Here is a 114557-nt window from a genome sequence, read left to right as displayed (position 1 = left end):
TGAGGGAGAAATCCCCTTCTGACGACCGTCACCGCGCCGTTCGTGCCGGGGTTTCAGTATGCGTTCCGGTGCAGCATCACCAGCACGGTACGCCCGATGATCGTCAGGTCGGTCATCAGCGACCAGTTGTTGAGATATTCCATGTCGCTTTCGAGCCGCTTGACCAGATCGTGCTCGTTTTCGGTCGATCCACGATAACCGCGGACCTGCGCCAGACCGGTCAGCCCGGGCTTGATCGTATGGCGTAGCCAGTAGCGGCGATCGATCTGCCAGAAGAGATTGTCGCCGGCGCGCGACCCCAAGGCGTGCGGGCGCGGGCCGACGATGCTCATGCTGCCGCCCAGCACGTTGAGCAGCTGCGGTAGCTCGTCGAGGCTGGTAGCCCTGATGATACGACCGACACGGGTGACGCGCGGGTCGCCGCGCGCTGTCGAACGATCGCCGTGGCGATCGCTCAGGTCGACGTACATGCTGCGGAACTTGAGAACCTCGAAGAGGCGGTTGGCCCGGCCCATGCGCTGCTGGCGGAACAGGATCGGACCAGGGCTCTCCAGCCGGATCGCCAGCGCGACGATCAGCATCGCCGGCCAGAATATGAGCAGTGCAAGCGATGCGATGGCGATGTCGAAGCTGCGCTTGATCAGCCGGTTACGCATGTCAAGCCGACCCGATGACACGCGCACGCCGGCCAGCCCCATGCTGAAGGCATTGCCAAGTGGTTCGATCGTATGCAGCTCGGGGATCAGCAGTTCGCCGTCGCAGTCGACGCTTTTCAGATACAGCGACCAGCGATCGCGATCCTCGACGGCGCACGACACCGTGACGCGGTCGGCGCCCGCGACGATCTCCGAAAATCGGTGCAGCATCAGCGGATCGGTGATTTCGGGACGGATGCCTAGTTTCGTGACGTTGATGCAATGGACGTCGGGGGGTACCTCAGCATTAAATTCGCCGTCGATGATCAGGATCCGGCAAAAGAATCGCGAACCGAGCTTGCGGATCAGCACCGGCAGCGGCAGGCGGATCAGGGTTAGACCGATAATCGCCAGTAGCGTGCCAGAGAAAAAGGCGACTCGTGACACGTCGGTGCTGTTTCTGGCGGCGAACAGCAGCATGATCGTGGCCGCCGTGGCGCCGAGCATGGCGGTGACCGCCTTCCAGATGCTGAAGTGCCGCGCGATCAATGTCGTGTAGGAATAGGCGCGGACGTAAAAGCTGGCTGCCACGAACACGGGGATGATCAGCCAATAGCTGACGGTCAGCATGTCGCGGACGTCCTGATGCCGGATCAGATCCGACAGTGCAAAGGCGAGCGCCACGATGATGGCATCGAGCAGTGCCAGCAGGCAATAGACCGCGACGCGAACCGATTGCGTATCGGTCCGCTCGCCGTCACCCTGATAATGGTCGCTCGCTTTCACTACTCCGTGGGCCGTCATGTGCCGGATATCTCCGTCCGCCAATCCTCAGCCTTACCCTGTCATATCGTTACCAGACCCATTGTGTCTGCGACGACGATCACATGGATTGTACCGAATTGAAACTAAGACCTATTTTAGGTCCGTAATGGTCGTAGAGCCCATTTGTTCGGTGCGGTGACACGATCTGCTCGGACGTGCCGGCGGTGTTCGATGTTCATGCGCGAACTTTGTGGCTCGCAGCCCGCTCGCCTCAGATCATCTTGGCGAAATAGGCGATGGTCCGTTCCAGCCCCTGATCGAGAGCGACGGACGGCTGCCAGCCGAGCACGGTCTGCGCCAGTGTGATATCGGGACGGCGCTGCTTGGGATCGTCCTGCGGCAGCGGCAGATAGGTGATCTCCGACTTGGAGCCGGTGATCGCGATCACCTTTTCGGCGAGTTCGCGCATCGAGAATTCGCCGGGATTGCCGATGTTGATCGGGCCGGTGACGTCGTCGTTGCTGTCCATCAGCCGCAGGAAGCCGTCGATCAGGTCGTCGACATAGCAGAAGCTGCGCGTCTGCGACCCGTCGCCATAGATCGGGATCGGCTCGCCCTTCAGCGCCGCGACGATGAAGTTCGATACGACGCGCCCGTCGGACGGGTGCATGCGCGGGCCATAGGTGTTGAAGATCCGCACCACCTTGATGCGCAGATCGTGCTGGCGATGATAGTCGAAGAACAGCGTCTCGGCGCAGCGCTTGCCCTCGTCATAGCAGGATCGCGGCCCGATCGGGTTCACATGGCCCCAATAACTCTCCGGCTGCGGATGGACGATGGGATCGCCATAGACCTCGCTGGTCGAGGCCTGGAAGATCTTGGCGCCGGTCCGCTTGGCGAGGCCGAGCATGTTGATCGCGCCATGGACGCTGGTCTTGGTCGTCTGCACCGGATCGTGCTGGTAGTGAACCGGCGAGGCCGGGCAGGCGAGATTATAGATCTCGTCGACCTCGACGTAGAGCGGGATCGTCACGTCGTGACGCATGAACTCGAACCGTTCATGGCCGTGCAGATGCGCGATATTCTGCTTCGTGCCGGTGAACAGATTGTCGAGGCACAGCACCTCGTCGCCGCGTTCGATCAGCCGGTCGATCAGGTGCGAGCCGAGGAAACCGGCGCCGCCCGTCACCATCACGCGCTTTCGGGCGCCATATTGCCGTGCCATTGTCTTGATATCCCTTGGGCCCCCACCCGCTCCTCCCGTGACCGGGATCAGGGTGAGAGGCAAGCAGCTTCGCAGCGACGCCGTCTGCACGACGAACTGTGAAGGTCGCGTTACAGGGCACGTCTTTCGACAGTAATGGTGCCGGACAAAGTCTAACGTGTCGCCGGAAAGTGCCGAACTGGGACGTGATGATCGAGCCAAGCCCCGTCCGCTTGGCCGTTGCTGGCCCCCATGCTAGGCTCCGAACGGAAGCCGGGCTGTACACCGGCATATTCGGCTGGGGTTGGAACACACATCATGGCGACCTTGGCATTGTCGGATCGACGGCGGTCCGGCGCATTGGCGCCGCTGGTGCTGCTGGCCGGCCTCGCTCTTGTCGTCGTCCCGACCATGATCTTTGTCGCCAAGGTCAGCTGGACGACCGAAGCGGGCGCGCATGGGCCGATCGTGCTGTTCACCGGTCTGTGGCTGCTGTGGCGGCTGTGGCCGGCCGCGCGACCGCTGGTCGCCCCGCCCCCCCTCATCTTGCCGGTGCTCGGACTGCTCGTCACCCTGCCACTCTATCTGGTGTCGCGGATCGCCCAGATCGTCGAGATTCAGGGCTATCTGATGTATGCCGTGGTGCTGGTGACGATCTATGCACTGATCGGCCTGCCGGCGATGCGGCGACTGTGGTTTCCGCTGCTCTACCTCGCCTTTATGTTCCCGCTGCCCGACACCTTGGTCGCGGCGATGACCGGATCGCTCAAGACCGGCATCTCGCGTGCGGCGGTCGCCCTGCTCTATCAGTTCGGCTATCCGATCGGCAGCGCCGGCGTGACCATCCAGGTCGGCCAGTTCCAACTGCTCGTCGCGGCGGCCTGTTCGGGCCTCAATTCGATCGTCGCGTTGACCGCGATCTCGCTGTTCTACGTCTATATGCGGCACCAGGCGGACTGGCGTTATGCGCTGTTGCTGACGCTGTTCATCCTGCCGGTGGCGATCTTCACCAATTTCATTCGCGTGCTGATCCTGATCCTGCTGACCTATCATGCCGGCGATGCGATGGCGCAGGGCTTCCTGCACAATTTCGCCGGCCTGACGATGTTCAGCGTCGCCCTGCTGACGATCTTCGCCATCGACAGCGTGCTCGAACCGATCTGGCGACGCTTCATCATCCGGAAGACGGCATGACCATGACCTCACCGATCAACCGCCGCAGCATGCTGATCGGCACCGCTTTGCTCGGAGTCGGGGGCGTGGCGATGGCGCGGCAGCCCAGGGCGGCCAGTGCCAAGGTCGGCAAGGAAGCGCTGGACCGCTTGATCCCGACGCGGATCGGCGACTGGACGTATCGCGATTCCTCCGGCCTAGTGCTGCCGCCCCCCGATGCCCTGTCGGACTCGCTGTACAGCGGCCTGGTCACGCGAAACTATACCGCGCCGGATCGCCTGCCGATCATGCTGCTGGTTGCCTACAGCAACGTGCAGGACGGCATGCTCCAGGTCCACCGGCCGGAGGTCTGTTACCCGGCCGGCGGCTATCGCCTGTCACCGACGGTGGTGGAGGAAGTGCCGAATGGCGTCGGCGGCAACATTCCCGCCAATACCTTTTCCGCCGATGGCGTTAGCCGGACCGAACAGGTGCTCTACTGGACACGGATCGGTGGCTTCTTCCCGACAAGCTGGCTCGACCAGCGCGTCGCGGTGTTGCGCGCCAACCTCGACGGGCTCATTCCGGACGGCGTGCTGGTGCGGGTGTCGACACTGGCGCCGGACATGGCGAGCGCGCGGGCCGATCTGACGACGTTCGCCGCGCAGATGGTGCGCACGTCCCCGCCGGTCGCGCGTCGCTTGCTGGTCGGTGCGGCCTAGCGCTTCGACCAGAGGTCGGAAGGCTTCAGCACCACATGGATATAGCCGATCACGCCGAGGATGATCACGATGGCGACAAGGGTTTGTCCATGATTGCCGGCGTAATTGGCCAAAGCACAGCCAACGCTGGGGACGAGATATTGCCAGAGATGATCGGTCGGTTCTTCCTTGCTCGAACGCTCGAGGAAGAGAACGATCAGCCCCGCGAATAACGCCAAGGTAATCCAGTCATAGGCGGTTTCCACGTCGGCGCAGCCTTTCTGCAATGCTCGGACCGTCTTATCGTCAATGTCATGCTCTTTCTAGAGGAACGTCGATGTCCCGTTTGTCCCGCGCTCCCATTTTGGTATCCTGCGTCGCCATCGCCGTAGCGTTGAGCGGTTGTCAGAAGAAGGCGACCGGCCAGGTCGCCGCAGTCGTCAACGGCGACGAGATCACGCTGCAGGAGGTCAATGGCGCCCTGCGCAACGCCAACATCCCCGATGGCGCCGAGAAGGACAAGGCGCGCGCCGCGGTCGTCCAGCGACTGATCGACAAGCGCCTGATCGAACAGCAGGCGAAGGCCGCCGGCACCGATCGCGATCCCGAATTCCTGACCCGCCAGCGCGAGGTCGACCAGGCGCTGCTGCTCGAATTTTATGCCAAGCGCGTCCAGGACACGCTGCGCGTCCCCGACAAGAGCGCGATCGACAAGTTCATCAGCGATCATCCGCTCAACTTTGCCGGCCGGACGATCTTCTCGGTCGACCAGATCCGCTTCCCCGTGCCCGCCGACCAGTCGGTGATCGTCGGGATGAAGGATCTCCATACGCTGCAGGCGATCATGGACTATCTGACCAGCAAGGGCATCAAGTTCGATCGCGGTGCCAGCAAGGTCGACAGCGCCCAGGTGCCGCCGCAGATGATGCAGCAGGTGCTCGCGCTGCCGCCGGGCGAGCCGTTCATCGTGCCGACGCCGCAGGGCGTGGTCGCCAGCGTCATCACCGGCAAGGAGGTGCAGCCGCTCGCCCCCGAACAGGCGCAGCCGATGGCCGTGCAGATGATGCGTGCGCAGGAACTCGACAAGGTCATCCAGCAGCGGCTGAAGGATGCCCGTGCCAAGGCGAAGATCGAATATCAGCCCGGCTTCGCCCCCGCCAAGACGACCAAGTAAGGCTTGCCGACGGCATGGCGATGCGCCTCCTCTTCGCCCTGCCGGGCTTTCATCGGTTCGATCGCGGCGCGGAAGTGGCCTTGCTCGCCGTCGCCGACCATTGCGCGCGCGCCGGCGACTCGGTGACGGTGATGGGGGCGGGCCAGGCCCGCCCCGGCACGCCCTATACCTTTGAGCACGTGCCGGCCATCAACCGCGAGCGGTTCGAACGGCTGCCGACGATGCCGCTGCTGCGTGCCGACACTGCCTATGAAGAGGCAAGCTTCGCTCCCGGGCTGGCATTGCGATACCGGCCTGGCGATTACGATGTGACGGTCACCTGCTCCTATCCCTTCACCAATTGGATATTGCGACGGCCGCGGCTCGGCGGGCAGCGGCCAGCGCATGTCTTCGTCACGCAGAATAGCGACTGGCCGGCGATAACGCGTGGATCGGAATATCGTTGGTTCGGCTGCGAAGGCCTGGTGTGCACCAATCCGGATTTTTACGAGCGCAACCAGGAGCGCTGGAATTGTGCCTTGATACCGAACGGGATCGATCTGGCGCGTTTCTCGCCGGGAGTATCGGAGCGGGCGCGCCTTGGCTTGCCGCAGGACAAGCCGATCGTGCTGATGGTCAGCGCCTTCATCGAGAGCAAGCGCGTGTTGGACGGCATCCGCGCCGTGGCGGCGGTGCCGCACGCGCATCTGGTCGTCGCCGGCGATGGTGCCTTGCGCGATGCGGTGGATGCGCTCGCCGCGGAATTGCTGCCTGGTCGCTTCAGTCGTCTGACCGTCACGCCCGCAGACATGCCGGCGCTGTATCGTTCGGCAGATGCCTTCCTGCACATGTCGCTGCTCGAATCCTTCGGCAATGTCTTCGTCGAAGCCCTTGCCTGCGGCCTTCCCATCATCGGCCATGACACGCCGCGCCTACGCTGGATCGTGGGCGACGACGAACTGCTCGTCGATACACAGTCGCTGTCGGCTGTGAGCCAGGCGATCAGCGTCGCGCTGACCGCCACGACTGATCGCAAGGCGGTGCGACTGGAGCGGTCACGGCGTTTTGGCTGGGATGCAATCGGCACGAAATATCGTGATTTCTTCCGTAGTTTGTCCCGATGAATGTCATCACGGTCATCGCGCTGCTGATTGCCGCATTACCCATGGCGATGCTGCTTGTGTTCACGCTGGAGGTCGCCGCTGGTCTGCGGCCGCTGCGACGGTCCGTGCCCACCCCTTCGACATTCCAAGTCGCCATTCTGATCCCGGCGCATGACGAAGCGATGGGGATCGAGGGAATGCTGGCGGCATTGCACGCGAGGATCGATCCGAACGTCTCGGTGCTCGTCGTTGCCGACAATTGCACCGACGACACCGCGGCTCGGGCGCGACAGGCTGGGGCGACCGTCATCGAACGGCATGATTCTGCTCGGCGAGGCAAGGGTTATGCGCTGGCGTTCGGCCGCGATCATCTCGCTATGTCCCCGCCCGATTGCGTGATCGTGCTCGACGCCGACTGCACGATCGAGAGGGACGGCATCGCCGTGCTTGCCGGCGCGGCTATGGCGACCGGTCGGGCTATCCAGGCCTGCTATCTGCAGCGCCCCGATCGTGCCGCCTCGCCCAAATCGCAAATCTCCAGTTTTGCCTTTCTGGTCAAAAATCTGGTTCGCCAGCGGGGCATGACGCGCATCGGCGGGGTGGCGGCCATGACCGGGACCGGCATGGCACTGCCGTGGAGTGTCCTTGCCGACGCTCCGCTCGCCAGTGCTGATCTGGCGGAAGACATGGCGCTTGGCGCATGGCTGACCCGCCATCGACGTCCTCCCCTGTTTCTCGAGGATGCTCGGGTGTGGAGCGACGCGGCATCTGAAGCCGCATTGATGACCCAGCGCAACCGCTGGGAACGTGGTTTTATGTCGATCGCGCGGAAACGGGCCTTACCACTCATCGTCGATGGTATTGCCAGGGGCCGACGCGGCAGTCTCTGGCTTGGTCTACATCTGCTGGTTCCCCCCCTTGCGCTGCTGTTCGTCGTCGCCGGGGCGGCGCTCGTCCTGGTTTCGATTCTGGGATTGCTGGGTGGCTCGCTGTTGGCGCCTGCGCTTTTGCTGGTGGGATTGGCAGCCGCCGCTGGCGCGACGATCGCGGCATGGTCGTGCGCAGGCCGCGAGCAGATCAGCGGCACCGCTCTACTGCGGGTCCCTCTCTATGTCGCGGCTAAACTGCCTATCTACCGGACATTGCTCCGACGCGAACAGGCCGATTGGGTGCGAACGGACCGCGGTAACGACGACGCTCCGCGGCAATAACGCCGCTTCTTTCAGAGTGTCAGCGCTGCCGGGCCCAGATCGCGAAGATGCGCGGTCCCTCGACCAGATAGCGGCGCCACAGACGGCGCGGTTCGCTGCCGAGGCGGAATGCCCATTCCATGCCGAGCCGCTGCATCCACAGCGGCGCGCGGCGCTTCTCGCCGATGACGAACTCGAGCGAGGCGCCGATGCACAGGCCGATGCCGCGTGACCGGCCGGTCTGGCGGCAGCGGTGCGCCGCGATCTCGCTCTGCGGCGCGCCCATCGCGAACAGCACCACATCGGCGCGCTGCTCGGCGACGAACGCCTCGATCGCCGCCATGGCCGCCGGATCACGCAGCACCCCCATCGGCGGTCGCAGCTGGGCGAAGGCGATGCCCGGCGCGGCGTCGCGCAGCGCCGCGACCAGCGTCTCCGACCCGCCGACGATCGCCACCGTCCGTCCGCGCATTCGCGGATCGGCGAGCAATATGCGGGTAAGGTCGCTGCCCGGCACCAGCGGCAGGTCGATTCCGGACAGCTTGGCCAGCCGCTGGAGGATGCGGCTGTCGCACAGCACCAGGCCAGCATCGGCATAGGCGGCCGCGAATGCGGCGCCGAGCGGATCGCTGGCACGCTGCAACCGGTCGAGCCGGACGACATGGTCGACGTTGGGGGTGACGACATAGGAGAAATGCGCCGTGTCGGCGCCCGCGAGCACCGCGTCCACCGTTTGATCGAGCGTCAGGCGCGCGATCGGCAGGCCGAGGAACGGCACGGCCGCGTCCGTGGCACGTCCGTCGGTCACGACAGCCGGCCGATCAGTGCGACCGGAGGCGGCGTGCCCGGCACTGGATCAAGGCCGTAGCGGGTACGGGCCTGCTGCGTGCCGTTGGCGACCTCGGCGCGGCAATTAGTGTCGTTACTCTTGGCGCAGATCTGGCCGTACAGGGTCCATGCCGCACCCAATGCCGGGGAATCGAATGCGAAGCGCCGTGCGACGTCGAGCGCGCGATCGGTATCCCCCATGCGCAACAGCACCGCGGTATAGGCGCGCGCTAGCGGCAGGCTCTGCGGCAAGGCCTTGCGGCCATCTTCGAAGACGCGCCGCACGTCACCCGCTTTGTTGCTGGCGGCATAGGCCCGGGCGAGGCCCAGATAGCCTTCTTCCCATTGCGGATAATCGTGGATGACGCGCTGATAGTCGATGATCGCGGTGGTCGGGTCACCGCGTGTCAGAGCGTCTCCGGCGCGGATCAGCAAGGCGTCGCCATTGTTCGGATCGCGCTTCAGGGTCGCATCCGCCGCGGTGCGTGCCGCCGCGGTATCACCGGCCGCGCCGACGGCGCGCGCATACAATGCCTGGATATCGCTCGACCAGCCCGTCGCTACTGGCTTGAGCAGGGCGATCGCCGCCTCCGCATGACCTGTCGCGATGAAATAGCGCGCCAGGGCAAGCCGCGTGTCGATCGATGCCTTGGTCGACACGTCGGCAATCTGGTTGGCGGTCAGCCCCTCCTGGTCATAGCCATAGAACAGCCGCGGCAGGCGTGCCGCCTCGGTCGCCGTGAGGGTCGGCTCCGCGGCCAGCGCGGCCGCTTCGACCCGGGCGTCGGCAACCCGCCCCATGCGATAGAGCGTGTCGACTAGGTCGAAGCGATAGTCGCGGTTGTCGGGTGATAGCTGACGGATGCGCTGCAACGAGGCGAGGAAATCGGCCGGCGTGCCGCCGAAGCGCTGCAGTTCGGCGAGCGCCATGGTCAGTTCCTGCGTCTCGCCAACCTGGCCGATCCGTTCGCGGACCAGCGACAATGCCGCGTCACGGTCGCCGCGCAAGGCCAATACTCGCGCCTTGAGGATCGTCGCGCCGACTTCCCGGGGATTAAGCTTCAGGATCCGGTCACTGAACGTCAACGCACCGTCCAGATTGTTGCGCACCATGCAGATGATGCCTTTGACCAGCAAAGCACCGGTCTGATTAGGGGCGAGCGCCAGGATCTTGTCAGCCGCTCCGTCCGCCTCGGTCAGGTGACCGGTCGACAGGCCGGTCTGAGCGACGCCGTTCAACGCTTCGAGATTGGCGGCGTCAAGCGCCATCGCGTTGCTGAACGCGCGATAGGCGTCGTCGCGCCGGTTGAGCGTCATCGCGATACGACCTTGCAGCAGATAGGCATCGGGCTGGTCGTCGCGGGCGCGGATCGACTGGCTGATCAGCGCATAGGCCTGCGCCGGCTGCCCGCTGTCGAGCAGCTGCTGCGCCTGATTGGCGAGCTCCGCCGCCTTTTCGACGCTGCTGGTACAGGCGACGGGCGTTGCTGCCAGCAAAGCGAGGCAAAGTCGGGCAATCGTGGCGCGGTGGCGGTTCATGATTCCTTGTCTCGTAACCGGACAGGATGGTTTCGCAACCGCTCCCAAGTCCTGGTAACCTACTTTCGGCCTCGCCAGTTACCGGGAAAGATCGTAAGACGAAGACTTGCAGGCAAAAAGGGGTCGCAAGAATGATGGGTTTCTCGTGGCGGCGTTCGCTCGCGGCGACTTTGCTGGCCTGCACGGCCGTCATGCCCGTATCGGCGCAAACCGCGCCGTCGGGTCCTGCCGTTACCCCGACCGCGCAGCCTCCCATCGTTCGCGCACCGGGCGTCACCCCTTATCGCATCAACCCCGGCGACGAGCTCGAAGTCTATGTCTGGGGTGAGGAGCGGCTGCAGCGGGACATTCGGGTGTTGCCGGACGGTACGATGGCGATGCCGTTGGTCGGTCAGCTCTCGGTGCAGGGCCTGCTGCCCGAACAGGTCCAGGACGCCATTTCGAAGCGTCTCGCCAGCCAGTATCGCGACGCGGTGCCGCAGGTGACGGTGTCGGTGAAGAACCCTGCCGGGCTGCAATTCTCCGTCGTCGGCAAGGTCAAGGCGCCGGGGTCGTTCACGCCGGGCCGCTACGTCAACCTGCTCGAGGCGATCAGCCTCGCCGGCGGTCCCGCCGAATTCGCCAGTCTCGACAACATCTCGATCGTCCACAAGAACGGCACGAGCAATCGTGCCCGCTTGTCTGGCGTGATGCGCAATGGCGTGCCGGCGGATGCGAACGGGGATCAGCTGATCCCGCGCATCCAGAGCGGCGACACGATCATCGTTCCGTGATGACGATGGCACGCCATAACCGCCGCTTGCTCGGTGCGACGGGAGCGATCATCCTGCTTGATCTCGTCGCGGTGGCGTCTCCCGCCGCGGCGCAGGATCGGCTGACCGCCGACGCATCGGCTGGCATAGGTGTCGCGACCAACCCGTTCCTTGAACCGGGCTCCACGCCGACCGTCATCGGTCCGACGCTGAGCCTCCATCCGACCTTCACCAGCGAGCGTCCGCTCACCACCCTGCGTGTGGAGGGCGACGCGCGCGCGACCTTCTACAACCGAGGCTATGGCACTAACGAAAGCGTCAGCGTCCAGGGGTTCGGCTCACACAAGCTGAGCGAAACCACGACGCTCAACGCGGGACTCGGTTACATCAACACGATCGTCGGAAGCTTCACCGACGTGCGCGTGCCGGTGGGGCCGCTGGTTCCGATCGGTGCCGATCTTCCCGGCGTGGTCAACGATCCCGTTCTAGCCGGGATCGGTCGACGCCAACGTGTCTATCAGGGGTCGGGCAATATCGTTTCGATCCTGTCGCCGCGCGACCAGATCGAGGCGGGCGTAGCCGTTTCTGCCAACCGTTCCGGCGGGGGGCTGCAAGACTTCAACTATGCGACGCCTTCCGTGTCCTATTCCCGGCTGCTCAGCGAGAAATTCACCGTCGGTGCCAGCTTTGCCGTCGGCTTCACCAATTATCTGCGGACGACGATTGGCGATGCCACCGTCTACCAGCCATCCCTGACCGTCTCGCGGGATATCAGTGAACGGTGGACGCTGAAGGGCTCGCTCGGCGCGGCTATCATCAATCTGGATGAAGGCCTGGGACAGAATCGTACGACGACCACGTTCAACGGATCGGCCGACCTGTGCCGGCGCGACACCCGCTGGACCGCCTGTTTCAACGCGGCGCGCCAGACCGTGCCCTCGGCCTTTCAGGGCGTGCGGACGACGACCCTCGTGGGGACATCGCTGGGTTATCGAATGAACGAGGCCGACGACCTGTCGTTCACCGCCAGCTACTCGCATGCGAGTGCGCCGCTCCAGCGCAACTTCGTCAATGTCCCGCGTGACAGCGCGCTCGATTATGCCAGCGCCGCGGCGAACTTTTCGCATCGTTTCCGGCGCACGCTGTCGGGCTTCGTGTCGGGTGGGTATGCCAAAGCCTTTGGCGACAGTGTGCGTCGCGATGCTAATCTCACGGCGAACGTGGGCGTAACTTACAGGTTCAATGGACGGTAATGAAGCAGATCGACGACTATGAAGCCGAACAGGGTGGCGGCGGATCGCTGCTCGCCCATCTGCCGGCGATTATCTGGCAGCGGCGCTGGTATTTGATCGTACCGGTCATCCTGTTCGCCATCATCGGCGTGGTGGCGGCCTTCGTGGTGCCGGTCCGCTACACCTCGACGGCGACGTTGCTAGTCCAGTCATCAACGCTGCCGCAGGCGGTAGCGGCGGGCAATCCCGATGACGTGATCGATCGCCGTATCGCGCGCATCCGCGAACAGGTGCTGAGCCGGCCCGAGCTGATCGAGCTCGTCAACCGTTACCAGCTCTATCCCAAGCAGCGCGCGAATGCCGCGCTGTCGGACATCGTCGACACGATGCGCAAGGCGGTGACGATCGCGCCGCTGTCGGCCGAGATGCAGCAGGGCAGCAACAGCAACACCATTGCCTTCGCCCTGTCCTATTCGTACGAAGATCCGACCAAAGCGCAAGCTGTCGCGCAGGATCTCAGCGAGCAGGTCCTACGCCTCGACGCGACTCAGACCACGCAGCAGGCCAGTGCCTCGGTACAGTTCCTGTCCGATCAGGCGCGGAGCCTACAGCAGCAGATTGCTGAGCAGGAACGCCAGATAGCGGGGATTAAGGCCGCCAATGGCTCGATCCTGTCGAGCGCGGGCGTGACGATGCTGGGCGGCGGTAGCGGCAGCTACGACGTGCAGATCGCCGCCCTGCAACGCGAGAATTCGCAGCTGCTGACCCAGCGCAATCTAACCCGTACCGCTGACGCGCGCGATCCGATCGTTGCTCAGGCCGAAGCGCAGCTGGCTGCGGCCCAATCGGTCTATTCGGACGACCATCCGGATGTCCGCCTTGCGCGGCAGCGTCTGGCCGAAGCGAAAGCGCTCGCTCGCAAGAACGTCGACAAGGCGCCGGTCAGCGCGATCGACGAGCAGGTCGCGTTCAACAACCGTCAGATCGCCGCGCTGCGGTCGGCGCAGGCCGGTGAATCCGCGCGCGTCAATGCGACCATCGGGGCCCAGTCGCGGGCGCCGGTCGTGCAGCAGCAGATCGCGCAGCTGCAGGAGAGGCTCGATGGCCTGAACGCGCAATATAAGGGCGTGGCCGATCGCCTCTTCCAGGCGCGCGCCGGGGTGAAGGCGGAGAATGAGCAACTCGGCGAACGGCTGTCGATCGTCAATCCGCCGGTGGTGCCGGACGAGCCGAGCTTCCCCAAGCGCTGGATGCTGCTGGCGGGCGGTCCCGCGGCAGGCTTTGCGCTTGGCGTAGTGCTGATGTTCCTCGTGGAGCTGATCATGCGGCCGATCCGCGATCCGGCGACGCTGACGCAATTGTTCGGTGAAGCGCCGCTCGGCGTCATTCCGACCGTTTCCGCGCGCGGGCTTTCTGCAAAGCGGGGCTGGTTCGGTCGCCGCAAGGCACAGGTTTAGGATCGAAACGTGACCCCATTTTCTTCGCTGGATACCGCGGGCCACGACCTGGCCGCCGTCACCATCCCGTCGGCGGCCGAACTGCCGGTGCTGACGCTCGACCCCGATTATCTGGCGAGCCGCAAAATCGTAGGCTTCGACTCCCGCGACATCCGCTCGCGTGCCTTCAATCTGCTGCGCTCGCAGGTCGCCAAACGGATGGCTCGTGACGGCATGAAGGTGCTGGGTATCACCTCGGCCGCGCCCAATGCGGGCAAGTCGTTCATCTCGACCAATCTGGCCGCCGCGCTGTCGCGGATGTCGGACCGCGAGGTCTATCTGTTCGACTTCGATTTGCGGCGCGGTTCGCTCGCTCGCGAACTGGGGCTGCAGTCCGGCCGCGGCCTCGGCCTGTTCCTGGAAGGCAAGGTCACCGATCTGCGCGACATCGGTCATCGTGTCGGCGAGAATGGCTTTGCCTTCTTCCCCTGCTTCGCCAGCATGGAGCGGTCCGCCGAATTGTTCAGCGGCAATGCTTTCAAGGCGCTGGCCGCGGCGATGCACGCGCTGCCCGACAATGCGATCGTGCTCTGCGATCTGCCGCCGGCCTTCGCCAACGACGATACGTCGGTGATCTGCGAAAAGCTGGACGCGTATCTGATGGTGGTCGAACAGGGCAGCACGACGCGCAAGCAGGTGACGGGCACGCGCGAGATGCTGCAGCCGACCCCATGCATCGGCACAGTACTCAACCGCTATGACGGCGGCTGGTCGGATCCTTACGGCTATGGCTACGGTAATTCCTACGGCAAATATTACGCGCAATAAGCGCGTCGATGCTGGTGCCGTCGGGTAACGCAGATGGTATACGATGGGCATGGCGGCCTGCATGAATGGGCCGCTATGTCTTTGAAAACGTTATAGCAGCGGCTGACGGTCGGCCGAATAGTATCCACCTTTCTTTGCTTCACACCATCGTGCGGACGAAAGTTTCAACGCAAGTGATGTGAAATGCCGTCGATCTATCGTGCTGGGGCCCTTTCGGCCGTGGCTGCAAACAGGGCTGGTAAGGCGGCGATGGCCCGGTCAATCGCGAATTCCTGCTCGATCCGCTGCCGTGCAGCGACGGCGAGGCGCGCGCGCAGCGCCGGGTCCGCCGCCAGCCGGGCGATCCCATCGGCCAGTCCGATCCAATCCGCCGGGTCGAACAGCAAGCCGCTGGTCTCGTCGCGGACCAGCTCTGGAATACCGGCGACGCGGGTGGCGATCACCGGCACGCCGAGTGCCATTGCCTCCATCAGCACGACCGGCAAGCCTTCCATGAAGCTCGGCAGCACCAGCACGTCGGCGGCCGCGATCGAGGCCAGCGCCGTGCGTTCGTCCTGTCGCCCGACGAATTGGACCTGATCCCCGATGCCAAGCTGCGTAACCTGCGTCTGCAGCGCAGCTGCGTCCGGTCCGTCACCGACCAGCGTCAACACGACTCTGATGCCGCGGTCGCGCAGCAGAGCGACGGCCTCGAGCAGTCCCGCCTGCCCCTTCTCCGGCGATAGGCGGCCGACCGCGATTAGCTGCAGCGGCTTCGGGAGGTCGCTGGGGGCGGGCAATGTCGGTGCGGCCGAGGACGGCAGATCGGTGAGGTCGACGCCGCAGCGCACCAGCGACAGCTTATGCCATTGGTTGGTCGGGATAGTCCGCATCGCCTGAGCCATGCCGAAGCGCGAGACGCAGGCGACGAAATCCGCCGCGGCGATCTTGTCGGCAAGCAGCAGGCCGGCAGGATAATCGAATTCGGAAATGCCATGCAGCGTCAGGCTCCAGTCGATGCCGGCGAAGCGGCTGGCGAGCAGGCCGACGGTGGCCGCCGAATTGGCGAAGTGATTGTGGAGGTGGCGGACGCCGTCCGCCTCGAGACGTCGGGCGAGCAGGATCGCCTCGGCGAAATGGAACAGCGCCCACAAGGCCGCGCGTGCACCCGGCACGCGATGCCGCCAGGCGAGCGCCAGCGTCCTGACATAGCGCCCCGGCCGCGACACCAGCGCCGCCAGATGGGCCTTGGCATAAGCGAGCTTGGGCTGCGCCAGCACCGTGAACGTATCCGCTGCGGCGGCCCGGTCGAGCGGTGCCTCCAACCCGACGGGCGGACGCTGGATGCTATAGGTGGCGATCGCCACACCCAGCGCGCGCACCGCCGCGATCTCGCGCCGGATGAAGGTGTGCGACGGGGCGGGATATTGGCTGGTCAGATAGCCGATGCGTTGGGTCATTTGTAAACGATCGTTCCACCCGCGACACGCGTCGACCGTCGCCAAAGATAACGAAGCACGCCCCAGGTTTCCGCCACTTTGCTGATCATCAGAAGTCCGCTCCGTTGCCATGAGAAGCGGCTGGTGATCCCGTCTCGGACGGCCATGCGTGTCATTTGTGCAAGGTATAGCACCGGCGGAAACAGGCAGAGCAGCGGGTTCTTCGCCATCACACCAATAACGAAGGCGATGAGCGGGATCATGCCCCAGAACAATGTGCGAAGGAGTTCACGCTGATAAAGAGGGTGGGGCCGCTTTCTGGTCGTATGCCATGCCTGGGCATAACCATATCCGCTGCGGATCGCTCTTCTCCAATATTGGACTAACCGGGTCATGGCCGCATCATGATGCGTCATGTCCGCATCCATTCTATATATCTTCCAACCGGCAAGGGAGAGCCGCGAGCATAGTTCGGGTTCTTCGCCAGCGATGAGATGGCGATCGAAGCCTCCGACTTGGCAATAGGCGTCCATCCGCATCAGACAGTCCCCGCCGCATGCGGCGACATCTCCGATCGGTGTGTCCCACTCTAGATCAGCAAGTCGGTTATATAGCGATGCCTCTGGATGACGTTCCAAGCGCCGGCCACAGACCACAGCGTATTGCGGGTTGTGATCAAGAAACGCTTCGGCCTTTTCGATCCATCCGGGTGCGATCGTACAATCTCCGTCGATGAACTGAATGTAGCTGACCGTTGCGTGGCGAGACAGTAACGCCTTCACGCCTTCGTGGCGGGCTCTTGCAGCTGTGAATGGCTGGGAGAGATCAAGGTCTATCACGATGGCGCCAGCGGCTAAAGCAGCGGCCTGGCTGCCGTCGCTTGATGCGCTATCAACATAGACTATCGGTTTTTCTGACGATTGCAGCGAGCGCAGGCAATCGACCAGTCGTTTGCCTTCATTGCGGCCAATCACGACAATGGCAGTGGTTGCGTCCGGTGCATTCATGGCGGTTTGCTGATCATACCGCTGCTGCGCCGTCAACGGCCATATAAGCGGTTCAACAGGCCACATCGGCCCTCTGTAGGCCATTGATCATATAAGGGGATCGGCAGCGCGCATGGTGAGGCGCTGCCGACCGGTTCAAATCCGGCCGCCGCGAAGCACACGGCGGTCTGGCGACGCCGGTAACGCAGCGCCCCGCCGATCAGGCCGAAGCCGAGGATTATCTGCAGCCACGCCGCTAGCTCCGGCATCTCCGTCAGTGCCGCGAAAGAACGATAGGCATCCGCGGTGGTGAAGCGGTAGTGGCTGTTAGCAAGAACGTTGAGGCCGACATGACTGGCAACGACATAGTTTGCCAAGGCCCCCGCCGTGATGCTCAACGATCCTGGTGCAGTGAATGCATTCTAGCTGTCGACGCCGCCGACGGCGTGACCGATCTCGGTCGCAAGATCTTATCACAATGGATAAGATAGGACGGGAAATGTCAGTGAAAATGCTCTTTTACGTCAAGCTATCAGAGGGAAAGAGAAAGGAAGAGGCCCCGCGTCATCTACCGGTCGCGGCTACGATCCGCTGCCATGCAGCGCGGCGCCGTAGCTCCACCAGACGGAAAGCGCCGGGACGACACCAATGACGGCAAACAGGCCGCGCCAGGCCACGACCATCGTGGCCAAGGCGATCGTCAGTACCGCATCCTGCCGCAGGAAGGAGAGATGCTGTGCCCGGCTGGATCCGGCCTGAGATATGTAGCGCACCATGTCGGCGGTCGCGATCACGAACAGGGCCGCGACCATGCCGTCGATATGTAGCGCGATGGGCAATCCCACGCAGGTGAACAGGAACTTCAGGATGTTGGCGCGCGCCGCATGGGCCGGTCGCCGGGTTCCCATCAGCACCGAATCCCCCAAGGTCGCCAAGATCGAGAACCAGATGCTGGCCAGAAGGATCGGCAGCATGAAGGCGGCGGCATGATAACGCTGGTCGTACAGGACGATGATGATGCGGTCGGACACCGCGATCGCCACCGCCAGCCCGCTTGCGATGAGTAGCAGCAGACGGCGCCTCGTCGCCGTCAGCATGGTGCGCAGGGTGCGGCCATCCTGTTGCATGGCCGAGATCTTGGGGAAGATCAGCATCTCGCCGATCCGATGGACGAGCTGTCCCGCCGCATCAGAAAACGTGCGGGAGACGCCATAGACGCCCAAGACCGCGAACGGCACCGCCTTGGCGAAGTACAGCCGGTCGTAGTTCATCGCCAGAAAATAGGTCAGCGACGAGACAAAGACCCATTTTCCGAAGGATACGATCTGCTTGACCGACTTCTGCTCGAGCTGGAACTTCAGCACGCCACGATCCATCAGTGCATGGGTGAGGAGCGTCTGCAGCAAGGCCGTGACGATCAGTCCGATGAACAGGGCCCAGATGGTTGGGGTATAGAGAGCCAGGCCGACGTTGACCGCCAGCGAGGCGACCGACAGCACCATGTCGGTGAACGCATAGGCTTTGACCTTGCCATGCTTCATCATCAGGAAGCGCGACGGCGCCTGCAGGCCCGACAACACGAACAGGATCGACATCAGCGGAACCAGAATGGTGAGTTCCGGCCGGTTGTAGATGTGAACGATCGGGCCGGCGATGATCAGGACGAGGAGACCGAGGACCAGGCCGCGGAGGGCCTGCAGCGTGAAGGCGGTGTTGAAAAAGTCCGGCTCGTCGCCGCGCGGGTTGCTGATGATGTTGTGCGAGATGCCGATATCTGACAGCAATTCGAAGCCGGTGCGCAGCGTGTTGATGATCAGCATGATGCCGAACAGCTGCGGTGCCAGGAGCTTGGCCAGGACAACGCTGGTCGCCAGGCGCATGGCCTGGCCAAACACGTAGGAGCCGGTCACCCATCCGACCTGCTGGAGCGCGGCGACGCGGGGAATGCGGGCAAGCATCCGGCCGAACCAGCGCGGCGGCACCGGTTCACTCTGTGGGCCAGCGATAATTTCTGCCGCGCCATCGCTGCAGATCGCGTCGCTTTGCTTGCTCGTCATACCGTTACAATGCTCCGCGGCGTCGCTGGCGGGAGCCATCCGCGCTGTGCCCCTATTGGGCGTTCGCGGGCCCGGCAATCCCAGTCTTCATCGACGGGTGGACCGGTTGGGGACGATCAACGGCGCGTTGGGGGCCTTGTGCCGCTCGCAGGCATGATAGGTTCGACGCCGCCAATGTGACGGCGGACCATGCGGGATGATCGATCCTGATGGTGTGCCGGTGTGAGACACGGGGAAGCCCGTCTCGCGCCGGAGCTGAGGGGGGGCGGCGCGCCGCCCCCAATCCTAGCGGGCCGGTGCGTCCACCAAGCGCTGGGCCGCGAGATAGGTCAGGTTGCCCCGCTTCAACATCGTCCCGTCGCCGATCTCGCCGTCTGAGCAGTTGAGCAACTGGCCGATGCACAGCTGTTCCCACTTGGCGCGCGTCGGCGGATCCCAGGCTTCGATGTAATCGGCATGGAAGGTCGAGCCACCGGCCATCTTCATGCCATTCATGTGGTCGGAGGAGAACCACACGTCACCGTCGCTTTGCTGGATCGTATAGGCGAGCTGCTGGCGCAGCTGTGGTATGATGTAGGGATGCGTGGATGGACATTGCGGATACGACTGCCCGATGTATTTGGCTTGGGTGACGTGCGATCGATGATCCGCGCTGTCGAGCTGCCCGTTCCAGCAGGCGCCGAAATTGATCGCCGACATGATCTGCCCGGCACCGCCGCAATCGGCGATCGCCTCGGCCAGCGTGGCCCGTTCGATCTGGGGCTTGCCGTCGGTGATGCAGCGATGCGAATAGGTGGCATTCTCGGGCTGGGCTTCGCCCATTCGCATCATGTCATAGCCGGAGACGATGCGCAGCCCGGTCGGCAGGGCAACGCACCCCTTGTCGGATTCGCGCAGGCATTCGGGATCACCGTCAGGCAAGCGCTTGTAATAGATCATCATATAGTCCGGGACGATGACCTTGCCGGCTGCGTTCATCAGCGCCGGCACCCAATAGGCCGAGCGGTTCAGCTTGTTCGAACAGGTGCTTTCGCCGCTCGTCCGCAAGCTGGCATAGGTCGAGTTCGCATTGCCCTCGGTGTTGCCATACCATTGGTGGAGATGCATCGACCCGCCCTTGACGCCCGGATACAGGATCGGGTCGTCGTAGTTCAGCTGGCCGGCGGTGCAGATGAAGCGGAAGGCGCCGACATTGTCGGGCTTGGCCGAGGGCACCGGATTATGGGCGCCAGGCACGAGGAAGGGCGCCGTGTCGAAGTTGCTGGCGATCGGCGTCACCGCCGACGGTTGCACAAAACCCGTCGACGTCGGCGTGGGGCTCGCAGCGGGGGTCGGCGTGGGGCTGGGTGTCGGTGCCGAAGCCGGTACCGAGCCGGTGCCGCTCGTCGTGACGACGGCAACCGGACCGGTGGAATTGGCACCGCCACAGCTTGCCAGGACTAGGGCTGCGAGGACATGCATGTTGAACGCCCGATACATCCTTCGCCGCGGACGAACCAGCGGTCGCGTGCTATCGTGGTCACTCATTTCCCCAGTCGCTCCGGTAGACATCTTGCGTCCACCTTGGGCGACTAGGCTTTCCTTTTGGTTAAAGATGTCGGCCACTTAGCCGGTCGAGCGGATTAGCGGCCGACCAGGCGTGCTATCTTTGCGATAGCCGGTCTGACACCGCCTTCATCGCTCCTTCATGCCTGTGCGATGTTGAGCGCCCGGTTAAGGAACAAGCGGTCCGACACGGTACGGCCGAAGCTGTGCGACGGCTTTTCGACCAGTCGGTACAGGATATGGGCGATCATGATCGCTCCGCCCGACATCGCCAGTAGCGAGGGAAGCGGATGCGCGGTCGGTGCGCCTCCATCCCAAATCCACCACGTCGCGAGCATGAACACGAAATGGTGGCTGAGATAGAGTGAGAAGGAGATCCGACCGAGATAGACCATCGCCTTCGTCTTGAAGATGGCGGCGGCTCGGCCCATGCTCAGCGCCAAGCCGTAGATGAGGGCGGCGCTGCCGAAGACCGACAGCGGCGCGAGGCCGGCAACGCTAAGGGCGACCAGGAACCCGGCCAGCCCCAGGAATGCGATGACATCGGCCGATACGCTGCCGGATTCCCGGATCAGGAACATTCGTCCGAGCAGAACGCCGGCGGGAAAGGTCAGGATCATGCGGAGAACGCCCACATCGCTGTGATACCGCACCATGGTGTACAGCAGTAGTAGCGTGACGACTCCAATCATGCAGTTGATTTTGTTGTCGATCTTACCTGCGAAGACGACGATCGCCGGAAATGCCGCATAACCGACCATTTCCGCGCTGAGACTCCACGAAGGACCGTTCCATTCGCCTGAAAAAGGCAGGCCAATCCTGTTGGTCAATGTCGCGGTCTGGATGAAGCCCTGCAGGCTATAGGCATCGCTGAACCCGGGAATGGTTCGTACCCAGGCCACATATTCCGGCAGCATCATGATCGTGATGGCGATCATCGCCATTATCACGAGGTGAAGAGGATAGACGCGAAGCGCCCGTGCAAGATAGAATCGGCCGATGGCATGAAGCTCCAGCCAACTGAAGTCGGATGATGCGCAAGGGTGAGGATGAACCCCGATAGCAGGAAGAACATTTCGACGCCGTAATTGCCGTTCGTAATGACCGGCATCGCGCCTGTGATGCCGAATGACTGGGCAATCGGGAGATGGTGGGCAAGCACCAGCACAGCGACTGCGCCACGTATTCCTGTCAGGCTCAAGATGGTGTTGTGACGATGCGGCTGTCGATGTTCTATGGTGCCCCCACCCGGTGTTTCTTCTCGCGAAGTTCCGACACTAACAGATCCGGGTTTTGGAATCCATTATCACCAAGATGCTCTTTTATCACGACGTTGAGGAACGGGAGACCGATTACACGCGCGGCCTGGCATGCACGACGCCGCCATCCCGCTTCCGCGACCATCTGACGTGGCTGTCACGCCATTATAACGTCACCAGTCTAGAGGCGCTGCTGTCTGGTAAGGTCGCCGACCGCGCGGTCGTCATAACCTTCGATGAGGGATACCATTCCGCTTACAGGAATGCTTATCCTTTATTACGGGAATTCGGCATACCGGCGGTCCCGTACCGATATCGGCGAGGTCGGTGGCGAGAACCGCAGCTTGCGGCCGATGGCGATCGGCAGGACGCATCTCGACGGCCAGTCGGTGGCTGGCCTGTTTGCGCGAACGGAAGTGGTCGAGCCGGTCAAGGCGAGACTGCGCGCGCTATTGTCCTGATCGAGACAGAGGCACCGCAGGCCGGTGATTGCGTCATGCGCTGCTTGCCAATTGTCCCCATTTGGCGGCTGATCGATGCGCGGACATATCGCAATCTGCGGCAGCGTGGATTATCGCCATGGCTTCTAACGCCGGCGCGCCGTCTCGCCTGCCGGAATCCCGTCAGGCAGCGATCGTCTGGCAGTGCGTTGCGGAGTCCAAGCATGTTCGACCCACTCCAGCCACCGGCCGGGCCCAAGGCTGCATCGGCGGTGACGACGGGCGTCTGCTGCGTCGAGTTCGGCCGGCTCGAGGAGCAAACCATCCTGATGGTGCGATCCCTGCGCGCCTTTGGCGGTGCGCTGGCAGACATGCCGGTGATCGCGGTCATCGGCCGCTCCGGAGCGGCGCTACGCGCTTCAACCCGGCTTGAACTGGACAGGCTCGGGGTGCGTATCGTCCGCGCAGCTGCCGGCACCAACCCGGCCAGCTGGCTGAACTATGGCAACAAGGCAGCCGCGGTGGTGACCGCGGAGGCACTGGCTGATACCGATCAGATCACCTGGCTCGACAGCGACATGGTCTTCATGGGCAACCCTGCCGGGATCGTCTTGGCCGACGGCGAGGATCTGGCGATCGCGCCGATCGACAATCCGCCTGCGATCTACCCCGATGACGATGCCCATGCCGGATATTGGCGACGGGTGTGTTCCCTGCTGGGGACCAGCTTCGACGACGTGCCATGGGTGGATTTCAACGGCAAGACGTTCAGGCTGAACTGCAATTCGGGAGTCTTCACCTGGCGCCGGGGGTCGGGTTTCGCCGAACGCTATAATAGGGCCTTCGCCCGTCTGCTCGGCTCACGGCTGGCGCAGAAGACGGGTGAATTCTTCACGATCGACCAGGTGATCCTGACGCCCCTGGCCCAGGGCCTGACATGGAAGATGCTCACCATGCAGGATCACGCCTTCTCGCCGAGCGCCTTCTTCGCCTATGGCACGGCGCCCGCGCTCGACGGCGTCCGCATCCTGCATTATTCGACGGCATTCAATGGACCGTTTCGATCCGATATCGAGCGGCGTATCGCCGACGCTAATCCGGCATTCTCCCAGTGGCTCAAGGCGCAGCATATCGAGAGCGACCAGGCGTCGTGGGGCGCCCGCGCGCTGGCCAAGGCGCTGAAGACATATCGCGGGTTACGCTATCGCGCATTCGCGCGACTGGTCGACCGCGTCGACTAGCTCGCCTCTCCTGTTTCTGCGCCGGTTTCGTTCAGAAGACGAACTTGGATGGCCGTAATGGCGAGTCCATTCGGGTGAACAGCATATCAATCTGGGCAGGGTCGTCGCCGGTCGGCTGGGTCGGCCCCGAGATTTCATAGGGATGGAAGCCCCGTTCGTTCATGAACGACAGCACCTCGAGCATGGTTGGCGCGCCCTCGTTTAGGACAGGACTGCGACCTCGAGCTGCGCGAGATCGGCGCGGCAGAAGGTTTCCTAGCCGCCAGCCAGGATCTGCAGTTTCGCGCCCTGCACATCGATCTTTAGGAACAACGGGCCGGCTATGCCCGTAGCGACGTTGTCTAGCGTATCGCTGATCAAGGTATCGCTTCTGCGCGCAGCATTGCTGCATTTGGGCAGCAAGGACGATCTCTTTTCCATCTTGGAGAAGGTGACGCTTTCCCTGCCCGTCAGGTCAGGACTGCCGACACATATTGCACATCCTCAAGGTCGTGGCAGGTCTGCTGCAGCATCGCGTCGCGCTGCGGCTGTGCCTCGATCATCAGGGTCGGCAGCGAACCTAAGACGCGGTGGACCATCTTAGTCCAATCGCCGTGATAGGCGCCAATGTCGATCACGGCCCGCGGCTGGTACCTCTTCAGCTTGAGACGCTGATAGGCCGCTTCCTCCAGCGGCACCTGCGACCCGATTTGATCAATTGTCTGGTCGAAATCAGAAGCGCGCGAAACGTGGCTATTCTCCTCGTGCCTGCTCGGCCCAGAAGCAACCCTTTAATTCGATGGGCGCCGTGGAGAAGGTTGTTCTCTCAGCGCTGTGGAATGGGCAGCGAGGGGAAATGTTCGCCTCCTGCGCGTCATCATCCTGGTTACTACCGCAGAACCTCACGGAGGGGCTGCGGATCTATTGGGGACGCTGGCTCGAACAGCGGCTCTGCCCGGCGCGGCCGTCGGCGCACCGCACTCCGCATGCCAAGGCCCATGATGAAGCCCAATGAGATACCAAGCAGATACTGCGTATATTCGAGAACGAAGATCCACTCGAAAAAATTGTGCATCGCGACGGTCAGCAGGACGACCACCGGACCAAGCGCCAGTTCGCGATCGGGCGAGACCGGCTTGCTCCATGCCGCTCGCAGGCCGACCAGCACCGCCGTGACGTAGAAGAGGATGAATGAGATCAGGCCAAGCCATCCGGTTTCGGCGGCGATCAGCAAATAGGCATTGTGAACGTTGGCGGAGCGTGACCCCGACGTCCAGATCACGCCGGCGCGGGCCGAATATCCCTTGGTATTGGCGATGACCACATATTCGTTGGCGCCAACGCCGAACGGATGGTCGGTCCACATAGCCCTAGCCGCCCGTTCGAAGGCGTCTCGTTCGTTGTACGTGCCATCCAGGCTCGACTTGGCGAACCGGTTCTGCAGCGTGAGGTAGGCCACCGGGGCAACCACCAGCATCAGCGCGGCCCCTGCCCCAACGATGCGCATCTTCTTGGCGGTCGGCCGCCGCAGCAGCGAGAACAGGACCAGCAGGACGATGCCCGCGACGGCAAAGCCGAGTGTGCCGCGGGACGCGGTGAGCGCGATCGTGATCAGCGCCGAGCCGACGCCCGCCTTCAAGACCGCGGCCTTGTCACCAGTCAGCATCAGTGCCAGCGGTATTAGCAGCGCAAAATGGGTCATCATGCCGAGCAGGTTCTGATGCCCCATGGTGCCCGGAGCCTGGGCGATGCCCTGGCCGAAATGTTGATAGACGGAAAACCCCGCTTGGAAGATGATGCCGTAGCATAGACCATAGACAATATGGCGCGGGGCATCGGAATCGACGGAGATTCTGGCAACCGCGGCCGCGACCAGAAACACGCGCATAAGCTGCCACGCATACATGAAGGATGCGAACGGCAGATCGGACACCAACATCGATGCGAGGACCGCGGCGATGTACAATCCCAGCATGACAAGCACGCCATGGCGGATCGGTCGCTTCGGCGTGCTGAGCAGCAGCCCTACGGCCAGCAGGTCCGGCAGGGCGATCAGAATTCCCTTCACATAACCGGGCCAATAGACCCAGGAGACTAGCGAAACGGACAGATGCGCCCAGCCGTAGATGAAGGGCGATGCACCGAGGAGCACCCATACGACCCGTCGCGTGTTCGCATTGGCCTTTATCGCAGCCGCGAGCACTGGAATACTGAGGAAGAACAGCAGCAGGCCGATATAACGCATCAGGCGGTCCTAGACAGGGAATGGAGATGCGGCCGCTGCACGCCGCAAGTGCCGTGAAGACGAACCACTGGGCACGTCACGCGAGAAGGATTATCGGATCAGGTCCAATTTCTCCAGCACGTTGATGTCGGAGGGGTCCACTTCATGCGCCTGGGCGGTGATGAACGGCAGTGTCGCATGGCCGGTCGTGATCAGCGACCATTGCGCGACGCCACAGCCGAAAATGATCGGGCCGTCCGGCAAGCCCTGTGCCTGCAGCTGCGAGCGGGTCAGGGCCTCCAGCTGAGGCGGCCGCACCGAGAGGTAGATCACCGTCTGCTGCATGTCGTGCATGGCTCGGACCGCCTGTACCGCTCCCTCATTCGCGGCGACGTCGGCGAACCGGGGGGCGAAGTGGCTTGAGCCGCGCTCGAACAGAAAGCCGTCGACGCTCACTAGGAAAACGCGGCGACGTTCGAGTTCCTTCCGCCATTCGTGGATCGTTCCCCAATCCTCGTAGCGCTCGACCTTCTTCACCCGAAACGAGGCGCCGTTGAGGATCATGTAGGCGATGATCTCGGAGATGTATAACTCGCCGCTGCCGGTGCGCGCCGGACCTTGCAGCTCGTCATAGGCGGCGACGAATTCGCCGGCGTCCTGGAAAAAGTATCCGCCAACGCTGAACAGGTCGGATATCACCTGCTTTTCCCGGATGTTGACCAGGATGCCGTCCTGATCGACCAGCGTATAGCTCTTGTTGCGCGCGTTGATCAGGTCGAAGTCGTGCAGCGAGGCGACGCTGACGTAATTGTAGCTCTCGTCAAGATGATCGATCGCAAAGTGATTGTCGCTGTCCTTCACCAGAACGGGGCCGGTGATGCCGTGGCGCTTGATCGTTTCCGCCACCGTTTCCGACTGGCTGCGCGTCGGCTGATCGAGGATGACGCAATCGACCGGACCGCCGAATGCGGACTGCAACCCGGCAAGGGCGTCATATTTGACGACATGTTCGCGAAGGATGGTGAACACGAACCTGTCGAGCGGCAGATTGAGACCCGCCACCGCCCGCACGACCATCGGGACGCCATCATGGTCTGGCAGCATCCATTTCGGCGGCATGTCGGGAAAGCGCGACGACGAGCCGGCACAAGGGACAATCACACGCATGCTGGACCTCAGAAGAATGATTGGGCAGAGCGCGAAAATTGCTGCACCCGTGCCGTGACGAACTGCACGTCGTGCTCGCTTCGCGCGTAGGGAAGGATGCGGGCAAAGGTAAGCGCCAGCAGCAGATAGTGCCAGTTGGCATAGCCCGGCACTAGCTCGCAGGCCGAGCGGTGCCAACGGTTTCTCAGCCAATGGACGACGCCGCTCGAAATGGGTTTGCGCCGGTGCAGATACCAGCGGCCTTCGCATTCCTGGAACAATTTGGCCCAATCGAACCAATAATGATCAACTGGCGACTGGATCGGGTCGATCAGCCACAGTTTGTGCTCGGCGCCGACCAGGATGTTCTCGAAGGTCAGGTCGCCGTGGCATACCGTCGCGTGCGGCGCGACCGACGAAAGGTCCGCGGCCTGTATCATCTCGCGCAGCGGCTCGAGCAGGTCGGCGAAGCCACCCGATGTCCGCACGTCGATTTCGGCCAGCTTCAGCAGCAGCGGCTGCACCGTCGGCGCAGTCTTGTCCGGCAGGGCGCATTCGGAAAGGCGCCGGATGAGCTGTTCGATCGACCCGGCAAAGCGCTCGACATCGCCGAAGGAGACGGTGGCCAGAAACGCATTGGCGTCCCGCGACGGGACGAATTCCATGTCGAAGTAATACAGGCCGTCGATCTCGCCCTCGGCCAGGATCTCGGGGACCTTGGCCGCACCAACGAGCTGTTCGCGCAACCAGCGCTGGCGAGCGGATTGCACCCGCATGGGGTCGTTGTTGTCACTGGTCATCGCCGCCTTGCGGACGAACTGGGCACCCCCCGGATTGCGCAGCAGCGCGATCGCCGCCCCGGAGAAACCCGCCAGGGGAATCACCTGCCGGAACGACGAGAAGCCGGGATGGATGTTGAGCGCGTCGCCGTGGACCTGGCTCATGCGGCGAACGACAGATCGGCGACATCGAACGCGGTCATGCCCGAGGCGCGGGCCGAGATCAGGCCGGCGGGCGTGTCCTCCAGCACGGCACAGCGGGCCGGCGCAATGTCCATCATCGTCGCGGCAAGGCGGTAGGGCTCCGGGTCGGGCTTGCCATGTGTGACGTCGTCACCGGTCACGATCACCTCGAAACGTTCGGACCATCCCAAGGTCTGCAGGATGGCGCTGACGCCGTGGCGATTGCCCGAACTGACCAGGGCGCACCGCACCTGCCCGACGGCCGTGTCGAGAATGTCCGCGGCCGGCAGGCGTTGCGGCTGCCGTGTCGCCAGAATGTGGGTGAATGCGGCCTTCTTGTCGCCGTGCAGGCGGCGCAGGTCGAAGGTTGCGGGATCACCGCCGGCCGCCGTGACGAAACTGCCGATCACCTCACTGGCGGGGGGGCCGACGAGCGCGATGTAATCCGCCCAGACCAGATGCAGACCATGGTCCTGCAGCACCTGTCGATAGGCTTCGTAATGGAGCGGCATGGTGTCGACCAGCGTACCGTCCAGATCGAATAAAATGGCATCGAAAGCGTCGATCAAGCGGCTCGCACTGGGCATGGCGCAATTATAACCGCTGCATTTTAAAATGCGCCTAAGATGATGATGCCATAACGGGATTTGTCCCGTATTGGCGGCCCCCGAAGCTCGTCGACGAGCCGGGGGGCCGCTGGGACGGGGAATGTTTTGGACAGGGCGAGCGACGTGAACGAGTCAGCAGAGCGGGTTACAGGCGTGCTGGCTAGTGCGGAGACGTCGCTTGCCGGCGGGGATGTTGAGGCAACGCTGGCCGTGCTCGCCGATGGCCTGGCGGTGCATGGCCCGGATTTGCGACTGTTGGCGCTGGCGGCGAGCGCCTGGGTGACGCTGGTCGACCAGGGGCGCGCGCTGGAGAATTGGGCGCCTGCCAAGCGCGACGCGCTGCTTCGCCACCTCATCGTACAGGAGGACTGTGGCGTCGATCCACCCATCCTGCATCACCGGATCGCCGCGCAGCACACGGGCGGCGTCGCCGGCCATCTGAACCGCCAAGGCAAGGCGCTCGGCTCCGTTCTAGAAACCCTACTGGCCGAAGCCCGCCCTCACCCCAAGGCCATTCTGCTCGCCCTGCTGCTACGGGAGGCGCTGCCCGGAATCGACCAGGATCGGCTCAGCGACCTTCATCGCCAAGCGTTCGCGATGTTCAAGGTCGGCGATCTCCAGATTCCGTACAGCGTCATCTTCGACCGCCATAGCTTTCGGCGGAACGTCACCGACCTAGCAGCCTATGTCGCAGACCGCGGCCTGGCCCTGGTCGAGGGCGGCGTGCCGCTGCCGCATCTGCTGTTGCTGTTCTGGCTGGTGCCGCAATCGTTCGATGCCCTTCCCGAGGACTGGGCGGCACGGGCCGTACGCCAGACGCGCGGGCGCCCGCTATCGGCGGACGATGCTGCCGTCATCCGGTCGCTGGAGTTGCGTTTCGATATCCGACCGCCGTCGAACGAGGCGCTGACGCCGTGCGCGGACAATCTGGCGGCGTTGCGGTGTCGATTGGCGGGCGAGAGCCAAGGCGGCGACATCCGCAGTGTTGCGCATCTCGAGCAGCGGCCGCGACAGGCTGTGGCGGGTCTGCTCAACATGGCCCGGACCCGGATTCCTGCGCTCCGCTCCCGTCGCCGTTTGCGGGTCGCGATCTGCATTTCGGGGCAATTGCGTGGGTTTCGCCGGGCCTGGCCGACATGGCGCCCGCTCCTTGCAGATGTGGATGCGACGGTGTTCGTCGATAGCTGGCGAAAGATCGGCCATGGGACGCCCGAACCGTTCCGTTCCACCTTGCCCTTCGAGGGGGCGGAATTCTGTGCGGCCTACAAGCGCGTCGGCACGGAAATCGGTCTCGAGGAACTGCGCCTGCGCTATCCCACGCTGTTCGCCGCCCTAGACCAGGGGGGCACGGTCGACGAGCGCACGCTGCAGGCGGTGTACCGGACGCCGCATGTTCGGCTCGATGACGAAACCGATGCCGCCTTCGCTGCCTTCACGAATAGCGACAAGATGTATTATAAAATTCAGCGCTGCTCGGAGATGATGCAGTCTGCGGATGGCGATTTCGATCTGGTCGTACGCTTTCGCCCCGACAAGCCGATCCAGCTCGTCGCATTCCAATGGGCCGAGTTGCTGGCGGCCTTGCGGGCTCGTCCGGCGCTTTATGCGGAAACCGCGCTGGGCGCCCATTATGGTGCGCTGCTGATGGGGGATCAGGTGGCGATCGGGCTGCCCGAGGCGATGCGCGTCTATGCCGGGACGTTCAGCCTGTCTCCGCCGATCGCGGCGCTGGCACCCTATCGCATGGAGCAGCGGCTGTGGGGGCATACCAGCATCGCGCAATTCTGCTGGTTCGCGGATTTGGACGTCCGCAAGGTCCCGATCAAATTTGGTCCGTTCATGGAGGCCGAGCCGCTGGCCGCCGAAGCCATCGCCCTGGCGCTGCGTACCGACAGTGCCGGTCGGATGGACGTCATGGACAAGCAGCTCATCGACGCCATCCAATCCGCCCGATGACATTGGCCGGGGCGATGTCGTCAGGAGTGACGCCGGCCGGACATATGGCCGGCAATCGGCGCTCGTCGCATCCGGGGCTAGCGCAGGCGGGCATGAAGGGCGGCAAGGATGATCACGGCCGCGCCGGCGAGCCATGCCCATCCGACGACCATGACCGGTCCGATGCCCCTGCCCAGCAGGCCGTCGATACCGTGGATCGATATCGCCTGGACGCAGAACAGTGCGATCAGGGCCATCACCGTCAGCCATGCCCAGCGCCGCGCGCCGTGTCGCGACAAGGCGATGCGGACGCCCGCGACACCGACCGCCAGCAGAACCGCCACCATGATCGCGACCTGCAGGCCGGCGTGACCGACGTAGGCACCATTGTTCATCAGCATGGTGCGGACGGTATCGTGCAGCATCCAATGGGCGCCGGTCGCGATGACCAGCGCCATGGCGACGAGGATGGCCGCGATCGCCAGCCAGTCCTTTCGGCCCAGCGACCCTGCAACCATCGCGGCGATCAGCAATGCTGCGATACCGAGCGTATTGGTGCTGTGGGCGAGATGAGCCATGAGGTCCGTCTAGTGACAGGAGAGGCTGTCTGTCTGCAATATTGATGACCTATCTTGGCTATGCGATGGTCGCCGTGCTGTTGTTCGCCCGGCTGCCCATCCGCACTGCGATCGTCACGACCTATGTCGGCGGCTGGCTGGTGCTGCCGGTCGGCAGCTATGCGGCCTATCGGTCGGGCTTCACCATCGAACTGATCGGCACGATGCTGCCTGCCCCGGCGATGCTGCTCAACAAGACCTGGGTAGTGGCCATTGTCCCCCTTGTCCTTGCGACGATCCGGGCGCCGCGTGCCTGGCTGGCCTGGCGGCCGGAACCGATCGACCTGCCGGTCCTGATCTTCTGCCTATGGCCGTTGCCGGCCGGCATCGCTGCGGCCGCGCCATCGCCCGCACCGATCGTCGCCTGCGCCTATCTCATGGCGGTCTGGGCTGCACCCTGGCTGCTGGCGCGGATCTATCTGGACGACGCGGCGGGGCGGATCGCGCTGGCCAAGGCCTTGACGATCGGCGCCCTGGCGATCGCGCCCTTCGCGCTGGCCGAGGGCATCGCCGGACCGTTCCTGTATCCGCTCGTCTACGGCCCCCATCCGTATATCGCCGACGGGGTCGATCGCTATATCGGATTCCGACCGTTGCTGATGTTCGAGGACGGTAATCAATATGGCATCTTCGTCGCGCTCGCGGCGCTCTGCGCGATTGCGCTGTGGCGACAGGGCGGCAGCCGCGTGCAGGCCGTCCATGCCGTCATCGTCACCGGCCTGGCAATCCTGTCGCAATCCGCCGGGGCGATCCTGCTGATGCTGGCCGGCGCATTCGTGCTGCTGGCACCGGTCCGTACGCGCGATCTTCGGCGTGTGGCGATCGCCGTCGCGGCGCTGTGCGTGATCGTCGCACCCCTGTACGTCTCGGGCGCGCTGCCGATCGAGCGGCTGGTCCGCCATACCGCCCCCGGCCAGAAACTGCTCGCGGTGGTGCGGGCGACCGGCCGGGGATCGATTGCCTGGCGCGTCTCGCAGGATCAGAAGGTCGCCGGCCTGATCCGACAGCACCCGGTCGTCGGCACGTCGCGCTGGGACTGGTGGCGCCCCAGCCAGACCCGGCCGTGGAATCTGGCATTGCTCATCATCGGGCAATTCGGCGTGATCGCCTTCGGCCTCGCCGCATGGATTCTCGGCTACGGCAGCATCCGCCTGCTGGCACGGCGTGACCGATACGGGATCGTCGAACAGGGGCTGGCCTTGGTCGCCATACTGGCGGCGCTGGACGCGCTGCTCAACGCCTTTGTCTTCGTTCCCGCATTGCTGGCGGCTGGCGCGATTGCATCAGGCCGCCAGCCGCTGACCACGGAGCGGCGCGACCCGCAGCGGGCGCGATAGCCCGCCACGGGTCGCGCCGTCGCCCTCAGGCCGCCGCGAAGCGCACGGCAGTACGGCGACGCCGATAGCGCATAGCCCCGCCGATCACGCCGAAGCCCAAGATCATCTGCAGCCACACCGCCGGTTCCGGCACGGCCGCGGCCGCGATGAACGAGCGATAGGCGTCAGCCGTGGTGAAGCGGTAGTTGCTGTTGGCAAGGACGTTGAAGCCGACGTCGTAGCCGATCGCGTCATAGGCGGCGAGGTCGAGCGCGGTTACCTCCTGCATTTGACCGAAACCTGACGTCGGGTCGAGAATGCCGAGCTGTGGCACGCCGAATGCGCTGTCCTTCCAATGCGAGGCCTGGCGGCCATCGCCATTGGCGACGCCGGTGGAGAAGCGCGAGTCACCGAACAGTTGGGTCTGTCCGCCGTCGATCGAGAAATAGGGCGTGCCCTGGGTCGACCAGTCGAGCGTGCCCGGTTTGCCATAGCGGAACAGGTCGAGCTGGCTGGCGACAACATAGTTTTCCAATGCACCGGGCGTGGTGGTGGCGGAACCGGGCGCGGTGAACGCATCGTAGCTGTCGACGCCGCTGACGAAGCCGAGCGCATGGCCGATCTCGTGGATCGCGACGCCGATGAAGTCGATCGCGTTGGCGGCGATGCCGTTGGTCGGATCGAAGTCGAAGTTATATTCATTGCTGAACGTGATCGAGCCGTCAGTGGCGGCGTAGTTGACAGCGTCGCCATTGACGTCGGTGGTGATGCCCAGTGCCTTGGCGCTGGCCGAGGTCACCGCCAGCGCGGAATTGTTGACCGAGCCGTCATTGTCGGTGCGGGTTGCGGTATCAACATAGCCCGTGCCCCGCGCGTTGAGCGCGTTGGTGGTCACCGAGACCGCACCGAACCCATCGCCCAATGCGCTGGCGCCCAGCGGCGCCAGATTGGCCACCGCCGATTGGTCAAGCGCACTGGTCGCATCCGCGGCCAAGGCGGCATAGCCCTGGTTCATCGACAACAGAGTATAGTTGCTGCCCGTCGAACCCAGCACGTTCGGCGCCAAAGCGCGAAAACCGATATCGAGGTTGATGACCGCGCTGTCGCGCAGCACCGAGCTCCAATAGAGGGTCGCGATGTTGAACCCGATCCGTGCCTGGGTCCCCTCTCCGGCGCCACCCGTGTCGTTCAACACGAACGTCACGGCCTGGGCCGGCATGCTGACCGCCGTCGCGGATAGGACAACCGCGCTTGCGAAATGGCGCATCTTCTTCATGGATTTCCCCCGATTGCCGGATCGTCGCCACTCGTGTCGCGATCGATTGGTAAGCCATGGTGTCCGGCCAGGGCGCATCGGTCAATCCCGTGTTAACGATAGTTCGAAACTATAAGGGCAAGGCGCCACGCCATCACCGCACCTGTCCAGTTTTGGTACAAATGCTTCGATGGCTCGGAGGGCATGGAGAGGTGATGTCTCCCGGTCGAGGCGGAAGGCAGGTGCGCCAAAACGACTTCTTACTCATCCCGATGGCGATGATCGGCTGTCAGCTTCGAGGTGTTGATGCGCTTCGACTGCACCAACTGCACTCCTAAATCAGAGGCCGAAAGGATTCCGTTGCGTGTCGCAACGACATTAGATCGTTTTGAACTAGGATGTGTCGGAAGTGGATATGTAAGTGGTGTTGACTCACTGATTGTCGTTATTAATGCAAAGTTAATCAGGAGAGGAACCATGTCCATTCGTACCATCATGCTCGGCGCAGCCGCTGTGCTCGCCACCGCTTCGCCCGCCTATGCGGGCACCGTCATCGTCAATTCGGTATCGGGTCTGCCGTCGGCGACGACCTTCGGGACCTTGCCGGGCGAGAACACCGGGGGCGGCACCGCCGCGGTCACCACCACCGTCGCACGGTCGGGCAACGGCTCGCTCGAGATGACCGGGGATCGCACCCGCACCCAGGTCGGCATCCAATATGCGCCGTTCACCACCAACCTCGGCGCGCTCGCCGATGTCACGGGCCTGACCTTCGACTGGCGCATCGCCGGTGATTCCACCAACCCGTATAATGTCGACTATACGCCGGCACTGCGGCTGCTGATCCAGGACGGCGCGACCCGCAAGGAGCTGATCTGGGAAGGTGCGTACAACGGCACCTACGGCAACACCGCCCGCGACACCTGGTACAGCTCGTCGGCCAACGACCTGTTCTACATCACCGGCGGCAGCGTCAACGCCGGCCAAACGATCGCGCAATGGGCCAGCCAGCTGACCGGCGCGACCGTGTCGGGCTTCTCGGTGGGCGTCGGCAGCGGCGCGACCACCGGCTATCACGCCTTCGCCGACAATGTGACGCTGAGCACGACGGGCGGCAGCACCACCTACAATTTCGAGGCGGCCACCGGTGCGGTGCCCGAGCCCGCCACCTGGGCGATGATGATCCTCGGCATGGGGGCGGTCGGCTTCATGCTGCGCTCGGCTAAGCGCCGCTCGCAGACCGGCCTGCGCGCCGCCATCGCCTGACACTGGCCGGCTTTGGCAACGACGCCGTCGTCCCCGCGGGGACGACGGCGTTCGTATGTCTGCGGCCCGGCGTCGCCGGAACGAGCCGCCCTATTTCGGCAGGATCAGCACCAGCGGCACGCGCAGCACGGTGCGCACGTCGGCGGCATCGTCGGTGGCGCCGACCTCAACCGACCAGTTGATGCTGGCGCGGTCGGTCGCGCGATAGGTGATGCCGAACAGCAATCGGGCGAGCTGCAGGTCGCGCGACGTGCTCTCGAAGGACGATGGGTCGTTCGGGCCGGGGGCGAGAAGCGAGGTGCGGGTGCGGGTGCCGAACGCCCAGGTATGGGCATAGCCGAGGTTGATCGAGGTGCGCTCGTTGAGCGAGATGCCGATGCCGGCGCTGAACGACAAGGCATCGCCCGGCTTGACGTAGTTGATCCGCACCGGCGGGATCTGGGTGTCGACGCTCTTGCCGAAATTGCGGGTGTAGCCGATCGTGCCGAACAGCACGGCGGGATCGCTGGGCAGGATGGCGGTGATGCTGGGCGACACGCCCCAGAAGCCCGCCCCCGTCGCCGCCCGCGTCGCTTCGCCCGTCGCCAGCCGCGGCACGGCGAAGGGATCGCTGCCGGTCGGCGCGACGACCTGGAGGTTGCCGACCAGATAGGGCAGGCCGCGCCGCCCGGTCAGGATCTGGTAGCGCGCCGACAATTCGACGTCGCCGATGCCGCTGCCGCGGGCCGAGCTGTCGATCTCGCGCGCGGCATCGTTGTTGGTGCTGCCCTGCACCGGCACCAGCACCGACGTGTCCCAGCGCTGCACCAGCGGCACCCGCACGCCGAGTTCGAGCCGGTCGGTGACGCCGTAGCGCGCCGCCAGCGATTCGGTGATGATGTCCTGGCGGCTTTCGTTGATGTTGAATTCGCCGACCAGCACCGATTCGACGACCTCGATGCCGCGGAACAGCGCGCGATTGCGGTCGGCGCGCGCATAATCGAGCTGCAATTCGCCGGTCAGCTGGCCCTTGCGCGTGACGACGCTGCCCTCGCTGCCCAGCACCGCCACCTCGGGCGGGCGGTCGTGATCGGCGGGACGCGTGCCGACGCTCTCGATCGGCGCCGGCCGCGGTGACGGCGTCGCGGCGACGATCGTCGCCGGATCGCCCGGCGTGCTCGCCGCACTTGCCTGGGCGACCGCCAAGGGTGGCTGGACTGAGGCGGTGCCGACGGGCGCGCCGGCCGCGCCGATCCGCGCTTCGAGCGCGGCGAGGCGCGCCTCCTGCGCCTCGAGCTGCCGGCGCTGCGCCGCGATCTCGGCGCGCGCCGCGTCGAGGTCGCGCTGCAGCGCGGCGGTGGTCGGACGCTGCGCCTGCGTCTGGCCGTGCGCCACCGCCGGCGACAGGATGGTCGAGGCGATCAGCGCTGCCCGCCACACCGCCGTCATCGTGCGTCCCTCGGCATCGTCATTGCCCCCTCCCTGTTTGGCTATCGTACTAGACCACGGGCGACGTCCGCCGCCAGCACATCCATCTTCAGGGCGGCCGATCCCATCGTCAGCGCGGTCGCATCGTGCAGGGTGACGCCGATGGTGGTGACCGTGTCGATCGTCCGGTCGTTGCCGGCGTTGAGGACGGCGGTCGCCACCGACTGGCCGACCAGATGCGCGATGCCGATCTGGTCGCCCGCCAGCGTCACCTGCGATCCGTTGGCGAGGCTGGTGAGCGTGACCAGGCCGTCGGGCGTCTGCACTGCCGGGCCGCCGGCGACGATCGCCAGCGGCACCAGCCCCGGCTGGCTGTCCGCCGCGCCGACCGTCCCGGTGCGCACCGTGCTGACCGTCGGCACGGTGATCTGCGCGCCGGTCCGGCGGTCGAACAGCACCGACACGCCTGCGGCGAGCGCTCCCGCCCCCGCGGCTGTCCCCATGCCTGTCCCCGTGCCCGCCTCGCCGCCCGCCCCCGATTGGCCGGATGCGGCGGCCGAGACGGTATGGCCGTCGCGCCCGAACACCTGGAGGTTGGAGGTCTGGTCGATGGTCAGCACGGTGCGCAGCACCGGCGTGCCGTTGACCAATGTGTCGCTGGTCACCGACAGCGCCAGCGAGCCTCCGCCGGGCAGCATGAACTTGCCGGTGAGCGTGGCGAGCTCGCTGTCCGGCAAGGGCGCGCCAAAGTCCTGCGCGTCGACCGGCTGCTCCCCCGACACGGCGAACAGTCCCATTATGGCACAGGTGATGAGGAGCGCGCGCATGGTCAGAAGTCCCGGTAGAAGGGGGCGCTGAGCGTCAGGGCCTGCTGGCTGAGCGGATCGAGGAACGGGTCATGGACCGGCGCCTGCGCCAGCGGCTGCCATTGGCGGACGCCGTTGAAATTCTGCTCGCCGACCTGGGTCGCGGAATTGAGCACGAAATAGACGCCGTTCCACATCGCCTGGAAATTGGCGCGCGGGATCGCATGCAGGCCGAGGCTGGGGTCGCCGAGCAGCACCGAGCTGGCGGTGATCCCCTTGACCACGACGAAGTGGCGATAGCCCTTGTAGGTGATCAGCGCGATGCCGGGCAGCCGCCGCGCCGCGATCGCATCCAGCGTCACCTTGTAGCCGTCCGCCTGCAGCCGGTTGTCGGCAAGATAGCGTTTCATGTCGAGCAGCGAGAAGCCGACGCGGCGGATGCTCGCCTGGTCGCCCTGGCGCCACATGCCGGTGAAGACGTCGGTTTCGCTGCGCGGCAGGCCGTAGTGATAGCGCAGCAGCGTCGCCAGCGCCGCGGAGCCGCAGCTGAAATCATATTGCTGGCGGACCACGGTGGCGAACTTGCGCGCCAGCATCGAGGCGACGGGGACCTGATAATCGGCGATCGGGCCCGAGGCGCCGGCGAAACGGGGATCGCTGGGCGCGATCTGGGCGGCGCAGCCGGCGGTGCCGAGCGCCAGGGCAAGGACGATCGGAACCGCCGCTCGCGTCATTGCGGGCCGAGGTTGATGACGACGTTCATCGCCGAATTGATCGCGACATTGTTGCCGCTGTTGGCGCTGATCACCGCCAGACCGGAGAGGTTGGAAAAGGCCTGGCCGTCGATGGTCACCGATCCGGTCACCGAATTGCCGGTCACCGAATTGTTGGCGACGGTGTTGCGCTGGTCGGCCGCGGCGATCTGGGTGCCGCGATCCTCGCGACCGGCGATCGCGCCGAGATCGCGCTCGGTCAGGACATGGTCGTCGGTGAAGGCGGCGGGATCGGCCGGGGTCGCGGCGGCCGCCTGGGCGACCGAGGTCGGGGCCATTTGACCCTGGGCCGTCTGACCCTGGGCCGTGGCCGGGGCGGCAGCGATCAGCCCGCCGGTCAGCGAAAGGGCGCAGATGATGCGGCGCATGACGATCCTCCCTGTACGCAAGAAAAGAGGGGGCGGCCGGACTGACCCGGCCGCCCCGAACGTGCCGATCAACGGGTGATGTTACCCGTGGTGACGGCGACGCTGACGTTGGCGTTCTGCGATGCGCCGGCGCCGGTGTTGACGTTGAGCGCCTGCATGCCAGCATAGTTCTGGAATGCGGTGTCGCCCGTCGTCAGGCTGTTGTCGGTCGTGCTCGATTGAGCCGCCGAGCCGGCGAAGCTGACCTTCACGCCGCTGACGTAGTTGGACAGCGCCGAGGTCGCGACCACCGCGCCGTTGCCGAACGTGCTGCTCGGCGACACCGTCGCGTCACCGGCGGTTTCCGTCGAGGTCGTCGTATAGGCGAGCGACGAATTGTCGGTGTTGTAGGTCTGGTTGTTGTTGTTCGTCGTGTTGTTGCTGTTGTTTGTCGACGAATTGGTGCGGTAGGTCTGGTTGTTGTTCGCGACGCTCGTCGTGTTGCCGCTGTTGTTGGTCGACGAGTTGGTGCGATAGGTCTGGTTGTTGTTGTTGGTGGTGGTGTTCGACGCGACATTGTTGCTGTCGGTCGTGTTGCCGCCGTTGTTGCTGCTGTTGGTCGAGCTGTTGCGGTTCTGGCTGTCGGCGATCGACGTGTTGCCGCTGTTGTTGGTCGACGCGTTGGTGTTGGTGTTGCCGCTGTCGGCGGTCGACGTATTGCCGCCGTTGTAGCTGCCGTTGGTCGAACGGTTGGACGCGTCGGTCGTCGTGATGTCGCCGACGGTGCTCGACCGGTCGGTGTTGCTGGTCGACGCGGTGCTGTACGACGTGTTGCTGGTGTTGCTGGTGTTGTTGGCGGTCGACGTGTTGCCGCCATTGTAGCTGCCGTTCACCGAACGGTCGGTGTTGGTCGTCGTGTTGGTGGCGGTATTGCCGCTGTCCGCGGTCGACGTGTTGCCACCGTTGTAGCTGCCGTTCACCGAGCGGTCCGTGCTGGTGTTGGTGCTGGTGTTGCTCGAATTGGCGGTGTTGCCGCTGTTGTTGGTCGAGCTGTTCGACGCCAGCGAGACGTCGCCGACCGTCGACGAGCGATCGGTGTTGGTCGTCGTGTTGGTCGCGGTGTTGCCGCCATTGTAGCTGCCGTTCACCGAGCGATCGGTGTTGGTGTTGGTGGCGATATTGCCGCCGTTGTAGCTGCCATTGGCCGAGCGATCGGTGTTCGTCGTCGTGTTGGTGGCCGTGTTGCCGCCGTTGTAGCTGCCATTGGCCGACCGGTCGGTGTTGGTGTTGGTGTTGGTCGAGGTCGCGGTGTTGCCGCTGTTGTTGGTCGAGCTGTTCGACGCCAGCGACACGTCGCCGACCGTCGACGAGCGATCGGTGTTGGTCGAGGTGTTGGTGGTGCTGGTCGAGGCGGTGTTGCCGCCGTTGTAGCTGCCGTTGGCCGACTGGTCGGTGTTGGTGGTCGGGTTATAGCTGCCGTTGGTCGAGCTGTTGGCCGCATCCGTGCGCGTCGTGTTGCCGGAATCGGAGATGTTGCCCGTGGCGATGCTGTCGTTGCGCGCCGCGGATTGGCCGGCGGCCGTCGAGCTGTCCTGCGCCGAAGCGGCAGAGGCGGTCGCGGCGAGCAGTGCGGCGACCGAGGTGCTGACGATCAGACTGGTTTTCATGCTCGTTGTCCTTCCCAAGTAGCGAAAGGAGCGCTGTCCCCCCTGTTGGTGAGGATCACCGCCCGTCCCAGCGGAACGGACGTTAACTAATTGTTCATCTTTGCCTCATTCTCCCTTCATTCGAGAGTTAAGGCATTCTCATCTAGGGAAAATCATTACCCCCAAATGGGGAGGATGCGTCGTTTCAGGCCGCGTCGAAGGCGATATCGCCGCTGACCGCACGCTGGTAGCGCAGCATCAGCTGCAGCAGATCGCTCTGGCGGTGCGTGTCGGTCTTGGCGAACACCTGCTTCAGATAGGTGCGCGCGGTATCCGGCTTGATCCGCATCTGCGACGCCGCTTCGATCAGCGTCAGGCCGCGATTGAGGCAGGCGACGAGCTGGGTTTCGACCGGCGACAGGCCGTGCAGGTGGCAGATCGGTTCCAGTCCCCGCGCGACGCTGCTTTCCGGGCGCATGATCCGGATGATGGCAGCGGCCTGACCCGGCACGTCGCGTTCCGGATTGTCGTTGCAGGCGTGGGGATCGTCCGAACCCGCGCGGCCGGGCGGTGCGATGACCGCGATCAGCGGCCGCCCCTTGCCCGATCGTTCGAGCAGCAGCATCACGCCGCGCACCGCGCGCATCTCCTGATGGCGCGGCGGTGCGATCACCGCATCCAGCGCCGCCTGGAAACGGACCGCGTCCTGGTAGCGGGTCGGGCGCAGCTGGTTGCGGCGCAGCTCGATGCCATCGCCTTCGTCGAGAACAATGCGCGCGGCGGGATTGGCGAACAGCACATTCTCGTCGCTGTCGACGACGATGATCCCGCATTCGCTCTGGCGCAGCACCGCGGCGAGCGCATCGTGACGGCGTTCTATCGCGGTGAGACCGGTCGCCATGTCACGGACGGCGCTGGCGGCCAGGGCGAAGCCGGGTGCCAGCGTCAGCACCTGCTGGGTGACGCCCTGTTCGTCGAGATGGTCGCAGGCGAACAGCAGCAGCAGATGCCCCCCTGCCCCGGGCATGTCGACGGCCAAGCCGCAATAATCGGGCACGCGGTCGTCGCGGATCCAGCTATAGCCGCGCCGTGCCGGCAGCCGCTCGCCATCGGCCAGGATGTCGAGCGCCTCGCGCGCGGCCTGGTGGCGGGCGATCCGGCCGATCGGGATGTGACGGCCGTCCCCCTCGCGCGCGACGATGCAGCCGGCGAGCGCACCGATGGCGCGACACAGGCCCTCGACGACCCGGTCGGGCGGCGTCAGCGGAACGGGGGAAGCGGCGGGGCCATCCTCGGCGGGGGCGAGGGCAAGTAGTTCAGCGAGATCCAGTTCCAGATCCAGCATTGATGTCCCTCCTGTCAGGCGCTCCCCCCAAAGCGCCTTGCCGCGGTTGACCCGCAGCCATTGTCGCGTCCCGCCTTCGATCGGCGAGATTCGTGTGCTGAACAATAAATTAGGTAAGGCAGATAGGAAGCGTTTTCTGACCTGATCGACAGCAAGTGTCTCGGCAACGTTTCGTTACAACAATGAATCTATGTCCATTTTCGCCGATACCAATCCATCAAAAGCTGACAACCTCAGGTAGTATTGCGAATAGCGGGTGGTTCGAAAGCGTGAGCTGAGTGTGATGTGCTGCGATATGGACGAAGAATTTAGGATAACCCAGCCGTCCCAAAATGGGATAGAAAATGATGCCTGTGGGTTGCTCCTGCCGGTCTTGGACCAGTCAGCGCCCCACCCCTTCACTGACCGCAGCAGGCCAGCTTCAAAGTGTGCGCGCTCGCCATGTCGCGGTGGGACGGCAAAGTAGATCATGCACCCGCGACGGCGCTGCTCCTGCGCGGGGACAGGTACAATTGGCATACGGCGAGCAAAGGACTTCTGCTTGGCTGATGCGAGGGGCCCGCATAAGGGGTGTTGGGGCTGACGAGGAAAAGCAGGGGTCATGAGCCGCAAAACCGAAGCTGACGTGCTGCACCCTGTGCGCAGACCCACCGGAACGGGAACATCGGGTAAGTCACGGAGACATGTTTTGCTCGATACCGTTGAGCGGAACGAGAAGAGGCTCGTTGGCTGCTTGCTCGTCGGCGCGGTTCTGATCAGAGCACTTTGGTGTCAGTTTCGGTCAACGTCGGGCGCGGCTGGCGAAGCAGCTCGGGTTGCTGCAGCGATTGGAGACGGTCGTGGTTTTGCTGACGCCTATCGGATTGGACAGGGTGCGACGGCGCATCTGACGCCTGTCAGTCCGGGTATCGCGGGCCTAGTTTATCGGCTGTTCGGCAATCCCTCGTCCCTGTCTGAAGTGCTGCTATTCTGTTGGGCGATCGGCCTGATAATAGCGACATTCTACTTGCTGTATCAGACGTTCACCCGGCTCGGTGTCTCCGTCTGGGGGCGTCTGGCTGCGTTGGCATTCTGCTGTTTTGCCCCGACGTATTTCGGGCAAGAGGCAGTCGACTTTCGTGTTTGGGACGGTGGAATTTCCATCTTTCTTTCCGCCTGGATGCTCAAGGTAATGGTCGAAGCAGAATGCGATGGCGGCATCAGCGTTCGGTCCGCATCGCTGCTTACCCTGGTCGGAGCACTGCTGTTCTTTACCAACTCACCGGTCGGCGTCGCCTATCTAGCCTGTGCGGCAGTCCTGTTTCTGCGGCGTCTACCGCTTCGACTCTGGCCCGTGCCGATGATGGTCGGTGCGATCACCCTTGCCTTGCTGGTTACGCCATGGGCGATGCGGAATCAGCACATGCTCGGACAACCGGTGTTGCTGCGCAGCAATGCCGGCCTTGAACTGGCGATCGGTCTATACCCTGGGCAACTCCATGCATCGGACCGTGGGGCGGAGTTCATGGCGCGTCTGAATGACATCCATCCCGCGCTTGGCCCCGCGCCGTATCACAAGATGCAGGCCGCTGGGGGCGAGGTCGCCTATGCCCGCGCCCTTGGGGCTCAGACCATGGCTTGGGCACGTAACCACCCCATCGAAGTGGCCAAACTGATGGCGCTGCACGTTCGGCAAACCATCGCGCCCCAGCCGTGGCAATTTGCGGCGTTCGGCTCCGGAGGATTCACTATCGGGCGGGCGTTCCTTACTCAGGTGGCCGGTATTGCCGGAATGCTGGGGCTGATCCTAGCCTTGGTACGACGACGCCGGGGATGGTGGCTTCCCACCCTTGCCCTCACGCTGCTGCTGGTGCTGGCGGCACCGTTTCAGCCGGTCAAGCGCTATACGTACCTTGTTTATCCGCTCTTTGTCTTCGCGGCTGGTAGCCTGATCGACGTTCGGCAGTGCCCCGGTCCGAGAAAGAAGATGGCGCGTGAAGTGCCCGCCTGACGATGCCGAATATTTTGGCAGTCGTAGCGACTGAGATAATACTTTCTCGTATTGTCTTGGCGTCGGGCCTGCTTGTCGGGCATTTGCGTCTTGTCAACCGATGTGGCCAAACTAGTGAGTAGGAACGGACGAATGGCCCGAGCAGCTGCTGTTTGCGGCGAGCCACAAACGGGGATCGACGGACGATGCGAGTGCCGCTTACGATCAGCAAAGGTGTCATAAACATCGCATCATCAGGCTTTGCCTTGGACCGAATTTATTTGGCGCTTTGCGCACCGATCCTGCTGACCTTGATTTATATCTTGCCGCCGTTCCAAGCCCCCGATGAAGCCGCTCACTTCTACCGGGCCGTACAAATATCTCATGGCGAGATATCGCCGGTGCTTGCTTACAATACGTACCGTCAAGGCGCGGGCGGCGCCGTTGATCAATCGGCTTACGAGCTTGTTGACCGGCGCTGCGGAATTCCAAATTGGACGTGCAAAAACCGGACGCGGCCGGGCTTCGCCGATCTGCTCCGACGCCCACCGCAACGCCGGAACGGCGATCCGCAGCATGTCGTGGCATTCAGCAATACAGTCGTATATTTACCGCTGGCGCATGTTGTGCCGGCTGCGGCGATAGCCGTCGCGCGATGGTCCGGCTTCTCGGCCCTTGGTTGGCTGTATGCAGGTCGTTTGGCCAATATGATTTTCGCGACAGGCGTGTCGTGGCTGGCTCTGCGCCTCCTGCGCTTCCAGCGTGCGGCCCTCCTGGTGTTCGCGGTGGCGACGTTGCCGATGGTCATTTCGGTTGTCCCCACGCTCACAGCGGATTCAGGCGTGATCAGCTGCAGTTTTCTCCTTGTCGCGCTGTGCGTGCGTCTACTCAATCACTCTACGCGCGACAGATGGTTCTGGCCGATGATGCTTTTCACGGTGCTATACGCCTCTGCGGCTAAACTCGCCTACCTGCCGCTTGCCTTTCTGCCGGTCGCGTGTGCGCTGATGGTCAAGGCACCTCGCCGGATCCTGATCGGAGCCGCCGCTGTCGCCCTGTCGACGGTTGCGGTGTTGCTCGCGTGGTCGGGTGTTATCCGTGAGTTCATTTTTCCCATATCGATGGATCTTCGGGTGGACCCGCCATCACAAGTGGCGTTCATACAGCATAACCCGATTACGTTTGTGGAGGTAATTGTCCAATCTATAATCAGCCGGGCACGTGAAATTCCGATGCGGATAGCCGGGTCGCTCTTGTGTGCACAAGATGTTATGCCACCAAAAAGTCTATTGCTGTTTGCTCTTCTTGTCGCCGCGTCCGCGATGGTATACTCTGGTTCCAGATATCCTAATATGGTGCTTAGGATAATTGCTCTGATAATTATTTCTGCGGGGGGTGCGGCGACATTCGTGTTCCTGTATATACAGAACAGCGCTGCAGGAGGCGCTGAAGTTGAAGGATATCAGGGGCGATACCTAATCCCATTGTTGCCGGTTCTTGCATTTGTGGTTCCACCGATCTCGTGGCCTCAAGGAATGACCGAAATACGCATGCGTCAGATCGTGGGTCTCGGGGGCAGCGTGTCGGTGCTAGCTATTGCCGCGTTCCTGACGTTGCGGGTCTGGTAGCTGGACGCTCTTGCAAGCATGATGGCGTCTGGTTGCGCGCAATAAGGCTTTATGCTCGGATCGGCTGGCCGCAGGCGGGCTGGCCTGTTTGCGCCAGATAACATTGTGCTCGCCATCATCCACGCCGACGGCATGCCTTGGGGCACGGTGGCGGCTCGGCGAGTACGGTTACGATGTTGGTTGTTTTGCGCATATCTGCGGCCAAAGAAATCCAGCCATGTTTCCTGGATCGGCGGGTGCGCAGCGAGCCGGTCAGATACGACAGACGGTCATATTTGCAATCGTTGATCGGTCAGGAAATTGGCAGCGAGCTGATATCCGTTGCGATCGCCGCCACGGCTTTCTCCGCAACCGTGCTCGCGACTAGTGTCGCCCTACGGCTTTACGCAATGCGTCCTGACCTTAGCGCTGCCGCATACAGATACCACGTCAAAATCTTCGTACAGCGGAAACAAAAAAGCCGCCGCCCCTGCGGGCGACGGCTTTCCTGAAAGTCGCGAAAGATCAGGCGAAGCGGACCGTCGTGCTGACCTTCGACTTGCGGCTGCTGCGCATCGCAAAGCCGATGGCGCCCATGCCGAGGATCATCATCGCCCAGGTGGCGGGTTCGGGAACCGCGGCCGCCGAGAAGTTCAGCGTGCCCGAATAGGACGCGTTGACGTTGCTGGCACCGCTGCCCTCCAGACGCAGGACGTACTGACCAGCGGTAACCGCCAGATTCTGCAGACGATAGATCTCGTCGGTGCCCGCGATCAGCGGAACGATGACATTGCCACCAACCGGCGGATTGAGGCGCACCAGGCTGAAGTCGATGTCGCCTGCGCTGCCGACGTTGCCTGTGAACAGCGTCGTCAGGGAGAGGGAGAACAGCCCGGTGCCGAGGTCGAACGTGTAACGATCGACGAACGACGAGTTGGTCACGCTGGCGTTGCCGAACGTGCCTGCCGCCATGCTCGCCGTGCCATCGAAGTCGATGGTGCACGCATTGCCGCTGTCGCACCGCGCGACCGTGGAAGCCGCAGACGCATTCTGTGCGGCCGTAAGCGTGGCGATCGCCGCGCCAACCATGAGAAGCTTTTTCATAAGAGACCCTTTTCCCGTGTGCACCAGATGGTCAAACCAAGACCCTTGCCACCAGTCCCCCTGTGGGCGCGCCGGCATCCTGCCTTGATTAACGCTCTATTAACATCGTTTTAGCCAGTTTGAGAAGTCGGCATGCTGTGAAAAAGTCCAAAAATAAGTTAGTCAGTCTCATTTTGGCACGGATGCAATTTGGTTCCGCGGACCGCCGATATTTCGAATTTTTCGAGATTGTGCTGATCACCTGGGGCGGGCGGTCTTTCCAAGGAAGGGCCGAAATGCCGGTATTCGATTGCCTCCCGGCTGTCCCGTCACCCTCAGGTTTCGTTGATTATCAGCGACTTATCCGCAAATATAGGCGATCTTCCGCCGGCTCACCGGTCTGGCTTCGCGGTTCATCGACGATCCGATAGCATCTGATCGCAAGCACCTGCGCCGTTCCCCCGAGGCTGCTCCCGCATGGGTGACAGTAAAACCAAAAGTCGATGGGTCACAGTATCGGGTGGTGGGATGCGCAGCTGTTAAGGGGTGTGTTGTTCGTTCGATACGCCCGAGTCGGTTCCATAAACGCTTGCTGCGACGGATCGTCAGATCGTCCAACAGCGACGTGGAAAGCGCCGCGATCCACCAAGGTGAGCGGGCGGTCTAAGCGGGCATGCGTTCGGCGTGATGCTTGACGAGCGCTATACTCTCCGCTGCCCCTCTTGGGCGAAGTGGATTATCGTAGCAGGTTTTAGGCGCCTGACGGGCCTAGCCCTCATTGCGTACTTACGCGGCCGTGCCATCGCGGCATGCCCATCACCGCCCGCCCCTTCCACCAGCCGCGGCACGGCCGGTTCCGGAATGTCCGCGCTCGCCACGTTGCGGTGGGGCGGCAGGGCCGACCATGCAAGCGCGACGCCGCTGTTACCATTGTCCTCGACATAGACCAGCAGATCGCGTTGCAGGACGGGCGCAAATCCCGCTGGCACGATCCGATCGCGTGGATCAGCCTAACATGGCCTTGCCAAGAAGCCCAACCGCTTTTCTCAGTATTACTCCGAATCAGATCATCATCTTATCGAAAAAGTTTAGCGGCTTTGGATCTAAGTCATCTCAGTCCAAGTGTAATTTGGCTTTCCTTATTGATTCTGGCCGACTAATCCTGCTGCAATATCGGGGGGATGAGATCATGAAGACGTATGCGATGGTGTCCGCAATCGCGATGGCTATTGCACTTGGTGGATGTGGCGGCGGGGGCGGTGGGGGCATCGCGTCTACCCCGCCCCCGATTCCAGCACCGACGCCAACACCCACACCGACGAACACGACGATAACCGACTTGCATGCCAGCCAGAGCTTCGTGAATGACGCGGCAAGGACGGATGTGGCGTTCAATACGGTATCCAAGGCGACAATCTCGGGGCGGGCGGCCACTACACCGCTGACCGTCAGCTATGATGCGTTGAGCAACAGTTATACAGTTGCTGGTGGCGGGGTTACCGATACATTCACGCCAGCCGACAAGCAGACTAGCGGCAATCCGGGCGAGGTGAAGTATGCCCGTCGTAGCGGCGCGGACGCCAGTTATTTGACGCTGGTCACGACACCCTATTTGGGAAACACGCCCAACCGCTACGTCGGTATGGGCTACGCTCAGCGCAATACCTTGTCGACCGACCGTCAAGATACGGCCTTCACGACCTTCACCTATGGGCTTGATACACCAGCGGGCGGTGTTCCCAGGACGGGCGGGGGAACCTTTGCTACCGATGTGTTCGGCCTTGCCTCTGTTCCAGGATCAGAACCGGACGTGTTTCAGGGAAGAGGACGGTTCGACGTCGATTTCGTCAACGGCCTATTCTCAACCACGACCTCGGTCACACGTACGGGCCTTGTTTCGGGCAAAAGCGAAGTGGGAGGTGGGATCGATCTGACCGGCGGAGGACGTCTTGCTTCGAGCAACGGCGGGTTTTCCGGCGACGTCGTCTACAGCGCGGGCGGGCGCCAGATCGGAGGCCAATTGGTTGGGCGGTTCTATGGCCCCAATGCCGAGGAGATTGGCGCCAGCTTCGCCGGATCGGCCAGTGATGGCAGCGCCTTCAACGGCTCGCTTACCGGGCAGCGCGACACCACGCTTCCTGCGGTCAGTACCTCGTTTGCGCGCTTGGTGACCTCCCAGCTCTTCTACGCGGATGCGACCACGTTGACGGTCAGCACCCCGCGTACCGGTGGCACGCCGACCGTATCGGATTATCCGGGGCAATTGGGGACCGCTGTGTCGCGCAGCCAGTTCACCGACAAGACGAGTGGCAATGTCAGCTTCAGCCCGCCCACGTCAGGCATGGCCGGCGGAGACTATACCGTCACGTCGATCGTCGCCGGGGACCCCAATTTCACCAGCTATGCCCGGACCATCGCAGGACAGTCGACGCAGCTGCAATTGTACAAGACGGGCAGCGACAATCGCGAACTGGCGCTCACCTATGCCAGCTTCGGGAGATATTCGACGTCGACCAACGCCAGCGTGTCCTTCTATGCGGAAGCGAACCGGGTCTTCTTCGTCTACGGCTTCAATACTCCGAGTGGCCTGTTTGCCAATCGTACCGGCACTGCCAGCTATGCCGGCGTCGCCTATGGCGCCGGGGCCGATGCAAAGGGGACGTTCTACGACGTGACCGGCACGGCTAAGATGTCCGTCGACTTCGGAGCCCAGTCCCTGTCCGGTAATTTGGTCCTGACGGGTAGTAATAGCGCGACAACGATCGATTACGGTGCGTTCGGCTTTACCGGTAAGCTGAATAGTTACGGGTCATCCAGCAGTACCGACATCAGGGGCGACGCCGGGACGGCAATTGGCTCGATGCTCGTCAATTTTTATGGCCCATCTGCCAACGAAGCGGCGGGAGTGTTTCGTCTTCGCGTGCCTGATGGGGTCGCGTCGGGAACGCTCATCAACGGGGCAATGGTCACCAAAGCGCAGTGACACTACGAACTTGGTCAGTGGCATGGCTGCTGGCGGCGACTGTCTGTCCTGTTGGCGCGGCATCAGCTCAAACAGACGCCGGACCGGCACATCTAGGCGCTGTCGATGTCTTCGATCTGGCGGGGCGTGCGGCCGCGGAAGGACGCGATGCCGACGCGCTGAAGCTGTATGATGCTTTGTCGCATGATCCCGACGTCGAGGTGCGCAGTGAGGCTTTGTTTCGCAAAGGACAATTGCTCGCGGCTCAAGAGCGCTGGCGCGAGGCTGCGCTAGCCTATCGCCTGTTGCTTGATGCAAAGCCAGGGGCGGCGCGTGTCCGGCTGGAACTGGCGATGGTGCTGGCGCGGCTTGGCGACGAGATTGGCGCGCGTCGCCAGCTTCGGCTGGCACAAGCCGCGGGACTGCCCCCCGATGTTGCAGAACAAGTATCCCAATTTTCGCGCGCCCTGCGTAGCCCCAAGCGTCTCGGCGGCTCTGTCGAACTGACGCTCGCGCCCGATACCAACGTCAATCGTGGCACGCAGGCGCGCACGCTAGACACCGTGATCGCACCATTGCTGCTCGACCGCGATGCGCGCGAAACATCGGGCATCGGGCTGCGACTGCGCGCATCGGGATTTGCCAAGCAGCCCGTAACGGATCGTATTTCGCTGATTGCGCGGGCAACGGGGTCGGCCGACCTCTATCGCAGCGGCAGCACGAACGATATTCTTGCCACCGCGCTGCTCGGCATCGAATGGCGTGGCCCTCGCGATCAAATGGGCGTGACCTACGGGATCGGCAAACGCTGGTATGGGGGAAGGGCTTTTGCCGACACCTATCCGCTGACTGGCGAATGGCTTCACCAAATCGGCCGAACAACGCAGCTTACCGCAAATGTAAGCCGTAGCGCGATCCGTTACGACCGCAACCGGTTGCAGGACGGGACGCTGTATGACGTTAGTTTGAGCGCCGAACATGCATTATCGGCTCAATCGGGAATTGCCATCGGTGGGGGCGTAACCCGACAGACGGCGCTCGACCCCAGCTATGCCTCCTGGTCTGTCGGCCCGCTCGTTTATGGCTGGCGGGAATGGGGACGCACCACCGTGTTTGCCTCGGCCACAGGACGGCGACTTATCGGTGACGAACGTAACCTTCTGTTCACGGACAAGCGGCAGGAATGGTTTTTATCGTCCCGTGTCGGCCTGATTGCGCGGCAATGGTCGGTTCATGGTCTGTCGCCGACCGTCCGTGTCGGTTTCGAGAGAAACTTCTCGACCGTCTCGATCTACGACTATCAGCGGACCTTCGCGGAATTGGGTTTATCACGTACCTTTTGAAAAACATTCGCGGTGATCATTCCTCTGGGATTGGCGGAGGAATAGCAAATCGGGGAGGATCTGCCGCCGATTGGCTGCGATAACCGGAGCCGAGGCTGGTCTCCCGAACAGAATCGCTCGATCATTACCGCATGCTTTTGGCGGCTTCACTGCGTGCACCGTGGCGACGTGCTACCCTAGCACAAGAGATTGAGCACGATCTATCGCCCGCTTAGCATGCGGAGCGAAGTCGAAGTTTGAGGCATCGTGGCGGCGGCCCCGGCCAAACGGATAGCCGACGCCTAGCAAAGTGAAACGTTGGGGCTGAAATTTTTGGCTGTTCAAACCGCAAGATGAGATCAACCGCTACCCAACGCTTCACGAATAGCGACACCGAATCAACACATCGGACTATCTAAGGATGGAGCAGGCCATTGTGGTTCGTTATGAACAAATCGCTAGCTTAGGGGTGGGCATAGCTGTCGTGTGGATCGGTTAGTGGTGGTTATCAAATAAAATCTGTGGTTGGCTCCATTTTTTCCCGGACGTAAAGGCTAATTTCAAAAGGAAGTCGAGGCGCACGTGCCGGGGCTGAAAGTGATCACCGCCCCGCCCCCTCCACCAGCCGCAGCACGGTCGGTTCCGGAATGTCCGCGCTCGCCACGTCGCGGTGGGGCGGCAGGGTTGGCCAGGCGAGCGCCACGCCGCTGGCGCCATTGTCCTCGACGGTGTTGAGCATCATCCCCGCCGGCACCGCGATGCTGCTCCCCGCCAGCGCCTGCGCCAGCGAGCGGCCGGGCGTCTCGCTGATCCGGCGCAGCGTCGCGGCGTCGAGCAGGAAGTCGATCGGCTTGCCATCGCGGATCACCGACACGCGCACCCGGTCCTTGCCGACCGGCATTGCGCCGCTGACGAACAGGCGGCTGTCGAGCGAGCCACCGCCGCGGAAATCCCAGCGGAAGCCGCTCCAGTCGCTGATCTGGGCGATATGCCAGCGGGTGCCCTCGCGCCGGGCGACGTAGATCTGCGTGTTCCCGGCGGAATCGAACTTGTGATAGGTGATCATCGCGCGGCCGGCGGGGTCGAAGCCGACGACGGTGTTGTTGTTGATCATCCCGCCCTCGACCGGCACGGGATCGACGATCTCGCCGCTCTTCAGCGTGATCGGCAGCGTCAGCGGCGTGCCGTCCGCCTTCTGCCAATGCACCAGGTCGCGGCTTTTGGCGTAGGACAGATCGTGGTTGGTCTCCGCCATCGGCGTCTCGCGCCACACCCATGCGATGTGGAAATAGCCGTCGGGGCCGAGCACCGGCCCGACGAAATAGGCGTTGCGCTGGCCCTGGCCGTCGGTCAGCGGCGTCGACAGCAGGTGCGACCATGTTTGCGTCGCGGGATCGTAGACGTTGTAGATCTCGTTGCCGTTGCCGCTGCCGCCGTCGCGGTATTTGTAGACCAGCCGCCCCGCCGCATCGTGCAGGAAGATCGGATAGGTCATGCTGCGTTCCAGCTTGGCGTCGACCATCACCGGTTCGTGCACGAAGCTGCGCACGTCGCCGGCGATGCGGGTGCGGTAATAGACCAGCGGATCGCGGTGCATGTTGGCGGCGACGTGCAGCTGGCCGGCCGCATCGACCGCCATGGCGATGTAATTGTGGCTGTCCCAGCCGACCCAGCAGTCGAGCTTGTGGTAGATCCAATAGCTGCCGTGACGGTCGCGCGAGGCGACGGTGAGCTGGCGGTTGGCGTCGTAATAAGCGACGAAGATCTTCGCCTCGGTCACCGCAAGCGCGAAGCGCGCGCTATGCCCCGCCCAGACGCGGTCGATCGCCGACAGCTGCACCGCCGGCGCGCTCGCCGGGGGCGGAACGGCGGCCTGCTGCGCGGGCGCCCCCCCCGCCAGCAGCAATGCGGCCGCCAGTCCCATCCCCTTGCGCATGACGATCGATCCTTTCGTGGCCCGCGGGCCGGTTAGAACGTGCCGTGGAACGCCAGCGTGAAGGTGCGGCCGTCGTAATCCGCCTGGCGCGGGATGGCGGGGGTCACCTGATACTGGATCCGCTTGGCGTCGAGCAGGTTGAACGCGTCGAGCGACAGCGAATAGCGTTCGGAGAATTTCAGCGACACCGAGGAGTCGAGCTGGCCGCGCGGCGCGACGAAGCTTGCCCCGCCGGTGAAGGTGTTGCCGCCGGTCAGCGTATATTGGTCGCGCCAGGTGTAGATGACGCGCAGGCCGAACACCGGGCTCTCGTAATAGCCGATCACGTTGACGTTGTTCTTCGACACGCCGGGCAGCGCCGCCTTGCTGCCGTCGGCATTGGTGCCCGAGACGTTGGTGTAGGAATAGTTCACCTGGCCGCCGAGGTTGCGGAGGATGCCGGGCAGGAAGTCGAAATTCTGCTGCGCGGTCACTTCCAGGCCGGTGACGGTGATCGGATTGGGCTGGTTGAAATTGCCGCTGGCGGTGACGATCGCCGGCTGGCCGTTAACCAGTTGGTTGCTGTAGCAGGTGGTGCCGATCGTGGTCAGCTGGCCCAGGCCGAATTGCGTCGCATCCGCCGGGCACAGCCGCGACAATCGCGTCTCCGGCGAGATCAGGTTGCGGATCACCTTGCGATAGCCGGCGATCGCGAACAGGCCGCCGGGGCGGTTGTACCATTCGAGCGACAGATCCTCGCTGTCCGCCGAATAGGGCTTCAGGTCGTAGCCGCCGTACTGGATCGCATAGCCGGTCGAATTGGTACTGACCGTCGTCGCCGGGGTCAGGTTGCGCGGCTGCGGCCGGACGAACGCCTTGTAGTAAGCGCCGCGCAGGACGAGCTTGTCGGTGAGGTCGGCCGACAGATAGGCGGACGGCAGCCAGTTGCCGTACTTCTGGCGGAACTGCTGCGGCACGTAGACGATGCTGTTGTTGGCGCCGACCTGGCGCGACAGCGCGTTGATCAATTGGTCGGTATGTTCGTAGCGCACCCCGGCATAGCCGCTGAACGCGATGCCGGCGATGGTGAAGGCGAGGTTGGCCTGGCCGTAGCCCGCCGCGATAGTGTTGCGGACCGAGAAATTGTAGAGCGAGTAGGAGGCGTTGGTCGGATCGTTGATCCACCCCGTCGGGGTCACGACGTCGCCGGGCTGCACCGTCACCGGCTGCAGGCGCGCGACGAGCTGGTCGAAGCTGAGCTGCGGCCAGTTGGCGAGATAGCCCGGCACGCTGCCGCCGAAGAAGGAATTGGCGTAAGGATTGTCGCTCAGCACGCCGCTATTGAGGTTCTGCGCCTGCACGCCCTTGGCGCTGGTCCGATAGCCCTGCGACGTATAGGTCGCGCGCTCGTAGCGGCCGCCGATCAGGATCGATTTCAGCACCGATCCTATGTCGCGCTCGACCTCGCCCTGCGCCGCGCGGACGCGGTTGAGGCCATAGCCCGAACTGCCCGCGACGATCAGCTGGTCGCCGTTGGCGGCGATCTGCGTCGGCTGGTTGCTCGCGCTCCAGGTGTAGGGACCGGCGGGCACGATCAGCGCCGGATTGCGGTTGAGCGTCAGCTGATAGTCGTCGATCGACGCGCCGCCCGAATTGAAGCTGCCGTTGACGCCGTTGCCGCCGGCGCGCGGCAGGTTGCGGATGTCGATCTGCGTCTGGACGGCGTTGTTCTTGCCTTCCGAACTGGTCAGCGCCGCCATCGCCCGCCAGCCGTCGTTCTTCCATTCGACATTGGCGATGCCGTCCCACATCTGCTCGAGCAACGGCTCGGAGCGGATGGAATCGTTGAGCTGCGCATTGGCGTAATTGACGCCCTGGACATAGGCGTTGCCGTCCGCCTGGACGACCGGCGATGTCGTCGGCGTGATCTGCGCGATGTTCGACCGCATGTCGACTTCGATCAGATTGGTCAGGTTGTTCTTGAGGTTGCGGCGGGTGAAGAAGCCGGTGACGCCGACCCGCAATGTGTCGGTCGGCTTCCATTCGGCGCCGGCCGCGGCGGTGAACAGATCGCCCTCGTTGAACTTGACCGCCTGGCGCTGGTCGGAGGCGAAGAGCACGCCGGTCGTGCCCTTGGTGCCGGTGCCGCCCGCGGCGCAGACCTTGCCCGACGGGCAGCTGCCGTTGGCGTTGAGCGGCGAATAATAATCGAGATATTGCGCGAAGCCCGGCGCATTGGCGGCGGACAGCGGGCTGTAGGCGTTGAAGAAGATGGAATCGCGGCGGAAGCGTTCCTTCTTGTAGGCGACAACGCCGAACACCGCGAGCGTGTCGGTGATGTGCGCATTATAGCCCGCGGTCAGCGCCGGGCTGGTATACTTGCCGAGCGTGTCATATTCGTCGGCGATCTTGATGAAGCCGCCCTGCTTGCGACCGAGCGCCGGCGCGATCTGCAGGTCGATGATGCCCGACAGGCCGCCCGCCTGGTCGCCCGCGCCGATCGTCTTCTTGACCGAGATGGCGGAGAAGACGTCGGCGTTGAACGCGCCCAAGGGCGTCGAGCTGTCGAGGATCGGATCGGCGAAGGTCTGGCCGTTGATCGTGTAGCGCGCATAGGTGCCGGGCAGGCCGCGCAGGTTGATCGTCGCGTCGCGCGATCCCGCCTCGCGGTTGATCTGCACGCCGGGTACGCGCTGCAGCGCCTCGCCGACGTTGAGGTCGGGGAAGCGGCCGAGACCGTCGGCGGAGATGCTGTCGGAGATGCCCTGGTCGTCGCGCTTCATGCGCAGCGCGTCGATGTAGGATTTGCGGAAGCCGGTGATGACGATGTCGCTGCCGTCGGCCTGCGCGCCATCGCTCTGCGCGGCATCGGTTTGCGGCGCTTCGGCCGGCGCCGCGCTGGTCGCGGCCGCGCTGGCGGTCTGCGTCTGCGCATAAGCGGCGGGTGACAGCACCGCCCCCATCGCTACCCCTGCCAGCATCACGGCACAGGCCTTGGCCTTCATCGTCCCCTCCCCTTGTCCATGCGACCGATCGCACCGCGCCGGTCCTTCCGCAAAATTTGTATCACAAATTTTGCGGAAGGCAACGGGAGTCTCGATAGATGGAAATCACCTCCATATTCAGGGAGGATATGCTGTCGCTTCGCGGCACCGCATTGCTGCGTGAAGTTCGAGAAGTATGACGAACCCGCCGAGGCCGGCTCAGTACGTGACGTAATAATCCTTGCGGAAATCCTGGCCGGCATAAGCGCGGCGCATCGTCCAGGGCTGCGGCGCGGCGGTCCAATAGGGATCGTCGGCGGGCAGGCCGAGCGCGAGCAGCCCTTCCGAGGCGATATACATGCTGCCGGCGTTGGAATAGATGTCGCCCAGCGTCGGCTGGGCGCGCGCAAAGCCGATGGTCAGGAAGCCGTCGGCGTTGAAATTGCTCGGATCGGCGAAGATCCGCCGTTGCGTCGCGCTGGTCACCGCGCGCACCTGACCGACCGGCAGCGTGTCGGGCAATCGCTTGTGCCACGCCAGGAAGCCGAGCGGCTGGTGCACCGCGGTGCGATAGGTCAGCGAGCGGCCGATCGCGGCATAGGCGCCGTCGGGGCCGACCATCCGCTCCAGATGCTCGGCATAGCGCTGCATCCGCTTGAGCGCGCGGGCATGTTCCTCGGCGGGTTTGAGGCTGTTGAAGTCGGGCTTGCCCGCCGCCAGCACGGCGAGGATCTGCACCAGCATGGGATGGATGACGTAGCTGTTGTAATAATCATAGTGGAAGTCGGCGCCGTCGCCGTACCAGCCGTCGCCGACATACCATTCCAGGAACTTGCGGATGGCGAGGTCGACGCGCATCGGGTCCCATTGCTCGCCGATCGCGAACAGGAACGCCTCGTTCATCGCGGCGAACAGGATCCAGTTCTGATAGGGCGGCGAGACGTGGCGCAGGCCCTTGATCTCGGTGACGATGCGCGCCTTGGTCGCGGCGTCGAGCGGCTTCCACAAGGCCTCGGGCGCGCGCAGCAGCGCACTGGTGAAATAGGCGGAATCGACCAGCGCCTGGCCGGGGCCGCGCCACAGCAGATAATCCGGGCTCTTCGGATCGACGGCATGGACGTAGCTCTGCACCGCCTGCTCGCGCAGCCGGGCGCGCAGCCGTCCCTCCGCACTTGTGTCGTCGGGCAGCGCCAGCCACGGTGCGAGGCCGTCGACCAGCCGGCCGAACGCCTCGAGATAGGCGACGCGGCGATCGCGGCCGTCCCAGGTCGGGCTGAGCTCCGGCCGCCATTCCGCCTGCAGCCGGCCGCGCGCCATGCGGCCGAGCACCGGCTCGGCCATGCGGCGCAGCAGGTCGAGCGCATAGGCGCGGTCGGCCGCGCCGTCGGGCAAGGCACCCTGCCCCCGCCTCTGCCCTTCTGCCGCCGCTGCGGCGGGCGCGGCCGTGGCGAGCAACCCGGCTCCGCTGGCGAGGCCGGCGAGCAGGTCGCGGCGGTCGAGACCGCCGCTCATCGCCCCGCCCCCGGCACAGTGAAGTCGAGCTTGGCGTCGCGCGCATAGGCGTCCCATTGCGCGCGGGCACGGAAGCCCCCCTCGCCCTTGTCCCAGGCGGAGCCCGAATAATAGACAAACGGCTTGCCCGGCGTGACGCGCAGCAGGACGAGGTGGTTCTCGGCATCGTCGCGGATGTCGGCGATCATCGCCGGGTCGACGCGTACCGCGATTCCCATCCGGCCGTGTTCGCCGTCCTCGGGCCCCCACCAGCTGATCAGCCCGCGCGCGCGGTCGACGGTCAGTTCGCCCTTGCCGCCGCTGCCCATCGTCTGGCGGCCGATGCCGATACCGACGATCAGCGGGTCGGGCCGGTCGGAGGACAGGGTCGAGACGAGCCGCGTGAACGGCGTGCCGAGCGGCAGGGTGAAGCGCCGCGTCTCCCACACCTTGCGCGTCACGCCGACCGGCCAGGGATCGTAATCGACGGTGAAGTCGGCGCTGTCCCCGCCGCTCTTCAGGATGCGCCAGCGCACGTAATTGCGCGACGTCCACAATTTATTGTCCTGCCAGATGCCGAGGCCCCCCGCCCCGCGCGCGGTGCCGACATTGTAGAAGTCGAGGCCTTCGCCGTGATAGGCATGCTGGTCGCCGGTGCGCAGCTGGCGGTCGGCGAACGGCCAGACGACGTTCTTGCCCCAGCTGTCGATCCCCGATCCCGACGGCGGTTCCGCTGCCTCCAGCGGCTGGCCGTAGATGCGGTGCGCGGTGCGGTCGTTTTCCCAGAGCAGATCGCCGTAGCGATAGTCGGCGCGCAGCGCGACGGCGCGCGGGGTACGATCGGTCGGCGCGGGCAAGGGCGTGCCGAGCGGCGGCATCCGCGGCGCGTCGCTCTGTGCCAGCACGGGCGCGGCGAGCAGGGCGAGCAGCAGGCCGAGGCTGACGGACCGCGTAGAAGATGGTGGCACGCTTGATCTCCCCTATTTATAGGACAACCTATCCGGGTCTGCCGGGTCTGCCAAGCTTTGCGCGTCGACGACCGGACGCTTCGGGCAGCGGGAAGGAAGTCACGATGACGAAGACCATGTCGATGGCCGATACGCTCCACGCCAAGCTGGAGGCGCGCATCCGTTCGGGCGAGCTGCCGCCCGGCACGCGGCTGCCGACGCAGAAGGTGATCGCCGAGGACGAGAAGGTCAGCCGCACCGTGGTGCGCGAGGCGATGGCGCGGCTGGAGGCGCAGGGGATCACGGTCGCGCGCCAGGGTTCGGGCGTGTTCGTCTCCGACGACGCGCGCTACCAGGCGTTCCAGATCACTCGGCAGGAGATGCGCGAGCTCGCCGACGTCATCCGCCTGCTCGAGGTGCGTCTGGCAGTGGAGGCGGAGATGGCGGCCTTCGCCGCGGCGCGGCGGACCTTGCCCGATATCGCCGCCTTGCGCGCCGCCCTGCGCGAGATGGCGGAGGTCGCCGACGATCCCGAGGCATCGGCCGCCGCGGACGTGCGCTTCCACATGGCGATCGCGCGCGCCTCGCAGAACGACATGTACGTGCGGCTGGTCGACTTCCTCGGCGTGCGGCTGGTGCCGCCGCGCAGCCTCTATCTGCGCGACATGCCGGCCAAAGCGCAGCAGGCCTATGTCGAGAAGGTCCGCGCCGAGCATGAGGCGATCGTCGAGGCGATCGTGCGGATGAACCCCGCCGGTGCGCGCGAGGCGGCGCGCCACCATATGCAGGAGAGCCTCAGCCGCCATACCGAGCTCAGCGAGACGATCGGCCAGGCGGAACCGTTGTCGGACAATTGACACTCCATTAAATTCATATGATAACTCACCCAAGGCCGTGGGAGAGCGGCCAAGGGGAGAGGATCGATGAAGTCATGGGGCCTGGTCGGCGCGTCGCCGATCGTCGTTGCCGCGATGCTGGCGGCCGCGTCCGCCGCGGCGCAAACCGCACCCGCCACGCCGGTACCGCCGGCCGGCGCTGATGCCTCCGCACCGTCGGCCGACGGCGCCGATGCGCCGGAGACCGACGCCGCGGTCCTGCCCGACGACATCGTCGTCACCGGCTTCCGCAACAGCCTGACCAAGGCGATCGACCTCAAGCGCGACGCGATCGGCTTTCGCGATTCGATCGTCGCGGAGGATATCGGCAAGTTCCCCGAGGCGAACGTGGCGGATTCGCTGCAGCGCATCCCCGGCGTGATCCTGACCCGCGACGGCTTTTCCAACGAGGGCCAGCGGATCAGCATCCGCGGCCTCGGCTCCGAATTCACCGTGACGACGATCGACGGCGAACCGGTGCGCACCACCTCGTCGACCAACGTCGGCAGCTCGACCCGCGACTTCAATTACGACGTCTTCCCGTCCGAATTATTCGGCCGCGTCGACGTCTACAAGTCGCCCGCCGCCAATCTCGAGGAAGGCGGCATCGCCGGCGTCGTCGACCTGCAGACTCCGCGCCCGTTCGACGCCAACGGCCGCGTCATCCGCTATTCGGCGCAGGCCAATTACAACACCCAGTCCAAGGAATGGCGCCCGCGCGGCTCGCTGCTGCTCAGCGACACCGTGGGCAATTTCGGCGCGCTGTTCGGCGTCGCCTATTCGGAGAACGTCAACGAACGCTCGGGCTTCCAGTCGACCGGTGGCGGCACCAGCGGCTACAATTCCTCGGCGCTCGCCCGCCTGCCCTATTACGGCACGGTGCCGGCCAATACGGCGGGGCCGTTCAACTTCGAGCTCGATCTCAACAATCCGCTCGCCAATTTCGGCGGCCTGACCCGCGCGCAGGTGGCGAACGGCAATCTGCCGCGCTTCTACCGCATCTATGCGTCGAACACCGACCGCCAGCGCCTCGCCTTCGTCGGCTCGCTCCAGTACAAGAGCGACCGGTTCGAGGCGAGCATCGACGGCATCGCCTCTGAGCTCAAGGACCAGACCGACGAATATACGTTCGGCGTGCCGGTGCGCAATTCGCGCACCGTCGCCGGCACCACCAGCGCGCCGGGCACCGGCACCAATTCCGGCCTGATCCCGCTCGACGTCAAGCTCGACCAGTACAACAACCTCTACGGCACCTTCGGCAATTCGAGCATCCTGACCGAAAGCTTCTATCGCGATACGACCACCAAATTCCGCTACATCATCGGCCGCGGCGTGTGGTCGATCGCCGACAATCTCAAGCTGTCGGCGCAGGCCAATTACAGCCAGAGCAAGGCGGTCTATTCGGAAAACCGCATCGTCTCGAACATCTACGGGATCACCACGACGTTCGACCCGACGGGCAACGTCACCTATCCGACGATCAGCTCGCCGACCAGCTTCACCAATCCGGCCAATTATCGCGCGCCGTCGCTGGGCTTTGCGATCAACGACGAACTCGACCGGGTGAAGACCGCACGCGCGGTGGTCGACTGGACGCCGATCGACAATGGCGAGCAATTGCTCGCGCTGAAGCTCGGCGCCAATTACACCTCCAGCACCAAGCGCGTGCAGCGCCAGGACGGCAGCAGCATCGCCGCGCAGACCGTGCTGCCGCAGGGCGGCACCTTCGCCAGCAATCCGACGGGCGTGTTCGCCAACATGGATCCGTTCGTCCAGATCGGCGCGCTGAGCAACGGCGGCAACAGCGGCTATCCCTCGCAATTCGCGACCTTCTCGCGCGATTTCGTGCTCAACACGCTCAACGCCAATGCCGCCAACCGCCGTGCGACGCCGGCGCTCAATCAGGCCTTCACCGCGGAGGAGGTGGTCAAGTCGGCCTTCTTCGAAACCTCGTTCAAGATCCCGATCGGCAGCCATCCGTTGCGGATCAACTGGGGCGTGCGCTTCTCCGACACGCGGACGCTGATCGACAATTTCCAGGCTGGCACCGGCGGCACCTTCGTCCCGGCCGAGCGGCAGGGCGGCTATCAGAACTTCCTGCCGTCGGCGAGCCTCACCTTCGACATCACCCCCAAGCTGGTGCTGCGCGGCGCGACCGGCGAGACGATCACGCGCAATTCGCTGGCGACGATCGCGGCCGGCACGCGCGTGCCCAATATCTTCAACCCGGCGGTGACGGTCGGTAATCCCGACCTCAAGCCGCAGCGCGCGACCGGCTATGACGCCGCGCTCGAATGGTATTTCACCCGTGGCGGGCTGCTCAGCGTCGGCGGCTTCCTGAAGACGCTCTACGACCGGCCGCTGTCGGTCACCGATCGCGTGCCGTTCGGCACCTTGGGCCTGCCGTCCAATCTGTTCAGCTGCCCCTCATTGGGGGCCGGCGCTTGCCCGGCCTCGCTCGGCGGCAGCACGATCGACCCCAATTTCCTGTTCGACCGGACGATCACGATCAACCAGTCGGCGCTCAAGCTGAAGGGGCTGGAATTCGCCTATCAGCAGAATTTCACCTTCCTGCCCAAGCCGTTCGACGGCCTCGGCGTGACCAGCAGCCTGACGCTGATCGACCAGCAGGGCAGCGACTTCGTGCTGACCAACGGCGACCGCATCTCGCTGCAGGGCGTGCCGAAATATGCCTACAGCATCACCGGCTTCTACGAGAAGGGCCCGCTGTCGATCCGCGGGTCGTACAATTACCGCGGCAAGACCGGCCAGAGCCCGCAGAACACCGGCAACAACCAGGTGCCCTATCTCAACGCGCAGGGCTTCCTCGACGGGACGATCAGCTACCGGTTCAGCGACCTGATCGAGTTCCGCATCGATGCGCTGAACATCACCAACCAGAACGTCTATTTCTTCTACGAGGACCCGAGCCAGCCGGCGGGCAACGGCCAGTCGCGGCGGGATAATTCCTATTTCAACGGCCGCACCATCTCGATCGGTATTCGCGGCAAGTTCTAACAGGTCCCCCACCTGGGGCGTCCGGGCGATGGCCGCCGGGACGCCCCGCTTTCTCGCCGCAGGGTGGTTTGACACTTCGGCGGGGTCATATGATAACTTTTGCCAGCGGTGCCGAGTGGCGGCACGGGAGGGGACGAGCGCGATGTCAGCGGATCAGGTGACCGGCGCCCGCATGGCTGGTCCGACCCCAAAGATCGGCCGCTATCGCTGGACGATCTGCGCGCTGCTCTTCGCCGCGACGGCGATCAACTATATCGACCGCCAGATGATCGGCGTGCTGAAGCCGGTGCTGCAGAAGGACCTCGGCTGGAGCGAGAGGCAATATGCCGACATCGTCTTTTGGTTCCAGGCGGCCTATGCGATCGGCTTCCTCGCCGCAGGACGGCTGGTCGACGCGGTCGGTGCGCGGATCGGCTATGCGGTCGCCTTCACCTTATGGACGCTGGCGCATGTCGCGCACGGTCTGGTCGGATCGGTGACGCAATTCGCCGCGGCGCGCTTCGCGCTCGGTCTCGGCGAGTCCGGCAATTTCCCCTCCGGTTTGAAGGCGGTGACCGAGTGGTTCCCGCAACGCGAGCGCGCGCTCGCGGCCGGGATGTTCAACGCCGGCGCCAACGTCGGCGCAATCGCGACGCCGCTGATCGTGCCGGCGATCACCCTCGCCTATGGCTGGCGGATGGCGTTCATCGCGACCGGCGCGCTCAGCGTCGTCTGGCTGATCGCCTGGATCAGCCTGTACCGCCGGCCCGAGGAACAGCCACGCCTCTCGACGGCCGAACTGGCGCTGATCCGCAGCGACCCCGTCATGCCCGCCGGCCGCCTGCCCTGGCTGCGGCTGTTCGCGGTGCGCGAGACCTGGGCCTATGCGATCCCCAAGTTCCTGACCGATCCGATCTGGTGGATGTTCCTGTTCTGGCTGCCCGACTTCCTCGGCAAGCGCCACGGCCTCGACCTCAAGAGCTTCGGCCCGCCATTGGTCGTCATCTATCTGCTGTCCGACGGCGGCAGCGTGCTCGGCGGCTGGCTGTCGTCGCGGCTGATCCAGCGCGGCTGGAGCGCCAATGCCGCGCGCAAGGCGACGATGCTGGGCTGCGCGATCGCGGTGCTGCCGATCGTCACCGTCCAACATGTCGACCATCTGTGGCTGGCGGTGCTGCTGATCGGCCTCGCCACCGCGGCGCACCAGGCTTTCTCCGCCAATCTGCTGACCCTGCCGTCCGACCTGTTCCCGCGCGCCGGCGTCGCCTCGGTGGTCGGCATCGGCGGCACCGCGGGTGCGATCGGCGGCATGCTGATCGCCAAGTTCGTCGGTTACGTGCTCGACGTGTCGGGCAGCTATACGCCGATCTTCGCGGTCGCGGCCTCTGCCTATCTGCTCGCGCTCGCCGCACTCCACCTCATCAGCCCGCGGCTCGCGCCCGCCGCCCTGCCCCGTTCGGAGACCGTCGCATGATCCTCCCCGCTCTCACTCTGGCGGCCGCGACGTCGCTGGCCTTGACGCCGCAGCCCGCCCCCCAGCCCGTCCCCGCCGAAGCCACCACGCAGGCGCCGCTCGCCGCGGCGGTGCGGCTCGCCGACTGGCAGCTCGCGCGCATGGCCGACAGCGCGCACGTCAGCCGCGCGACGGGCGAGACGCGCAATCCGCGCGCCTGGGAACAGGCGGTGTTCTGGGTCGGCATGACCGCGCTGGCCGACGCCGGCGCCCCGCCGCGCATCCGCGACGCGATCCTGGCGATGGGTCGCGCCAACAGGTGGCAGCCGGGCGCCAAGCCCTATTTCGCCGACGATCATGCGATCACGCAAAGCTATCTCTGGGCCGCGGCGCACGGCGCCGGCCCCGCCGCGCGGGTGCCGACCCGCGCCGCCTTCGACCGCGTCGTCGGCCAGCCGGCGGTGACCACCCTCGCCTTCTACGTCCCGCCGAGCGGCTATGGCGACACCGAATGCCTGACGCGGTGGTGCTGGTGCGACGCGCTGTTCATGGCCCCGCCGGCGCTGGTCGAGCTCAGCCGGCAGACCGGCGACCCGCGCTACCGCGATTTCGCGCTGAAGGAATTCTGGGCGACGACCGACTTCCTGTTCGATCCGGTCGAGCATCTCTATTACCGCGACAGCCGCTTCTTCGAGCGCCGCGACGCGAAGCAGCGCAAGCAATTCTGGTCGCGCGGCAACGGCTGGGTGTTCGCCGGCATGGCGCGGATCATCCCGCTGCTGCCCAAGGGTAGCGCCGACCGCATCCGCATGGAGGGGCTGTTCCGCACGATGGCGACCAAGCTCGCCGCGGTGCAGAAGCCCGACGGCTATTGGGCGCCGTCGCTGCTCGCGCCGGAGGACAGCCCGCCGGAGGCGAGCGGCACCGCCTTCTACACCTATGGCATGGCCTGGGGCGTCAACAGCGGGCTGTTGCCGCGCGCCACCTATGCCCCGGTTGCGCAGCGCGGCTGGGCGGCGCTTACCCGCGCGATCCAGCCCGACGGCCGGCTCGGCTGGGTGCAGCAGGTCAGCGACCGGCCGGAGACGGTCGCGCCCGGCGACACCCAATATTACGGTGTCGGCGCCTTCCTGCTCGCCGCGACACAGATGGCGGTGCTCGACCGCGCGGCGCGCTGACGGGCTCCGCGCGCATGTACGAGCGGACCTATTACGCCACCCATCCCGACATGATGGCGGGCGCGTCCAACGCCGATCTGCGCGACCGCTATCTGGTCGACCGGCTGTTCCGCACCGGCGAGATCGTGCTGACCTATTCACACGGCGAACGCTTCGTGATCGGCGCGGCGGTGCCGGCGGGGGACGGCGAACTGGCGCTGCCGGTGCAGGACGAACCGGCGAGCGCGGCCGGCCATCCCCTGCTGGAACGGCGCGAGCTCGGCGTGGTCAATATCGGCGCCCCCGGCCGCGTCATCGTCGACGGCGAGGCGATCGCGCTCGACCGCTACGAGGCGCTCTACGTGCCGATGGGATCGGTCGACGTCCGCTTCGCCGGCGACGGTGCGCGCTTCTACCTGCTCAGCGTCCCCGCCCACGCCGCTTTGCCCTTGCGCAAGGTGACGCTGACCGACGCCGAACAGATGAGGCGCGGCAGCCTGGAGACGTCGAACGACCGCGAGATCCACCAGCTGATCCTGCCGCACCGCTGCGCCAGCGCCTCGCTGTGCCTCGGCCTCACCCGGCTGAAGCCCGGATCGGTGTGGAACACGATGCCGCCCCATGTCCACGAGCGGCGCAGCGAAATCTACCTCTATTTCGACCTCGGCGAGGACGACCGCGTGGTCCATTTCATGGGCCGGCCCGACGACCTGCGCACGATCGTGATGCGCAACGAGGAGGTGGTGATCAGCCCGCCCTGGTCGGTGCACATGGGCGCCGGTACCCGCAACTACGCCTTCGTCTGGGCGATGGCGGGCGAAAACCAGGATTATGAGGACATGGCGGTCTGCGACATCTGCCAGTTGCGGTAGATCTTTCCCTGTCGGCGTGTCGACAGGTCGACGTATCGGCAGATATTGCAGCCGGCGGTCAGGCGGCCTCGGCGACGGACTCGGCGGTGGCGGCAGGGCTCGCCATCGTGTCCGCCGCGACGACGGGCCGGAACACGATGGACAGGGCCAGCGGCTCGGCATAGCGGCCGGCAGGCGGCGTGACGAACATCAGGCTGTTCGCATCGCAGCGCCATAGCCCCGTGGCCAGTTCTTCCATGGCATCGTGGATCGGTTCGGCGTCGATCGGCGGCCGTGCCGCACCCCGCCGTGCGTCGAAATCAGCGACATAGTGGAACGAGATATCGTCGATCTGCACGATGCGGCCGATCGCCCCCATCGGAATGGCGACGCCGAATTGCGCCGCGCCGACCGGTACGATCAGGCTGAAATAGCCGTCGTGCGTTAGGGATGCGGTGAATTGCTGCGCCAATTGCCGATCCTGCTGGGTCAGGATGACCTGGACAGGGCGCGTGACGGGGGTGACGTCGCTGATCCGCAGATCGAGACCCAAACGCGCGGCGGACAGATGCGCCAGCGACATGGGCAGGCCCTGCGGCTGCAATTCGCCGGCCAGGAACATGCGGTTAGCGTTGCGCAGATACGACAGGCCCCAGCGGCGCAATTCCTGCTGGGCCCGCAACGGATCGACGATCGCGATCAGATCGTCGGTGCCGAGGTTCACGTCATGCTCGAATTCGGCGAAGATGCCGATCTCGGCGGCCTGCGGCAGGAAGAGCAGGCGCGCCAGAATCGCCAGGGCAGTCTGTCGATCGCCATCGGCATCCGCGGATGCCGGCGGCCGGTGAACGGCGGCCGAGGCTTCACGCGCGAAGGCGATCGCCCCCGACTGAATGGCCTGGCGGGTGGCACGCTGGCTGGCGCTGATCAGGCAGGACTTGTGCTTGGGGCGGCCATTGTCGGCATAATCGATCGCCGACCCCTTGTCCGATGTCGCGACCTGCTCGACGACCGCGATCTGCATGCTGAGCGCCTTCAGCGTGCGATGATCGTAATGGCGCGCATCGAACAGCCCGCGCTTGCTGGCCGGGTCGCAGCGATGGTCGGTCAGCAGCAGATATCGGCCGGTCACCCGCACGTCGAGCTGCTCCTCCAGCAGCGGCGTCACCCGGTCCTGCACCGTCCCTCTATAGCCCAGGTCGACGAGCATGATGATGTCGCCTGCGGCGATCCGGCCCTCACGGCGGACATGCTGTACCATGCGGCGGGCAAAGGCGGCGCTGCGGCTGCAGATCCGGCGCACGACATCGGGCGCGAGCACCCCTGCCCTGAACGTGTCGTTGTCGGTGCCGATCCGCGCCGCTTCCTCGCTGGTCAGGCCCAATTGCGTCGCAAGGACGTCGGTACGCTCCGTCGGCTCGTCCTGCAGATAGGCGCGGATCGCCGCGGCGTCGACGAACGAGCCCCGCCGTGCGGTGAACCGGCTGATCGAGATCGCCGCGCCCTGGCCACCCGCGGCCTCGAACATCGCGAGCGGCAGAAAGCCGTCGCGCAACAGGAACAGCGGCTTCACCGGCCGCCCGGATGCGGCAGCCAGTTCGGCGATCTCGGCCTGCAGCCATTGCGAGAAGCTGTGCAGGACGGGACCGAAGACGTCATGGCCCAGCGCCGATTTGAGCTCCTCCAGCGCGCGGGAGGCGATCGCCGGACGATGCAGCTGCAGCGTCGGTCGCGACACGGTCGTGGCCGGATCGAAGAGGGCGGCGACCGCCGCTTCCAGGCGCAGGCGATGCTCGGTATCGGCGTCGAACTGCTTGATGTGGACGGCATGGAGGCCGGCTTTGTCCGCGGCGATGCCGTCCGCGCGCAGATTGTCACCGACGTGCAGGATCGCGGCCGGTGGGACGTCCAGCGCGCGAAGAACCGGGCCGAACATGCCGTCGGCCTTGCTGGCGCCGATTTCGGACGAGCAGAAGATCCGGTCAATCATGGCGGCGACGTCCTCCCCCGCGGCGGATCGGATCAAGCCGCGCAATTGCGGCTCGGACAGATAGGTGTCGCTGACGATGATGACCTGCAATCCGGCCGCCTTCGCGCGGCGGATCAGCGCCACCGTCGGCGCGAAGGCGAAGCAGTGACGCGCTTCCAGGGCCAGTTCCGCCGCGACGCCATCCCCCGGAAAGACCGGCCATTGGGCATAGATCTGCTCGATCGATACCTCGCGCGTGCCATGATCGGCCCATTGCAGGTCGCGCGCGATCTTTTCGGCCTCGGTGCGCGGTTCGATGCCACCGCCGGCGATGGCGAGGCCGGCGAACACATCCTGCGGCCGGTGGGTCGCACGCCAGATCAACGTGTCGAAACAGTCGAGCGAGACGATCCGGATGCCTTCCGGCGCCCTGTCCAGCAACGTGGCCAGTTCGAACGGGCGGACAGTCATGATCATCGGCGAATGCTCCTTCAGCCCCCGCTATGGGCCAAGATCACTACTGATCCGTTAACCATCCGAGGTGGTCGGCATGCCCTCCCCGCTCAGGCGGGACTGGCGGCATCCTGCCATTCCAATACCTTCAGGTAATTGGCCAGGCGATTGTCCTCCAGCCGGCGCAGCAGAGGGTTCTGGTGATAGGGGGCCAGCAGGTCGGCGAGCGCATCGCTCCACGGCGCATCCGCCGTGAACAGGACGCCCAGCCCGAATACGGCGGGCACGACCGCAAAGGCATAGCCATGCCCGTCGGCATGCGCCCGCGCGCGGAAATCGTCGATCGCGGTCAGCACGCCGTTGCGTGGCCCGCCCTCATGTGTCGCCCAGGCGAACTGTCCCATGCCGCGGAAGCCGCCACCGTGCACCAGGGGCGAGTGGCCGGGCAGCGCGCCACCCTCGAAACTGTAGGGATGTCGGAATTCGGCGGGTATCGTGTCCGGCGCATAATACATGTCGCGGCGTCCCGACGGCCAGGCGACATCATGCAGGAAGGCGAGCAAGGGGCGCCCGTCCCGCCGGCAGATCGCCGCGATGGCGTTCAGTTCCGCATGCACCGTGTACCAATTGTGATCGCCGTCGATCAGCCAGGCGTCGACCTCCGCCAGGTCCGGCAGCGCCGACAGGCTGGTGTCGGCGATATGCCGGACCTGGGGATTGGCGGCCGCCCAGTGCCGGAATTCGGGTTTCGGCGCGGGATCGATGCTGACCAGCGTCCCATCGCGCGCGCCGACATAAGCGGCGATATCGACCGACATGCCGCCATATTCGGCGCCGATCTCGACGATGTTTCGCGCGCCCGCGACCTGCAGGGCCTGCAGGATGAGGGTCGAGAATTCGGACATGCTGTGGATCAGGAGGTCGGACATCGGCAGGACAGCCTCATCGCATTGGCTAGACGGACCGACGCTCCGCAGCGGTCGATCGGAACGGAAATGCCCTGGGGGCAAGGCCCCGCATTCCTATGCCGAACATGCTTAAGCCGCGTTAACGGCAATGTGCGGACCGGCCGATCGCGGACAGCCGCGGTTCAGCCTGTCCGGATCAGCATGAGGATCGAAACATTCGCAGCAGGGGATGGACGGATGATGCGGGACAAGGGCTTTGGACGCGGTCTGGCGATCGCTCCCCTCCTCCTCCTCGTCGCTATGGCTGCGGAGCCGCTCCCGGCTGGCGTCCCGGATACGCGGCTGGCGTTGCTCGACCTGTCGCAGCCGTTCGCCGCGAGATCCGGCTGGCGCTTCGTCGCGACGCAGGGGCCGCAGGTGGCCGATCCGCTCGGCGAGGCGGATGATCGGGCGCCCGGCGTCGTCCGCCTTTGCATCAGCCGCGACGGTGGCCGGACCTGTGCGCCGCGCCTCGGCACATTGCTCGCGCTGCCCGGCAAGCCCGACCTGTTCGACCAGCCGCATTTCCTCGAGGATGCGCGGATCGTCCGCCCCCGCCCCGACCGGCCGCTGCTGCTGATCCGCGCCGCGAGTCTGCACAGCGGCGACGGCGACCAGCGCGTCGCCACGATCGCGCTCGGCTACGACCGCACCCGCGACGCCTTCGTCCCGGTCTATGAGAAGCGCACCGGCCGCAACAACAACCAGGAGGTCCGCTATATCGCAACCGGCCCCCTGCGCGGCGCGATCGTCGCGGCGGAGCCGACGTCCGACGCACCCTTCGCCTATTGGATCACCGTCGACCGGCTCGGGCCGGACGGCCGCTATCATCAGGCGCTGCGCTACCGCAGCCGGACGCGCTACGGCGACGGCAACCCCAAAGCGGTGATCGACTCCGACATGGCCGAGACGCTGCGGCGGCTGCCGAAATAAGCGTACCGGCGTTGTGATGCCGCTAGCTGCCCGTCCGTTCCGCGATCGGCTGGATGGCGGCAGGTCGCTCGAACCGGTGGGACAGGCGCTTGCCGAGGCGGATCGTCGGATTTTCAAATCGGAGGGTGGAAAGATGCGCCAATAGCCAGGTGACGGCGATCAGTAGCGGTCGCTTCGCATATTTCTGCAGCGTCCCGCCGGTACCCAGCCACGTATCACCCAGCATGCCGTGGATGACGTAGACCGCGAAGGAGATGGACGCGACATAGCGGGCGGCAGCCGAACAGAGCAGGCTTCTGAGTAAAGCGGGTGCGGAGAAGATCGACACGCCGATCAGCGCCGCGGCGAGATACGGGCGGGCATAGCCAGCGGTGCAAGGTTCTCCATGCCGGACAGCAGCAGCAGTGGCGCGAGCGCCACGAGCCGGCGAGCGCGGCCGGCCATCCCCTGCTGGAACGGCGCGAGCTCGGCGTGGTCAATATCGGCGCGCCCGGCCGCGTCACCGTCGACGGCGAGGTGATCGCGCTCGACCGCTACGAGGCGCTCTACGTGCCGATGGGATCGGCCGACGTCCGCTTCGCCGGCGACGGTACGCGCTTCTACCTGCTCAGCGTCCCCGCCCACGCCGCTTTGCCCTTGCGCAAGGTGACGCTGACCGACGCCGAACCGATGAGGCGCGGCAGCCTGGAGACATCGAACGATCGCGAGATCCACCAGCTGATCCTGCCGCACCGCTGCGCCAGCGCCTCGCTGGTCATCGCCCGTGCCGCGGGCTTGCGGCCACGTCGCCCAGGTTAACGCCCCAGGCGAGACCGCGTTCACTGGCATCCGATGCGTGCCCGGACGAACGCTTCATGGCGCTTAAGGGATTGGAGATTGTCGATCCGCTCGGCGAGACGGATGGTTACAGCATCTGCGGTGTAGGCAATCCCAGGTAAGCCAGCCGCCGTACCTCCCGTCGCCCGCGCACTACCGTGTCGAGGATCAGGCCAGCAAAGAAACAAAGGGCGGCGATGATCATCAGACCGATGATGAGAATTGCGGTTGGGAATCGTGGAACCAAGGACGTTTGCATGTAGGTCAACGCTAAGGGTATGCTGAGCGCCAAGCCCAAAGCGGCAAATAGCGCGCCTATCACGCCAAAGAAAAGTAGGGGTCTTTCAATTCTGTATAGCGTCATGATCGTGTTCAGAATACGAAATCCATCACTATAGGTGCTGAGCTTCGATGTCGACCCTTCGGGTCGCGCGTAATAAGGCGTTTCCACTTCAGCGCAGGGCATTTTTAATTCGAGCGCGTGAACGCTGATTTCAGTTTCTATCTCGAAACCAGAAGATAAGGATGGAAAGCTTTTAACAAAGCGACGCGAAAACACGCGGTAGCCAGAAAGGATATCGGTAAAGCTGCGACCGAACAACCGGGCCAGCATACCCGTTAGAAGAGCATTGCCGAAACGATGCCCGCGACGATAACTTTCCTCTACTTGGCTGATCCGGCTGCCGACGATCATGTCGCATTGCTCGCTTAGGAGACGTGCAACAAGTATCGGCGCGGACGCCGCATCATAAGTCGCGTCACCATCGGCCATCACATATACATCGGCATCGATATCGGCAAACATCCGCCGTACGACGTTGCCCTTGCCTTGTATGCGCTCTATGCGGACGATCGCGCCTGCTTCGCGCGCGACAGCAATAGTGGTGTCGGTGGAGTTGTTGTCGTAAACATAGATCGTGGCATCGGGCAGTGCCGCACGGAAACCTGCTACGGTTTGTGCGATCGCAGCCGCTTCGTTGTAGCAGGGCAGCAGAACGGCGATGGTAGGTTTTGTCATGGTCGTCATTGGCCTGCCAAGATAAGTGGATCGGACGTGCCGTTGCTTTCTGTCGTCGAGATGATCGAGCGCGACAGTATCATCGTCAACAGAGCAACGAGCGGAAGAACCCAGATAACGCGCGTTTGATAGCGATCGTGGGGTGTTGAGAGCGCGCCACATATTGCATCATTAGCGCACCAGCCCAGCACTGCGATCATGCCGTATCCGGTGGCTGAGCGCGTGATTGGACGGCAGAAAGCGACAATGAGGACAGTCAGCGACACCAACACCAGTGACCACAGCATCCATTCGGGAACAACGGGCATGCTGTGCTTGTACGCCCGTGTTGTTACGATATCCTTCATGAGGTGCGGCGGAATGCGGTCCAGATCGGATAATTGCGGATAATTGAATTCGATCAGGCTGAGTAGGCTCAACTGACGGCCAGCGGCGCGCAGCATCGCGATGGTAGTTTGTCGTGGATAAGCGACCAGAACCGACCGGACGAAGCGTGCCTGCTCATTGGAAAGTGCGCGTTGATCGGTTGGCGATACCGCAGAGAATACGCCATTTTCAGGGTGTGCGCTCCAAAGAAAGGTGTCGCTGCCATATGGCATCCGACTTCTAAAGCGGCAGAGGGTGAAGCTCGACTTCGGGCAAGTGCTGTCGAGATAACTAAGCCCAGGACCATCCTCGATCAGGCGCGCCGAAATGAACGGCGGTCTAATCGGGGCGGTGCCGGTCAACTTCGTCACAGTGTGGGCAAAGGTGGCCTCTCCCACGAGTCCCAGCAGAGCCGCAAATACGATGAAGGCTGCGCCGCACGCTAATCCACCGGCACGTCTTGCCGCTGCTATGATTAACACCGGAAGAGCAATGCACAATATTATGATGATATTGGCGCTGTGCATCAAGGCTGCTGCCACGGTCAAGGCAAACCAGGCAATATTCCACGTCCAGTGTTCTCTGCGCCATCCCATGATGAGTGCGGCGGCAGCAATAATGCCTATACCGGCCATGAAGTCAGGCATCAGCATCGATACAAAGAACGGTAGGGACGACGCTGCAAGCATCAAAATGCATGCCGCATAGGTCCAGCCGAAGCCCGCCTGTTGAGGGGTGACAAAGTGGCGGGTTAGGCCGAGCACGGTTACACCGGTAAGCAAGGCTTGCACGATCAGGGTCGGCCAATCCGAAGCCGTAAGTAGCACACTGATATACGGAATGACTCCGTAGAAGGGCGATCGACCCAACAGGACGGGCTTCACTGCGATGGGAAGCGAAGGTGCCGAACCCGTGCCGCCGACATTCGATGCCATGGTTTGTGTCCACACCGTGTGCCAACCAAAGGCACGATTGAAGGCAGCATCAACACCACGGATATAAGCGGATGAATCAGGGAAGTAGAATGCACCGCCATTCACAATTGCGGGCCAAAGCAATGCTATAGCTAAAAGTGGCAAAATATATTGCCATCGTTGGAGAGGGGAGATTCGACTCGTCATACGCGAGGCATTTCATCGTGCATACACATCCCCCATCCATTATCTTCAGAAGTACCAGCCAGCCGTGATGAAGAAGTTGTCTAAAAGTCGGCGGCCGTTTATGACGCGAAGCTAAAAAATCTTTTGTGATCCCGCGTATTGTTACGTGATCCTGCCGTGTGGACGCAAATCGAATACGACCGTGAGAGATCAATTGCCTCAATCCGAGCCGAACAGGTCGCGGGTGAACACCTTGTCGGTCACATCGGCGAGATCGTCGGTCATGCGGTTGGCGATGATGACGTCGGCCTCCGCCTTGAACGCGGCGAGGTCGCGGATCAGGCGCGAGCCGAAGAACGTCTCCTCGGTCATCGCCGGTTCGTAGATCACGATCTCGATGCCCTTGGCCTTGATCCGTTTCATGATCCCCTGGATCGACGATTGGCGGAAATTGTCGGAGCCCGCCTTCATCACCAGCCGGAACACGCCGACCTTGCGTGGGCGGCGCGCCAGGATCTGGTCGGCGAGGAAATCCTTGCGGGTGCGGTTGGCGTCGACGATCGCGCGGATCAAATTCTGCGGCACCGTCGAATAATTGGCGAGCAGCTGCTTGGTGTCCTTGGGCAGGCAATAGCCGCCATAGCCGAAGCTCGGATTGTTGTAGTGCGAGCCGATGCGCGGATCGAGGCCGACGCCGCTGATGATCTGGCGCGAGTCCATGCCGTGGCTGATCGCATAGCTGTCGAGCTCGTTGAAGAAGGCGACGCGCATCGCGAGATAGGTGTTGGCGAACAGCTTGATCGCCTCGGCCTCGCTGGGATCGGTGAACAGGATCTCGACGTCCTTCTTCACCGCGCCCTCGAGCAGCAAATTGGCGAAGATCCGCGCCCGTTCGGACTGTTCGCCGACGATGATCCGCGACGGATAGAGATTGTCGCGCAGCGCCTGCCCCTCGCGCAGGAATTCGGGGCTGAAGATGACCTGATCGGTGCCGAGCCGCTGGCGGACGTCCTCGACGAAGCCGACCGGGATGGTCGATTTGATGACGATCGTCGCCTGCGGGTTGGCGGCGGTCGCGGTGCGGATCACCGCCTCGACCGACGAGGTGTCGAACTTGTTGCTGTCGACGTCGTAATTGGTCGGTGTGGCGACGATGACGTAATCGGCGCCAGCCAGCGCCTCCGCCGGGTCGAGCGTGGCATGAAGGGTGAGCGGCCGGCTGGCGAGGAACTCCTCCAGCTCGGCATCGACGATTGGCGAGCGGCGCGCGTTGAGCATGTCGACGCGGGCGGGCGTGATGTCGACCGCCGCGACCTCATTGTGCTGCGCGAGCAGCACCGCATTGGACAGGCCGACATAGCCCAGGCCGAACACCGCAATCTTCATTTGTCAACTCCGCGTCGCGACAGGGTCATTCCGGCAGCGTCCCTATACGTCCGCGCATGGGATCGTTCTCGCGCCGTAATGTCTGCCCTTCCTCAGGCATGATGGCGCCTAGGGGGAAGTCGGCCGGAATGGAACCGCCTTGCACCGCCGCAGGCCGTTCCTCGTCCTCACTGGGGACACGCGCTGCGGCGGAGCCCAGCTTCGCACTGCATTGCCCCAGCCCCAGCGGATTAGCGAATCGCCGTCAGATCAGTCGGTGAGATGTCGTGACCAAAATCGCCACCAACGACGGGGTGCGAACAGCGGAATACCCTTGGCTTCCGTCGCGCGATAGAGATCGCGCGCCAGCGAGCGCAGCTGGCGATCGTTGAGCGCCAGATACACTCTCGTATAATCGTCGTCGTGGAATGCCTGGGTGGAGGTTGCGACCTGCAGCGTCAGGACCGTCCCGCCCGGCACCTGGTTGCGCCGCCATCCCACCAGGCCTCCGGCCATTTCACTCAGCATCGAACCTCCGGCACATCGGCCAAACGCGCCGAGTCGGCCCTGTTAACCATATCTTGTGTATTCTGCTAGCGGCTCAGAGTGGGCGAAAGCATGGTGTGTCAGTGGGTTGATGCAAAGGTTGTGTGGCTCAGGGCAGACGCCTGCACTTTGCCGCAGCAGCAGGGCGGATCGGCTTTCCGTGCGAGAAGGTCCTCTTTCGCAACGCGGTCAGATCGTCTTGGGGCGCCGTATGGATTGCATATGCCCTGGTTGTGGCCTGAATATACGACCCGAACATCGCATCGAGGATGGGCCCTTCGCCTATGATCCGACGGTTCCCGCCTTCATGATCAACGGGCAACGCATCGCCTGCCGTCCGCAGGTGCGCGAAGTGCTGGGCAGCGTGATGCAGGCGCGCGGGCGGACGCTCGCCTTCGACGTCCTGGCGGAGCGGCTGGGATCGATGACGGCGGTGCCGTCGCGGCTGATCGATGTCGCGCTCTACGAGATTCGCAGGATCTTCGCCGCCACCCCCTATTCCTGCCCGATCGAGCGGATCAGGGGCGAGGGCCTGCGCTGGTCCGTCGTCGCGGCCTGACCGGACGCCCTGTCGGGGCGACCAGACACGACAAAGCCGCCGCCCGGCATCCGGACGACGGCTTCGCTCTATTCACAAAGCTCAGGTGAGCGCGCCGGCGGTGATCCGCTGGATCTTCGCGTCGAACTTGGCGTCCGAGCTGCGCTTGGCGCGGCGCATCGCATAGCCGACGGCGCCCATGCCGAGGATCATCATCGCCCAGGTGGCGGGCTCGGGCACGGCACCGGTCGGGCCGGCATTGAGCGTGATGCCGTTGCTGAAGGTCACCTGGAAGTTGGTGGCGCCGCGGGTGAAATTGGCCGAGCCGGACCGTGCTTCCGCCTGCGTGAAGTCGTACTGACCGATCGCAAGGACGTAATTGCCGGCGCTCAACGTGCCGTCCAGCAGCGAGTTGTAATTGAAGAAGCCGCGATCGTCATTGTGATCGACCAGCGCGCCCGTGAGACCGGTGCCCGGGGAGCCGTTGTCCTTGAACAGGAACACTTCGGGGTCGCCGATACCGTTGAAGAACGTGCTATCGACCGCGATCGAATACGATCCGCCGGTGAACGAGAAGAAGTAATCCTTCACGCCCGAGGAATTCAGGCTGCCGCTGACCGTCGTCGCAGCGAAAGCATTCGGTGCGGCGAGCAACGCCGCGGCAGCTAGTGCCGCCTTCATCATCTTCTTCATCGACTTTCCCCTTTTGATGAACGTCTTGTTAATGGAGCCGGGGAGAAGAGAAGAGTCTAATAATCGGTTAACGATCGTACCGGAATGAGACATCGTTAGATGGCGCCGATCAGAGCCGGTTCGGAAAAGCGACGAGCGGCTGACAACCCCAATTCGGTGGGGCGTAACTGCAGGCGGCATCGCCGCCTGTCGCGGTTCCGCATAGAAAAGCCGCCGTCACTTGCGGTGACGACGGCTTTTCTGGACCGGACGAGCGATCAGGCGAAGCGAAGCGTGGTGCTCACCTTGCTGCGGCGACGCATCGCGAAGCCGACCGCGCCCATGCCGAGGATCATCAGCGCCCAGGTGGCCGGCTCAGGAACTGCAGCCGTCGCGGTCGTGAAGCCGGTCACGTCGAGCTCAGCGTTGGTGGGCACGGAAAACGAAACGTTGATCGGCGTATCGCTGGTGAAGCCCAGGAATGAGGTCGCCCGATTGTTGCCCAGCGTGATGGACTGGGTAACGCCATTTACGACGTAGCTGAAGGTGTTGCCACCGAAGTAGGATCCGAGCGTCAGAGCCAATGCGTTCGTGGTCGCCGCGATGTTGTAATTCGGTCCGCCCATATTCTGTCGGTCATCTGCGAGATAGGCGATGCCCGAACCGTAGGCGCCGTCATTAAAGAGCAGCAGTGAGCCCGTCGTAGAGAACGTCACGCCGCCCAGCGTGTAAGATGAGCCAGGATTGGCACTTGCCGGAATGGTTCGCGCCACGGCGTTGATGGTAGCCGCGTTGAATGCAGTCGCAGACGTGTAGATGGTAGTTGCGGCCGAGGCCGGCGCGGCAACCGCCACCGTGGTCAGCGCGGTCAGTGCAAGAAGCATCGTCTTCATGAGATATCTCCTCCTGTGCCACGCACACAGGGGCGGGCTGAAAACTCAATAATCTAAGGTCCACCAAAAACCTAACGCCCTTACGGAACCATTTTGAGATGTGCCATTTCGGTGCATTAAGCGTCGTTTGCCGGACCACGTCATGCAGCCTATGCGGATCGGACGCACGGCACGCACGATCGGGTGATGCTAACATCAGGTTCACCTCCAGGAGCTATACCGCGTCCGATGGACCCACTCATCATCGTGCTCGTGGTGCTTATCGTCTTGCTCGGGGTGGCGATCCGGAAAGCCGGCGCTGAAAAGCGACGGCGACGACGCGCCTGGGCGGAATATTACCGACGCCCGGGCGACGATACGCGCAAACGCTGAACGCTCGCGCCCTCGCCATCCGGTCCGGGGCGCATTGGTTGCGGCGGTTGAACCCGTGGCGGCCCATCGCGTTCGCAGCGGCAGCCTTGAGGGACGCCCGTCATGTTCGTCGACTTCCGCGACCAGCCGCCACCCCCGCCCTGGCAGCAGCGCCATCCGCCGCCCCGGCCACCGCTCACCCGGCGGCAGCGCCGCATCGTCTATGCGATCGTCTGGTTCAACATCGCGATGCTGGTCGCGGCGCCGATCGGCGGAGCCACATTGCTGGGGCTGCTGATCCCGTCCTGGCAGTAGACACCGCATTGCGTCGGCATGTCGACACATCGACAGTCATAATGGTCGATCAAAAGATATGATCGAAAAGACCATAGCGACATTCTTTTCCTAAGAACGATTAGCTGCTATATCGTTCCATAGGAGACCGGCATGCCCCCAGCCCTCAGCCCCGCCGTACAGGATCAGGACGCACCCCGCGTGCTGAGCGAGGCGATCGCGCGGATCGCCGGCTTCTGGCAATTGTCCAATCAGCGGCTCGGCACGATCCTCGGCCTGTCCGCGCCGACCGTGTCGCGGCTGCGCAGCGGCAGCTATCGGCTGGAAGCGGACAGCAAGCCGTTCGAACTCGCCCAGCATCTGCTGCGTCTGTTCCGGTCGCTCGACAGCTGGCTTGGCCAGGACGATGCCGCCGCGCGCTCCTGGTTACAGACGCCCAATCTCGACCTCGGCGCCGCCCCGATCGAGCTGATCGCGACCGTCCGCGGCTTGCTGACCACCGGAGATTATGTCGACACGCTCCGCGCCCGGGTCTGACGCGCTCGAACGCCAAGCCCGCGCCTATCACGGCCGCGTCATCCGGATGGTCGAGGCGCAGCACCGCATCGCCACCAATCGCCTTGCCGATGATGCCGGCGACCAGGCCTTGCTCGAAGCACTCGCCGATGCGGTCAAGCCGGCCTTGCCGGAGGCGGCGCGTACCCTGCCCTGGCTGCTCGCCGCGCCGTTCCGCTACGGATTGGGCCGGCCGTCGCGATTCCGCGCGGCGGACGTGCTGCCCGGCATCCTCTACGCGGCGGAGGCGGTCGATACGGCGGTCGCGGAAACCGCCTATTGGCGGCTCGTCGCATTCGCGCGGTCGCCGGGATTTCAGCGGCCGTGCACGCCGACGCCGATGTCGGCCTTTGCGATGCGTGTCACGATCGCGCGCGCGCTCGACCTGACGCAACCGCCGTTCGACGCGCCGCCCGACCGCTGGACCCACCCGACCGATTATGCGCCGACCCAGGCGTTGGCCGCTACGGCGCGACGTGCCGGCATCGCGGCGCTGCGCGCGCCCTCCGCCCGCCATGTCGGCGGGATCACGGTCGCGGTGCTCGATCCGGCTGCGCTGATCCCGCCCCCTGCCCCACATTCGAGCTGGGCGTTCCTGGCGGTGGGCAATGGGCTGATCGCGACGCGCGAGATGAGCACGCAGGCGCTGCGCTTCAGCGCAACGGAGTTCGGGATCAGCTGATCGACGCCTCTATGTGTCGACAGCCATGCCTGTCGACATATTGGCGTGTCGGCGTTGCATAGGCGACGCCGAAGCGCCGGGGCGCGCTCCGCCGGCGTGTCAGGAGGCCGCGGACATAGCGGCTTGCCGCTTCGGTGTCGGCGAAGCTGCGGACGAGCTGTCGACCGCAACTGCCGATCCTGCCCCAATTCGTTTCGATGATCACCGCACCGAGCAGATCACGGTACGCGGCAATGCGCCAGCGCCGGCGAATGTTGCGGATTTCGTCGATCGCGACGAGTTCGATCGGGGTGAACGGAAGGTCGTCCATGGATGGACGCTAGATCGATGCGCGTTCGTTGTCCGACGGATTTCCTGAATCAATCGCAGCTTGGTGACTCACTGGCTGAATCATACGCAACGACCCGTCGTCATGTCGTCGTGTCGACATGACGGTACGTCGGCATGATGTTGGTCGGATCGATCGCATGTCGCGACTGGTTACATCCAGACGTGTCGGCGTGTCGACGTCACGACATGTTGCAGGGTTCCGATCTTGCGATGAACAAAACCGATGCTCGACGTTTGGATGAATATCGTGTTAACGATGTTGTCAGAACAGAACAGGGAGACGTAGGATGCGGATGCTGGGTTTGGTTCTCGCCGGTGCGATGAGCGTCATGGTGACGCCTGCGGCGGCAGCGACCCTCTTCGTGTTCGGCGACAGCCTGGTCGATACCGGCAATGCCGATGCGGCATTGCGCGCGCAGGGGCAAGCGACGGCTACGCCGGCATCATCCGGCTATTTCCAGAACCGCTTCTCCAACGGCTATAATTTCGCCGACGTCGTGTCGATGAACCTGGGGCAAGGGCCGTCCAAGGCCTATGGCTATCCCTTTGCCCCCTACACCTATTTCTACGGCGGCTCGAATTTCAGCTATGGCGGTGCGCAGACCCGCGACGATGGCCATGGCACGCCGGGTCATAGCCCCAGTTTCCAGGACCAGCTCGCGCTGTTCGCCGCATCGGGCAAGACGATCGGTGCCGACGATTATGTGCTGGTCACCTTCGGCGGCAACGATATCCAGCAGGAGTTGCTGAAGAAGGTTGCCAACCCGACCTATGTCCCGGATTTCAGCGCGACCAATCTGGCGCTGCAGAACGGCCTTAAGGCGCTGATCGCGGCCGGCGCCCGTAACGTCATCGTCACCGGTGAGGCGGATGTGGGCCAGATCCCGCGTATCACCCAGTTGGGCAATGCGGGGCTCAATGCCTTGGGCACCTCGCTCTCGCAGACGCTCAACGAGAGTTTCCGCACAGAGACACAGGCTGCGGCGGCCTCGACGCAGCTCAACATTCAGTTCTTCGATCTGCTTGGCTTCGAGCACGATCTGCTCGCCGATGCCGCCGGCAACGGCTTCACCAACACCACCAGTCCTTGCCTCAACCAGACGACGGGCCAGCTCGCCAATCCGACCTGTGCGGGCTATCTGTATTTCGATTCCATCCACCCCACCGCCACTGCGCATCAGCTGATCGGCAATGCGATCACCGCGCAAATCAGCGGCGTTCCGGAACTCGCCACCTGGGCGATGATGATCGTCGGCATGGGCGCCGTCGGTATTGCCCTGCGCCGCGCCAAGCGCGCTTCGGACGCCAGGTTCGACGAGAAGATCAAGCGGATTACCGCTGGCGCTGTGGCTTAGATCCAGTCGGCGTTAGCGGGCGGCATACAGCGCTCAGTGCTGTGGCCCTGTCCGGTTGCATTCATGTCGACATGAAGACGCGTCGTAACGTCAACATTCCACCACGTTGACGGCGAGACCGCCGAGGCTGGTTTCCTTATACTGGGAGCGCATGTCCTCGCCGGTCTGACGCATCGTCTCAATCACCGCATCGAGGCTGACGACATGGCTGCCGTCGCCGCGGAGCGCCAGATAGGCGGCATTGATCGCCTTGACCGCGCCCATCGTATTGCGCTCGATGCACGGGATTTGGACCAGTCCGGCGATCGGATCGCAGGTCAGGCCGAGGTTATGCTCCATGCCGATCTCCGCGGCGTTCTCGATCTGCGCGTTGCTGCCGCCGAGCACCGCCGCCAGCGCGCCCGCCGCCATCGAGCAGGCGACGCCGACCTCGCCCTGGCAGCCCATCTCGGCCGCCGAGATCGACGCGCGCTTCTTGTACAGCATGCCGATCGCCGCGGCGGTGAGCAGGAAGGTGCGCGCCCCCTCCCCGCGCTCGGCCGGGTCGAGGTCGCGCGCCACCAGCGTCTCGTAGAAGCGCAGCACCGCCGGCAGCACCCCCGCCGCGCCGTTGGTCGGCGCGGTAACGACGCGGCCGCCGGCGGCATTTTCCTCGTTGACCGCCAGCGCCCACAGGCTGACCCATTCGAACACCTCAGCGGGATTGTTGCCCGGCACGCAGCCGGTCAGCCCCTGGGCGATGGCATGCGCGCGCCGGCGCACCTTGAGCCCGCCGGGCAGCACCCCCTCCTGCGCGATGCCGCGGTCGATACAGGCGTGCATCGCCGCGCGCACGGCGTCGAGAAAGGCATCGGTCTCCGCCGGATCACGCCAGGCCGCCTCGTTGGCGCGGACGATGTCGGCGATGCTGAGCCCGGTCGCCGTGCCGATCAGCAGCAGCTCGGCGCCCGAGGAAAAGGGATGCGGGACCTGGACGTTGCCGGCGATCACCGGCGCGCCCTGGCGCAGGATCGCGCCGCCCCCGATCGAGAAATAGGTTTCCGCCTGCGTCGGTCCATCCGCCCAGCTGGCGGTGAAGGTCATGCCGTTGGGATGTTCGGGCAGGAAGGCGCGCGGGTGGAAGCGGACGTCGTCGGTCGCAAAGGCGATCGGCTGCGTGCCCGCGAGCGACAGCCGGCCGTGCGCGGCGATATCGGCGAGGATCGCCGGCGCCGCATCGGGATCGAGCGTCTCCGGCGCCCAGCCGGCAAGGCCGAGGATCGTCGCGGTATCGGTGGCATGGCCGCGCCCGGTCAGCGCCAGACTGCCGTACAGGTCGCAGGTGACGCGTTGCGGCCCGTCCGGTCCCGCGACACGCTGTGCGAAGTCGAGCGCGGCGCGCATCGGTCCGACGGTGTGCGAGCTCGACGGGCCGATGCCGATCGTGAACAGCTCGGCGACGCTGATCGGCCGGTGCAGACCGCGGTCGAGCGGCATGGCGACGGGGGCAGGCGTGGTGGTCATACGGGCGTCCTTTGCCGGACGTGCCGGCGGGCGAGTTGATGCCCCATCTGTCCCTTGCGCCTGAGATCGCTATCCCGTCGGCGGGCGGGCAGGGCAGGGGCCCCACGTCGCCACTCTCCAGATGTCCGTGCGTCGACCGGTTCCTGGTGCCTGAGAGTTTCCGGGGCGGTTGCTCCTTCGGCGCCGGGGCTAGCCCGGTCTCTCCCATGTCGACGTGGGCGGTATCTGCCTTGGTGGTGGTCAGGTCAAGACAGCCCACTACGTCGCAGTGCAGACATGTCGACATGAAAACATTCTGATGATCTGAGTAGAGCAAAGGCAAGTTCAAAAGGCTCACTGGCAGGCGCTGGAAGGTGGGCGGGATGAATGCCCGAACTCTCATTTGAAGCTGCGGCATTCCTCTCACGCGGTGTCGAAGCGTCCGGCGAACTCCCGATCGACATAGTAGCGCAACTTGGTCGCGATCATCGGGCGCTGCCCGGCGAGGAACAGGAGTTGGCGATCGGGCGGGAGCGTGCGGACCTCGTCGGGGGTTAGCAGCGGACGGCCGACATGCTGCTGCCCGAACGTGATCCCGTTGCCTTCCGCATCATGTGCCCGGCTCATCGTCTCGAACACCACTGTCTCCTGGCCGAGCAGATCGGAGACGAGCTGCGCGCTCTCCCGGTCGTTGACCCCGAACACCTGAAGGACACCCGCGTTGGACAGGAAAGTGCCGCCGCGCTTGCCGTAGAGCGCGTGGAGCTGGTGGATGTCCTGCACGATCGGCCAGAGCTGAACGCCGTAGCCTGCCATCAATCCCATCGCGCGCTCGACGGGTTCGAGGTGACCCAGCGCGGCAAACTCGTCGAGCAGGAACAGCACCGGCCAGGGTGGGCGGCCCGGTGCTCGCGCCAGCTCGGTCAGCGCTTGCGCCACCATCAGGCGCAGCCAGCGGGCATAGGTATCGAGTCGGTCGGGCGGCAGCACGAGGAAGATGCTGGCGGGGCGTTCCTTCAGATCGGCGAAGCGGAAGTCCGATGCCCCGAGCGTCGCGGTCATGCGGGGGCTGTCGAGGAAGTGGGTATGGCGCTGTGCCGACGACAGCACGCCGGCGGCTTCGCGATCGGATTTGCCGAGCTGGCGATTGGCGGCGCGTGCGACCAGGCCGCCGGCGGCCTGCATCCGCGCGAGGAGCGACGAGAACGCGGCCGGCGCCAGCGTCAGGTGATCGCGCAGCGTCGCCGGCGTGCGGGTCGCCGCGGGCTCGCTCGCGACGATGTGCATCAGCAGGCCGGCGATAAGCGCCTTGGCTTCCTCGTTCCAGTGCGCTTCGCTTTGCTGGTTGTGGGCGTCGTGGACCAGCGCGTCGGCGAGTGTCATGCAGTCGTCGGCGATATCAAGGCCGGCCGGGTCGATGCGGTCCAAGGGATTGTAGGCACTCGGCGCCAGCCCGGTGATCCCGAACGGATCGAGGACGTGGACCGGCCCGAAGCGCCCGCGCTGACGTGCGGCGATGCGGGCGTTCTCGCCCTTGGGATCGATGCAGACGCAGGCGAAGGGGTATTCGAGCAGGTTGGGGATGATGGTGCCGACGCCCTTGCCGCTGCGGGTGGGGGCGATCGTCAGCAGGTGGGCGGGGCCGGGATAGCGCAGCAGCTTGCCTGTCTTTCGATCGCGGCCGATCAGCAGGCCAGCGCTGCCGGTCAGATCGCGCGTCTCCGTATTGGTGGCGAAGCGGGCCGAGCCATGCGTGTCACTCGCACCCTGACCTCCGTAATGCAGGATGAGCGGCTGGAAGAGCGCACGCAACGGCACGAGCAGGATCGCGAGTAGGACCAGCGCCGATATGACCCCGTGGAGCATCGGATAGCGGTAGAGGCCGAAATACCAGATCAGCCCGTCCGAGCCGAGGATGAGAACGAACGCGACGGCGATCGTCAGCATTAGGACGCCGAACAGGTGCTTGGCGAAACGGAAGGGGGCGAAGATCAGCGACTGGACCGCCCAGACGTGGTTTTGCCGGGCGATCCGGCCGAGGTTGCGGGATGCCTGCCCGAGCTGGCGGAACCACTCGATCATTCCGGGATCCTTTCGTCCATGCCGATCGGGGCGGGCAACGGGTCTATCGACACCATGCTGTGCCACCGCGACCGGAACGGCAGGCCCACTGGGTCGATGACGCCGTCGAGCAGCGCCGAATCGGTGGTCAACATATGGCAGGCGGCGCCGGTCGCCGGCACGGTGAGATAATAGACCGTGCCGCCGCAGCCGACGAGCGCGCAAGGGTCAGTCCGGTCGAGGAGGCTGGCGGACCCTCCCAGCGTCGTGCGCATTACAACCGAGTCGACGTGTAGCAGGATATGGCACCGCCTACAGCGCGATCGCGCCCGGGCGAGGCTCCGGGCCATGGCGTCGAGGTTTCGCGTCCAGGCGGGCCAGAATGCGACGATACGCGCATGTCCGGCCGGCGAGGTCACCGGGCGTGATCCGGTTCGGTGGATAGGGACGTGATCGCCATGTCCGGATCGGCGTCGGGATGGCCGAACAGCTTGAGGACGATCGCCGTGGCGAGGGGAGGGGGCACCGCCTCGTCACGCAGCATATCGAACAGGGCATCGTCATCGGCGCTGAGCGCCACTCCCTCGATCGCGAGATTGGCGCGGGCGTCCGCGTTGTCTTCGCGCCACATCGCCGCTTCGGCCGGGGTGCCGCGCACGTAATCCAGTGCGCAGACCTCTATCCGGACAGCCTCGACATCGATCGCCATGCCGTCGCCCCCTCGTATCGATCGTATGCGGTCCGGATCAGCTCTCCGGTGTGAGCGCTTCACGGGCGGAGGCCAGCGCGGCCTTGCCGCGCTTGCGCACGGTCTTCACGGCCCCTTCGACCGCTTTTGCAACTTTTTCGCCGGGTTTGCGGCCGAGGCCGATCTTCTTCGCCATGGCGCGGCGTGCTTCCGAATAGCCTTCCGCGACCATCGGATAATCGGCCTTGAGATTGTAGCGCGCGCGATAGTCGTCCGGTGTCAGTCCATGGCCTGACAGGTGGCGACGAAGCGTCCTGTAGGGCTTGCCGTCGATCATCGAGACGATGTGGTCCTTCGATGCGAGCGACTTACGGACTGAAACGGCGGGTGTATATTCTTGGGGCGCTTCTTCCGACACAGGGGCATCGCCGGTTCCGGCAAGACGCGAGACAGCGGCATGCATCGAATTGAGGAACGCAGGCACGTCATCGGCACCGCTGCGGGTATTGGGATTGCCGAGCCATGCGATGGTCAGTTCGGTCGCAAGGGTCACCGTGTCGATTTCGTCGCTCATATTGTTTCCTGAGGGAGCGTGATGGATCGTATCATCGGGTCTACTTGTGTTTCTCAGGTGCGTCGATCGCCCGGAGGCCGGCTCAATCGTCTGTTATTCGCCGCGACCTTGCGCCGGTAGTGCTTCAGTGTCCCTTGCGTGGCTCCGAGCGGGGTGACTCCGAGCGCCCCGGTCATCAGCCGCGTCTGTAACTCGATGGCAGCGCGGATCTTCTCGGTCACCATCAGTTCGGCTTCCGCAGCGCCCGCCGATCCTCCGGCTGAGATGCGTGCGGCGCGCAGTATCATCACCGTGCCGGCTTCTGCACCCAGTATCCAGAGGACGAAGCCGGTCTTCATCCATGCGGCATAAGGCTTGCTGCTCACCAGCGTCTCCCGGGTTGCGGCGGTCCGCGGCGTCGGTCGCCGGCGACTAGATGCTCGAGCATGTCGGTAGCTTCGCGTTCGGTCGGGTAGATGACATCCAGCCAGCGCTGACGTTCGTCGGCCCACAACCCCCATGATCCGGAGAACTCCGGTTCGGTGCGTCGGGCGACACGGTAGGCGGTCAGGGTCACGCGTTCGCCTTCCCGGTTTCTGCTTCTGCCTCGAAGGCCCGTTTGCCGCGCCGTTTCCAGAGCGCGATCCTGTCGTCGGCTTCGTCGCTCCGCGCCTTGCCGACCAGTTCCAGCAGTGCGCCGTAGATCGTCGCGCGATCATCGTCGGCGAGGTCGACCAGGCCGGCTTTCTGGACGAGGCCGCCCAGCTCGATCAGGCGACGGGTGCGTGTCCGACGTTGCACGACCCAGGCCCTGTTATCCGTTCGCCGCTGACCCGCTTCCGTCCGCAGCGTCGCCGCGCGGTTCAGTCGCAGTGCCCGATCCGTCAATTGCAGCAGAGCCGCCACTCTTGCGCCCGCGCCGTTGAAAGAAGGCCGCGCCCTTCGCTCGCCATGCCTCCTTCGCGTTCGTATCGCTCGATCCGATCGCGTCGAGCAGCACGCCTGCGAGAGTTTCGGCATCGAGCGCGTCGGCTCCGGTAGAGGTGACGAGCTGGCCGAGCTGCTCGACTCGCTTCGCCTTCAGCGCCCGGGTCTTGTCACCCAGCGCCTTCAGTTCGGCGTCGTAATCGCGAACTTTCCGCATCACCTCTACCCTTCCGCGTATCGGTCAGCAGCATCCTAGCACCCCGGCCACATGGGTAAAGTTGTAACTGTACAGGAGAACCAGTAGGTCAATCAGAAGATGCGAAGCAGATTGTGAGTGCGCGCTTATACGTCGTTGCCGACGTTCGCTCAGAAGGGTAGAAACAGAGGCGCGATGGCCATCTACCATTTCAGCGCCAAGGTCATCAGCCGCGCCAACGGCTCCAGCGCCGTTGCATCTGCCGCCTATCGCTCCGCCAGCGAGCTGTTCGACGAACGGCTGGGGCGGCATCACGACTTCTCGAACAAGGCCGACGTGATCCACTCCGAGGTGCTGTTGTCGGAAGGTGCTCCAGCGCGTCTGACGGATCGCACGACGCTGTGGAACGAAGTGGAGGCATGCGAGAAGCGCAAGGATGCGCAGCTTGCTCGTGAAATCGAGTTCTCGATCCCCCGCGAGATGAACCGTGAGGAGGGCATCCGGCTTGCCCGCGACTTCGTACAACGCGAGTTTGTGGACCGCGGTATGGTTGCGGACCTCAATGTGCATTGGGACCGCGCGGAGGACGGCAGTCCGAAGCCGCACGCGCATGTCATGCTCGCGATGCGCGACGTCGGTCCGGACGGCTTCGGCAGGAAGCAGCGCGACTGGAACGGCACCGACCTGTTGCAGCACTGGCGCGAGGCATGGGGCGCCCACGTCAACGAGCGGCTGACGGAGTTGGGGATCGATGCGCGGATCGATCATCGCTCCTATGCCGACCAGGGCATCGCGCTGGAGCCGCAGCACAAGATCGGGCCGGCGGCATCGCGGAGGCCGGGACAGGGGCTGGAGGCCGAGCGGATCGAGGATCACGCACGCATTGCGCGCGAGAACGGCGAGAAGATCATCGCCGATCCTCGCGTCGCGCTGGACGCGATCACGCGGACGCAGGCGACCTTCACCACCCGCGACTTGGCGGTGTTCGCGTTCCGCCATTCGGACGGCAAGGACCAATATGACCGGGTGATGGCGGCGACGAAGGCGTCACACGAGCTGGTGGCGCTGGGCCGTGACGGGCGTGGAAACGAGCGGTTCACGAGTCGCGAGATGATCGCGACCGAGGCGCGGCTGGAGCAGGCCGGCGACCGGCTGGCGGAGGGGCGTCACCACTTCGTCGGTGCATCGCATGTCGTTCGTGCGCTGGAGGGCGCGGAGGGGCGGGGGCTGAGCCTGTCGGAGGAGCAGCGGGACGCGCTGGGGCGGATCACGGAGCGTGACGGCCTCGCCTCCGTCATCGGCTATGCCGGCACCGGCAAGTCGGCGATGCTGGGGGTAGCGCGAGAGGCGTGGGAAAGCGCGGGCTACAATGTGCGCGGTGCGGCGCTGTCGGGGATCGCGGCGGAGAACCTGGAGGGGGGCTCCGGCATCCGGTCGCGGACGATCGCTAGCCTCGAACATGCATGGGGCAAGGACCGTGAGCAGCTCGGGCCGAAGGACGTGCTGGTCGTCGACGAGGCGGGAATGATCGGCACGCGGCAGATGGAGCGGCTGCTGTCGGCCGTTGACCAGGCCGGCGCCAAGGTGGTGCTGGTCGGCGATCCCGAGCAGTTGCAGGCGATCGAGGCGGGAGCGGCCTTTCGTGCGCTTTCCGAGCGGCACGGTGCGGCCGAGATTACCGAGATACGCCGGCAGCGCACGGATTGGCAGCGCGACGCGACGCGCTGGCTGGCGACGGGGCGCACGGACGAGGCGATCCGCGCCTATCGCGATCATGACATGGTGCAGCCGGCCGACACGCGCGAGCAGGCACGTGGGGAGCTGGTGGCGGGTTGGGATCGCCAGCGCCTGGCCGAGCCCGACAAGACACGGATCATCCTCACCCATACCAACGCCGAGGTGCGCTCGCTCAACGAGGAAGCGCGCGAGCGGCTGCGGGCAAACGGGGATCTGGGTGCGGACGTGGCCGTGCAGGCGGAGCGGGGCGAGCGGCAGTTCGCATCGGGCGATCGGATCATGTTCCTGCGCAACGAGCGCTCGATGGGGGTGAAGAACGGCACGTTGGGCATGGTCGAGCAGGTGTCGGCCAATCGGATGGGCGTGCGGCTCGACGGCGGACGCCGGGTCGCCTTCGACGTGACGGACTATGCCGCGGTCGATCACGGCTACGCCGCCACCATCCACAAGAGCCAAGGCGTGACGGTCGATCGGGTGGAGGTGCTGGCTACGCCGGGCATGGACCGGCATGCGGCCTATGTCGCGCTGTCACGGCACCGCGACGGGGTACGGCTCCACTACGGCCGGGACGACTTCGCCGACGAGGGCAAGCTCGCCCGCACATTGTCGCGCGACCGTGCGAAGGACATGGCGGCCGACTACGCGGCCGAGCCGGCCGGGCCGGACGCCGAGGCTCGTACTTTCGCGGACAGAAGGGAGATCAGGCTACCCGAGCGCGTGTGCGAGATCGTGCGGACGGACGAGACGAAGGTGCGGGGCATGTTCGCGGGGTTCCGGCCGAAAGCGCCGGAGGCCGAGCCGGCGTTTCCGCGTGAAAGCACGAGCCGTCCCGACCAGGACGTTGCGATCCGGCGCTATGCGCGTGCTACGGTTGACATCACCGGCATGGAGAAGAAGGGGCTGCCGGTGCTGCCACACCAGCGGACGGCGCTGGCCCGCGCCGGGGAGGCGCTGGACCGGGTGCGCCCGCATGGCGCGCGTGACCTTACCGCGGCGATCGAGCGCAATCCGCAGCTCGCGCGCGATGCCGCGAACGGCGACGTGCGCGGCGCGGTTCGCGGCATGGCCGAGGAGGCGGGAGTGCGTGCTGACCCGTCGCTCCGCGCCGAGCGGTTCTTGGAGCGCTGGCGGGCGCTTGAGGCCGAGGGCGGGGGCAGCAACGACCGTGCTGTCCGGGCCGGCATGATCGACGACGTGCGCCATGACCCGGCGTTGCGGGCCGAGCTGAACCGGCGCGCTCCCGAACTCGGGCTGGATCGCGGCCAGGAGACGCCCGAGAAGATAATGGAATGCCAGATCGAGATGCAGCACACGATCGAGCGGCAGCGGGATCGCGGGATGGATCGATAGGGGAGACCATGGCGGACGGCGACGGCGAGGATGAAGCGGCACGAGCGTTCGAGGGCGTGCGCGGTGAACTGGCGTTGCTCCGCCGGGCTGTCGAGCGGTTGGCGGCCGAGCGCGCCGATGACAGCCACACACCTGACTATTCTGAGACGCTGGGCGTAATCGCCAACAGCATCACCGCGACTGCGAGAGCCGTCGATGCACTGGTGAAGAGCCCGGCGCTGTCGCTGACGCCCGAGGAGATGAACCGGCAGATCGCCGCGGCCGGTTCGGCGGGGCGGACCGAGGATCGCCGCGTCATCTCCGCCGCACGGCAGACGATAGAGGAGGTCGCAACGAAGCTCGGCCGCCGACTGGAATCCCATGTCATGGCGGATGAGCAGCGGCGCCGGTTGTGGCGGGTCGGGCTTAGCGGGATTGTAGCGGGCGCGGTGCTGTGGGCGGCCCTCGCCGGTCCGATCGCGCGCTCCCTGCCGACGAGCTGGCTGCTGCCCGAACGAATGGCGGCGCGCACGCTCAGGATGCCGATGTGGGAGGGCGGGCAGCGGCTGATGAAAGCCGGCGATCCCCTGGCGTTTGCCGGCATGCGGGCGGGTAATCGGCTGGCAACCGCCAACCGCGAGACGCTGGAGGCGTGCCGGAAACAGGCGGCCAAGATGAAGAAGACGATGCGCTGCACGATCGAGGTAGGAATTCAGCCGGAATGATCCGGTCGCGGTGTGATCGATCCGGCTTGTCGCTCGGTGGCCCGCGTTGGTAAGCAGAGCCCGCCCCGGAGACGGGGCGGGAGCCTAGAAAACTCCATGAGGTCAGAGCCGGTTCGATACGACCGGGTGGCGGACGCGTATGTCCAAGCCACTCGGCCAAAGGCGTTCGCGCCTGACTGACCTCAGGTTTTCTAGCACCCGGTTCCGAAGCGACGACGCGCCAGCGGCGCGTCGCCGGCTTCCTGCCGAGGAGCATCGACGATGGCGGCGATAAGATACGCGGTGCTTGCGGCAGGGGTCTGTGTCGCCGGGCTCGCATCGGCCGTATTGCTTCTTTTCACGCTATCGATGCTGATCGATCAGCTGCGAAGTTAGGCAACTTTGGGCGGCCCGACAGATGAATTCATCTTTCCGTTAGTCGCCCGTAGCCGTGATGACTTCGCCGATGATGCCGCTCTCGCCTGACGGAACTGATTGGGGTCAGGCCCATGAGGTGGGATAAGGCTGGATTGAAGCCCTCAGCAGATCGTCGCCTCCCAATTAGCGCACCGCCTGCAGGCCTTAGCGCTGGTATGGTCGGCCTGCGGCTTAGATGACCTGTCACTCAACGTCATGCTCGCAACCCAGCCACAGGTTTTCCGAGTGAAAGCACGAATGCGCAGTGGTGACGGCGCGATCTCCCCCCTTGGGAAGCGGGTCGGGCGACAAATATTCGTGCTATCACACGGAAAACCCCGCCTGGTGCATCGCAGCCGATGGACAAGCGGCGGGGATCGCATCCATGGTTCCCGCCCGAAGGAAATCGGGCATGAACAAGGCACTCAATCAAGGCGATCTGTTTCCGCTGGACAGCCCGCTCTACGGCGATGTCCAGGGTGAGCGGACAGTCGCGGAATTCCCCTTCTTCGCGCTGACCAAGCGCGCGCAGATGACGCCGATGATCTTCGAGAGCGGCGACGCGCGGATCGAGATCAACCCCAGCAAGACCGGCGTCGCCACCATCTACGACAAGGAGATCCTGCTCTATATCGCCAGCCTGATGGCCGGGCGGATCGAGCGGGGGGAGACGGTCGACCGGGTGATGAGCTTCACCGCCAACGACCTGTTCCGGGTGACCAGCACCAACGTCTCGGCGCGCTCCTACACGTCGCTGAAGGCGTCGCTCAACCGGCTGCAGGGCACGCAGATCATCACCAACATCGAGACGGGCGGCGAGGGGTCGGACAGCGCCTTTTCCTGGCTGCTCAAGGCCGACATTAAATATACCAAGCTGCCCAATGGCGAGCGCCGGGTGAAGCGGGTCGAGGTGATGGTCTGCGACTGGCTGTATCGCGCGATCCTGACCGACCGGCGGATCGCCGCCTATCACCTCGATTTCTTCAAGCTCGGGCCGATCGAGCGGCGCCTGTACGAACTCGCCAAGTTCAACTGCGTCGACGAGGTCGGCTTCGACGTCGACATGGAGGCGCTGGCGGCGCGCGTCGGTTGCGCGACTGATCGGCGCGGCCTGGAGTATTTCAAGAAGCAGCTGCGCGACGTCGCCGACCAGCAGTCGCTGCCCGAATATGAGGTGACGCTGCGCGAGGAGAAGCTGCCCTCGCCCGGGGGCGGGCGGCCGCGGCTGCGCACGATGGTGAGTTTCCACCTGCGCCCGCTGATGGTCGAGGCCGGGAAAGGGGAGGGGACGCCCCCCTCCGACACCCCGGCGACCGCCTAAACCTTTGTTAGCAGGCCGGTCCCGCCAGCGCCGGGGCCACTTGGCCGGTTTTCCCCACGAAACCACGATAACGTCGAGAGCCGCGATTTCCGTGTCGGTTCTTGCCGCAGATCAACTGATTGGGGCACGCGGCGCGCCGATCAGGCTTGATTGACGCGTCCGCAGCCGCGGTTTTCCGGGTGATAGCACGAGTATTTTCCGCAGTTTTCCGGGCGAAACCACGAATCAGGACGCTTGGTTCTGGCCCGCTTCCTCGCGATGGTGGCGATGCGCGATCCGCAAGGGGCGTCGCTATGCGCGTGGCGCCGGCGATGGTCGAACGGGGAGCGTGGCCGACGGCATGTCGCCGCGGTCGTTGCCAAAGGGAATCACCATGACCGGATAAAGGAAAGCCCGGCACGAAGGCCGGGCATCCCAGGGTTGGGAGCGACGTCGCCAAACGTCGTCCATGCATCGAACGCATTCTCCTTACCCCGAAAACCGTGACGGTTCAAGGATGCGCGTTTCGCGCCACACCCTTTTTTTGTCCCGATTCCCGGCTCCTTGAGGGGACGGACGATGACGGTTTTCAGCTTGGGCCAGGCGAGTGCGCTGGCGATGCGGGCGCATGGACGGAACCGCGCGGGACGCGGCGGGCTGACGCCGTGGCGACCGGCGCGGTCGGGCGGGCTGCACCGCACCGGTGCGCCCGTGCGGCGCGACAGTATCGAGGCGGGGACGTTCGAGGAGCAGTTCTTCGCAATTCCCGCGCAGGGCGAGACCGACCGGCTGCTGCGCGCCGCGCGCCGCGCGCTCGATATCGGCCGCCGCCTGCGCCGCGAGGCGCGCGCCGGGACGCGGACGCTCGATGCGGCGGAAACGGCGATCGCCGCTTTGACCGCCGGCGCAGTACGCGTGTTCGAGGAATTGCTGACGCTCGCGCGGCTCAACCGCGGCCGCGTCTTCCCGAGCTACGACCATCTCGCCGAGGCGACCGGGCTCGGCCGCGCCACCGTCGCACGCGGGCTGCGCGCGCTCGAAGCGGCGGGGCTGCTGGCGACGCAGCGCCGCTTCAAGCGCGTCCCGGGGGAGGGGGCGGCACGCTATGCGCAGACCTCCAACGTCTATCGCGCCATGCTGCCTGCACGCCTGCTCGCCTTGCTGCCGCGCAGCTGGCGACCGGCACCGCTACCCGACGACCAGATCCAGCGCGAGGCCGATCGCGACGAGGAGCAGGCGGCGATGCGGGCCGGTCTGAGCTGTCGCGAACTCGCCCAGGTGTCGGTGGGCGGTGCGCTGGGGGCGATGCTGGCGCGGCTCGGCGCGGCCCTCGACGGCGCTAGGTGCGAGTCTCACGATGATCCTCAACCGCTCTCAGAATCTATTGTTCAGGACAAACAGCCTTGGCCTAGCCGGCCAAGACGCCTCGCCTAACGGCGATATGCCGGACCATCACCGATGCCATCACCGATATCGCAAACCAACCCTCCCGGACGGCACCGGCTTCGCCGGCACCATGCTCCCTGGCGGGATCAAGCGGAACCGGCGGGTCATCCTCTTTTCCGTCAGAAAACGGCACCGGAGCGCATGGCTTGCCCGTCGGGTGGGGAGGGTGGTGCGCTATCGCAACCGACGGGACCCGGGCAGCGGGGCAATCACCGCGATTGTGCCGGATGGGCCCGCCGCTTCGATCGGCGTCAGTCATCTCTCGCCGTGACCGCAGTACCGATGTCGACGGTCCTGGCTGTCGAGCTCTTGCCACGTCGGGGTGTCGACATGTATCGTTACCGACATGCCGACGATAGCCATCATTAGCCAGAAGGGGGGCGCGGGAAAGACCACGCTCGCCATCCATCTCGCCGCGGCCGCGCAGGATGCCGGGCGCGTCGCCCTGGTCATCGATACCGATCCGCAGGCGACCGCCAGCCAATGGGCCGCCTGGCGTGCTGACGCGCCGCCCGAGGTGATTGACAGCCCGCCCCCGCGGCTCGCCGCCAAGGTCGAGGCGGCGCAGGCCCAGGGTGCCGAGGTGATCGTCATCGACACGCCGCCCCATGCCGACAGCGCGGCGCGGGCCGCGGTCGAGGTCGCCGATCTGGTGCTGATCCCGTGCCGGCCGAGTGCCTTTGACCTGTCGGCGATCCAGACCACGGCGAAGCTGGTGCAATTGCTCAAGAAGCCGGCGTTCGTCGTGTTCACCGCTGGCAATCCCAATGCGCCGCGCGTCTATCAGGAGGCGGGCGAGCTGGTCGATGGCTTCGGCACGCCGCCTTGTCCGGTGCAGATCCCCGACCGTGCCGCCTATCGCCACGCCAGCGGTGAGGGGCGCACGGTGATGGAATATGAACCCGACGGCCGCGCAGCCGACGATATCCGCGCTATCTACGAGTGGACATGTCGACAGGTCGGACTGGCCGTGCCAAGAAAGGCGACCCGCAAGAGGACCGCCGCATGAGCCGCAAGCCGAGTTTCGCCAATCTGCGCACCGTCGCGCCCGCCCCGATACCGGCGCTGGTCAAGGCTACCGATGCAGGGGAGGGGGCGCCCCCGTCGACCGGCCCGGCGAGCCGCCAGGGCCGCAAGCAGATCGCCGGCTTCTTCAGCCCCGAAATGTCCTTCGCGATGCACATGCTCGCCCGCCGCCAGGGTCGCAGCCTGCAGGCGCTGATGGCGGAGGCGTTCAACGATGTGCTGAGGAAACACGGGGAAAGCCCGATCGGGGATTAACGCGGGGGCCCGTGTCGGTAACGGCACGGCCGCCCGTCCGGGCACTGTTCAGAGCTGTGCCCGCCCGTACATCCATTGCAGCGTCGCATGTAGGTCGTGCGGTTGCCAGTCGGGCAGGGCCCGCTGCAACAATCCCGTATCGCCGCCCAATTCCGGAACGTCGTTGGTGCGGACGAACACCGGATTGACCCGTACCATCAGCTCATGGCCGCTGAGATCGCGCAGCATGGTGAGAATATCGTCGATCGATGAGACCACGCCCGTCGCGATATTGACCACCGGAGGGGAGGTGTCCGCCAGTACCAGGCCGACATAGGCCGCCGCGACCGAGCGGACATCGCCGAAATCGCGTTTGACCCAGGTATTGCCCAGTTCGATGACCTCTGCCTTGCGCCGGACATGGTCGACGATCTTGGGAATGAGATATTGGGTGTCCTGGCCGACCACCGTATAGTTGAACGGCCGGGTCGCGACGATCTCCAGCCGGTCCGACCAAAGCGCAGCGCCCAATTCCATGGCACGCTTGCTGACGGCATAGTGATTGCCGGGGCAGGGGACAGTATCCTCGCCAATCAGACCCGCGGCGTGCGGCCATAAACCTGCGCACTGCTCGCCAGAATGCAGCGTGCGCCCGGATTGCGGCGCGCGACCGCATTGAGGAGGTGGAACGTCCCGAGCTGGTTGACGGCGTAGGAGGACGGCCAATCGTCGCTATGCACGAACGCGACCGCGGCAAGGTGAATCAGCCGATCGAACGCGGTATCGCCTACCACCCGATCGATCGCGGCCGCATCGCGCAGGTCGACCGTCACGGGCACACACTCGATATTTGCCGCAGCCAATGCCTCTGCCACGAAACGACCGGTAAACCCCCTTGCACCGGTCAGCGCGACGCGCATCAGAACGACCAGCCGGCTGCGTTGCGGCGCATGTCCGCCTCGACCATCAACGCGGCGAGTTCCTCCAGCTGGACGGTCGGCTGCCAGCCCAGATCCTGAGCGGCTTTGGCGGGGTCGCCGATCAACAGGTCGACTTCGGCCGGGCGATAGAAGTCCGGGTTGACGCGGACAAGCAGACGGCCGTCCTTACTGTCGCGCCCGATTTCCTGCTCCTCGACGCCGGACTAATCGATGGTGATCCCAATCTGGGCGAAGGCCAGTTCGACGAAGCGGCGCACGGTTTCGGTCCGGTTGGTCGCGAGCGCGAAGGTGTCAGGGACATCGTGTTATAGCATCAGCCGCATGCCCTCGACATAATCCTTCGCATAGCCCCAGTCGCGCTTGGCATCGAGGTTGCCAAGTTCCAGCAGACCGGCCTTGCCGTGTGCGATCTTGGCGACGGTATCGGTGATCTTACGGGTGACAAACTCGCGGCCGCGAAGCGGCGACTCGTGATTGAACAGGATGCCGCTAGTCCCGGAGATGCCGAAGCTTTCGCGGTAATTGACGGTCAGCCAATGGGCATACAGCTTGGCCACGCATAGGGGCTGCGCGGGTAGAAGGGCGTGTCCTCGCGCTGCGGGATCGCCTGGACCTTACCGAACATTTCCGAGGTCAAGGCCTGATAGAAGCGGATGTCGCGATTAACCGTACGGATCGCCTCCAACAAATAGGCGGCACCCAGGCCCGTAATCTGCCCGGTGGTGATCGGCTGGTCGAACGCGACGCCGACGAAGCTTTGCGCGGCGAGATTGTAGATTTCGGTAGCCTGTGACGTCTCGATCAGCCGGATCGCCGAGTCCATATCAGTCAGGTCATATTCGACGAGCTTCAGATTGGGACGGTCGGCAATGCCAATTCATCAATCCGCCACAAATTAACCGAGCTCGTCTGCCGATAGGTGCCGAAGACGGTATAGCCCCGATCAAGCAGATTTCGGCAAGATAGGCACCGTCCTGGCCGCTGATCCCGGTCACGATCGCTGATTTGGTCATCTCTGTTTGAAGGCTCCATGGCAGCGTCGCATGCGATGTCGATGCTGATGTCACGCGTCTACGGGGAGAGACGTAAAATATCCAATCGAGCTGTCGGGATCCGACAGTTCGTGCAGCGGATTAGGTGTTTCATGTCTAGGCACCCTGCCGTCCCTCGCTAAGGTAAAGGCAGGGTGCCCTGCGCTCAGAAGCGCAGGCGGATGCCGGTGGTGATGCTCTCGCGAAGGTTACCCCGCCCGGTCTGGCTTTCGACGGTCGAGAACAGCTCGAGGCCGCTACGCATCGTATAACCGATCCCTACCGTTGCGGTGCCGAACACGGGCGCACTGTCTAACCGTGACTAGCCTCGCCTCCTGTCTACCTTGCGTCGGTCTGGGAAGGAGAGAGGCGCCTCCTCGACGGCGGTCAGGATAGCGCGACCGTAAGCGGTCTTGGCAAATGTTCGCCCGCGGTCCAGTGCCGCGTCGCGGTCGATCCAGCCACTGAGATAAGCGATTTCCTCCAGACAGGCGATCTGGATGCCCTGGCGGTGCTGGATAGTGCGGACGAATTCCGACGCCTCGAGCAAGCTGTCGTGGGTACCCGTGTCGAGCCAAGCATAACCGCGGCCCATCGGTTCGACGGTCAAGGCTCCCTCATCCATGTAGAGCCGCGCCAGATCCGTGATCTCTAACTCGCCGCGCGCCGACGGACGCAACGTCGCGGCCAAATCGCTCACTCGCCCGTCGAAAAAGTACAGCCCGGTGATCGCGTGGTTCGAGCGGGGCTGGGTGGGCTTTTCCTCGATCGACACGGCACGGCCCGCCGCGTCGAAGGTGATCACGCCGTAGCGCTCCGGATCCTCGACCCGGTAGGAGAAGATCGTCGCGCCCTGGGTGATCGCAGCCGCGCGCCGCAGCACCCCCGACAGGCCGTTGCCGAAGAAGATGTTGTCGCCGAGCACCAGCGCGACCGGCTCGCCGGCGATCCAGTCCCGACCAATGGTGAATGCCTGCGGCAGCCCCTCGGGGCGCGGCTGTTCGACATAGGCGATGTTAAGGCCAAAGGACGATCCGTCGCCGAACAGCTTGCGATAATGGGGCAGATGGTCGGGGCTCGAGATGATCAGCACGTCGCGGATGCCGGCGAGCATCAGCACCGACAGCGGATAGTAGATCATCGGCTTGTCGTAGACGGGTAGCAATTGCTTGTTGACGACCAGCGTTGCGGGATGGAGCCGCGTCCCCGATCCGCCGGCGAGGATGATGCCCTTCATGCCGTCAGTCCCCGGCGCACGTCGGCGGACCGTTCGGCGATGATGGGCCGCCACCAATCCTCGTTGTCGAGATACCAGCGCACCGTCTTCTCCAGGCCGGTCTCGAAGCTTTCGAGCGGCCGCCAGCCCAGTTCCTCGCGGATACGCGTCGCGTCGATCGCATAACGATGGTCGTGGCCGGGCCGGTCGGCGACAAAGCCGATCTGCTCGGCATAGGAGCGGCCGTCGGAGCGTGGCCGTAGCCGGTCCAGCGTTGCGCAGAGCGTCTTGACCACATCGATATTACGCCGCTCGGCATTCCCGCCGATATTATAGCGGCGACCCGGTGTCCCTCGTTCGAACACTGCCTGGAGGGCGCGGACATGATCCTCGACGAACAGCCAGTCGCGCACGTTCTCGCCGCGGCCGTAGACCGGCAGCGTCTCGCCGGCTAAGGCCTTGACGATCATCAGCGGGATCATCTTCTCGGGAAAATGATAAGGCCCGTAGTTGTTCGAGCAGTTGGTGATCAATACAGGCAGTCCATAGGTGTGACCCCAGGCGCTGACCAAGTGATCGGCCCCGGCCTTGGACGCCGAATAGGGCGAACGCGGGTCGTAGGGCGTGTCTTCGGTAAACAGGCCGGTGTCGCCGAGCGAGCCGAATACCTCGTCGGTGGAGATGTGGTGGAAGCGGAAGGTGGCCTGTGCGCCTGTACTCAAGCTCATCCAATAAGCCCGCGCAGCGACTAGCATTGTGTAGGTTCCGGTAACGTTGGTCTTGATGAAGACGTCAGGTTCGTCGATTGACCGATCGACGTGGCTCTCAGCTGCCAAGTGGGTAACGACGTCGGGCTTGAAGTGGTCCATAAGATTGTGAACCGTCTTCGCGTCGCAGACATCCCCCCGAACAAATCTGTGCCTCTTGTCGTTGGCTACGCGTGCGATTGCCGAAAGCGTACCAGAATAGCTCAAAAGGTCCAAGTTCAGTACGTCATGCGACGTGTTGTCGATGAGATGCCTGGTAAGGGCGGAGCCGATGAATCCAGCCCCACCGGTGACTAAGATGCGCATGTGTAGGCTTCCTCAAGCGAGCGGCCGTCAAAGGAAAGGGGCAATCAGGCTCGGTTGGGGTTGGATTTACCTTATTTTGATAAAAAAAGGGTGTTTCGTCAGGCCATAATAGCAACGGGTATGCGATGATGTGCTGGCTAGGGTCGAAATTGCCCGGCCCGGCTTGTCGGCAGGGCGCCGGCCCCAGCGGCGGGACATGTGGTGGCGGTCACAGGGCATGTCTTAGCGGGTTGGCGACATCACGGTTGCGTTTGACGGGGGATGGGACGAGAAGCCGGCATGAACATCCCCAAACTGTATCACTCATTCATATTATGGATTGGAGATGGCACTGGCTTACCTGATTCCATATTGCATCTCCATGCCGGCATGGCCGTACTGTTGCTAGTACGCGTTCTATCTAAGCGCTCTTTAGGCACCTTCATTCCATTTTGGGCAGTTGTCGTCGCGGAGGTAGCTAACGAAATGATGGACTATCTCAATTATGGTATGAGGTGGGGAGACACGCTATCTGATATTGCAAATACACTATTTTGGCCTCTAGTTATAAGTCTTGCGGTCCGTCTCAGACCGATGGTACGGCGCGACATGCCCGCCCGGAGTGCCTGAGCAACACAGGCATCTATCTGGGGCGGACATGGGCTCGTTGACACCCTCGTGAAGGAGCTTAGTGCGCGCTTAGCGGCGCAATCTCGTTTGGCAGAAAATGGTGACCCGCGTGCAAGATCGGCTGTTTTTATCTGCTCCGCACATGGGCGGCGACGAGCTTCCTCTCGTACAGGACGTATTCGCAACGAACTGGATCGCGCCGACAGGGCCGATGGTGACGCGGTTCGAGGAGAATCTAGCAGCGCTTACCGGCATCAACCATGTTGCCGCTCTTTCCAGCGGTACCGCGGCGCTGCACCTCGCACTTCGTTTGTCGGGTATAAAGGCAGGTGACGAGGTCTGGGGCTCGACCATGACGTTCATCGGTGGGGTCGCTCCGATCATGTATGCCAATGCGACACCGGTTTTCCTGGATATCGAGGGAGAGCAGTTTCTCCTCGACCTGGACCTGCTGGAGCAGGAACTGGAACAGGCGCGGACACCGGGCGGCTTGCCGAAGGTCGTCATCACGACGGATCTCTACGGCCACGTTATCGATGCGACGCGCATGCGACGGCTGGCAGACGATTACGGCTTCGTCTGGATTAGTGACGCCGCGGAAGCAGTGGGTGCTGCCCGGGACGGCGTTCATGCCGGCAAGGGTGCTGATTTTGCGATCCTGTCGTTCAACGGCAACAAGATCATCACCACCAGTGGCGGAGGGGCATTGGCGAGCGATCGTGGCGATATGATCGAGCAAGCCCGTTTTCTGTCCACACAGGCGCGTGATGCCGCTCCTCATTATGAGCATACGACATACGGATATAATTACCGGCTGAGCAACGTCTGCGCTGCCATCGGCGTCGGGCAGCTACAGGTCCTGGAAAAGCGGGTCGAGCAGCGCCGGCGCATCAATGACTGGTATCGCGAAGCGCTTGGTGACCTGCCCGGTTTCAGCTTCAGTCCCGAACCTCGGGGTATGCATGCCAATCGTTGGTTGACGACGGTGAGGATCGCCCCCGCCCTGGCAGGCACCGATCGCGAACGCATTCGTCTGGGGCTTGAGGCGGAAAATATCGAGAGCCGTCCCTTGTGGAAGCCGATGCATCTCCAGCCCGTCTTTGCCGAGGCGCCGAGGCGTGGCGGAGCCGTTGCGCAAGAAGCCTTCGAACAGGGACTTTGCCTGCCTTCGGGGTCGGCCATGACGCATGATGATGTCATGCGCGTCGCCGATCTGGTGCGGCAGCTGGCAGGGCATTGATCGCGTGTTGAAGAGGGCTTTCGACATCGTCGTAGCAGGAGTTGCCCTGCTGTTGCTGTCACCGATCATCGCTGGCACGGCCATTGTCGTTCTCGTCTGTCTGGGACGTCCCATCTTCTTCCGGCAACGCCGGCCGGGACTGAACGGTCGCCCCTTCGGCATGATCAAGTTCCGCACGATGACCGATGCGCGCGGACCCGACGGCAAGCTGTTGCCCGATAGCGAGCGCCTGCCGCGTATTGGTGTCTTCCTGCGCTCCACCAGTCTCGACGAACTGCCTGAACTCTGGAACGTGCTGGTCGGCGACATGAGCCTGGTGGGCCCGCGCCCGTTGCTGTTGGCCTATCTGGATCGTTACACGCCGGAACAGGCGCGGCGTCATGCGGTCCGGCCTGGGGTTACCGGATGGGCGCAGGTCAACGGTCGCAACGCGATCGACTGGAATGAAAAATTCGCGCTGGACGTCTGGTACGTTGATAATCACACGCTGCGACTTGACCTTCGCATCCTGCTGGCGACCGTGATGCAGGTGATCGGCCGCAGGAACATCAATTCCGCCGAAGCGGCTACGATGCCGGAGTTCCTGGGGAAGGGAACAACCGATAAGGAGTAAGACGGTGCCGGTCGGGAGCCGTCACCTGAAGACAGGGACAGCCATTATTACCTCGCGCAGATCGGTTGCTCAGCGTTCGGATATCGTGGCCAAGCGCAATTGATCTTCGATCGCTGCAACGCCAATGTCGAAGGCCAGCTGCTCCCGATAGAACAGGGAGCCGGCCTCGCCCATCCGGGCACGATCCTCGGGTGACATCGCCATGAGCGACATGATGGTGTTTGACAACGCCTCGGGATCCTGCGGCGTGAACGACAACCCTGCTCCAGCGCGAGCGAGCATGGCTGCGGCGTCGCCTTTGACGCCGAGCAGGATTGGTTTGCCCATTGCGAGATACGCCTGCATCTTCGACGGAATGGTAATCTCGAAAAGGGGATCGTCACGCAGATGGACAAGCAGTGCATCCGCCTGCTCGAACATTTCCCCCATGCGAGACGGATGGCGTGGCGGATGAAAGGTGATGGCGCCCGGAGCAAGAGTCTCTGCCTGTTCGCGCAGTTGCTCGACCTCTACACCGCCACCGATCATCACGAACTCGGCATCGACGCCCCGCTTCTTCAGCAGGCATGCAGCGTCGATGACGGTGCCTAGCCCCTGCGCTTTTCCCATGTTGCCCGCAAACAGAATTCGGAAGGGTTCGCCGTTGCGGATGGCAGGCGGGGACGACGACTGTGCCAAAGCGGCGATTTCAGGTGGGGCCCAGTTGGGAACGACGGCGATCGGGGCGGCGATCTTGCGTTCGGCGAGCCGGCGTTTGAACCCATCGGACAGAACGACGATACGGGCAGCGCGACGGAGAGCGAAATTGGTCCACCAGCCGACCAGCTGGAGAATGCGCCGATTGTCGACCATTCCGGTTGCTGCAAGCGTATCGGGCCACAAATCTTGGATGTCGCACACGAAGGGAACGCGTCTCAGCAACTTCAATACGACAGGCGCCAGTGCGGCGGTCATCGGAGGGGTGTACACATAGACGACATCAGGCCGACGGAGCGTGAAGGCGAGGAGCATCGACGATAATGCGAACGAAACGTAGTTCGCAATGCGTCCCCGTGCGGACCGGTCGTGGCTGGGGTGAAGATAACCGCGCGTCACCACGACTCCGTCCATCGTCTCACGCGCGAACGGCTTGATCCGATAGCCTGGATAGACCTTGCCACCCGGATAGTTGGGGAAGCCGGTCAGTACCTCGACATCATGGCCACGTGCCTGGAGGGCCTTGGCAAAGGCGAGGCCCTTGAAATGCGGTTCAGGCTGAAACCATTGCGAGACGATCAGGATGCGCATCGCCGTGCTATAGCGTGGGGAATGACCAAGGGCGCGGTCTTTTGACGGGTGCGAAGCTTGCCTGACGACAGGTGGCGTTTATAGAAATTGCATGTCCGCTGTCTCAGATGCCGTCGCCGGTCCCGTCACTCCGACCGGCTGGGATGTCGCCACGGAGCGACGTTTATGGGAGGAAAACTGGCATCTATTCTGCCATCGCTCTGAATTGGCGAAGTCATCGGAATATTTTCGACTGGAGGTATTCGGCGACGACATCGTCGCGTTCAACGACGGCGCCGAGATCGTAGTGTTCGATAATCGCTGCCCGCATCGCGGCGCGCGCATTTACGACGATATGGCTGGCAAGCAGCGTTGGGTATGCCCTTATCATGGCTGGTCCTTCGTCAAAGGGCGTTTTTTCATCCCACAGAAGGAAACGTTCCGCGACTGTGATCCGACGACGGCACAACTCAATCGGTATGATACCGCTTGGGTTGGAGATTTCCTGTTTATCTCCAAGGCGCCAAACCAATCGATCTCGGAGCAACTGGCTGGTGTCGAGGAGATCATTGCCTCGATCTCGCGTAGCATTGGCATGCGTCGTGACCTTAATGCATACTCCTATCACTGCGACTGGAAGATCGCGGTAGAAAACGCACTCGATCAGTATCATGTCGCATTGGTTCACCACGATACCCTGAACCGTTTGAAGCTCGAGCCTGCGGTCGACGAGTATATTGGATCGAACAACGTATCTCGCGCCGCGCTTGGCGATGAAAAGACTATTAAAAAACTCAAGTCACTCAGCCGATTGTTTGACGTGGAATTCAAGCCAGAAGGCTATATCGCCATTCAGCTTTTTCCTTTTACGTTCCTGACATCAACATTCGGATATTCATACTCGCTTCAGCAATTCTATCCGACGTCACGGCAAGGCGAGACAGCGTTCGTCAGTCGTTTCTATAGCGGAGCACTGTCTTCCAAATTGCCGCCCGAAACTATGGATGCGTTCTTCGCTTCCTCAATCGAACTGAACCACCAGATCTTCAAGGAGGACGCGGAGATCTGCGCGCGTATTCCCTTGTCGAGCTGGTCGCCTGTGCCGGAACGCTTCGTATGTGCGGGTGAGGACAAGATTGTCGAATTCCGTCGCTTGATGCGTGAGGCGGCTGCGCGGACATAATATCAGCAGACAACCACAGGAGAGTGACGATGGCAGGCAGGGTGATTGTGGTCGGAGGAGGCGGGTTTGGCCGCGAGCTGATGTGCTGGGTCGAGGATTGCGCTGCCGCGGGAAGCTTGCCGGCCTTGGCGGGGTTCATCGACGACAAGCCCGATGAACTGCCGGCATATGCGCCTCGCCTGGGCAGCGTGCAGGACTATCAGCCCGAAGAGGGGGACCTGCTCGCCTTGGCGATCGCCAAGCCGGCGGTGAAACGCCGCGTAACCGGGTTGCTGAAGGATCGCGGAGCGCGCTTCGCGCAGGTGATCCATCCGAGCACGACCGTCGTGCGCACCGCGACGCTGGGCGAGGGAGTGGTCATGTGCCCGCAGACCATGCTGATGCCCGACAGCCGGGTAGGGGACTTCGTGACGATCCTCAATTTCTCAGGGGTCGGCCATGACAGCGTCGTCGGGGATTATACGACGTTCAGTTCATTGTGCGACGTGACCGGCAACGTGACGGTTGGCGCGGACGTATTCGTAGGCGCGGGCGCCCGGCTGCTGCCGGGGATAACAGTCGGCGATGGCGCGTTGATCGGTGCAGGTGCGACCGTGGTTCGATCCGTCAAACCGGGCAATACGGTATACGTCGCGCCGCCAAAGACACTGAAGACGATGGGTGCCGGTTCCGTGCGCGACTCCGAAACCGGGGATGCATGACGAGGTGGGGGGGGCGTATGCTTCCCCCCCACCTGTCACCGCTCAGGCCGACGGAAGATCAGGCATACGTTCGCGATAATGGTTTAAGAAGGCGGCGATGCGCACTTCCTCGTCTCCGAGAATACCCGGTTTGGTAGACACTTCCAGCCCGCGCTGTACCGCCTCGAGAACCGCGCGATCCTCTTCGATGACGCGGGCGGCAATCTCAATACTCTGCTGGTTGAGCATGTCCTGACGGGAGCGCCCTCCCTGTGAGAACGCAACCTTGGGCTCGTATACGCGCGTGCGCAGCATCGTATGTCGCGCATCGGTGGGAAGCGCCTGTCCGATATAAAAGGTCAAACCCTCTTGGGAGGAAATAAACAGGTTCGGGAAGACGTATATGTGAAAGAAGGATTCATGCGCGTAGGTGCGTTCGGCCAAATGCGACAGGATCTTGCGACGCAGATTCTCGCGCTTGATTTCCGTGCGAGGGAAATGGCAGCTCGAATTGCCACCAGTTACGGCCACGTCCCGGAGCGGATGATGCCCGATCCCGAGGCCGCCGATGAACGTCTCTGGATGGACAGCCGCGCAGTGATAGCATTCGAGTACGTTTTCGACGAGCAGCTTCCAGTTCGCTGCATGCGATACCGAAGCGAAGCGGATTTCTTCGCCCATCGCTTTGCTGATCGTCTCGAGTTCCGCGGCGACGTCACCTAGATAGTCGGCGAGCGGAGGCGCGCTGCCTGACATGTCTACGAAGACGAAGGCACCGCAAAGTTCGACGCGATAACGCGGCAGACACAAGCGTTCGCGCGTTTCGGGAGTGTCGGCGGGATATTGGCCACGCTTGGGGCGACCCACGGGAAAACCCGTCTTATCGAAATTCCATGCGTGATAGCCGCACATCAGCTGCCGTCGGCCGCGCTCTTCGACCTGGATGCGGTTGAAGCGATGCGTGCAGATGTTCTGGAAGGCACGCAACTCGCCCCTGAAGTTCTGCACCACCAACGCTACGCCGGGCAAATCGAGCGTGACGAAGCTGTTGTTCTCCGCCAATTCCGCAGTCGTGCCCACAAACAACCAGCCGCCCGCGAACAGCTGCTCGATTTCTGTCTTTAGCCAATCGTCGCGGTAATAAGCCGCCTTTCCCAACGGCACGGTTTGCCGCGGGTCCGGCATGCCCCGGATATCGTCGGCGATCGCCGCGTCGGGCAGCACCATGCTCATCGCAGGATGATCATTTGGCGGTATATCCGCCGTCGACCGGCAGGTTTTGCCCCGTGATCCAGCGCGACGCGTCGCTCATCAGGAAAACGGCGGCATAACCGATATCCTCGGGATGGCCGAAGCCCAGCAGGTGAAGATCCTGATAGTTGTTGACCATCTCCTCGCTGACCGTTTCGGCGAATTCATCATGCATCGCGGTGACCACAGCGCCTGCGGCGATGGCGTTGACACGGATGCCGCGCGGAGCAAGCTCGATGGCGAGCGACCGGACCAGGCCCCCGATACCGGCCTTGGTCGCCGAATAGGCGGCCATACCGCGTCGTCCGCGCGTGGCGGATACCGACGACATGAACGCTAGCGAGCCGCCATCCGCCAGTGCGCCCTTTCGCGAAAGAGCGCGTGCGACACCGAAGGCGCCGAACAGGCCGGCACCGAAAACCTGCTCGAGCTGGGCCGTCTTGGTGGTCCGGACGGGAGCCAGCACGCTCTCACCCGCCGAATAGAACACACCGTGCAGGGGGCCGCCTTCGGCAACCGCGGTTTTGACCATGGCATCGGCGGCATCGGCATTGGAAAGATCGGCACTGACCGTCTGATGATCGTCGCCGGTCAGCTGCACCCGGGTTTCGCCAAGGCGGGTTTCACTGCGGCCAGCAAGGACGATGGTCGCGCCGCAACGCGACATCTGAATGGCTGCTGCACGGCCGAGGCCGGAAGAGGCACCGGTCACAAGGATGCGACGTCCGGCAAGGCAGTCGGAAGCAAAAATCACAGCGTCACCGTTTCAGCGCATTGCAGCGGACCGACGTCCAGCGAAGCTCCACCCCATGACCAGCCGACGCCAAACCCGAATAGGCCGATGCGGCAGCGCCCTTCCTTGAGCGTGTTGGCTGCCAGATCGGTCATGAGCAACGGCAGGGTCGCGCTGCTGGTATTGCCGAACCGGTCGATGTTGATCGGCACCTTCTCCGCCGGGAGCTTGGCCTTCTTCGCCAGGTGCTTGATCATGAAGGTATTGGCCTGATGAAGCAGGAATAGATCATAATCCTCGGGCGCGATGCCGGACGCCATGATCGTTTCGGTGATCAAGGTCGGCACTGCCTTCAACGTGAAATTGAAGACCTCTCCGCCATCCATATACAGAATGTCGGATGGGAAATCGGCAAACTTGGGATGCGCTGCGCAGCTGCGGAACGCGCCTTTGGGAACGATCAGACTTTCACCACCCGATCCATCGGTACCCAGGATAAAGGTTGCGTCAGCCGCATCGTCCGAGGCTTCCACAGCGGTCGCCGTGCCGGCATCGCCGAAGAGCAGCGCAGTGGAACGGTCGTTGGGGTCGTTCATGATCGAACTGGTGTCGCCCACGGCGAGCAGGATGCGCTTCGCTGCCCCCGTTCCGATCATCATCGATGCCAGCCACAGCGCATGGATATAGCCGGAGCAGCCCAGCGAGACATCGATGCCAATGATGCCTGGGCGCAGGCCCAGGCGATCCTGCAGGAGGCAGGCCGTGGCCGGAAGGCGGTAATCGGGCGTCTGCGACACGAAGATCACGGCATCGACCGAGCTGCGTTCCCAGTCCAGACGCTCGAAAAGCGTGTCCGCCGCCCTTGCGCACAGGTCCGAGGTGGTAACGCCGTTCTCGACCCAGTGACGGGATTTCACACCCGTCATCTTGACCACGTCGGCGACCTTGTCGCCGAACCGCTCGGTGAAGTAGTCGTTGTCAACTACCCGAGGCGGTACGCACGAAACCACACCCGCGATCCGCGAGCCGTGGGTATGCGCAACCGTTCCGCTCTTCATGTCGCCCTCGCTCTTGTTCAGCTGTCCGAGCCGACCAGCTTCTCGATATCGCCGACCGTGCGGCATTCCGACAGAGCGTCGGCACTGACTGTGCGATCATACACTTCGTCGATCAGGGCGATGGTGGAGACGATCGCCAGCGAATCCCATACACCCTCGTCCAGCGCCAGGTCTGAAGTCACTTCGCTCGGTTCGACCTCGAGGATCTCCGCCAGCCCCTCGTAAAACTCGCTCATTCCGCACTCCCTTGGCTACATCGCGATCGTGACGGCCGCCCAGGAAAGGCCGACGCCGAAGCCGATCGCCATGATACGTGTGCCGGCGTCTAGTTTGCCCTCCTCAAATAGGCCAGCCAAAACGAACGGTATTGTGGAGGAGACGGTGTTACCAATGTCCTCGTACCGCCGCGGCACCTTATCATCGGGAAGACTAAGTTTTTTCTGGAGGGCATCCAGCATAAATTTGTTCGCTTGATGAAGAACGATATGGTCGTAATCATCGATATTTGTACCGCTCTTGGCAAGCAGCTGCCGAAAGGCGCGGGGAACCTCACGCAGCGTGAATGACATTACGGCGCCGCCATCCATGTAAAGATTGTCGGCGCTTCGAATGTTGCCGGCACGGTCTTCGATTTCGATAAGTGTGTCCGCACTGTAGGGATGACGAAAACCTCCGGCCTTGACGATGAGGCTTTCGGCGCCGGATCCGTCCGTACCAAACACGAACGGCCCGATTTCGCAGCCGGTATTCGGGGCGGCTTCAACCAATGTTGCTGCGGCGCCATCGCCGAATAGCGTCCGAACGCTTTTGTCACGGGTATGAATATACTTCGAATAGGTGTCGGCGGTAACCAAAAGGACGCGCTGCGCCGCGCCCGCAGCGATCAACCCGGCCGCCAGTGACAGCCCGTAGACGTAGCCGGAGCAACCGAGATTAAAATCCAAGGCGCCGATCTGTTGCGGCAGACCCAGCCGATCCTGCATGATGCAGGCGGACGTAGGCAGGATGTGATCCGGAGCCTGCGTACAGAATAGCAGGAAATCCACCTCGTCGGGCCGGACGGTTCCCGCGGCGAATAGCTTCGCTGCCGCGGCGCAGCCAAGGTCAAGGGCGGTTTCCTGCGCAGCCGCGACGCGTCGTTCGCGGATCCCCGTTTTCTCCAGGATTTTCTCGGCGGGCCAGGAGGGAAAATCCGCAGCCAGCGTGTCGTTGTCCAGTATCGTATCAGGCAGATGCGTCGCGATAGCGGCTATCCTTGCGGGCACCGTGCCGTTGCGCCTGTTCATCAAGACAGCCTTCCCGAAATCGTCCTGCGCTGCATGGCGCATTGGCGGCGATGCGCGGCTCTGTCCAGACGATACCGGGCCGACCCTCCACCGGGCAGGCCGGGCTCAGAAACCGGCAAAATAGGGAAAATAGAAGACGACGATCGCGCCGGCGACCCATTCGTCTGTACCGCCGCGCGTGACCCGTGCATGAAGTTTGCCGTCGGGAAGGTGCCGCTCGCCCAGCGGCAGACGGTGGAGGCCGCGAGCGTCGCCCGGCAACTTCAGTTCGGCAATCGGTTCGCGGCGGGCAGCGTCGGCAAACACTTGCACCAAGGTGTCGCCAGGGCTGGCGTCCTCGATGAACACGGCTGCTCCAAAGACATGGGTGTTGGGGGCAAGCCCCGTGACGGTCATGTCCGCGCCCTTGCGTCCGCCGAAATCGTCACGATGCGCGCCCATGCCCGTCATCACGAGGAAACGGTTGGGAACGCCTCCCACAGTCGGACGCCAAAGCAATGCTTTTTGCGCGTCGATACTGCGGATGCCCGCCTGCCCACCTCGATATTGGTCGACAGGCACATTGCCGTTGCTGCGCCATTCGATGAGCGGATGCGTGCCTGTTCCAGTCAGCCGCAACCGCTCGGGGACCGGCGCGGCTTCCATATAACGAAAAGAGCAGCTCGTGGTCGGATCCACATAGCTGCTGGCATAGCTGATGCTCCCACGCAGATAGCCGCCCTCGAAATCCAGCTTGAACGCGTCGTTGCTGATCGCAATGATCGGATGCGCATCATAGTCGGCCGGGCGGCCGAGTCCGCCTACCATCGCACTGTCACGCCAGTAGACCGCATTGCCGCCTTCGTTGGGGCGCGTCTTGGCACGCGCATCGATGAGCAGCCTAGCACTGGCAGGGCGATGATATTCGAACTTGGAATCGACGATCCGGGTTCGCGCAGTTTCGCCGCCCGCGCCATTCTCGAACTGGATCAGTGCCTCGCCGACCGTGCCATTGTGTGCCAAAATCGTCGTTTCCGATCCGCCTGCGGTGCGCAGGAGCGCCTCGGAGCAGTCGGACACGCAATTGAGCATCAGATTGACGATGGCTTGCTTGTGGGTGCCGGGCGTAAAGCCGATGTCGGTGGCGAACGCGACCTGTTCCATCAATGTGGTGTCGGCGTTTTCATCGACCGCACCCCCAACGAAGATACCATAGCGAAAGCCGTCGAGTGTTACCCCACGCAGCGTGAGCAGCGTACCTCCACCCGCGCCGTCAAGCAGTATCGCCTTGCTCTCACCACGCTGGCCTTCCGGACGTATCCGGTCACCATCGGCGTTCACGAAGCTCATATCGGCGATCGACACACCAACATAGGGACCAAGGCGCAGCGCAGCACCGTCAGTCAGGTCGAATTCGTTCGACGTGGCAAAGCGGCCTTCCCCAGTCCAGGTGAAGCCAATCGTCGAAGTCTTGGGCGCAAGCACCGAGAAGCGGAAACGGCCACGGGTCGACCGTATCGCTCCCAAACCCCAGTCGCGCGCACCGGCGGGCGAGACGCGGGCGTTCGACAACTGCGTGAAGCTGGTCATGAAGGCACGATCGTCGCTGCCGTCGCGCGTTGTTCCGCTCCTTGCGTGCAGCGTCAAAATGGAATTGACACTCGTCCCGATCGATTGCGCGGCCACGGCGTTGTTTCCAAGCACGGGAGACAGAAGCGCGCCGATCACCAAGCCCCGTCGCAGCGGATCCATGGTGTCGTTCATGCCACATGCTCCTCAATCGCCGTGTGCCGCTCACGCCGCAGCAGCATGGTCGCAAGTGCGGCGGAGGCCGTAGCCAGATTGGCCCCACAAAGGATCAACGCGGTTTGGATCGGCGTGGTGGGCGGGAACAGCAGCGGCACGCCCGCACCGATAACAAGGTACAAAAGATAGATCCGCAGCCACACGCCTGCTCCATAAGCCGCGATCACACTCTGGCCCAAGATGTTGGCAGGGGCCGAAAACGCCGCGGCCAGCAACACTGCCCCCACGAACAGCGGCGAAAAAACGTAGTGCGTGCCGTATATCAACGACAGGAGCGGCGTGCACAACATGCCCGCCAGTGCCACTGCCAGGACAAGCAGGAACGAGCCGATCGCAGGCTGCAGGATCGAGTGAACGGTGAGCGTGCCGCCCGCCGCCATGCGCAAATAACGCGGGAAGATCGCTTGCCCCAATCCCAGCGGCACGAACAACGCCAGCGAGAACCATTGCATGCCGATGACGAACTCGGGGAATGACGTGGGCGTGGCGGCGTGCGCGAGGAGCGTGTGCGACAGCCACCAGCTGACGCCGGTAAAGATCAAGGCGTTACCGAGGCTTGGCAGCGCAATGCTCGCCATGTCCGCCCAAGCGGCGCGTGATGGCCAGCTCAGGATCGCACGACCGAGAAAATGATGACGGCCGAGCCATCCAAGATACGCGAGTGCGGGCAGCAGATAGAAGGCGATGGTCCCGATGATAAGCGGCGTTTCGCTATGCTGCGCCCAGCCAACCAGAACGCCGACGAGAAGCGCGCAAGACCCTGCCAGCACCGGTAGCAAAGTCGATCGAAACGCGCCCGCGCCTTGAAGCGCCGATTGGCTAATGCCACACAGGGCGAACGCAAAAGCACCGAGCGTCAACAATCCCGCATCGCTCCGGATACCGCCGGCCTGCAGATGATCGAGTACGACTGGGCCCGTTGCCGCCGCGAGCACTGCCACGAGAATGAACGCCCAGACTACGGCCGCGGCGCGATCCTGATAGATTCGCCGATCGATGGCGCTGGCGAGCGCGGCTGCACGGGTTGCCGACACTGGCAGCCCCATCCCCGTCAGCGATCCGAGCAACGTCACCGTCACCAGGTAATAATTGTAACTGCTGAAGCTGGTAACACTCAGCTTGTTCGCGGCAAGGATCGTAACGACATTCAACATGCCACGCGACAGCAATTGGACAAGCAGCACCACCGCAGTGTCCGCGGCAAGGGCGCGGTAACGGTCAATAAGTGTCGCCACGGCGCGCAGGGGAGGAGCAAAATCGCTCATTGAGTGGCCAAGGGCAGGGTATTCAAGAGCGTGCTGAACATATGGCGATGTGCGGCAATCGCGTCTTTGGCGGAAAATCGATCCGCAGTTGCTTGTGCATGCTCCCGCATTGCATTGCGTGTTGCCGAAGAAAGCGACGCGAACCGGTCAAGAGCATCGGTGAAGGTTGATTGGTCAAGCGGTAGGTCCCAGCCGGCACCAGCCGTCTCAAGATCGCGCCACGGAGTACGATCGCTAATGAGCACAGGAAGGCCAGCAGTCAGAGCCTCTTGAATAGAATGGCCAAAATTCTCCGATTTCGACGGTAAAAAGTAGAGATCATAGTCTGTCAGCGTAGGAATGACCGCATCTGGAGCCACTGGACCTCGGTAAGATATGGTATGCTTATCGGGCGCCGTTTTGATAAGTTGCAGACAGTCCTGCCAATGGGCCGCATCTTCGATCGGGCCGTATATGTCAAAGTTACAGGGTTCTGACATTCCTATGACCGCACGCAAAGCGAAATCTAGATTTTTTATGGGCGTTATTCTGCCTAGGAATATGATGCGCGTGATCTTTGAAGCCGTCCGGCGATGTGCGACGCGGGATACATTAGCGATATCGCTTGCGATGAAGATTTGTGGTGCAGCTATACCCAAGCGCAACGTCATCCGTTCGATTGCCTCATATTCGGCGGGGGTTGAAGCTTGCCATGCGGCATCTGCATAGAGACCGGACGCTCGAATTGCGGCAATTGCCGCACGTTTCTTAGAACCTTTGCTTGCCAATGCATCCCCGAACAATTCGCCGCGTGGCGCGACAAGCATTGGCATAGTCCGCCTCCAGCGCCGCAGTGCCGCAAACCGCAAAGAAAAAGCCGGAGCAAAGAAACTGTTCAGATAGAGAAGTCGAGCTCCTTCAAGGCAACTTTTAGCCATTCTCCAATTGAAGTTGCTTGGAGAATGATAAATTACTTTACTGAGACCGATATTTCGGCAATGCTCTGGTGGCGAGATCACTGTTTTGTCGATGTCTACGTTGAGGCAATGCACATCAAAATTTATTTGATGTCCCAAGCTATCGACCAAATTTGTCAGTGATTTGCAGGCGCCTCCAGCTTTGAAAGAAGGGGCAAAGAAAGGTGTCGGAATCAAGATTTTTTCGACATTGAATGCGCTGTTCACGGGTGGTTTGCTCCGTCAACACAAACCGGCGCATGGCGTGAGCCATCGATCCGCCGGAGGATTAATATGTAGACGATTGCTGGAATCAAGCTAAACCAAATCCTTGCTCCAAATGACGCCATACCACCCCAGAATAAGGTGACCAACCACACATCAAAGATAATTACGGGAACAACGAAATTGTAGGAAATTCTTTTTATTATTCGCCGAGTTATCAGAGTTGTAACGACAACTATAAGCGTGAGGGCAAGCCACCATCTTGGCGAGTAGTATATTTCTTCACCAAAAAAACCGACTGCCGTTGAAAATTCCTCACTTAGGCCCGATCGGCCAATATATACATCCACAAAAGAGTAGTTTACACTTACAGGTTTATTGTGCCACAGATTTCTTGGCACCCAATTGGAAAAGTACAGTACATACTGCTCTAAAAATGTGGTTACAGGAGAAGTATGAGCGTTGTTTGACCAGATCTGACTGGAAAGCAGGATATGAGTTGCGCCCGAGTCTTCCGCGACACCGGCTAGGCCATTGCCCCATCCGAACCGCAAGACACGCCCAACAAAGACGAGCATAATGCCCGCGCCAGCGAGGAATAGGCCGTTGATCCGGAATGCTCCATAATAGGCAGCCAGCAGAAGCGGCGCCAGCGCTAGTGAGACAACGACGATACGGCCGCCGCCCTCCCATCCCAATCCCACATAAACGCCAAGGGATAACAGGAAGAGTCCGAGCGACACGAACCGGAAATTACTACCCGATCGCTGGAGCTGTTCGAGTGGGATAAGCGCCAAGCCCCATGAGGCCAAATAAAGTGGACCAGAAAATGGATCTTCGGATCTGAGTACGACAACGGCGACGCCAATGGCTAGGATAATGATCATAAAGCCAAGTGTCACGAAGGGGTTTTTTGGCTTTGCGCTGTCTCGGCCCTGAAAAATAGGGCGGCTATCAATGACCATTGCCAATCCAACCAAGTCGAATAAAGCATACCAAGCAATATGAATCGGCTCGCGTACAACGTGTAGTGCTAGATACGGAATAAAATATATAGATGTACTGACAAAAAGGAGTATTGCACCGAGAGAAGTGTAGCGGTGATTATAAAAAAATAATACGCTTATAGCGGCGCAGAAAAATACGCCGAAATAGCTTGTTTCGATGCCTAATCCGAGGTCCATAAGGACCAGCAGACATAAAATTCCGATTGCGAATACACGGATTAAACCGGTTAGATGCATTTGACTTTGTCCCGTAAAATCGAGCATCTATATTCCAAGTTCGGATAGCTATTGCGACAGGTGCGCTTGCTCATCTGGCTTACTATCCGGCAATCTGGAAGCATGCCGCTCTAGATAGGATCGCGGCTCTAGCTTCCCGTGATATCCAACACGCTCGACGAAGTCGAGCAGGGCGGCGACGAACTCTGGACCGCGGCGATGTATCTCATAGAGGTGACCGCCATCGGGGAGGATCCCCATATCGATCGCGGGTGCGGCACGGAACGCGCTGGCTATCCTGTCGAGAGAGGGCGGATCGTTGCACCAGATGCGTTCATGTTCGGCCAGCCGGAAGAACACAGGTATGCGTATTCGCGCGGCAGTCTCGGCGAAGCGGTTCGGCCAATCGACCATGACTTCGAACACTTCGTCAGCCCGCCATGGCTGGCCGGCCCGGCGCAGCGCGGCGGATCCCCGCCATGTATAGCTGCCCTCCGGGCCGAAGAAGAAATCGCCTGACGGTTCGTGACCGACCTCGCCACGCTGAAGTCTGGCGAGCCAGTCGCGCGCCACGGCGCTTGGCCGGTCACCGAGGCCCGACACGACCAATCCGGCGAGCGGTACGCGACCATTCGCGGCGAAGCGAAGAGCGACCGCGGCCCCGATCGAATGACCGACGACAACGAGCGGTCCTGCGGGCGGGGCAAGCGTCGCCCTTGCGACGTCGAGAAGTTCCGGCAGGAGGGCGGCTGCCTCGTCGATGGGGGTGTCGGTATGCGGGGCGGGGCTGGCCCCATAACCCGGGCGATCAATACGCAACACGGCCATCCCGCGTTCCGATGCCATGGCGGCGACCGAGAAACCGGGCATGTCAAAATAGTCGCCGCTGCATCCCCCACCATGCACGCACAGCAGGAGCGGGCGCCCCGGCCGGCCGGGGCGGAACAAACCA

General features: G+C 63.7%; 106 protein-coding genes, 1 pseudogene and 1 riboswitch (1 of these 108 running past the window's edge). Of the genes and pseudogenes, 41 read left to right on the top strand and 66 right to left on the bottom strand.

Annotated features, from left to right (window positions below):
* A protein-coding gene (locus ACU5AX_RS19440; RefSeq protein ID WP_446692209.1) for a CAP domain-containing protein crosses the window boundary here: on the top strand, nt 1-22 show its final stretch. It extends 500 nt beyond the left edge of the window; 22 of the gene's 522 nt are visible here — the last part of the coding sequence; its start codon lies beyond the left edge, outside the window; it ends in the stop codon at nt 20-22.
* A 31-nt stretch (nt 23-53) separates the two neighbouring features.
* Here ACU5AX_RS19440 and ACU5AX_RS19435 read toward each other — a convergent pair whose 3' ends face one another.
* Nucleotides 54-1439 (bottom strand): sugar transferase, encoded by a 1386-nt coding sequence (locus ACU5AX_RS19435; protein ID WP_446692208.1) that lies wholly within the window; start codon nt 1437-1439, stop codon nt 54-56.
* 232 nt (nt 1440-1671) lie between these two features.
* Entirely contained in the window at nt 1672-2625 is a 954-nt protein-coding gene (locus ACU5AX_RS19430) for a UDP-glucuronic acid decarboxylase family protein (protein WP_446692207.1), read from the bottom strand.
* A 297-nt stretch (nt 2626-2922) separates the two neighbouring features.
* Between ACU5AX_RS19430 and xrtV the strand changes: the two genes are divergently transcribed.
* Both xrtV and epsI read left to right on the top strand, forming a co-directional pair.
* Nucleotides 2923-3798: an exosortase V gene (gene xrtV / locus ACU5AX_RS19425; protein WP_446692206.1), complete on the top strand. Its 876-nt coding sequence runs from the start codon at nt 2923-2925 to the stop codon at nt 3796-3798.
* Entirely contained in the window at nt 3795-4478 is a 684-nt protein-coding gene (gene epsI / locus ACU5AX_RS19420) for an exosortase-associated protein EpsI, V-type (RefSeq protein ID WP_446692205.1), read from the top strand. Before xrtV ends, epsI begins: the two co-directional genes overlap by 4 nt.
* On the opposite strand, the gene ACU5AX_RS19415 is transcribed toward epsI, so the two are convergent.
* Complete coding sequence (locus tag ACU5AX_RS19415) at nt 4475-4723, bottom strand: XrtV sorting system accessory protein (protein ID WP_198355488.1); 249 nt, start codon at nt 4721-4723, stop codon at nt 4475-4477. The genes epsI and ACU5AX_RS19415 overlap by 4 nt on opposite strands.
* A 71-nt stretch (nt 4724-4794) precedes the next feature.
* Here ACU5AX_RS19415 and ACU5AX_RS19410 point away from each other — a divergent pair, with 71 nt between their 5' ends.
* The 3 genes from ACU5AX_RS19410 to ACU5AX_RS19400 all read left to right on the top strand — a co-directional run bounded on the left by ACU5AX_RS19410 (nt 4795) and on the right by ACU5AX_RS19400 (nt 7924).
* Complete coding sequence (locus tag ACU5AX_RS19410) at nt 4795-5631, top strand: EpsD family peptidyl-prolyl cis-trans isomerase (RefSeq protein ID WP_446692204.1); 837 nt, start codon at nt 4795-4797, stop codon at nt 5629-5631.
* An 80-nt stretch (nt 5632-5711) separates the two neighbouring features.
* Complete coding sequence (locus ACU5AX_RS19405) at nt 5712-6734, top strand: glycosyltransferase family 4 protein (RefSeq protein WP_446692203.1); 1023 nt, start codon at nt 5712-5714, stop codon at nt 6732-6734.
* Nucleotides 6731-7924 carry a glycosyltransferase family 2 protein gene (locus ACU5AX_RS19400; protein WP_446692202.1) on the top strand — a complete coding sequence of 398 codons (1194 nt, stop codon included), beginning with the start codon at nt 6731-6733 and terminating at the stop codon, nt 7922-7924. The genes ACU5AX_RS19405 and ACU5AX_RS19400 overlap by 4 nt, the downstream gene beginning before the upstream one ends.
* A 19-nt stretch (nt 7925-7943) precedes the next feature.
* Here ACU5AX_RS19400 and ACU5AX_RS19395 read toward each other — a convergent pair whose 3' ends face one another.
* A complete protein-coding gene (locus ACU5AX_RS19395; protein ID WP_446692201.1) occupies nt 7944-8711 on the bottom strand; it encodes a WecB/TagA/CpsF family glycosyltransferase in 768 nt (255 codons plus the stop codon).
* Entirely contained in the window at nt 8708-10270 is a 1563-nt protein-coding gene (locus ACU5AX_RS19390) for a tetratricopeptide repeat protein (protein ID WP_446692200.1), read from the bottom strand. Before ACU5AX_RS19390 ends, ACU5AX_RS19395 begins: the two co-directional genes overlap by 4 nt.
* Nucleotides 10271-10401: 131 nt before the next feature.
* Between ACU5AX_RS19390 and ACU5AX_RS19385 the strand changes: the two genes are divergently transcribed.
* From ACU5AX_RS19385 to ACU5AX_RS19370, 4 genes are read left to right on the top strand one after another with little or no spacing between them, the layout of a single operon-like run.
* Entirely contained in the window at nt 10402-11043 is a 642-nt protein-coding gene (locus ACU5AX_RS19385; protein WP_446692199.1) for a polysaccharide biosynthesis/export family protein, read from the top strand.
* A 26-nt stretch (nt 11044-11069) separates the two neighbouring features.
* A complete protein-coding gene (locus ACU5AX_RS19380; RefSeq protein ID WP_446692198.1) occupies nt 11070-12275 on the top strand; it encodes a hypothetical protein in 1206 nt (401 codons plus the stop codon).
* On the top strand, nt 12275-13711 hold the full coding sequence (locus tag ACU5AX_RS19375) for a GumC family protein (protein WP_446692197.1): 1437 nt from the start codon (nt 12275-12277) through the stop codon (nt 13709-13711). The genes ACU5AX_RS19380 and ACU5AX_RS19375 overlap by 1 nt, the downstream gene beginning before the upstream one ends.
* A 9-nt stretch (nt 13712-13720) precedes the next feature.
* Nucleotides 13721-14518: a CpsD/CapB family tyrosine-protein kinase gene (locus tag ACU5AX_RS19370; RefSeq protein WP_446692196.1), complete on the top strand. Its 798-nt coding sequence runs from the start codon at nt 13721-13723 to the stop codon at nt 14516-14518.
* Between the two features lie 194 nt (nt 14519-14712).
* On the opposite strand, the gene ACU5AX_RS19365 is transcribed toward ACU5AX_RS19370, so the two are convergent.
* From ACU5AX_RS19365 to ACU5AX_RS19335, 7 genes are all read right to left on the bottom strand, one after another.
* Nucleotides 14713-15957, bottom strand: a complete 1245-nt coding sequence (locus tag ACU5AX_RS19365) for a glycosyltransferase family 4 protein (protein ID WP_446692195.1) — start codon at nt 15955-15957, stop codon at nt 14713-14715.
* A complete protein-coding gene (locus ACU5AX_RS19360) occupies nt 15954-17009 on the bottom strand; it encodes a glycosyltransferase family 2 protein (RefSeq protein WP_446692194.1) in 1056 nt (351 codons plus the stop codon). Before ACU5AX_RS19360 ends, ACU5AX_RS19365 begins: the two co-directional genes overlap by 4 nt.
* Nucleotides 16976-17320: a hypothetical protein gene (locus ACU5AX_RS19355; RefSeq protein ID WP_446692193.1), complete on the bottom strand. Its 345-nt coding sequence runs from the start codon at nt 17318-17320 to the stop codon at nt 16976-16978. Before ACU5AX_RS19355 ends, ACU5AX_RS19360 begins: the two co-directional genes overlap by 34 nt.
* A 183-nt stretch (nt 17321-17503) precedes the next feature.
* Nucleotides 17504-18979, bottom strand: a complete 1476-nt coding sequence (locus ACU5AX_RS19350; RefSeq protein ID WP_446692192.1) for an oligosaccharide flippase family protein — start codon at nt 18977-18979, stop codon at nt 17504-17506.
* A 285-nt stretch (nt 18980-19264) separates the two neighbouring features.
* The gene (locus tag ACU5AX_RS19345; protein ID WP_446692191.1) at nt 19265-20440 is read right to left on the bottom strand and encodes a DUF1996 domain-containing protein; all 1176 of its coding nucleotides are present in this window, start codon (nt 20438-20440) and stop codon (nt 19265-19267) included.
* 224 nt (nt 20441-20664) lie between these two features.
* Complete coding sequence (locus ACU5AX_RS19340) at nt 20665-21474, bottom strand: acyltransferase family protein (RefSeq protein ID WP_446692190.1); 810 nt, start codon at nt 21472-21474, stop codon at nt 20665-20667.
* Nucleotides 21471-21692: a hypothetical protein gene (locus ACU5AX_RS19335; RefSeq protein WP_446692189.1), complete on the bottom strand. Its 222-nt coding sequence runs from the start codon at nt 21690-21692 to the stop codon at nt 21471-21473. Before ACU5AX_RS19335 ends, ACU5AX_RS19340 begins: the two co-directional genes overlap by 4 nt.
* A gap of 125 nt (nt 21693-21817) precedes the next feature.
* On the opposite strand from ACU5AX_RS19335, the gene ACU5AX_RS19330 reads away from it, so the two are divergent.
* Complete coding sequence (locus ACU5AX_RS19330) at nt 21818-23464, top strand: GT-B fold glycosyltransferase domain-containing protein (RefSeq protein WP_446692188.1); 1647 nt, start codon at nt 21818-21820, stop codon at nt 23462-23464.
* 31 nt (nt 23465-23495) lie between these two features.
* Here the strand turns inward: ACU5AX_RS19330 and ACU5AX_RS19325 are convergent, their stop codons facing one another.
* The 6 genes from ACU5AX_RS19325 to ACU5AX_RS19300 form a co-directional block, all read right to left on the bottom strand.
* The gene (locus tag ACU5AX_RS19325) at nt 23496-23648 is read right to left on the bottom strand and encodes a hypothetical protein (protein WP_446692187.1); all 153 of its coding nucleotides are present in this window, start codon (nt 23646-23648) and stop codon (nt 23496-23498) included.
* 265 nt (nt 23649-23913) lie between these two features.
* Complete coding sequence (locus ACU5AX_RS19320) at nt 23914-24081, bottom strand: class I SAM-dependent methyltransferase (protein WP_446692186.1); 168 nt, start codon at nt 24079-24081, stop codon at nt 23914-23916.
* A 251-nt stretch (nt 24082-24332) separates the two neighbouring features.
* Nucleotides 24333-25688 (bottom strand): O-antigen ligase family protein, encoded by a 1356-nt coding sequence (locus ACU5AX_RS19315; protein ID WP_446692185.1) that lies wholly within the window; start codon nt 25686-25688, stop codon nt 24333-24335.
* A 90-nt stretch (nt 25689-25778) separates the two neighbouring features.
* Nucleotides 25779-26834 carry a glycosyltransferase family protein gene (locus tag ACU5AX_RS19310; protein ID WP_446692184.1) on the bottom strand — a complete coding sequence of 352 codons (1056 nt, stop codon included), beginning with the start codon at nt 26832-26834 and terminating at the stop codon, nt 25779-25781.
* A gap of 8 nt (nt 26835-26842) precedes the next feature.
* Nucleotides 26843-27757, bottom strand: a complete 915-nt coding sequence (locus ACU5AX_RS19305; RefSeq protein ID WP_446692183.1) for a phosphotransferase — start codon at nt 27755-27757, stop codon at nt 26843-26845.
* Entirely contained in the window at nt 27754-28362 is a 609-nt protein-coding gene (locus ACU5AX_RS19300; protein ID WP_446692182.1) for an HAD family hydrolase, read from the bottom strand. Before ACU5AX_RS19300 ends, ACU5AX_RS19305 begins: the two co-directional genes overlap by 4 nt.
* Nucleotides 28363-28488: 126 nt before the next feature.
* Here ACU5AX_RS19300 and ACU5AX_RS19295 point away from each other — a divergent pair, with 126 nt between their 5' ends.
* The gene (locus ACU5AX_RS19295; protein ID WP_446692181.1) at nt 28489-30339 is read left to right on the top strand and encodes a hypothetical protein; all 1851 of its coding nucleotides are present in this window, start codon (nt 28489-28491) and stop codon (nt 30337-30339) included.
* Nucleotides 30340-30416: 77 nt separating this feature from the next.
* Here the strand turns inward: ACU5AX_RS19295 and ACU5AX_RS19290 are convergent, their stop codons facing one another.
* Complete coding sequence (locus tag ACU5AX_RS19290; protein WP_446692180.1) at nt 30417-30896, bottom strand: hypothetical protein; 480 nt, start codon at nt 30894-30896, stop codon at nt 30417-30419.
* 44 nt (nt 30897-30940) lie between these two features.
* On the opposite strand from ACU5AX_RS19290, the gene ACU5AX_RS19285 reads away from it, so the two are divergent.
* Complete coding sequence (locus tag ACU5AX_RS19285) at nt 30941-32272, top strand: hypothetical protein (protein WP_446692179.1); 1332 nt, start codon at nt 30941-30943, stop codon at nt 32270-32272.
* A 25-nt stretch (nt 32273-32297) separates the two neighbouring features.
* Here the strand turns inward: ACU5AX_RS19285 and ACU5AX_RS19280 are convergent, their stop codons facing one another.
* The gene (locus tag ACU5AX_RS19280) at nt 32298-33527 is read right to left on the bottom strand and encodes an NF038122 family metalloprotease (protein WP_446692178.1); all 1230 of its coding nucleotides are present in this window, start codon (nt 33525-33527) and stop codon (nt 32298-32300) included.
* Nucleotides 33528-33983: 456 nt separating this feature from the next.
* Here ACU5AX_RS19280 and ACU5AX_RS19275 point away from each other — a divergent pair, with 456 nt between their 5' ends.
* Nucleotides 33984-34772, top strand: coding sequence for a PEPxxWA-CTERM sorting domain-containing protein (locus tag ACU5AX_RS19275; protein ID WP_446692177.1), 789 nt, complete (start codon nt 33984-33986; stop codon nt 34770-34772).
* A 90-nt stretch (nt 34773-34862) separates the two neighbouring features.
* On the opposite strand, the gene ACU5AX_RS19270 is transcribed toward ACU5AX_RS19275, so the two are convergent.
* The 6 genes from ACU5AX_RS19270 to ACU5AX_RS19245 all read right to left on the bottom strand — a co-directional run bounded on the left by ACU5AX_RS19270 (nt 34863) and on the right by ACU5AX_RS19245 (nt 41096).
* Complete coding sequence (locus ACU5AX_RS19270) at nt 34863-36200, bottom strand: transporter (RefSeq protein ID WP_446692176.1); 1338 nt, start codon at nt 36198-36200, stop codon at nt 34863-34865.
* Between the two features lie 41 nt (nt 36201-36241).
* On the bottom strand, nt 36242-37006 hold the full coding sequence (locus tag ACU5AX_RS19265; RefSeq protein WP_446692175.1) for a hypothetical protein: 765 nt from the start codon (nt 37004-37006) through the stop codon (nt 36242-36244).
* A 2-nt stretch (nt 37007-37008) separates the two neighbouring features.
* A complete protein-coding gene (locus ACU5AX_RS19260) occupies nt 37009-37719 on the bottom strand; it encodes a C39 family peptidase (RefSeq protein ID WP_198355511.1) in 711 nt (236 codons plus the stop codon).
* Entirely contained in the window at nt 37716-38126 is a 411-nt protein-coding gene (locus ACU5AX_RS19255) for a hypothetical protein (protein WP_446692174.1), read from the bottom strand. The genes ACU5AX_RS19260 and ACU5AX_RS19255 overlap by 4 nt, the downstream gene beginning before the upstream one ends.
* A 68-nt stretch (nt 38127-38194) precedes the next feature.
* Nucleotides 38195-39772 (bottom strand): hypothetical protein, encoded by a 1578-nt coding sequence (locus tag ACU5AX_RS19250; RefSeq protein WP_446692173.1) that lies wholly within the window; start codon nt 39770-39772, stop codon nt 38195-38197.
* Between the two features lie 184 nt (nt 39773-39956).
* A complete protein-coding gene (locus tag ACU5AX_RS19245; protein WP_446692172.1) occupies nt 39957-41096 on the bottom strand; it encodes a helix-turn-helix transcriptional regulator in 1140 nt (379 codons plus the stop codon).
* 688 nt (nt 41097-41784) lie between these two features.
* Between ACU5AX_RS19245 and ACU5AX_RS19240 the strand changes: the two genes are divergently transcribed.
* Nucleotides 41785-43086, top strand: a complete 1302-nt coding sequence (locus tag ACU5AX_RS19240) for a hypothetical protein (protein ID WP_446692171.1) — start codon at nt 41785-41787, stop codon at nt 43084-43086.
* A 185-nt stretch (nt 43087-43271) separates the two neighbouring features.
* Nucleotides 43272-44693 (top strand): DUF2142 domain-containing protein, encoded by a 1422-nt coding sequence (locus ACU5AX_RS19235; RefSeq protein ID WP_446692170.1) that lies wholly within the window; start codon nt 43272-43274, stop codon nt 44691-44693.
* Between the two features lie 504 nt (nt 44694-45197).
* Here the strand turns inward: ACU5AX_RS19235 and ACU5AX_RS19230 are convergent.
* Nucleotides 45198-45761: an FxDxF family PEP-CTERM protein gene (locus ACU5AX_RS19230; protein WP_446692169.1), complete on the bottom strand. Its 564-nt coding sequence runs from the start codon at nt 45759-45761 to the stop codon at nt 45198-45200.
* 1009 nt (nt 45762-46770) lie between these two features.
* On the opposite strand from ACU5AX_RS19230, the gene ACU5AX_RS19225 reads away from it, so the two are divergent.
* Together ACU5AX_RS19225 and ACU5AX_RS19220 are read left to right on the top strand one after the other, a co-directional pair.
* On the top strand, nt 46771-48738 hold the full coding sequence (locus ACU5AX_RS19225) for a transferrin-binding protein-like solute binding protein (RefSeq protein ID WP_446692168.1): 1968 nt from the start codon (nt 46771-46773) through the stop codon (nt 48736-48738).
* A 17-nt stretch (nt 48739-48755) separates the two neighbouring features.
* Nucleotides 48756-50060, top strand: a complete 1305-nt coding sequence (locus ACU5AX_RS19220) for a surface lipoprotein assembly modifier (protein ID WP_446692167.1) — start codon at nt 48756-48758, stop codon at nt 50058-50060.
* Nucleotides 50061-50640: 580 nt separating this feature from the next.
* Here ACU5AX_RS19220 and ACU5AX_RS19215 read toward each other — a convergent pair.
* The 4 genes from ACU5AX_RS19215 to ACU5AX_RS19200 form a co-directional block, all read right to left on the bottom strand.
* Nucleotides 50641-51975 (bottom strand): BNR repeat-containing protein, encoded by a 1335-nt coding sequence (locus ACU5AX_RS19215; RefSeq protein WP_446692166.1) that lies wholly within the window; start codon nt 51973-51975, stop codon nt 50641-50643.
* A 32-nt stretch (nt 51976-52007) separates the two neighbouring features.
* A complete protein-coding gene (locus ACU5AX_RS19210; RefSeq protein WP_446692165.1) occupies nt 52008-54959 on the bottom strand; it encodes a TonB-dependent receptor in 2952 nt (983 codons plus the stop codon).
* 198 nt (nt 54960-55157) lie between these two features.
* Nucleotides 55158-56450, bottom strand: a complete 1293-nt coding sequence (locus tag ACU5AX_RS19205) for a DUF2264 domain-containing protein (RefSeq protein WP_446692164.1) — start codon at nt 56448-56450, stop codon at nt 55158-55160.
* A complete protein-coding gene (locus tag ACU5AX_RS19200) occupies nt 56447-57397 on the bottom strand; it encodes a DUF4861 family protein (RefSeq protein WP_446692163.1) in 951 nt (316 codons plus the stop codon). The genes ACU5AX_RS19205 and ACU5AX_RS19200 overlap by 4 nt, the downstream gene beginning before the upstream one ends.
* A gap of 104 nt (nt 57398-57501) precedes the next feature.
* Here ACU5AX_RS19200 and ACU5AX_RS19195 point away from each other — a divergent pair, with 104 nt between their 5' ends.
* The 5 genes from ACU5AX_RS19195 (at nt 57502) to kduI (ending at nt 64730) form a co-directional block, all read left to right on the top strand.
* Nucleotides 57502-58233, top strand: a complete 732-nt coding sequence (locus tag ACU5AX_RS19195) for a FadR/GntR family transcriptional regulator (RefSeq protein ID WP_446692162.1) — start codon at nt 57502-57504, stop codon at nt 58231-58233.
* Between the two features lie 66 nt (nt 58234-58299).
* The gene (locus ACU5AX_RS19190) at nt 58300-61269 is read left to right on the top strand and encodes a TonB-dependent receptor (RefSeq protein WP_446692161.1); all 2970 of its coding nucleotides are present in this window, start codon (nt 58300-58302) and stop codon (nt 61267-61269) included.
* A 142-nt stretch (nt 61270-61411) separates the two neighbouring features.
* The gene (locus tag ACU5AX_RS19185) at nt 61412-62722 is read left to right on the top strand and encodes an MFS transporter (RefSeq protein ID WP_446692160.1); all 1311 of its coding nucleotides are present in this window, start codon (nt 61412-61414) and stop codon (nt 62720-62722) included.
* Complete coding sequence (locus ACU5AX_RS19180; protein ID WP_446692159.1) at nt 62719-63879, top strand: glycoside hydrolase family 88/105 protein; 1161 nt, start codon at nt 62719-62721, stop codon at nt 63877-63879. Before ACU5AX_RS19185 ends, ACU5AX_RS19180 begins: the two co-directional genes overlap by 4 nt.
* A gap of 14 nt (nt 63880-63893) precedes the next feature.
* Nucleotides 63894-64730 (top strand): 5-dehydro-4-deoxy-D-glucuronate isomerase, encoded by an 837-nt coding sequence (gene kduI / locus ACU5AX_RS19175; protein ID WP_446692158.1) that lies wholly within the window; start codon nt 63894-63896, stop codon nt 64728-64730.
* Between the two features lie 58 nt (nt 64731-64788).
* Here the strand turns inward: kduI and ACU5AX_RS19170 are convergent, their stop codons facing one another.
* A complete protein-coding gene (locus ACU5AX_RS19170) occupies nt 64789-67155 on the bottom strand; it encodes an HAD family hydrolase (RefSeq protein ID WP_446692157.1) in 2367 nt (788 codons plus the stop codon).
* A gap of 86 nt (nt 67156-67241) precedes the next feature.
* Nucleotides 67242-68060: a class I SAM-dependent methyltransferase gene (locus tag ACU5AX_RS19165; RefSeq protein ID WP_446692156.1), complete on the bottom strand. Its 819-nt coding sequence runs from the start codon at nt 68058-68060 to the stop codon at nt 67242-67244.
* A gap of 216 nt (nt 68061-68276) precedes the next feature.
* Between ACU5AX_RS19165 and ACU5AX_RS19160 the strand changes: the two genes are divergently transcribed.
* A complete protein-coding gene (locus ACU5AX_RS19160) occupies nt 68277-69011 on the top strand; it encodes a hypothetical protein (protein ID WP_446692155.1) in 735 nt (244 codons plus the stop codon).
* Between the two features lie 22 nt (nt 69012-69033).
* On the opposite strand, the gene ACU5AX_RS19155 is transcribed toward ACU5AX_RS19160, so the two are convergent.
* On the bottom strand, nt 69034-69339 hold the full coding sequence (locus ACU5AX_RS19155) for a hypothetical protein (protein WP_446692154.1): 306 nt from the start codon (nt 69337-69339) through the stop codon (nt 69034-69036).
* On the opposite strand from ACU5AX_RS19155, the gene ACU5AX_RS19150 reads away from it, so the two are divergent.
* Nucleotides 69321-69809 (top strand): 5-deoxy-glucuronate isomerase, encoded by a 489-nt coding sequence (locus ACU5AX_RS19150; RefSeq protein ID WP_446692153.1) that lies wholly within the window; start codon nt 69321-69323, stop codon nt 69807-69809. The genes ACU5AX_RS19155 and ACU5AX_RS19150 overlap by 19 nt on opposite strands.
* Before the next feature lie 106 nt (nt 69810-69915).
* On the opposite strand, the gene ACU5AX_RS19145 is transcribed toward ACU5AX_RS19150, so the two are convergent.
* The 4 genes from ACU5AX_RS19145 to ACU5AX_RS19130 form a co-directional block, all read right to left on the bottom strand.
* Nucleotides 69916-70854 carry a glycosyltransferase family 2 protein gene (locus ACU5AX_RS19145; RefSeq protein ID WP_446692152.1) on the bottom strand — a complete coding sequence of 313 codons (939 nt, stop codon included), beginning with the start codon at nt 70852-70854 and terminating at the stop codon, nt 69916-69918.
* Nucleotides 70851-72332, bottom strand: a complete 1482-nt coding sequence (locus ACU5AX_RS19140; RefSeq protein WP_446692151.1) for a hypothetical protein — start codon at nt 72330-72332, stop codon at nt 70851-70853. Before ACU5AX_RS19140 ends, ACU5AX_RS19145 begins: the two co-directional genes overlap by 4 nt.
* Nucleotides 72333-72530: 198 nt before the next feature.
* Complete coding sequence (locus ACU5AX_RS19135; RefSeq protein ID WP_446692150.1) at nt 72531-73697, bottom strand: nucleotide sugar dehydrogenase; 1167 nt, start codon at nt 73695-73697, stop codon at nt 72531-72533.
* A gap of 249 nt (nt 73698-73946) precedes the next feature.
* Nucleotides 73947-74204, bottom strand: coding sequence for a hypothetical protein (locus ACU5AX_RS19130; RefSeq protein ID WP_446692149.1), 258 nt, complete (start codon nt 74202-74204; stop codon nt 73947-73949).
* Between the two features lie 325 nt (nt 74205-74529).
* On the opposite strand from ACU5AX_RS19130, the gene ACU5AX_RS19125 reads away from it, so the two are divergent.
* Nucleotides 74530-74781, top strand: coding sequence for a helix-turn-helix domain-containing protein (locus tag ACU5AX_RS19125; protein ID WP_446692148.1), 252 nt, complete (start codon nt 74530-74532; stop codon nt 74779-74781).
* 81 nt (nt 74782-74862) lie between these two features.
* Here ACU5AX_RS19125 and ACU5AX_RS19120 read toward each other — a convergent pair whose 3' ends face one another.
* A complete protein-coding gene (locus ACU5AX_RS19120; RefSeq protein WP_446692147.1) occupies nt 74863-75453 on the bottom strand; it encodes a DVUA0089 family protein in 591 nt (196 codons plus the stop codon).
* Nucleotides 75454-75710: 257 nt separating this feature from the next.
* Complete coding sequence (locus tag ACU5AX_RS19115; RefSeq protein WP_446692146.1) at nt 75711-76325, bottom strand: PEPxxWA-CTERM sorting domain-containing protein; 615 nt, start codon at nt 76323-76325, stop codon at nt 75711-75713.
* Between the two features lie 228 nt (nt 76326-76553).
* Between ACU5AX_RS19115 and ACU5AX_RS19110 the strand changes: the two genes are divergently transcribed.
* The 4 genes from ACU5AX_RS19110 (at nt 76554) to ACU5AX_RS19095 (ending at nt 78207) form a co-directional block, all read left to right on the top strand.
* On the top strand, nt 76554-76697 hold the full coding sequence (locus ACU5AX_RS19110) for a hypothetical protein (RefSeq protein ID WP_446692145.1): 144 nt from the start codon (nt 76554-76556) through the stop codon (nt 76695-76697).
* Nucleotides 76698-76799: 102 nt separating this feature from the next.
* Complete coding sequence (locus tag ACU5AX_RS19105; protein ID WP_446692144.1) at nt 76800-76991, top strand: hypothetical protein; 192 nt, start codon at nt 76800-76802, stop codon at nt 76989-76991.
* 132 nt (nt 76992-77123) lie between these two features.
* Nucleotides 77124-77507 carry an antitoxin Xre-like helix-turn-helix domain-containing protein gene (locus tag ACU5AX_RS19100; protein WP_446692143.1) on the top strand — a complete coding sequence of 128 codons (384 nt, stop codon included), beginning with the start codon at nt 77124-77126 and terminating at the stop codon, nt 77505-77507.
* On the top strand, nt 77479-78207 hold the full coding sequence (locus ACU5AX_RS19095) for an RES family NAD+ phosphorylase (protein ID WP_446692142.1): 729 nt from the start codon (nt 77479-77481) through the stop codon (nt 78205-78207). Before ACU5AX_RS19100 ends, ACU5AX_RS19095 begins: the two co-directional genes overlap by 29 nt.
* On the opposite strand, the gene ACU5AX_RS19090 is transcribed toward ACU5AX_RS19095, so the two are convergent.
* Nucleotides 78200-78517: a WGR domain-containing protein gene (locus ACU5AX_RS19090; RefSeq protein WP_446692141.1), complete on the bottom strand. Its 318-nt coding sequence runs from the start codon at nt 78515-78517 to the stop codon at nt 78200-78202. The genes ACU5AX_RS19095 and ACU5AX_RS19090 overlap by 8 nt on opposite strands.
* A gap of 313 nt (nt 78518-78830) precedes the next feature.
* Between ACU5AX_RS19090 and ACU5AX_RS19085 the strand changes: the two genes are divergently transcribed.
* The gene (locus tag ACU5AX_RS19085) at nt 78831-79892 is read left to right on the top strand and encodes an SGNH/GDSL hydrolase family protein (RefSeq protein ID WP_446692140.1); all 1062 of its coding nucleotides are present in this window, start codon (nt 78831-78833) and stop codon (nt 79890-79892) included.
* A gap of 90 nt (nt 79893-79982) precedes the next feature.
* Here ACU5AX_RS19085 and ACU5AX_RS19080 read toward each other — a convergent pair whose 3' ends face one another.
* The 9 genes from ACU5AX_RS19080 to ACU5AX_RS19040 form a co-directional block, all read right to left on the bottom strand.
* Nucleotides 79983-81395, bottom strand: a complete 1413-nt coding sequence (locus ACU5AX_RS19080) for an L-serine ammonia-lyase (RefSeq protein ID WP_446692139.1) — start codon at nt 81393-81395, stop codon at nt 79983-79985.
* A gap of 127 nt (nt 81396-81522) precedes the next feature.
* Nucleotides 81523-81613, bottom strand: a riboswitch (glycine riboswitch).
* A gap of 184 nt (nt 81614-81797) precedes the next feature.
* Complete coding sequence (locus ACU5AX_RS19075; RefSeq protein WP_446692138.1) at nt 81798-83456, bottom strand: type IV secretory system conjugative DNA transfer family protein; 1659 nt, start codon at nt 83454-83456, stop codon at nt 81798-81800.
* Entirely contained in the window at nt 83453-83710 is a 258-nt protein-coding gene (locus tag ACU5AX_RS19070; RefSeq protein WP_446692137.1) for a hypothetical protein, read from the bottom strand. Before ACU5AX_RS19070 ends, ACU5AX_RS19075 begins: the two co-directional genes overlap by 4 nt.
* A gap of 140 nt (nt 83711-83850) precedes the next feature.
* Nucleotides 83851-84144 (bottom strand): hypothetical protein, encoded by a 294-nt coding sequence (locus tag ACU5AX_RS19065; RefSeq protein WP_446692136.1) that lies wholly within the window; start codon nt 84142-84144, stop codon nt 83851-83853.
* A 37-nt stretch (nt 84145-84181) separates the two neighbouring features.
* A complete protein-coding gene (locus ACU5AX_RS19060) occupies nt 84182-84697 on the bottom strand; it encodes a Ros/MucR family transcriptional regulator (protein WP_446692135.1) in 516 nt (171 codons plus the stop codon).
* Between the two features lie 53 nt (nt 84698-84750).
* Nucleotides 84751-85062, bottom strand: coding sequence for a hypothetical protein (locus tag ACU5AX_RS19055; protein ID WP_446692134.1), 312 nt, complete (start codon nt 85060-85062; stop codon nt 84751-84753).
* A complete protein-coding gene (locus tag ACU5AX_RS19050; protein WP_446692133.1) occupies nt 85059-85253 on the bottom strand; it encodes a hypothetical protein in 195 nt (64 codons plus the stop codon). Before ACU5AX_RS19050 ends, ACU5AX_RS19055 begins: the two co-directional genes overlap by 4 nt.
* Nucleotides 85250-85477: a conjugal transfer protein TraD gene (locus ACU5AX_RS19045; protein WP_446692132.1), complete on the bottom strand. Its 228-nt coding sequence runs from the start codon at nt 85475-85477 to the stop codon at nt 85250-85252. Before ACU5AX_RS19045 ends, ACU5AX_RS19050 begins: the two co-directional genes overlap by 4 nt.
* A gap of 13 nt (nt 85478-85490) precedes the next feature.
* Complete coding sequence (locus tag ACU5AX_RS19040; RefSeq protein ID WP_446692131.1) at nt 85491-85820, bottom strand: conjugal transfer protein TraD; 330 nt, start codon at nt 85818-85820, stop codon at nt 85491-85493.
* Nucleotides 85821-85994: 174 nt separating this feature from the next.
* Between ACU5AX_RS19040 and traA the strand changes: the two genes are divergently transcribed.
* From traA to ACU5AX_RS19010, 6 genes are all read left to right on the top strand, one after another.
* Nucleotides 85995-88886, top strand: coding sequence for a Ti-type conjugative transfer relaxase TraA (gene traA / locus ACU5AX_RS19035; RefSeq protein WP_446692130.1), 2892 nt, complete (start codon nt 85995-85997; stop codon nt 88884-88886).
* A gap of 8 nt (nt 88887-88894) precedes the next feature.
* Nucleotides 88895-89590 carry a DUF6118 family protein gene (locus tag ACU5AX_RS19030; protein WP_446692129.1) on the top strand — a complete coding sequence of 232 codons (696 nt, stop codon included), beginning with the start codon at nt 88895-88897 and terminating at the stop codon, nt 89588-89590.
* Nucleotides 89591-90398: 808 nt separating this feature from the next.
* Nucleotides 90399-91307, top strand: coding sequence for a replication initiator protein A (locus tag ACU5AX_RS19025; protein ID WP_446692128.1), 909 nt, complete (start codon nt 90399-90401; stop codon nt 91305-91307).
* A 558-nt stretch (nt 91308-91865) separates the two neighbouring features.
* Nucleotides 91866-92720, top strand: a complete 855-nt coding sequence (locus ACU5AX_RS19020) for a helix-turn-helix domain-containing protein (protein ID WP_446692127.1) — start codon at nt 91866-91868, stop codon at nt 92718-92720.
* Nucleotides 92721-93078: 358 nt separating this feature from the next.
* On the top strand, nt 93079-93741 hold the full coding sequence (gene parA / locus ACU5AX_RS19015; RefSeq protein WP_446692126.1) for a ParA family partition ATPase: 663 nt from the start codon (nt 93079-93081) through the stop codon (nt 93739-93741).
* Nucleotides 93738-94013, top strand: a complete 276-nt coding sequence (locus tag ACU5AX_RS19010) for a ribbon-helix-helix domain-containing protein (protein WP_446692125.1) — start codon at nt 93738-93740, stop codon at nt 94011-94013. Before parA ends, ACU5AX_RS19010 begins: the two co-directional genes overlap by 4 nt.
* Before the next feature lie 48 nt (nt 94014-94061).
* Here the strand turns inward: ACU5AX_RS19010 and ACU5AX_RS19005 are convergent, their stop codons facing one another.
* From ACU5AX_RS19005 to rfbB, 5 genes and pseudogenes are all read right to left on the bottom strand, one after another.
* Nucleotides 94062-94586: a GDP-mannose 4,6-dehydratase gene (locus ACU5AX_RS19005; protein WP_446692230.1), complete on the bottom strand. Its 525-nt coding sequence runs from the start codon at nt 94584-94586 to the stop codon at nt 94062-94064.
* Entirely contained in the window at nt 94586-94912 is a 327-nt protein-coding gene (locus tag ACU5AX_RS19000; RefSeq protein ID WP_446692124.1) for an NAD-dependent epimerase/dehydratase family protein, read from the bottom strand. Before ACU5AX_RS19000 ends, ACU5AX_RS19005 begins: the two co-directional genes overlap by 1 nt.
* Nucleotides 94912-95756, bottom strand: a pseudogene (locus ACU5AX_RS18995) (GDP-mannose 4,6-dehydratase). Before ACU5AX_RS18995 ends, ACU5AX_RS19000 begins: the two are co-directional and overlap by 1 nt.
* A 530-nt stretch (nt 95757-96286) precedes the next feature.
* Nucleotides 96287-97201 (bottom strand): glucose-1-phosphate thymidylyltransferase RfbA, encoded by a 915-nt coding sequence (rfbA, locus tag ACU5AX_RS18990; RefSeq protein WP_446692123.1) that lies wholly within the window; start codon nt 97199-97201, stop codon nt 96287-96289.
* Entirely contained in the window at nt 97198-98253 is a 1056-nt protein-coding gene (rfbB, locus tag ACU5AX_RS18985) for a dTDP-glucose 4,6-dehydratase (RefSeq protein ID WP_446692122.1), read from the bottom strand. Before rfbB ends, rfbA begins: the two co-directional genes overlap by 4 nt.
* 706 nt (nt 98254-98959) lie before the next feature.
* Here rfbB and ACU5AX_RS18980 point away from each other — a divergent pair.
* On the top strand, nt 98960-100102 hold the full coding sequence (locus ACU5AX_RS18980) for a DegT/DnrJ/EryC1/StrS family aminotransferase (protein ID WP_446692121.1): 1143 nt from the start codon (nt 98960-98962) through the stop codon (nt 100100-100102).
* Nucleotides 100050-100715 (top strand): sugar transferase, encoded by a 666-nt coding sequence (locus ACU5AX_RS18975; RefSeq protein WP_446692120.1) that lies wholly within the window; start codon nt 100050-100052, stop codon nt 100713-100715. Before ACU5AX_RS18980 ends, ACU5AX_RS18975 begins: the two co-directional genes overlap by 53 nt.
* Nucleotides 100716-100784: 69 nt before the next feature.
* Here the strand turns inward: ACU5AX_RS18975 and ACU5AX_RS18970 are convergent, their stop codons facing one another.
* A complete protein-coding gene (locus tag ACU5AX_RS18970) occupies nt 100785-102002 on the bottom strand; it encodes a glycosyltransferase family 4 protein (protein ID WP_446692119.1) in 1218 nt (405 codons plus the stop codon).
* 91 nt (nt 102003-102093) lie between these two features.
* Between ACU5AX_RS18970 and ACU5AX_RS18965 the strand changes: the two genes are divergently transcribed.
* Together ACU5AX_RS18965 and ACU5AX_RS18960 are read left to right on the top strand one after the other, a co-directional pair.
* Nucleotides 102094-103164 carry an aromatic ring-hydroxylating oxygenase subunit alpha gene (locus tag ACU5AX_RS18965; protein ID WP_446692118.1) on the top strand — a complete coding sequence of 357 codons (1071 nt, stop codon included), beginning with the start codon at nt 102094-102096 and terminating at the stop codon, nt 103162-103164.
* Nucleotides 103165-103193: 29 nt separating this feature from the next.
* The gene (locus ACU5AX_RS18960) at nt 103194-103865 is read left to right on the top strand and encodes a NeuD/PglB/VioB family sugar acetyltransferase (protein ID WP_446692117.1); all 672 of its coding nucleotides are present in this window, start codon (nt 103194-103196) and stop codon (nt 103863-103865) included.
* A gap of 42 nt (nt 103866-103907) precedes the next feature.
* On the opposite strand, the gene ACU5AX_RS18955 is transcribed toward ACU5AX_RS18960, so the two are convergent.
* From ACU5AX_RS18955 to ACU5AX_RS18910, 10 genes are all read right to left on the bottom strand, one after another.
* On the bottom strand, nt 103908-105077 hold the full coding sequence (locus tag ACU5AX_RS18955) for an aromatic ring-hydroxylating oxygenase subunit alpha (protein ID WP_446692116.1): 1170 nt from the start codon (nt 105075-105077) through the stop codon (nt 103908-103910).
* Between the two features lie 10 nt (nt 105078-105087).
* Nucleotides 105088-105849 carry an SDR family NAD(P)-dependent oxidoreductase gene (locus tag ACU5AX_RS18950; RefSeq protein WP_446692115.1) on the bottom strand — a complete coding sequence of 254 codons (762 nt, stop codon included), beginning with the start codon at nt 105847-105849 and terminating at the stop codon, nt 105088-105090.
* A complete protein-coding gene (locus ACU5AX_RS18945; RefSeq protein ID WP_446692114.1) occupies nt 105846-106886 on the bottom strand; it encodes a ketoacyl-ACP synthase III in 1041 nt (346 codons plus the stop codon). Before ACU5AX_RS18945 ends, ACU5AX_RS18950 begins: the two co-directional genes overlap by 4 nt.
* A gap of 17 nt (nt 106887-106903) precedes the next feature.
* Nucleotides 106904-107122, bottom strand: a complete 219-nt coding sequence (locus ACU5AX_RS18940; protein ID WP_446692113.1) for an acyl carrier protein — start codon at nt 107120-107122, stop codon at nt 106904-106906.
* Between the two features lie 15 nt (nt 107123-107137).
* Nucleotides 107138-108172: a ketoacyl-ACP synthase III gene (locus ACU5AX_RS18935; RefSeq protein ID WP_446692112.1), complete on the bottom strand. Its 1035-nt coding sequence runs from the start codon at nt 108170-108172 to the stop codon at nt 107138-107140.
* Between the two features lie 105 nt (nt 108173-108277).
* Entirely contained in the window at nt 108278-109915 is a 1638-nt protein-coding gene (locus tag ACU5AX_RS18930; protein ID WP_446692111.1) for a hypothetical protein, read from the bottom strand.
* Nucleotides 109912-111222 (bottom strand): MATE family efflux transporter, encoded by a 1311-nt coding sequence (locus ACU5AX_RS18925; RefSeq protein ID WP_446692110.1) that lies wholly within the window; start codon nt 111220-111222, stop codon nt 109912-109914. The genes ACU5AX_RS18930 and ACU5AX_RS18925 overlap by 4 nt, the downstream gene beginning before the upstream one ends.
* Nucleotides 111219-112385, bottom strand: a complete 1167-nt coding sequence (locus tag ACU5AX_RS18920; protein WP_446692109.1) for a glycosyltransferase — start codon at nt 112383-112385, stop codon at nt 111219-111221. Before ACU5AX_RS18920 ends, ACU5AX_RS18925 begins: the two co-directional genes overlap by 4 nt.
* Nucleotides 112382-113653 (bottom strand): hypothetical protein, encoded by a 1272-nt coding sequence (locus ACU5AX_RS18915; protein ID WP_446692108.1) that lies wholly within the window; start codon nt 113651-113653, stop codon nt 112382-112384. Before ACU5AX_RS18915 ends, ACU5AX_RS18920 begins: the two co-directional genes overlap by 4 nt.
* A gap of 21 nt (nt 113654-113674) precedes the next feature.
* Nucleotides 113675-114557 (bottom strand): alpha/beta hydrolase (locus ACU5AX_RS18910; protein WP_446692107.1); only part of this gene is annotated, 883 nt, incomplete at its 5' end.

The organism is Sphingomonas benefaciens, assembly GCF_052907485.1.
The sequence above is the reverse complement of the archived record's forward strand: the minus strand, read 5'-3'. Positions and strand labels throughout refer to the sequence as shown.

Coding starts and splice junctions, on each gene's coding strand:
- ACU5AX_RS18925 (WP_446692110.1), bottom strand. CDS start 111,222: ATGAGCGATTTTGCTCCTCCCCTGCGCGCCGTGGCGACACTTATTGAC.
- ACU5AX_RS19185 (WP_446692160.1), top strand. CDS start 61,412: ATGTCAGCGGATCAGGTGACCGGCGCCCGCATGGCTGGTCCGACCCCA.
- ACU5AX_RS19385 (WP_446692199.1), top strand. CDS start 10,402: ATGATGGGTTTCTCGTGGCGGCGTTCGCTCGCGGCGACTTTGCTGGCC.
- ACU5AX_RS19195 (WP_446692162.1), top strand. CDS start 57,502: ATGACGAAGACCATGTCGATGGCCGATACGCTCCACGCCAAGCTGGAG.
- ACU5AX_RS19075 (WP_446692138.1), bottom strand. CDS start 83,456: ATGATCGAGTGGTTCCGCCAGCTCGGGCAGGCATCCCGCAACCTCGGC.
- kduI (WP_446692158.1), top strand. CDS start 63,894: ATGTACGAGCGGACCTATTACGCCACCCATCCCGACATGATGGCGGGC.
- ACU5AX_RS19040 (WP_446692131.1), bottom strand. CDS start 85,820: ATGCGGAAAGTTCGCGATTACGACGCCGAACTGAAGGCGCTGGGTGAC.
- ACU5AX_RS19025 (WP_446692128.1), top strand. CDS start 90,399: ATGAACAAGGCACTCAATCAAGGCGATCTGTTTCCGCTGGACAGCCCG.
- ACU5AX_RS18965 (WP_446692118.1), top strand. CDS start 102,094: ATGTCCGCTGTCTCAGATGCCGTCGCCGGTCCCGTCACTCCGACCGGC.
- ACU5AX_RS19085 (WP_446692140.1), top strand. CDS start 78,831: ATGCTGGGTTTGGTTCTCGCCGGTGCGATGAGCGTCATGGTGACGCCT.
- ACU5AX_RS19080 (WP_446692139.1), bottom strand. CDS start 81,395: ATGACCACCACGCCTGCCCCCGTCGCCATGCCGCTCGACCGCGGTCTG.
- ACU5AX_RS18930 (WP_446692111.1), bottom strand. CDS start 109,915: ATGAACGACACCATGGATCCGCTGCGACGGGGCTTGGTGATCGGCGCG.
- ACU5AX_RS19360 (WP_446692194.1), bottom strand. CDS start 17,009: ATGTGGCCTGTTGAACCGCTTATATGGCCGTTGACGGCGCAGCAGCGG.
- ACU5AX_RS19410 (WP_446692204.1), top strand. CDS start 4,795: ATGTCCCGTTTGTCCCGCGCTCCCATTTTGGTATCCTGCGTCGCCATC.
- ACU5AX_RS19235 (WP_446692170.1), top strand. CDS start 43,272: ATGCGAGTGCCGCTTACGATCAGCAAAGGTGTCATAAACATCGCATCA.
- ACU5AX_RS19190 (WP_446692161.1), top strand. CDS start 58,300: ATGAAGTCATGGGGCCTGGTCGGCGCGTCGCCGATCGTCGTTGCCGCG.
- ACU5AX_RS19265 (WP_446692175.1), bottom strand. CDS start 37,006: ATGCGCGCGCTCCTCATCACCTGTGCCATAATGGGACTGTTCGCCGTG.
- ACU5AX_RS19305 (WP_446692183.1), bottom strand. CDS start 27,757: ATGAGCCAGGTCCACGGCGACGCGCTCAACATCCATCCCGGCTTCTCG.
- ACU5AX_RS19210 (WP_446692165.1), bottom strand. CDS start 54,959: ATGAAGGCCAAGGCCTGTGCCGTGATGCTGGCAGGGGTAGCGATGGGG.
- ACU5AX_RS19260 (WP_198355511.1), bottom strand. CDS start 37,719: ATGACGCGAGCGGCGGTTCCGATCGTCCTTGCCCTGGCGCTCGGCACC.
- ACU5AX_RS19090 (WP_446692141.1), bottom strand. CDS start 78,517: ATGGACGACCTTCCGTTCACCCCGATCGAACTCGTCGCGATCGACGAA.
- ACU5AX_RS19275 (WP_446692177.1), top strand. CDS start 33,984: ATGTCCATTCGTACCATCATGCTCGGCGCAGCCGCTGTGCTCGCCACC.
- ACU5AX_RS19290 (WP_446692180.1), bottom strand. CDS start 30,896: ATGGCTCATCTCGCCCACAGCACCAATACGCTCGGTATCGCAGCATTG.
- ACU5AX_RS18975 (WP_446692120.1), top strand. CDS start 100,050: ATGATGATGTCATGCGCGTCGCCGATCTGGTGCGGCAGCTGGCAGGGC.
- ACU5AX_RS19300 (WP_446692182.1), bottom strand. CDS start 28,362: ATGCCCAGTGCGAGCCGCTTGATCGACGCTTTCGATGCCATTTTATTC.
- ACU5AX_RS19065 (WP_446692136.1), bottom strand. CDS start 84,144: ATGGCGATCGATGTCGAGGCTGTCCGGATAGAGGTCTGCGCACTGGAT.
- ACU5AX_RS19285 (WP_446692179.1), top strand. CDS start 30,941: ATGACCTATCTTGGCTATGCGATGGTCGCCGTGCTGTTGTTCGCCCGG.
- ACU5AX_RS19245 (WP_446692172.1), bottom strand. CDS start 41,096: ATGCTGGATCTGGAACTGGATCTCGCTGAACTACTTGCCCTCGCCCCC.
- ACU5AX_RS19270 (WP_446692176.1), bottom strand. CDS start 36,200: ATGACGGCGGTGTGGCGGGCAGCGCTGATCGCCTCGACCATCCTGTCG.
- ACU5AX_RS19000 (WP_446692124.1), bottom strand. CDS start 94,912: ATGCGCGTCGCGCTGACCGGTGCAAGGGGGTTTACCGGTCGTTTCGTG.
- ACU5AX_RS19095 (WP_446692142.1), top strand. CDS start 77,479: ATGTCGACACGCTCCGCGCCCGGGTCTGACGCGCTCGAACGCCAAGCC.
- ACU5AX_RS18915 (WP_446692108.1), bottom strand. CDS start 113,653: ATGCTCGATTTTACGGGACAAAGTCAAATGCATCTAACCGGTTTAATC.
- ACU5AX_RS19010 (WP_446692125.1), top strand. CDS start 93,738: ATGAGCCGCAAGCCGAGTTTCGCCAATCTGCGCACCGTCGCGCCCGCC.
- epsI (WP_446692205.1), top strand. CDS start 3,795: ATGACCATGACCTCACCGATCAACCGCCGCAGCATGCTGATCGGCACC.
- ACU5AX_RS19060 (WP_446692135.1), bottom strand. CDS start 84,697: ATGAGCGACGAAATCGACACGGTGACCCTTGCGACCGAACTGACCATC.
- ACU5AX_RS18935 (WP_446692112.1), bottom strand. CDS start 108,172: ATGAACAGGCGCAACGGCACGGTGCCCGCAAGGATAGCCGCTATCGCG.
- ACU5AX_RS19215 (WP_446692166.1), bottom strand. CDS start 51,975: ATGCGCAAGGGGATGGGACTGGCGGCCGCATTGCTGCTGGCGGGGGGG.
- traA (WP_446692130.1), top strand. CDS start 85,995: ATGGCCATCTACCATTTCAGCGCCAAGGTCATCAGCCGCGCCAACGGC.
- ACU5AX_RS18940 (WP_446692113.1), bottom strand. CDS start 107,122: ATGAGCGAGTTTTACGAGGGGCTGGCGGAGATCCTCGAGGTCGAACCG.
- ACU5AX_RS19315 (WP_446692185.1), bottom strand. CDS start 25,688: ATGCGTTATATCGGCCTGCTGCTGTTCTTCCTCAGTATTCCAGTGCTC.
- ACU5AX_RS18980 (WP_446692121.1), top strand. CDS start 98,960: ATGGTGACCCGCGTGCAAGATCGGCTGTTTTTATCTGCTCCGCACATG.
- ACU5AX_RS18945 (WP_446692114.1), bottom strand. CDS start 106,886: ATGAAGAGCGGAACGGTTGCGCATACCCACGGCTCGCGGATCGCGGGT.
- ACU5AX_RS18955 (WP_446692116.1), bottom strand. CDS start 105,077: ATGAGCATGGTGCTGCCCGACGCGGCGATCGCCGACGATATCCGGGGC.
- ACU5AX_RS19205 (WP_446692164.1), bottom strand. CDS start 56,450: ATGAGCGGCGGTCTCGACCGCCGCGACCTGCTCGCCGGCCTCGCCAGC.
- ACU5AX_RS19115 (WP_446692146.1), bottom strand. CDS start 76,325: ATGAAGACGATGCTTCTTGCACTGACCGCGCTGACCACGGTGGCGGTT.
- rfbA (WP_446692123.1), bottom strand. CDS start 97,201: ATGAAGGGCATCATCCTCGCCGGCGGATCGGGGACGCGGCTCCATCCC.
- ACU5AX_RS19145 (WP_446692152.1), bottom strand. CDS start 70,854: ATGACGACCATGACAAAACCTACCATCGCCGTTCTGCTGCCCTGCTAC.
- ACU5AX_RS19105 (WP_446692144.1), top strand. CDS start 76,800: ATGTTCGTCGACTTCCGCGACCAGCCGCCACCCCCGCCCTGGCAGCAG.
- ACU5AX_RS19135 (WP_446692150.1), bottom strand. CDS start 73,697: ATGAAGATTGCGGTGTTCGGCCTGGGCTATGTCGGCCTGTCCAATGCG.
- ACU5AX_RS19365 (WP_446692195.1), bottom strand. CDS start 15,957: ATGACCCAACGCATCGGCTATCTGACCAGCCAATATCCCGCCCCGTCG.
- ACU5AX_RS19255 (WP_446692174.1), bottom strand. CDS start 38,126: ATGCGCCGCATCATCTGCGCCCTTTCGCTGACCGGCGGGCTGATCGCT.
- xrtV (WP_446692206.1), top strand. CDS start 2,923: ATGGCGACCTTGGCATTGTCGGATCGACGGCGGTCCGGCGCATTGGCG.
- ACU5AX_RS19250 (WP_446692173.1), bottom strand. CDS start 39,772: ATGAAAACCAGTCTGATCGTCAGCACCTCGGTCGCCGCACTGCTCGCC.
- ACU5AX_RS19100 (WP_446692143.1), top strand. CDS start 77,124: ATGCCCCCAGCCCTCAGCCCCGCCGTACAGGATCAGGACGCACCCCGC.
- rfbB (WP_446692122.1), bottom strand. CDS start 98,253: ATGCGCATCTTAGTCACCGGTGGGGCTGGATTCATCGGCTCCGCCCTT.
- ACU5AX_RS19325 (WP_446692187.1), bottom strand. CDS start 23,648: ATGCTCGAGGTGCTGTCGTTCATGAACGAACGGGGCTTCCATCCCTAT.
- ACU5AX_RS19160 (WP_446692155.1), top strand. CDS start 68,277: ATGATGCGGGACAAGGGCTTTGGACGCGGTCTGGCGATCGCTCCCCTC.
- ACU5AX_RS19165 (WP_446692156.1), bottom strand. CDS start 68,060: ATGTCCGACCTCCTGATCCACAGCATGTCCGAATTCTCGACCCTCATC.
- ACU5AX_RS18970 (WP_446692119.1), bottom strand. CDS start 102,002: ATGCGCATCCTGATCGTCTCGCAATGGTTTCAGCCTGAACCGCATTTC.
- ACU5AX_RS19435 (WP_446692208.1), bottom strand. CDS start 1,439: ATGACGGCCCACGGAGTAGTGAAAGCGAGCGACCATTATCAGGGTGAC.
- ACU5AX_RS19350 (WP_446692192.1), bottom strand. CDS start 18,979: ATGACGAGCAAGCAAAGCGACGCGATCTGCAGCGATGGCGCGGCAGAA.
- ACU5AX_RS19390 (WP_446692200.1), bottom strand. CDS start 10,270: ATGAACCGCCACCGCGCCACGATTGCCCGACTTTGCCTCGCTTTGCTG.
- ACU5AX_RS19375 (WP_446692197.1), top strand. CDS start 12,275: ATGAAGCAGATCGACGACTATGAAGCCGAACAGGGTGGCGGCGGATCG.
- ACU5AX_RS18960 (WP_446692117.1), top strand. CDS start 103,194: ATGGCAGGCAGGGTGATTGTGGTCGGAGGAGGCGGGTTTGGCCGCGAG.
- ACU5AX_RS19430 (WP_446692207.1), bottom strand. CDS start 2,625: ATGGCACGGCAATATGGCGCCCGAAAGCGCGTGATGGTGACGGGCGGC.
- parA (WP_446692126.1), top strand. CDS start 93,079: ATGCCGACGATAGCCATCATTAGCCAGAAGGGGGGCGCGGGAAAGACC.
- ACU5AX_RS19070 (WP_446692137.1), bottom strand. CDS start 83,710: ATGCGCACGACGCTGGGAGGGTCCGCCAGCCTCCTCGACCGGACTGAC.
- ACU5AX_RS19180 (WP_446692159.1), top strand. CDS start 62,719: ATGATCCTCCCCGCTCTCACTCTGGCGGCCGCGACGTCGCTGGCCTTG.
- ACU5AX_RS19170 (WP_446692157.1), bottom strand. CDS start 67,155: ATGATCATGACTGTCCGCCCGTTCGAACTGGCCACGTTGCTGGACAGG.
- ACU5AX_RS19230 (WP_446692169.1), bottom strand. CDS start 45,761: ATGGTTGGCGCGGCGATCGCCACGCTTACGGCCGCACAGAATGCGTCT.
- ACU5AX_RS19120 (WP_446692147.1), bottom strand. CDS start 75,453: ATGAAGAAGATGATGAAGGCGGCACTAGCTGCCGCGGCGTTGCTCGCC.
- ACU5AX_RS19110 (WP_446692145.1), top strand. CDS start 76,554: ATGGACCCACTCATCATCGTGCTCGTGGTGCTTATCGTCTTGCTCGGG.
- ACU5AX_RS19345 (WP_446692191.1), bottom strand. CDS start 20,440: ATGCATGTCCTCGCAGCCCTAGTCCTGGCAAGCTGTGGCGGTGCCAAT.
- ACU5AX_RS19280 (WP_446692178.1), bottom strand. CDS start 33,527: ATGAAGAAGATGCGCCATTTCGCAAGCGCGGTTGTCCTATCCGCGACG.
- ACU5AX_RS19130 (WP_446692149.1), bottom strand. CDS start 74,204: ATGCTGAGTGAAATGGCCGGAGGCCTGGTGGGATGGCGGCGCAACCAG.
- ACU5AX_RS19140 (WP_446692151.1), bottom strand. CDS start 72,332: ATGACGAGTCGAATCTCCCCTCTCCAACGATGGCAATATATTTTGCCA.
- ACU5AX_RS19310 (WP_446692184.1), bottom strand. CDS start 26,834: ATGCGTGTGATTGTCCCTTGTGCCGGCTCGTCGTCGCGCTTTCCCGAC.
- ACU5AX_RS19125 (WP_446692148.1), top strand. CDS start 74,530: ATGATCAACGGGCAACGCATCGCCTGCCGTCCGCAGGTGCGCGAAGTG.
- ACU5AX_RS19020 (WP_446692127.1), top strand. CDS start 91,866: ATGACGGTTTTCAGCTTGGGCCAGGCGAGTGCGCTGGCGATGCGGGCG.
- ACU5AX_RS19400 (WP_446692202.1), top strand. CDS start 6,731: ATGAATGTCATCACGGTCATCGCGCTGCTGATTGCCGCATTACCCATG.
- ACU5AX_RS19225 (WP_446692168.1), top strand. CDS start 46,771: ATGGCCTTGCCAAGAAGCCCAACCGCTTTTCTCAGTATTACTCCGAAT.
- ACU5AX_RS19030 (WP_446692129.1), top strand. CDS start 88,895: ATGGCGGACGGCGACGGCGAGGATGAAGCGGCACGAGCGTTCGAGGGC.